Here is a 112436-nt window from a genome sequence, read left to right on the forward strand (position 1 = left end):
GGGACCGGGCCGGCCGCTCACGGGACGGGGGACTGGGCCGGCCGCTCTCGGGACGGGGGACCGGGCCGGCTGCTCACGCGCGGGTCTGGCCGGGGAGAGTGGCGTCGGGGACCGCGCCCCCGGTGCCCGGCTCCAGTTGCCAGGCGCCCGCCAGTAGCTCCTCGACCAGTTCGTCCAGCTCCAGGCGGCGCTCCACCCGCCGCAGGTCCGTCACCCGGGCGCTGGTGGTGACCTGGCGGGGGGCGAGCAGCGCACAGCAGTCCTCGTCGGGCAGCACGGAGACGTCGGCGGTGCCCAGGGCGCGGGCCTCGTCGATGATCTCCTGCTTCTCCCAGCCCAGCAGCGGGCGCAGCAGCGGCAGCGCCGCCGCCTCGTCCACGGCCGCCAGGTTCGCCACCGTCTGGCTGGCCACCTGCCCCAGGCTGTCGCCCGTCACCAGCGCGTCGGCGCCCAGCCGCTGTCCGAGTGCGCTCGCCGTACGCGCCATCAGCCTGCGCTGCGCCACCACCTGGAACCGTCCGGCGCCCGCGACGGCCAGCTGCTTTTGCGCCTTGCCCAGCGGAACCACCCACAGGGTGCGGCCCGGCTGGAACCTGTTGAGTTCCCGCGCGAGCGCGTAGGCCTTGTAGACCGAGGCGGCGTCCGTGTACGGCGCGCCGGTGAAGTGGACGTAGTCGCAGGCCAGCCCGCGCCGCATGGCGCGGTAGGCGGCGACGGGGGAGTCGTAGCCCCCCGAGAGCAGGGCCAGTGCCCGGCCGCTGGAGCCCACCGGCAGCCCGCCCTGCCCCCGCAGCCGCCTCCAGGACAGGTAGCTGCCCTTCCTGTCCACCTCCACGGTCAGCTCCACGTCGGGGGAGGAGAGGTCGACCCGCGCCCCCGTCCGGGCGCACACCCGTTCGCCGATGGCCGCCGCGAGCACCGAGGACGTGAGCGGAAAGGACTTGTCCCGCCGCTTCGCGCGCACCGCGAAGCTGAGCGTCCCACGGCCGCCGCTGTGCTCTTGCCAGGCCCGGCGCAGCGCCCGCACGGCGTGGTCGCCGATGGTCTCCACGCTGCTGCCCACCCGCACCGCCGGCTGTACGAGGTTGAAGCCGATCACGCGGCGCACGCTCTCCACGAGCGTGTCGAGGCCGGGCCCGCCGCCCACCGTCGTGACGCTGCGGCCCCTCTCCACCCACGTCTCGCCGGGCAGCTGACGCAGCGCGTGCCGCAGGTTGTCGTGCAGCAGCTCCTCGAAGCGTGCGCGGTTGCGGCCACGGAGAAAGACCTCACCGTGCTTGAGCAGGACGCACTCCACCGCGTCGGCGTCCGGCGCCGCGTACGCGTGCGCCGCTGCTCCGGCGGGCGCGCGCTCCGGCACGGTCGTGGTCCGGATCGCGCCCGCGTCGTCGTGCGGATGTCCCTCGGGGGCGGGACGGGGCCCATGGATCGTCACGGAACTTCCCTCCTGCCCGACAGGCTATGCGACCCCCCTGGCATGCCTCACCGCTCCCTCGTCCAGCTCGGCAGGGGCGGGGGCGCCGAGCGGCAGGTGCGGCCCCTCGCGCGGCGGGCCGGGGTGAGGAGGACCACTCTCCTCGCCCCGCGGAGGCTGACTAGAGTCCTTCGAGGTGCCGCACGCGCCGGTGGAACGAGCGCCGCCCCGGGGCCCGTCGGCGCCGCGCTCCATCCATCACCGAAGGGACATCGCATGGCCGAGGTCGTCGAGCTGGTCACTTACCCCGTCAAAGGGTGCGCCGCCGTCCCGCTGCGGGAGGCCGCCCTCGAACCCGCCGGCATCGCCGACGACCGCGGCTTCCTGGTGACCACGTCGGAAGGGGTGGGCCGCACCCAGCGCCGCGACCCCGCGCTGGCCCTCATCGGCCCCGAGGTGACCCGCACGCCCGTGGGGGAGCGGCTGACGCTGCGCGCGCCGGGGACCGAGGCCGTGCACGTCGAGGTCGAGCTGGCCGGGCCGCGCCGGGAGGTGGACATGCTGGGACGGCCGCTGCGCGGCATCGACCAGGGCGACGAGGCGGCCGACTGGCTCTCGGAGGTCCTCGGCTCGCGCAGCAGGCTGGTACGGGTGCCGCCGGAGAACGGCAGAGTCACTGACGGGCTGACGCCCGGCACCTCGCGGTACGCGGACAGCTGCGCCGTCCATCTCGTCTCCCGCGCGAGCCTCGACCACCTCAACAAGAGGCTCGCCGACCGGGGCGCCGAACCGCTGCCGATGTCCCGCTTCCGGCCCAACATCGTGGTCGACGACTGGGACGAGGAACCGCACGCCGAGGACAGAACACGGCGGCTGCGGATCGGCGGGGCCGAACTCGGCTACGCGAAGCCGGCCATCCGCTGCGCCGTCACCCTCGTCGCGCAGGACTCGGGGGCCAAGCGCGGTCCTGAGCCGCTGCGCACCCTCGCCACCTACCGCCGCGCGGCCGAGGGCGGCGTCGTGTTCGGCGTCAAGTTCGCGGTGCTGCGCCCCGGAACGCTCGCGGTCGGTGACCCGGTGGAGGTGACGGACTGGTCCGCGTCCGAGCTGTAGCGCCGGCCGGGGTCCGCTTCCGAGCTGTAGCGCCCGCCCGGTACCGCGTCCGAGCTGTAGCGCCCGCCGGGTACCGCGCCCGAGCTGTAGCGCCCGCCGCGGTCGGCGAGCGCGCGCAGCGCCCGCACGTACGGGCTGTGCCGTGCGGGCCGCGTCACCGTGCCGGAGCAGGCCAGCTCCGCCCGGTCCAGAGCGTCCCTGAGGCAGGCGTCGTGCAGCGGGCGCCACACCAGTGGCCAGCCGAGGCGGGCGGGGCCGCGCGCCGTCATGGCGAGCGTGTGACGCAGCAGGGTGCGCCGCGCGTCGAGCGCGAAGGCCGCGAACTCGTGGAAGCCGTCGAAGCCCCGTGGCCCGGTGAACGTGAAGCGCACCCAGGTCGCGGGGACATGAGCGGCGACGGTGTAGCGGACCGGGCCGTGCCCGCCCGCCGCGCCCTCGGCCAGCGGCCCGTCGAACCGCATCGCGGGCCACATGCCGTGCGGCCACAGCCGGTCGTCCTCGCAGGACAGCGAGTCCAGCAGTGCGCCCACCTCGCTGCGGGGCGCGGGCAGCAGCCGCTCGTGCACGTTGCAGACCTGCATGGTGTCCTCCGTTGCCCTCGCACGCGTTCTAGAGAGAAGCCTCCAATACGGTCAGGCTACGCTGCCGCACATGGCCAGGCCACCCCGTTTCGACACCGACCGACTTCTCGACGCCGCCGTCCGCCTGGTCGCCACCGCAGGGCCCGGCGGCGTCACCATGGCCGCCGTCGCCCGGGAGGCCGGAGCGCCCAGCGGCTCCCTCTACCACCGCTTCCCCGGCCGCACCGCGCTGCTGGCCGAGCTGTGGCTGCGCACGGTGGAACGGTTCCAGGACGGCTTCCGGCGGCACCTGTCCGACCAGCCCCTGTCCACAGCGGAGGCGGCGCGCGTGGCGGGCCGCGCCGCCGCACGGCACGTCGTGGCCTGGAGCCGCGCCCACCCGGACCAGGCAGCCCTCCTCGGCTACGGGCCCGAGGACTTCGGCCGCGCGCACTGGTCCGAGGAACACCGCAGGCGCGCCGACCGGGGCAACGCGCGGGTCTTCGCCGAGGTCGGCGCGCTCGCCGAGCGGCTCGGCGCCCACGGTGCGGAGGCCACCGAGCGCCTCACCCTCGCCCTGATCGACCTCCCGCTCTCCGTCATGCGCCGCCATCTGCGCGCGGGCGGCGCCCTTCCCGGCTACGCCGAGTCCCTCGTCGAGGACTGCGCCGAAGCCCTCCTCGCCACGGTGTCCGAGCCGCGCTGACGCGGGATCCGGAGAGTCCGGAGACGTTCCCGACCCTCGCCGTACAGCTGCGCTCTCCCTCCCCGTACGGCAGATTCCTCCCTCCCCGTACGGCAGGTTTCTCCCTCCGCCGCCGGGCTACCCGCCCCGGGCCGTCGGGGTCGGGCCAGCGGCCCCCTCGGTCCCGGGACGACCCGGGGTGCTACCGGAACAGCGATGTGGAGAGAACCCGTGCCCCCAGCCAGGAACATCACGCGTGGCCAGGTCGAGCACGAGACGGCCCCACAGCAGCGGACGGCCGCGCCCGCGCGGCCGGTCCGGCAGGAGCCGGCAGCGGACGTCGCGAACGTCTTCGTGCTCGGTATGGACGAGACCAACCGCACCACACTCGAGGCGGTACCGGGAGCGGAACACTGCCGCTTCCACCCGCTGCTGAGCCCCGAGGAACTCCAGGAGGACGAGGTCTCGGTGCCCGGCCTGCTGGAGCGGGCCCGCGGGGTCCTCGACTCCTTCGACGGGAGCGTCGACGCCGTCGTCGGCTACTGGGACTTCCCCGTCTCCACCATGATCCCGCTGCTGGCCGAGCGGTACGGCACCCGCAGCACGGGGCTGGAGTCGGTGGTCAAGTGCGAACACAAGTACTGGAGCAGGCTGGAACAGCAGAAGGCCATCGACGAGATACCCCGCTTCGGCAGGGTCGACATGGAGGCGGCCGAGCCCGAGCCACCCGAGGGCGTCCGCTTCCCCATGTGGGTCAAGCCGGCCCTGGCCTACTCCTCGGAGCTGGCCTACGGGGTCGAGAACATCGAGCAGTTCCGCGAGGCCGTCGCGAAGATCAGGGAGGGCATCGCCCGGGTCGGCAGGCCGTTCGAGTACGTCCTCGACCAGATCGAGCTGCCCGAGGAGATGGCCGGAGTGGGCGGCATGGTCTGCCTGGCCGAGGAGACGCTCACCGGACTCCAGGTGGCCGTCGAGGGATACGTCCACCAGGGCGCCGTCACCGTCTACGGGGTGCTGGACTCCATCACCTACCCCGACTCCTCGTCCTTCCTGCGGCACCAGTACCCCAGCAGCCTCCCGCCGCAGGTCCAGGAGCGGCTGATCGACGTCTCCGAGCGGGTCATCCGGCAGATCGGCATGGACGCGGCCACCTTCAGCATCGAGTTCTTCTACGACCCGGGCACGGACGCGATCAGGCTGCTGGAGATCAATCCGCGGCACTCCCAGTCGCACGCCGAACTGTTCGACTTCGTCGACGGGGTGCCCAACCACCACTGCATGGTGGCCCTCGCCCTCGGCCGCGATCCGGCCCTCCCGTACCGCGCGGGTCCCTACGAGTGCGCCGCGAAGTGGTACCACCGCTGGTTCACCGACGGCGTGGCCCACAGCGTGCCCTCCGCGCGCCAGATCGCTCGGGTGGAGGAGGAGATCCCGGGAGTCGTCATCGACGTCGTCCCCGAACAGGGACAACAGCTGGCGAACCTGTCCCAGCAGGACAGCTACAGCTACGAACTCGCCCACGTCTTCACCGCGGGAGCGGACGACGACGAACTGCGCGAGAAGTACGACCGCGCCATCGCGGCCCTCGGCCTGCACGGCACACCGCCCGGCGGCGAGAACGGCGAGAACAGCGACGCTCCACAGGAGTGACGACCAGCGAGCCGGACGCGGCGGCGCACCGGCGAACGACAGCGCCCCGCGTCCGGCCGACAGCGGCCACCGACCCGGCCGCAGCAGCGGCCATCCACCCGGCCGACCGCACCACGGGAAGGAGGCGGACCGCGCCCATGCGCACCGTGCACAACCTGCCGTACGAGACGAAGGAGGAGACCACCAGCGTGCCGCTCCCGGACGGCACCCGGCTCTCCGCCCGCATCTGGCGCCCCGTCTGCACGGACCAGGAACCCCTGCCCGCCGTGCTGGAGTACATCCCCTACCGCCAGCGTGACCTGACGGCCGTACGGGACTCGATCCACCACCCCTACCTCGCCGGGCACGGCTACGTCTGCGTCCGCGTCGACCTGCGCGGCACCGGCGACTCGGACGGGGTGCTGGAGGACGAGTACCTGGAGCAGGAGCAGCAGGATGCGCTCGACGTCCTGCAGTGGCTCACCGAGCAGCCCTGGTGCGACGGCAACACCGGCATGATGGGGATTTCCTGGGGCGCCTTCGCCGCGCTCCAGGTCGCCGCACTCCAGCCTGAGAGCCTGCGCGCCATCGTCATCGCCTCCTTCACCGACGACCGGTACGCCGACGACATGCACTACATGGGCGGCGCACTGCTGTCGGACAACCTGGCCGAGGCGGGCACCATGTTCGCCTACGCCACCTGCCCGCCCGACCCCGCCGTGGTCGGCGACCGCTGGCGCGAGATGTGGCGCGAACGGCTTGAGGGCACCGAGCCGTGGGTGCTGGAGTGGCTGCGCCACCAGCGCCGCGACGACTACTGGCGGCACGCCTCCGTCTGCGAGGACTACCAGGCCGTGCGCTGCCCGGTGCTGGCCTCCAGCGGCTGGGCCGACGGCTACTCCAACGCCGTCACCCGCCTGCTCGCCCACCTGGACGTGCCGCGCCGCGGACTGATCGGCCCCTGGTCGCACAAGTTTCCGCACCTGGGCGAGCCGGGCCCGGCCATCGGCTACCTCCAGGAGGTGGTCCGCTGGTGGGACCACTGGCTCAAGGGCGCGGACAACGGCGTCATGGACAAACCCGTGCTCAGCGCCTGGATGCAGGACAGCGTGCCGCCCTCCACCGCTTACGAGGAGCGGCCCGGCAGGTGGGTGACCGAGCCCGAGTGGCCCTCGCCGCAGATCGAGGAGGCCGTCCACCCGCTGACGCAGTACCGCATCCGCCCGCCGGGGGAGCCGGCCGACGAGGGCGGCCCCGGCGAGCCGCTGACGGTGCGCTCCCCGCTGTCGGTCGGCCAGTTCGCCGGCAAGTGGGCGTCGTACAACGCGCCGCCCGACCTGCCCTACGACCAGCGGGAGGAGGACGGGGGCTCGCTGGTCTTCGAGACGGACCCGCTCACCGAGCGCGTGGAGATCCTCGGCTCGCCCAGCGTCGAGCTGGACCTGACGGCCAGTGAACCGGTCGCGCAGGTGGCCGCGCGGCTGTCCGACGTCGCCCCCGACGGCAGCGCCACCCGCGTCACCTACGGTGTCCTCAACCTCAGCCACCGCGAGGGCACCGGCACGCCGGAGCCGGTGGAGCCCGGGGCGCGCTGCCGCGCCACCGTGCGGCTCAACGGGGTCGCGCAGGCCTTTCCCCCCGGGCACCGCATCCGGCTGTCGCTGTCCACCTCGTACTGGCCGCTGGCCTGGCCGCCGCCGCGCCCCGTGCTGCTGAGCGTCCACCAGGACTCCAGCAGCCTCACGCTGCCGATCCGCAGCCCCCGCGCCGACGGGGAGGCCCCGCGCGGCCTGTTCGGCGAGCCCGAGGGCGCCGCGCCGCTGACGACCACGACGCTCACCCCGCCGGAGGAGCGCTGGGACGTCAAGCGCGACCTGATCGACTACCACCACGAGCTGGAGATCGTGAAGGACCGCGGCTTCGAGCACCTGGACCACATCGGTCTTGACGTCGGCCGGCGCGCCTACGAGCGGTACACGGCGGTGGCCGACGACTTCACCTCCGTCGGTGGCGAGTCGACGTGGACCATGACGTTCCGGCGCGACGGATGGGAGGCCAAGACGGTCACCCGTACCGTACTGACCTGCACCGAGCGGGACTTCCACGTGCACGCGACGCTGGACGCCTACGTGTCGGGGGACCGCGTCTTCTCCCGCACCTGGAACGAGACGGTGCCCCGGGACTGCCTCTGAGCCTCATCCGACGCTTGAGCTGGTGGGCGGGGGAGAGGTACGGCATCAGCCGAGGTGCCGGGAGAAGAACCTCAGCGTGCTGTCCAGTTCGAATGCCGGAATCGCCCCGTGCTCGCCGGGGTTGGCGTGCAGCGTCTTCTCGGTCGAGGCGAAGGCGTCGAACAGCGCCATGCTCTGGGCTCGCGGCACCCGCTCGTCGTCCCACTGCACCAGGAACTCGACCGGGACGGTGATCGCCTCGGCGGCCTCGGCCGAGGCCGCCGCCCCGCCCAAGCCCAGTACCGCCGCGCGGATCCGGGGCTCGGCAGCGACGAACGGAACGCCGAGGCCGCACCCCAACGAGACCCCCCAGTAGCCCACCCCACCGGCGCCGACGTGGTCGAGCTGCTGGACCGCGTCCAGGGCCGCCCGCCATTCCGGCACGGTCTGGCGTGCCACGCGCGCCTGGAACCCGGCGATCAGCTCAGCCGGCTCTGCACCGGCCTCGATGCGAGCCTGGTTCCCGGTCACGATCCGGTCGTACTCCTCGACCTTCGGCCGGTCGCCGTGGGCGGGCGCGTCGAGGGCCACGACCGCGAAACCGAGCTCCGTCACGAAGCGGCGTGCGCGGACCAGGATGCCGGGGGCCTTCTTGTGCTGCCCGCCGCCGTGTCCCATCAAGAGGAGTGGACGAGCGTCGACGGCGCCTTCCGGCGTCCACAGCACGCCGGGGATCTCGCCGAGTTCGAAGAGCTGTTCGCGGACGCCGTCGGACGACGTCTCAGAGAGGAAGCGCATAGCGTTGCAAGCCTTTCGGGATGCCTCTGCGGGCGCTCCCTAGGCCATGCAGGAGAGGGAGGCCCGACCTGTCGCAGCGTTGATCGGTCTCACCTCCTCGGTTCGCGGCAGTGCACGGCGGCAGAAACGTATCACGAAGGACTTCCCCTCGGGCCCGGGCAGGCGAACAGGCATGCGAGCCCCGTCTGACGCAGCACCAGGACAGCGGGACCTGGCAGGGCGCGCCGCCCGTGCCGGGCCATCGGCCCGGCGGCGCGCCCCGGGGCGCCGGGGGGAGGGGGACGCCCCGGGACGGGGAGGTCAGGGCACTACGACGATCTTGCGGCCCTTGCCCTCCGCGAACCGGTCCAGCGCCTCGGGGTAGGAGGCCAGCGGGAGCCGGTCCGAGATGAACACCTCCGGGTCGAGGATGCCGCCGGCGAACAGCTCGGCCGCCCGCTCGTAGCTGTGCAGCACCGCCATCGATCCGGTGATGGTGATCTCCTGGTTGTAGATGCGGTACGGGTCGATGGTGGCCCGCGTCGCGTAGTCGGCGACCCCGAACTGGAGGAAGGTGCCCGCCTTGGCCACGCGGCCCAGGCCGTCCTGGATGGCGGCCGCGTTCCCCGTGGCGTCCACCACCAGGTCCCAGCCGCCGGGGCGGTCCAGCTCCTCGGCGGTGGCCGCGGCGCCGCTGCATCCCAGGGAGCGCGCCGTTCGAAGGCGCTCGGGGTTGAGGTCGAGCACCTCCACACTGGCGGCGCCGGTGCGCTTGGCCAGCTCCAGCATCATCAGGCCCATCGTCCCCGAGCCGTAGATCAGCACGTGCGAACCCAGCTGGCTCTTCAGCACGTCGTAGCCGCGCACCGCGCACGACAGCGGCTCGATCAGGGCCGCGTCCTGGGTGCGCACGTTCTCGGGCAGAGGCACGCAGTTGGCCACCGGCGCCACCGCGTACTCGGCGGCGCCGCCGGCGCGGCTCACCCCGATCGCCGCCCAGCGCTCGCACAGGTTGTTGTGCCCTGAGCGGCAGTAGCGGCACTCGTAGCAGTACAGGGAGGGGTCGACGGCCACCCGGGTGCCCTCGGACAGCTCGGTCACCTCGCTGCCGAGCGCCACCACCTCCCCGGCGAACTCGTGTCCGGGGATCACGGGCAGGGTCGGGGCGAACTCCCCCTGGAGGATGTGCAGGTCCGTGCCGCACAGCCCGCACGCGGCCACCTTCACCACCACCTCGCGGGGCCCTGGTGTGGGGTCGGGAACCTCCGTCAGGGAGACCTTCCCCACGGACTCGACGAGAGCGGCCTTCATTTCACGGCTCCTAGCGACAGGCCCTGGACCAGCTTGTCCTGGGCGGCGAACCCCGCGGCGAGCACCGGCAGGGAGATCACGAGCGACGCGGCGCACACCTTGGCCAGGAACAGGCCCTGGCTGGTGATGAAGCCGGTCAGGAAGACGGGCGCCGTCTGTGCGACGACCCCCGTCAGCACCCGCGCGAAGAGCATCTCGTTCCAGGAGAAGATGAAGCAGATCAGCGCGGTGGCGGCGATCCCGGGCGCGGCGACGGGTGCGACGACCCGCGCCAGGATGGTGGGCAGCCGGGCGCCGTCGAGCTGTGCCGCCTCGATCAGCGCGACCGGCACCTCGGCCAGGAAGGACTGCATCATCCACACCGCGATCGGCAGGTTCATCGAGGTGTAGAGGATGACCAGCAGCCAGATGTTGTCGAGGAAGCCGGTGTTCTTGGCGAACAGGTAGATCGGCAGCAGCCCGGCGACCACCGGCAGCATCTTCGTGGACAGGAAGAAGAACAGGACGTCGGTCCACTTGCGCACCGGCCGGATGGACAGCGCGTAGGCGGCGGGCAGCGCCAGCAGGAGCACGAACAGGGTGGAGACCACCGAGGCGGTCAGCGAGTTGGCCAGCGCCGGCCAGGGCCCCGACTGCCAGGCCCCGCCGAAGAACTCCCGGTAGCCGTCCAGCGTCAGCGGGGCGGCCAGGGACGGCGGGTTGGTGGCCGCGTCCGACTCCGAGTGGAAGGAGGTGAGCACCATCCACGCGATCGGCAGGAAGAAGACGAGCCCGCACACCCACGCCAGCAGGCCAAGCAGCGCGTTCCTGCGCCGTACCGTGCGCGGGGCGGTGACCGCGCGCGCCTTTCTCGGGTCGGCGACCGTGACGCTCGCACTCATGACCGGGCCTCCTCACGGAAGAGGGACGAGACCACCCGCAGCGCGAGGGTGGCGATGATCAGGGAGCCGAGCACCACCAGGACCCCGGCCGCGGACGCCAGTCCGTACTCGTGGCCCTGGTAGAAGGTCTGGTAGATGGTGTACGGCAGGTTGGCGGTTCCCAGCCCGCCGGAGGTGATGGTGAAGACGGCGTCGAAGTTCTGCACGATGTAGATGGAACCCAGCAGCGCGCCCAGCTCCAGGTAGCGGCGCAGGTGCGGCACCGTCAGATAGCGGAAGATCTGCCAGGCGCTCGCCCCGTCGATGCGGGCCGCCTCCAGGGAGTCGGCGGGACGGCTCTGCAGCCCGGCCAGCAGGATGAGCATCATGAACGGCGTCCACTGCCAGATCAGCGCCACCTCCACCGCGCCGAGCGGCATCTCCGCCACCCAGTCGGGCTGCGGCCCGTCGTCTCCGAACACCCAGGTCAGCATGCCGTTGAGCAGCCCGTACTCCGGGTTGTAGAGGACGTGTTTCCACAGCAGCGCCGCCGCCACGGGAACCAGCAGGAACGGCGCGATCAGCAGGGTGCGCACCAGGCCGCGGCCCTTGAAGGTGCGGTCGAGCAGCAGCGCCAGGCCGAGCCCGAGCACCAGGCTGGTCAGCACGACGACGGCGGTCAGTATCGCCGTCGTGATCACGGACTCGCGCAGCGCCGCGTCGCCGAGCACCTCCCCGTAGTTCTCGAAGCCCCCGAACCGGCGGGCCTCCGGGTACAGGGCGTTCCAGTCGAAGAACGAGACCACCAGGGTGGCCACGAACGGCAGCTGGGTGACGACGATCATGAACACCAGCGCGGGCAGCAGCGGCGCCCTGGTGACCCAGGCGCGCAGCTTGTTCGGCGGGCCCTGCGGCTTCGTGGCGGGCTTGGCCGCCGCTGACGGGCGCTCGTTGCGGGCTCCGGGTGCCGGAGCGGTCGTCGGCGTGCTCATCGGCCCCGCCCCTCGTAGTCCTCGGAGATCTCCTCGGCCAGTGCCTGGGATTTGCGCAGCGCCGTCTCGACGGACTGGCGGCCCGCGATCGCCGCGCTGATCTCCTGCGAGACCTTGGTGCCCAGGTCGGCGAACTCGGGGATGTCCACGAACTGGATGCCGATGGTCGGCCGCGGCTGCACGCCGGGGTCGCGGGGCTCGGCGCCTGCGATGGCCCGGCGGGTGACCTCACCGAAGGCGCCCGCCTCCTTCTTGTACTCGGGCAGCTTGTAGGTCGAGGCGCGCTTGCCCGCCGGGACGTTGGCCCAGCCGAACTCCTCGCCGACCAGCCGCTCGTACTCCTTGCCCGACGCCCAGGAGATGAACTTCCAGGCCTTGTCCGGGTTGCGGCTCGCCTTTTGGATGCCCCACGCCCAGCTGTAGAGCCAGCCGGAGCTCTCCGTCTTGAGCGTCGGCGCGGGCACGTACCCGATCTTGCCCTTGACCTTGGACTTCGACCCCTCCAGGGAGCCGGCGCCGGCCGTGGCGTCGTACCACATGGCGGTCTTGCCCTGCGTCATGTTGTTCAGGCATTCGGCGTAACCGGCCTGGGCGGCGCCGGATTCGCCGTGCTTGCGCACCAGGTCGACATAGAACTTCGTCGCCTTCTTGAAGGCGGGGTCGTCCAGCCGCGCCTTCCAGTCCTTGTCGAACCACGTGCCGCCGAAGGTGTTGACGACGCTCGTCAGCGGCGCGATCAGCTCGCCCCAGCCCGGCAGCCCGCGCAGGCATATGCCCTTCATGCCGCTCTGCGAGCCGTCCACCTCGGCCGCAAGCTCGGCGACCTGCGGCCAGGTCGGCTCCTTCGGCATCGTCAGGCCCTCTTCGGCGAAGACGTCCTTGCGGTACATCAGGAAGGACGACTCACCGTAGAAGGGCTGCGCGTAGACCTTGCCGTCCTCGCCGCTGAGTGACTCCCGCACCGGAGGCAGGATGTCCTGCTGGTCGAACGACTTGTCCTTGCGGGTGTACTGGTCCAGCGGCTGCAGCCACTCGTTCTTCGCGAAGATCGGCGTCTCGTAGTTGCTGAGGGTGGCCACGTCGTACTGGCCCGCCTGGTTGGCGAAGTCCTGGCTGATCTTGTCGCGGACGTCGTTCTCCGGCAGCACCGTGAAGTTGACCTTGATGCCGGTCTCCTTCGTGAAGTGGTCCGCGGTCAGCTTCCGCAACTCCAGCATCTGCGGGTTGTTCACCATGAGGACGTTGATCGTGTCACCCCCCTGCCCCAGCGCCCCGGCCCCGGCACAGGCGGGAAGCGTGAGCAGCACGCCCGCCGTGGCGGTCGCGGCCAGCGCCCGGGCACGGCGTGGTCGGTGAGGTGTCCGGCTGAGCTGTCTGCTCCGACGGCGCATGGAAACTCCTGGCGATATCGACATGGGTACGGCGTCGGCGGGCGTACGAGGACGACCGCCGGTCCGGGACGGGGGGCGGGGGTGGAGCGCTCGGGCGGGACGGGTCAGACTCTGATGACCTGCGGCCCCTGGAGGGCGTAACGGTGTGCTTCTTGTGCGGGCAGCCCGGTGGAGGTGACCAGCGCCTCGAAGTCGCCCACCTGGGCGAAGCGGCAGAAACTCACCGCGCCGAACTTGGTGTGCGGACCGGCGAAGACCCGCCGCCGCGCCGCCCGCACCGCCTGCGCCTTCACCTCGCTGACCGCCGGGTCGGGGGTGGTCAACCCGTGCTCGCGGGAGATGCCGTTGGCGCCGACGAACGCCAGGTCGATGACGAATCCGGCCAGCATCTTCGTCGTCCAGTGCTCGACGGTGGCCAGCGTGCCGCCCCGCACTCGTCCGCCCAGCAGCAGCACGGTGAAGTCCCCCGCACTCGCCAGCACGTTCGCCACCGGCAGTGAGGCCGTCACCACCGTCAACGCCCGGTCCGTCGGCAGCGCCTCGGCGATGAGCTGCGGAGTGAACCCCTCGTCCACGAAGACCGTCTCCGCGTCCCCGAGCAGTTCGACGGCGGCCGAGGCGATCCGCCGCTTCTCCGGCACGTGCATGGTGGTGCGGAAGGCCAGCGTCGTCTCGAAGCCGGCACTCTCCACCGGATAGGCGCCTCCGTGCGTACGGCGCAGCAGACCGTGTTGCTCCAGGACACGCAGATCGCGGCGCACCGTCTCCTTGGCCACGCCGAGATCGTCGGCGAGTTGGGTCACCTCGACGGAGCCCAGTCGTCGTGCCGTACCGACGATCTGCCGCTGCCGCTCCGCCGCGCTCATGGCTCCGTGCTCCTGTTCGTCCCGCCCCGGCCGGTCCCCGCGGGCTCCGTTCGGGCACCGGGCTGCCCGTTCCTGCCCGTGTGCAGAGTTGTACCGGCCCTGGGTGGGGCACCACCAGCCCTCCGGTCGGGCAGATCGTGCCCGCTTGTGCCCGTCTCCCCCTGCCCCCCACGGCGTGCCGTCCCAGGCCCGAGCCGCATCCATGCCCTGGCCCTGTGCCCGTATCCGGCCCGCCCGCGCCCGTTCGGGGCCCGCCCGCCTTCCCATGGCCCGCACGGGCACCACGCGACGCGGGGGCCGGACACCACCCGGGCGCCCGGGCGGGCCGTGGCACGTCGCGTCGGCGTCGGGTACCGCCCATCGGGGGCGCCCGGTACCTCTGCCCGGGTGAAAGATCGGCCGAGCCGAACGGATCGTCAGCCCGGGGAGCGCCCGGAGGAGTTTGCTACCGCCCTGACGGGCTTTCCTCTGACCCCAACAGAGAGTCTCCGGACTCGACGGTAAGGACCTGATTCAGATGCGTAAGACCAAGATCGCCACCTTCGGCGTCCTCACGGCGGCCGCGGTCGCCGTCCCGGCAACTCCCGCCTTCGGGCAGGAGGCGCAGTCCGCCGGCACGCACACCCACGCGGAGGCCACCGCGCGGACCCAGGGCACCACCGGGTACGAGACGCAGGGCACCACCGGGTACGAGGTGCAGCCCGGTGACACCCTCTCCCAGGTCGCACAGCGCCACGGGACCACCTGGCAGGAACTGGCCGAGCGGAACAGCCTTCCCGATCCCGACCGGATCTTCCCCGGTCAGCGACTGGAGGTCACCGGAGCGAGTACCCCGCAGCCGGCCCCCTCGGCGCCGCCTCCGGCGCAGGAGGCAACCCCCGAGACTCCGCAGACCTCACAGGCCCCGCAGGCCCAGGAGGAGCAGTCACAGGAGGAGGCGGCTCCGCAGGCCACGCGGTCCAAGCCCGCCTCCTCGGCCGCCTCCATGTCGGAGAACGCGGCGAAGGCGGAGATCATCCGCCGGGAGTCCAGCGGCAACCCCAACGCCCAGAACGGCAAGTACTACGGGCTGTTCCAGACCGACCAGCCCTGGGGCAAGGGCACGGTCGCCGAACAGCACGCCGGCGCCGAGCGCTATGTCGAGGACCGCTACGGCTCCTGGCAGGCGGCGCTCGCCTTTCACAACAAGCACGGCTGGTACTGACCCGCCGGGCCCGGGGCCCGCTCGCGGGCCCCGGGCGGGCACCGGGATCCGGTGTCCGGAAATCCCGGCGCGGCCGGTCGGTGCTCACAACGCCGCTGCGGCGCGGGACGGGCTGGGCCCCGTCCCCGCGCCGCAGCGGCGCCGACCGGCTGTACGCGACCGGTGTGTCAGTCCTCGGCCCAGCCGTGCTGCTTCCCGAACTGCACGAGCCTGCGCCGGATATCGAGGATCTGCGTCCCGGTCAGTCCCGGCGCGGATTCCAGCAGCAGCTCCGTCACCGACCTGGTGTACTCGGCGACGCTGAGCACGTCACACAGGGGATCGTCCGGATCGTCCGAGCGGACGGAGGCCGACGCCTCCCGGGCCGCACCGGCGGCGGAGGGCGCAGGTGCGAACGGCGACATGCTCTCCGCATTGTGCAGAAGGCGGACCGAGGAGGCCTTCAGCCCGCGGTCGCCGTCCTCGATCTCGAATTCGACCGCCACGCCGGTGTGCACGGAGGACTCCGGCACCATCAGATCGTTCGCGTGCAGGAAGACGTCCTCGCCCCCGTGTTCCGGCGCGATGAACCCGTAACCCCGCGCACCGTCGAACCGGACAACTCGACCAGCAACCATGTTTCCACCTCAACCACATCCCCGGGCCCCGTGCCCGGACACCTGGCCGGGATCCTAGCGAAGCAGGGCCGCGAGGGGTACGGCAGGTGACGGCGCCCCCGGCGGGCGCCGCGGGGGAGCCCCATAGCCCCAGGTCACCCCGGGGGGACGCGGCGCTGGATGGGGGGTCTGCGAAAGCCGTTTGGATGGATTGTTCATCGGGAGGTTTACCGGGGCGCCGGTTGGGCACGGGCCCCATGCCGGGTCTCTTCTCAGAGCCCCGATCCCCCATTTTTGTCAGGACGGTTTCCGCCTGCCGACGGGTCCGGAAACCGGGGAGAAGGCGCGCATGTTCACCATCCTGCTCATCGCCGGTCTCGGCGTGGTCCTCGCGGTCGCCGTCGGGCTCGCGTTCCGTTTCAGGCAGGAGGTGGCGGACCGGGACGGAGAAGACCTCCAGGGCCGCTTCGGTCCTGAGTACGACCGCACCCTGGCCCGCCGCCGCGGCGACGTGCGGACCACCAGGCGAGAGCTGCGCGTCCGGCTCAAGCGGTACGCCCAGCTCCAGGTCCTGCCGCTCGACCGGGCCGCGCGCGAGCACTACCTCGCCCGGTGGACCGCGCTGGAAGAGGACTTCTCCACCGATCCCGGCCGGGCGCTCGACGCGGCGGAGGTCCTGCTGACACAGCTGGCTGCCGAGCGCGGCTACCCCGCCCAGGCACCCTTCGAGGACCTGGCCGCCGCGCTGTCTGTCCACCACGCCCGCCGCGTCCACGGGTACCGGCGCGTCCACGAGGCAGCCCGCGCCGCGCACGACGACCACCGGGTGACGGAGGACGCGCGCGCCGCCCTCCTCTCCGCCGGAGCCCTCTTCGACTCGCTGCTCACCGCGCGGGCGAGCGTCAGCACAGCGCCGGCCCGGCGCGCCGCGGGAGCGGTCCGCCCGCGGATCAGCTGACCGGCACCGGGCGCGTGCACCCACCGGGGCGGGTGCCGGACGAGTCTCCACCGGGGAGGCTCGCGGCGGTGCCGCCCCGTCCGCCGCGCCGGACCGCGACGCGGTGCGGGACGGGGGCGGGGGCCTCGCCCGGCTTGTGGGCGCTCGTCGATACGGAGTGGTACTGATATGGGTGTGAACCCTACCCCTCCCGGTCATCACGCCCGCGATACCGCACAGCGGGCGAGCGAGGTCATCGAACTGCTGGAGGTGCTGTGGGAACGCGGCAGGAACGCCGCGTCCACCACCCCCGTCTCGCCGTCGCAGCTGAGGGTCATGTACTGCGTCGACCGCGACGAGGGAATGAACCTCCGCGCGCTGGGTGAGGCGCTGGGTTCCGCGCCGTCGTCGGTGAGCCGGCTGTGCGACCGGCTGGAGGCGATCGGCTTCGTGGAACGCTCTCCCAGCCCCACCAGCAGACGGGAGTTGGAGCTGCGGCTGACCGGGCGCGGCCGCGCCTACCTGACGGATCTGCGCGAGCAGCGTGAGGAGGCGCTGCTGGAGATGCTGGGCGCCATGCGGGTGCGGGAACGCGAGGCGCTGCTCAAGGGGTTGCGGGGCTTCGTCGACGCCACGGGAGGCGCCCTGGTGCCCCGCCCCTCAGCGGCCCCTTCCGCCGACACCGCGCTCAGGCCCGCCTGATCCGGCCCCGAGCCCGGTACGCGGCCCGCGAGCTGTTGCGGCCGCGTCGCCGCGGTCCCACCCGTCTGCGGGCCGGACGTCTTGGCCCCGCGAAGGCAGGAGGGGACCCCGCGACGGCACGAGGGGGCCCGCGGGGGCACGAGGGGCTACCCACACCGGCGTTCACTCCATAGGGTGTCGTCACTCGACACATGTGAGGGGGCGCAGTGTCCTATCCGGGACCGCCGTACCAGCAGGGACGGCCCGCGAACGACTCCAACACGCTGAGCATCGTGGGCATCGTGCTCGGCGCCATCGCCTTTCTCTTCTGCCCGCCGGGTTTCGGTATCGCGGGCCTCATCTGCGGCCTCGTCGCGAAATCCAAACAGGAGCGGCTCGCGGGCACGGCGATCGGCGTCTCCATAGCCGGCATTGTCATCGGCATGGCGATCGGCTTCCTCTTCTTCCGCAGCATGTACGGAGGTTGACCCGCCGCTCGGAACACCCCTGACACCCCCGCGCGTTGGGCCGCCGGGGGTTTGGGCGCCGTCCGACCGGCAACCCGCCGCCCATGGCTGACCCTGTGAAGAACGCGAAGACAGACAGTGCGAAGAAGCCCGCGGCGGCCACGCGGACGGTCGCCGAGGCGGGCGGAGCCGCGGGCTCGGCGGGAGAGGCCGTGAAGAGGAAGGGAGAGGCCGCCAAGAACACGTTGGCGTCCGCGACCTCCACGGCGAGTGCGGCGGCCACGGCCGGACTGGTCGCGGTCACACAGCGCAAGAAGATCGCCGCCGGAGCGGGCGGGAGTCTGCTGGCGCTCCTGGCAGGCGCCTTCGCGCTGGGGCGTACGACGACGCGCAGAAGGACGGGTCCGCTGACACGTCTGACGGGTGGCCGCATCTGATGCCGTGCCCGCACCGAGGCCGGAGGGGCAGGTGAAGCCCCTCCGGCCTCGGCGTTTGACCGGGGGCTGGGGGCCGGTGAACGGGGCCGGCGCCGCCGGCTCCGGTGTGCGGGCGCGCGCGACGGCCGTGAGGCGGGCGCCGCCCCGCTCAGCGCCGGGTGGTGTCCCTCTCAGCGCCGGGCGCCGCCCCGCTCAGCGCCGGGTGGTGCCCCGGCGGCCGACGCGGCGGCTGCTGCGCCGGTAACCGAACGGGCCGGGAAGGTTCATCGACGTCGTGCGGCGGCCACGGGAACCGTAGGTCCGGCGCGGCCCGCCGGGACCGCCCGTTTTGAAGGAGACCGACCGGCGGTTGATGTTCATCCGTATCCCCGGCAGAATCCGGATGCTCTTCCGGAAAGTGAGCCCCATGGTTCCTCCCTCTCGGGTGCAGACACGGTCCGGGTACCCGGCACCGCAGGTGGCAAGCCGGTGAGCGGCGTCGGACGCGGGACGGCACGAAGGGACGAGGGCGATGCGGGTGCTGGCCGTGCAGAACACGCCCCGCGGCGGGCCGGGCCGGGTCGGTGACTGGCTGGAGGAATCCGGCCTCGCCGTGGACGTCGTGCACGCGTACGAGGGCGAGGCCGTGCCGTCCCGGCTGACGCGTTCCGCGCTCGTGGTGCTCGGAGGCGGGTTCATGCCCGACGACGACGCGCGCGCACCCTGGCTCGCCGCGACGCGCGGGCTCGTGGCGGCGGCGCTCGCCGAGCGGACACCCCTCCTGGGTATCTGTCTGGGCGGGCAGATGCTGGCGCACGTGGCGGGCGGCAAGGTCGCGGCCGGGCACGGGGCCCCGGAGATGGGCAGCACGGCCCTCAGCGTGCGGGCCGAGGCGGCGGCCGATCCGCTCTTCCACTCGCTGCCCGAGCGGGTGACGGCGATCGAGCGGCACGTGGACGCGGTCACCTCGCTGCCTCCCGGCGCGGTCTGGCTGGCGCGCAGCGACCGCTGCCCGTACCAGGCCTTCCGCGTGGGGGAGCGGGCCTGGGGTGTGCAGTTCCATCCGGAGACGGCGCCCGAGCGGCTGCTGACCTGGGACGCCGCGCGCCTCGCCGCGCACGGTCACGACCGGCGGGCGCTGTACCGCGGGGCCGAGGAGGACGCGCGGACGGCGACGCCCGTCTGGCGCGAGGTGACCCGCCGGTTCGCCGCACTGGTACGGGAAGAAGCGGAAGCCGAACGGTGAGCCCATGCCACGCGCGGGTGACCTGACCCGGTGTCCGGTCACCCGCGCGGCGAGCCTCACATTCCGGGCCCCGAAGTCCCAGACCTCAGGGCCGGGGCCTCAGATCCCTGCCCCCGCGGAGGTGACCGCGGTGGGCTTCGGGGCGTCCTCGTCCAGGACGGAGTCGTCCTCGACCCGGGCGCCGGGGAGGTGGTGCCGGGCGGCGATCAGCGCGGCGTCGACGTCGCGGGTGCCGGTGGACACGCACAGGGTGTAGGCCACGTCGTTGAGGCGCTGCTGGGATTCGGGTGAACCGTCCTCGGCGTGCAGGGCGCTGAGCGCCTCGTACTGCTCGACGAGATCGCGGAGAACGGCGGGATGTGCCATCAGCATGGTGATCGTGCTCCCTTGCGGGTCGGTGTCGCCGTCGGCGGTCAGGCGCGGGCCGTGCGGGCGCCCGCGGCGCAGCGCGGGCGTGCGGGCCTGCGGTCGTGTTCGACCTGGTGGCGGACGTGCTCGAAGCTCTTGCTCAGCAGCCGGGAGACGTGCATCTGCGAGATGCCCAGCTCCTTGCCGATGCGGGACTGCGTCATGTCGCGGAAGAAGCGCATGTACAGCACGCGGCGCTGGCGCTCGGGCAGGTCGCGCAGGCAGGGCTTGACGGCTTCCTTTGCGACGACGGTCTCGTAGTCGGGCTCGCTGTGGCCGAAGGTGTCGGCCAGCGAGAAGCCGTCGTCGGAGTCACCGGTCGAGGCGTCCAGCGACAGGGAGCGGAAACTCCCGATGGCCTCCAGTCCGGCCTCGACGTCCTCCTGCGAGAGGCCGGTGTGAGCGGCTATCCGCTCGGCGGAGGGTGTGTGGTCGTCGACCGCCGAGCTCAGCTCCCGTATCGCGGTACGCACCTTGTTGCGCAGTTCCTGGACGCGACGCGGCACGTGTACGTCCCAGGTGTGATCGCGGAAGTGGCGGCGGATCTCTCCGGTGATGGTGGGGACGGCGAACGGCACGAACGGGGTGCCGTGGGACGGGTCGTAGCGGTCGACGGCCTTGACGAGGCCGAGCGCCGCGACCTGTTCGAGGTCTTCGAGGGACTCTCCGCGGCTGCGGTACTTGGCCGCCAGCCGGTGGGCCATGGGCAGCCACGCCTCGACGATCCTGCTGCTCAGCTCCTCCCGCTCGGGGCCCTGGGGGAGAGCGGTGAGCCGCTCGAACTCCCTGGTCGTGTCGGGGGCGTCGGCATGGCTGTGACGTGCTCGCTGCGGGCGGTACCGTACGGCGCACATGGGATCTGGCTCCTTGCGGTCTCGCTTGTTCTCGGACCAACCGCGGGAGGAGCTGCGCCCGGGTCTCGACACACCCGGGGCGACTGTGTGCGGTCGCCTCCCGCGGATGTGCCTGTACTCCCAAGCACTCGGCGTCTCGTATAACCCGTGTGGCGGGTGGCAAACCCACGTGCCGCCGAACTTTTTTCTGTCGCGGTGCGGCCGCGGCGCCGCCGGTGCCCGCCGCGGTGCCCCCGGACGCCGCTCCCGGGCCCGCAGCGGGCCGCCTGGAGCGGGCCACCGCGGGCCGCTACCGGTAGAGCACGGACTGGATCTTCGGGTCGTCGAGGTTCTTCCGGTCGTACCAGTAGAAGCCCGTGTTGATGGTCTTCGGCAGCTTCTCGCCCCTCTTCGCCTTGAGGGCCGCCTTCACCACCTCGCGGCCGATGGCGAGCGGGTCCTGGGTGATGGCGCCGAGCATCTCGCCCCGCTCGATGGCGTCGATCTGCCCCTTGCCCGAGTCGAAGCCGACGGTCTTGATGTCCTTGCGGCCGCTCTCCTTGACGCCCTGGATGACGCCCATGGCGGAGCCCTCGTTGGTGCCGTAGATGCCGTCGACGTCGGGGTTCGCGGTGATGATGGCCTTGGTGATGTCGGCCGACTTGGTCTGGTCGCCCCCGCCGTACTGCACGGGCAGCAGCTCGATACGGGGCGCGTGCTTGTCCATCCACCGCACGAAACCGTCGCGGCGGTCGATGCCGGAGCCGCTGGTCTGGCTGTGCGCGACGACGGCGACCCGGCCCTTTCCGCCGAGGGCCTTCGCCAGGTGCTCGGCGGCTTCGGCGGCGGCCGCCTTGTTGTCGGTGGCCACGGTGGTCAGCGGAATCTCGCTGTCCACCCCCGAGTCGAAGGCGATGACGGGAATGTCCTCGCGCGCGGCTTTGCGCAGCATCGGTTCGGTGGCCCGGGAGTCGAGCGCGGCCAGCCCCAGCGCGTCGGGGCCCCTGCCGACGGCGTTGGTCACCTGGGTCACCTGCGTCTCGACGTCGCTCTCGGTCGCGGGGCCCTGGAAGGTGATCTCGGCGCCGCGCTCCTTGGCCTCCTGTTGCGCACCCTTCTTGACCGACTGCCAGAACTGCTGCTGGAAGCCCTTGGAGACGATCGCGATGGAGGGCTTGCCGCCGCTCGCGTCCTTCGAGGCGCCGCAGCCGCTGAGCGCCAGCATCAGGGCCGCCGCGACGAGCGCCGCACTGCGCCGGTGCCGCATGGTCATCGAACTCGCACTCCCTCGGTGATACGGGACACTCGGACTCCCTCGGTGGTACGGGGCGGGCGCGGGGCGCTCAGGCCGCCGCACGCTTGCGCGCCCTGTCGGCGTAGACGGCCACGACGATGACGGTGCCGAGGATGACGTTCTGCCACTCCTGGGGCACGGCCAGCACCTGGAGGCCGTTGTTGAGCACCGAGATGATCAGCGCGCCGATGACCGTGCCGACGATGGAGCCCTTTCCGCCGCTCAGCGAGGTGCCGCCGATGACGACCGCGGCGATGGCCTGGAGTTCGTACCCCATGCCGGTGGCGGGCTGGGCCGAACCGAGCCGGGCGGAGATCAGCACGCCGGCCAGCCCGATGAACAGTCCGGCAAGGGTGTAGATGACGATCTTCCACTTGCGGACGTTCACGCCCGAGAGCGCGGTGGCCTCCTCGTTGCTGCCGATGGCGTAGGTGTAGCGGCCCAGCACCGTACGGCTGAGTGCCACGCCCGCGACGATGGCGACGGCGGCCATGATCAGCACCGCGTTGGGGAAGTCGGCCCCGGGGATGATGCTGCCGGTGGAGATGTCGGTGTAGGCGGTGGAGTCGAAGTAGATCGGCGCGCTGCCCGAGATGACCAGGGCGAGCCCGCCGGCCACCAGCATCATCGCGAGCGTGGCGATGAACGGCGGCAGCCCGAGCACGGCGATGTTGAGCCCGTTGACGAAACCGATGAGCGCGCCGAACACCAGGGTGCCCAGGACGCCGACGACGATCGGCAGCCCCATGTTGGTGATCAGCACGCCGGAGACGACCGCGCACAGCGCCATGCCGGTGCCGACCGACAGGTCGATGCCGCCCGTGATGATCACGAAGGTGGCGCCGAGCGCGAGCGTGCCGATCACCACGGTCGCGAAGAGGATCGAGGTGATGTTGCCGTAGCTGAGGAAGATGGGGTCGGCGATCGCGAAGAACACGCAGATCACCACCAGGCTGCCGAACGCCAGGAACTGCTGGAGGCGGTCCTTGAGGGTGCCGCCGCTCCCGGTCCCCCGGTCGCCTGCCGCGGGCCGGTCCTGCTGGGGCGCCGGGGGTGCCGTCTCGGCTGTCATCACGTGCCTGCCTCGGGGGTGCGGGGACGGGTGCTGTCGTGGGCTGCGGCAGGCGCCGTCGGCGCGCCGGGCCGCAGCGTCGCGTAGTGCATGACCTGTTCCTGGGTGGCCTCGTGCGCGGCGAGTTCGCCGGTGATGCGGCCTTCGGCCATCACCAGTACGCGGTGTGCCATGCGCAGCACCTCCGGGAGCTCGGAGGAGATCACGATGAGGGACTTCCCCTGCTGGGCCAGCTCGTTGAGGAGGCGGTAGATCTCCTCCTTCGCGCCGACGTCGATGCCGCGGGTCGGCTCGTCGAAGATCAGCACGTCGCACTCCTTGACGAGCCACTTGGCGAGCACGACCTTCTGCTGGTTGCCGCCGGAGAGGTTCTTGACCCTCTGACCGACCGAGGGGGTCCTGATCCGCAACGCGTCGACCAGCTCCTCGGCGCGGCTGCGGATCGCCCGGTCGCGGACGAAGCCGAAGGAGGTGAAGCGCTCCTTGAGCGAGCTGAGCGCCATGTTGGTGTCGACGCCGTCCTCGACCAGCAGTCCGAGCTGCTTGCGGTCCTCGGACAGGTAGCCGATGCCGTGCCGTGCCGCCTGGGCCGGGTTGGCGATCCGCACGCGCCGCCCCCGCAGGGTCACCGTTCCCGAGGTGACCGGATCGGCGCCGACCAACGCCCTGGCCACCTCGGTGCGGCCGGCGCCCATCAGCCCGGCGAAGCCGAGGATCTCTCCCTCCCTCAGCTCGAAGGTGACGTCGTCGAGCAGCGCCTTGGTGCTCAGCCCGGACACCGACAGCAGCGTCTCGCGGTCCTGGCGCACGTTCTGCGGTCCCGCTCCGGTGTCGAGTTCCCGGCCGACCATCCGCGCGATCACCTCCCGCGTCGAGACCTGGTCGGTGCGCAGCGTCTCGACGTACCGGCCGTCGCGGATCACGGTGACGCGGTCGCACAGGGAGGTCAGCTCCTCCATGCGGTGGGAGATGTAGACGACGCCGGTCTCCGGGCGCAGGAAGCGGCGGATGAGCTGGTGCAGGGCCCGCACCTCCGCGTCGTTGAGCGCGGCCGTCGGCTCGTCCATGATCAGAACGCGCGGGTCGTGGGAGAGTGCCTTGGCTATCTCGACCATCTGCTGCTGGGCGACGGTGAGGGAAGCGACGGTGCGGCGCGGGTCCAGCGGGAGCGCGAGCCGGTCGATCAGCTCCTGGGCGCGGGAGTTGAGCGCCCGGTGGTCGAGCACGAAGCCCGCCTTGCGCGGTTCACGGCCGAGGAAGATGTTCTGCGCGACCGTGAGGTCGGGCATCAGGTTGAACTCCTGGTGGATGATGCCGATGCCCTGTTCCCTGGCGTGCCGCGGGCCGGTGACGTGCAGCGGCTCGCCGTCGAGGAAGAAGCTGCCCGTGTCGGGGGTGTGGAGGCCGGTGAGCAGCTTCATCAGCGTCGACTTGCCCGCGCCGTTCTCCCCGACCAGGGCGAGCGCCTCACCGTGCCGCAGGTCGAGCCGCATCCCGTCCAGCGCACGGACGCCGGGGAAGCTCTTGGTGACCCCCTCGACGCTCAGCAGCGTCCTTTCCCCGGCGCCGCCGCGGGGCGCGTCCCTGGTGTCCTGGCTCGTGGCGTCCATCAGCGCTCTCCTGCCACCTGGGAACGTGCGGCGGGGACGCCGGCCGGGACGCTGGCGGGGAAGGTGCCGGTGGAGGGCGCACCGGCTCGCGCGGGCGCGGCGGGATGCCCTCTGGCGCCGGGCCGGGGCGGGAACCCCCCGCCCGTGCGGGGGTGGATGTCGGTCAGCACGACGACTCCTGTCGAAATCGATTTCAGGGAGTGTAGGAACGGCACTTCGGCGGGTCAACAGTTGCGCGCGATTCGCCGAGCCAGTGAGACGTTGACGATGAAATCGATTTCTGCCAGCCTGCGCGCATGGCCCTCAACGCAGTCCTGGGCGTGGACATCGGCACCTCCAGCAGCAAGGGCGTCCTGGTCGCACCGGACGGCACACTGCTGCGCTCCGCCGTCCGCGAGCACACCGTCGACCGGCCGGCGCCCGGGCACGTGGAGATGGACGCCGGAACCTGGTGGCACGAGTTCGTTTCGCTCTCCCGCGAGCTGACCGCACCCGGCGACGCCGAGGTGGTCGCCGTCGGGCTCAGCGGCATGGGCCCCTGCGTCCTGCTCACCGACGCCGACGACACTCCCGTGCGCCCGGCGATCCTCTACGGCGTCGACACCCGCTCCGTGGACCAGATCGACCGGCTCGAGGAGGAACTGGGCACCGAGCAGATCCGCGCCCGTTGCGGCTCACAGCTCTCCAGCCAGGCGGCCGGACCCAAGATCGCGTGGGTCGCCGAGGAGGAACCGGAGCGCTACGCCCGCGCCCGCCGCCTCTACATGCCCAGTTCCTGGCTGGCCCGCAAGCTCACCGGCGCCTACGTCCTCGACCACCACTCGGCGAGCCAGGCCACCCCGCTCTACGACATCCACGCGCTGGACTGGTACGCGCCGTGGGCCGCGCGCGTCGCCCCCGGCCTGGAGCTCCCGCCGCTGCGCTGGTCCGGTGAGGCGGCCGGCACCCTCACCGCCGAGGCGGCGCGGCAGACCGGGCTGCGCCAGGGCATTCCCGTCACCACCGGGACCGTCGACGCCTGGGCCGAGGCCCTGAGCGTCGGCGCGCACCAGGTGGGCGACCTCATGCTGATGTACGGCACGACGATGTTCCTCGTCCACACCGTCCCCGAGCCGCTCACCGACCCGGCGCTGTGGAGCACCGTCGGCGCCCTGCCCGGCACCCGCAACCTCGCGGGCGGCATGGCCACCTCGGGCGCCGTCACCGGCTGGCTGCGCGACCTGTTCGGCGACACCGACTACGCCGGACTCCTCCGGCTGGCCGAGCGGTCGGGGCCCGGTGCGGGCGGGCTGCTGATGCTGCCGTACTTCGCGGGGGAGCGCACCCCGGTCATGGACCCGCACGCGCGCGGCGTCATCGCGGGGCTGACCCTCTCGCACACCCGGGGCGACCTGTACCGGGCGGCCCTGGAGGCGACCGCCTACGCCGTCCGGCACAACATCGAGGCCCTGCGGGCGGCCGGCGGCGACATCCGCCGGGTCGTCGCGGTGGGGGGCGGCACCCAGGGCGGCCTGTGGACCCGCATCGTCTCCGATGTCACCGGACAGCCGCAGGAGCTGCGCACGACGTCCGTCGGCGCCAGTTACGGGGGCGCGCTGCTCGCCGCGCAGCTCGTCGGCGACGCGGCGATCGACGACTGGAACCCGGTACGGGAGGTCGTCACACCGCAGCCGGAGAACGCCGCCCGGTACGACGAGCTCTACGAGCTCTACCGCGCCCTGTACCCGGCCACGGCCGGGACGGTCCACGCCCTGGCCGCCCACCAGAACCGCTGACGCGCCCGCCCGGATCCCGTACGTCTCCGCCCCGGGAGCGTCGGCCGCCGTCGCCTGGCGCGGGTCTCACCCGCCCGTTCCGTGTTCGGCCAGCGGGCCGATGCCCCAGCCGGCCGCACGGCAGCGCGCCACCAGGTAGGGGAGGGCCGCCAGCGTCACGTGCCAGGAGCCCGGGGCGCTGTTGCGGTCGCTGTCGTGCAGCAGGACGGTCGCGCCACCGGTGAGCCGCTTGCACAGGTCGCTCAGCACGCTGTCGGTGTCGGCGCGGGCCTGCCAGTCGCGGCCCCACGCCGTCCACAGCACAGGGCGCAGCCCGAGTCGCCGTGCGGCCCGCCAGCGGGTGGCGGTCAGCACGCCGAACGGCGGCCGGTACCAGCGCGGTTCGGCGCCCGCGGTCTCCCGCAGGGCGAGGACGGCCCGCTCCAGATCCCTGCGCTCGGCGACGGGACGCGGCAGCCACGGCGGCTGGTGTTCCCAGCAGTGCACGGCCAGCTCGTGGCCCTCGGCGGCCATGGTCCGCACGAGAGCGGGGTGGCGGCGCACGGCGGCCCCCTGGAGGAAGAACGTCGCGCGGACGCCCAGGTGGTCGAGTGCGCGCAGGAAGTGCGGGGTCGAGCGCACGTCGGGGCCGTCGTCGAACGTCAGTGCGACGTGCCGCGGGCTGCCCCGCCCGTCCAGCGCGGGGAAGAGGGCGGCGCGTACCGGCGGCAGCCAGGTCGCGGCGGGGACGATGTGCCAGGCCGCCACCGCCACGGGTGCGGCCGCCGCTGCCAGCAGGGCGCGGCCGCGCCTCACCACGTCTCCTCCCGGCTCACCGCGTCCCCTTCCCGCTCACCACATCTCCTCCTGGCTCTCCTCCTCGCCGGAGTCCCCCGCCACGGCGGGCGAGCGGGCGAGCTGGACGCTGCCCACGCTGATCAGCGCGAGGGCGACCAGTTCGGGCACCACCAGCCAGCCCAGCGTCAGCCGCTCGTCGAACAGGGTCGCGCCCAGCACCACGCTCAAGAACGCGTCGCCCAGCGTCAGCGCGGGCTGCGAGGCCACCAGCGTGCCGGCGTGCAACGTCAGTTGCAGCAGCAGGAATCCGGCCACGCCCGCGACCACCACGCCGTAGGTCTGCCACGCCGTCAGCAGCCGTACGAGCCCGTCGTCGGCGAACCGCGAGATCGCGTCCTTCATCAGCGCGGCCGTCACCCCGAACAGCACGGCCGTCGCCGATCCCAGCACGGTCGCGCGCGGCGCCGACGGCAGCCGGAAGGCGACCACGACCAGCGCCACCACCAGCGCCACCACCAGGGGGGCCGCCAGCAGCCACCGGCCGTCGGGCACCGACGCCTTGCCGCCCGACGGCCACACCAGCGCCAGCAGCGCCGCCAGCCCTACGACCATTGCCACGAACGCGCCCCACGCCCGGCGTCCCGGGCGCTGCCGGAAGATCAGGCTGCCCAGCATCAGAGTGAACAGCAGTTCGGTCGTCATCACCGGCTGCACCACGGCCAGCGGCCCGGTGGCCAGCGCACCCGCCTGGCACACCCCGGACGCCACCAGCGTCACCGCACCCCACAGCCACACCGGGCGGCGCAGCAGGTGCGGCAGCCACGACAGCCGCCGCCCGGAGGGGCCCGGCCCCTCGACGGCCGCGGCCCGCCGCTGGAGCACCGAGGCGGCGGCGTTACCCAGCGCCGCGAGCAGCGCCAGCACGAGGGAGACCGCCGTCCACCACACGCGCGCCCTACCCGAAGCGCTGGGCGAGCGAGCGGAAGACGGTGGGCGCCGCGCCGTGCAACCAGGCGGGCATCGCCATCCAGGACGGCACGTACGCGTTGGGGCGGCCCGTGTGCAGCGCACGGCAGACGGCCCCGGCGACCCGCGTGGCGGGCACCGGCCTGGGGCGGTCGCGGTGATAGGGCGTGCCCCGGCGCTGGAAGAACGGCGTCTCGACCGCCCCGGGGAGCACCATCGAGACCCGCACGCCGCTGGATGCCAGCTCGTAGCGGAGGCTGTCGGCGAACGTGGCCAGACCGGCCTTCGTCGCCGCGTACACCGCCTCGCCGCGCACTCCGACGCTGCCCGCCACGGAGCCGATGAGGACCACACGGCCGCAGCGCCGCTCCACCATCCCCGGCAGCACCAGCCGCACCAGGTGCAGCGTGGCGTTCAGGTTGACGGTGAGCAGCGCGTCGATGTCCTGTGCCGGCATCGCCGTGAACGGCCCGGCCCAGCCAAGGCCCGCGCCCGCCACCAGCGCGTCCACCCGCCCGCTGTGGACCAGCGCCTCCTCGGCGAGCCGCTCGCGCGCCCGCGGGTCGGCGAGATCGGCCGGGAGCGGCACACCGCCCGTACGGGCGGCGACGTCCTCCAGCCGTTGTCCGTCCCGCCCGTTGAGCAGCAGCCGCCAGCCCCCGTCGGCGGCCAGCCGCTCGGCGACGGCCGTACCGATGCCCGAGGAGGCACCGGTCACCAGGGCCACCGGACGGCCCCCGTCCCCGCCTCCGGCGCGCGGACGCGGCCGTGCCTGTTCCGGGGGGTGCGCCTGCTCGGGCGCGTACGTGTGAGCGGCGGACGACGAGAGCGATGGCGAAGACGGCGGGGAGGGCGGCGGCGCGGAGGGCCGTCGACGGGTCGTGCCGGGCGGTCGCGCGCTCAGGAGCCCAGGTGCCTGACGGCGGTCGGATCTGCCGAGCCTGTCGAACACGAGACGCCTCCGGTGAGCAGTACGGACCGCAACGGGGCCACCGACCTGGGCCGGGACACAGGCGGGCCCTGGATCCAGCATGCTGGCAACCGGTCCGCGCACCCGTCCGGAGCCGTGCCCCGGCCCGGCCGAACCACCTGTTCGGCTCTCCCGGCCCGAGCGCGTCGCGCGCCCAGGACCGCTGCGCGGCAGGTGGCCCGCGGCACCGACCGAGTGTCGGTACCGCGCTGCCCGGAAGCGAACAGCACACTGGTGGAGGGGTGACCGCGCGCCCGTCCGCGGCGTGTGCGGGGCCACCCGCGGAACCTGGGGCGGCATCCCGGGCCGTACCGCCCCGGTCGCCCGACACGGCCTCCGACGACCTCTGGAGCCCCATGCCGCACCGCTTCCTGCTGCTGAGTGCCGGCATGGGTGCGGGGCACGACGCGGTCGCACACGAACTCGCGCACCGGCTGCGCGCCCGCGGCCACCACACCGCCGTCCGGGACATCCTCACGCTGCTGCCCGCGGGCACCGGGCGGGCGCTGCGCACCGGCTACCGCGCCACCGTGCGCCACCTGCCCGGCCTCTACGGCGCCGTGTACGCCGGCTTCCTGGCCACGGGGCCCGCGACACCGGGCCCGCGCCCCAGCAGCGCCCCGCTGGCGGCGCTCGCCGAACGCCCGCTGCTGCGGACCGTCGCCCAGTGGCGCCCCGACGTCGTCGTGCCGACCTTCCACCTGTGCGCCCAGGTGACCGGACGCCTGCGGGCCCGGGGAGCGCTGTCCGCGCCCGCCGCCGTCGTCGTGGTGGACTTCGCCGTCCACCGAGGCTGGCTGCACTCCGGCAACGACCTGCACCTGTGCGTCACCGAGGGCGCCGCCCGCCAGGTGCGGGCCGCCACCGGACGCCGCGCCCGCACCACAGGGCCCGTGGTGCCCGCGGGCTTCTTCGCCCCCGCGGACCCGGACAGCCACTGGCGCGCCCAGCTCGCCCGGCATACCGCCGCATCGCCCGGACGGGGCGCGCCTTACGCGGGGCGGCCCGCCGTGCTGCTGTCCACCGGGGCGTGGGGGGTCGGCACCCGGCTCCTGGAGACGGCGCGGCACCTGACGGGCCACGGCTTCCTGCCCGTGCTGCTGTGCGGCAACGACGAGGGTCTGCGCCGCCGCGCCGCCGGCGTGCCGGGCGTGCTGCCGCTCGGCTGGGTGACCGACCTGCCCGAGCTGATGGCCGTCGCCGACGTGCTGCTCGACAACGCCGCCGGGCAGACCGCCGCGCAGGCACTGGCCGCCGGGCTGCCCGTGGTCGGCCACCGGCCCCTGCCGGGGCACGCCGTGGCCGGGGTACGGGCCATGGCGCGGGCCGGACTCTCGCGCCACGCGCACGGCGCGGGAGAGCCCGCCAGTGCGGTACGGGCGCTGGCGGCCCCGGGGCCCGTGCGCTCCGGGCAGATCGCGGCCGCACGAGCCGCCTTCCGCGACGACGCCGCGGTGGAGCTGGAGCGGCTCGCGACGTCGACCGAGGCCCGCGGGGACTGAGACCCGCGCCCGGCCGGGGAGCGGGCCGGCCGGGAGGGGGCGGACCGGCGGCCGGGGAGTGGGCCGGTCGGGGAAGGGGCCCGGCGGCTGTCGACGGACTGTTCGTGATCTTGTCCGAAGCCCCCCTATCCGATTCCTTGATCAACTCTTACTGTGTCAGCTGTCCACCCGTCACTTTCCGAACAGACACGACCACTTCACGACCCCGAACGGTCATGGGAGAGCCATGTCCGGCTCCGGGTGCCGTGCACGCCCCGAACGGAGAACGCGACGACCGTGTCCCTTTCCGAGCCCCTCACCCTCGACCCCACCGGCAGCGATCACCACGGTGAACACCGGACGTTGCGTGCGCGAGGCCCGGCGACCCGGGTCGACATCCTCGGCGTCACCGCCTGGTCCGTGTCCGAACCCGCGCTGCTCAAGAAGCTGCTGACAGGACCCGACGTCTCCAAGGACGGCCGTCAGCACTGGCCGCGCTTCGCCGAGACCGTGGCCACGTGGCCGCTCGCCCTCTGGATAGCCGTCGAGAACATGTTCACCTCATACGGCGGCGACCACCGCAGGCTCCGCCGCATGGTCGCGCCGTCCTTCAGCGCCCGACGGGTCGCCGCCCTGGGGGAACGCGTCGAGCGCATGGTCGACGACCTGCTCGACGAGCTGGCCGCCACCCCCGACGGGCAGGCCGCCGATCTGCGCGAGACCCTGTGCTACCCGCTGCCGATCCGGGTGATCAGCGAGCTGATGGGGGTGCCGGAGGCGCGCCGCGAGGGCTTCCGCGAACTGGTCGACAGCGTCTTCTCCACCACGCTCGGGCCGGAGGAGGCCGCTGCCAACACCGTCAAGCTCTACGAGGCGCTGGACGCGCTCATCGTCGAGAAGCGGGAACACCCGGGCGACGACATGACCTCCCTCCTGATCGCCGCGCGGGACGAGGAGGGGGACGGCTCCGCACTGTCGGAGACCGAACTGCGCGACACGCTGCTGCTGATGATCAGCGCGGGCTACGAGACCACCGTCAACCTTCTCGACCAGGCCATCACCGCGCTGCTGACCCACCCCGAGCAGCTGGCACACGTTCGCGAGGGGCGTGCGACCTGGACCGACGTGGTGGAGGAGACCCTCCGCTACGAGCCCGCCGTCAAGCACCTGCCGCTGCGGTTCGCCGTGCGCGACATACCGCTGCCCGACGGACAGGTGATCAACAAGGGCGACGCGGTCCTGCCCTCCTACGCGGCCGCCAACCGTCACCCCGACTGGCACGGTCAAAGCGCCGACTCCTTCGAGCTGACCCGCTCAGCGCCGGGACCCGAACACCTCGCCTTCGGATACGGCGCCCACTTCTGTCTGGGCGCACCGCTCGCCCGGCTGGAGGGAACGACGGCGCTGGAGAAGTTCTTCGCCCGCTTCCCCGAAGCCGAACTCGGCGTTCCCGTCACGGAACTGCGTCCGGTGCCGTCCCTGATCACCAACGGGCACCAGACCCTGCCGGTGGTGCTGCGCCCCGCAGGGTGACGCCCCCGCGCTCCGGCGGCAGCGGCCGGCGCGTGCCGCCGCGGGGCGGCGGGCGCCGGCCGCGGGTCACCGCTCCTCGCCGGAACCCGGCTCGGCCATCCTGCGGTGCGCCTGTGCCTTCGCGCTGTCCGGCAGCGCGGTGCCGGCCGCGGCCTGCGCCCTGGTCTTCAGCGACCCGGTGACGACCTTGTCCTTGCCGGCCAGCAACGCCTCGTACCCCTGCCGCGCGACGGTGACCGGGTCGTCCTTCTCGCTCTGGCCGACCTTGGTGTCGAGCATGTCGGCCCGTTCGAAGAACTCCGTCTCCGTCGGGCCCGGCATCAGCGAGGTGACGGTCACGCCGGTGCCCGCGAGCTCGTTGCGCACCGCCAGTGCGAAGGACTGGAGGAACGACTTGGAGGCGTTGTAGACGGCCTGGAAGGAGCCCGGCATCATCGCCGCGATGGAGGAGCTGATCAGCACCCTGCCCTCGCCCCGCCCTGCCATGTCGGCCAGCACCCGCTTGGCGAGACGGAGGGTGGAGGTGATGTTCAGCTCGACGATGCCGAGCTCGTCGTCGAGGTCGTTCTCGATGAACGGCCCGCCCTGCCCGACGCCCGCGTTCAGCACGGCCACCGTCAGGGGGCGCCCGCCCTCCGTGACGGTGGCCCACAGCCGTTCGACGCCCTCGCGCCGCCGCAGGTCCTCCTGTACCGCCTGCACCCGCTCCGCGCCGGCCGCCCGCAACCGCTCGGCCGCCTGTTCGATGTCCGCGTCCTCGGCGCACACGATCAGCGCGTGGCCCCGCTCGGCGAACTCGCGCGCCAGCTCGTACCCGATACCGCTCGATGCGCCCGTCACCAGGACCGTCCCCGGGGACCGCGCCGTCTTCTCCGCATTGCTCACAGCCATGCCGCCAGGGGTACCCCGCCCCGGGCGCCGGGCACCGGTTCCGGCGCGCGAATCCCCGGGGCGGGCGCCAGCCAGGTGCCGACCGGGCCGCGGCGGCTTCAGGGGCTTCAGGTGTGGATGGCCAGCTTGAACTGCGCGTGGACGAGGTGGCGCGGGCGGCCGTCGTTGTGTGCCACACGAAGCGCCAACGGCACGTTTGGATGGACGAACAACTCGTGATGCTTGGTGAAGCACTGCATACCGGGGGAGGGGCGCCGGTGGTCCGTCGCCGTCGTGTTCACCGGATCGTCCGTGAGGCCGAGCGGGTCACGGACCATCTGGTCGCGCAGCTCGCTGTAGTCACCGGCCTCCCACTGGATCATCGCCGTCAGCGCGCCCCAGCCGCCGACCGAGGGCCAGATCAGCCCCGAGCGGTCCTCGGCACGCCAGTCGGTGACCTCCTCACCGTCCGGCTGCCGCACCTGGTGCATGCCCTCGGCGTCGTAGGACTCACCGCCCCCGAACGGAAACCGCACCACGTGGTACTCGCCGTCGGCGGCGAATCTCTGACGCTCGTTCAGTATCAAAGAGCAGACGGGTATCGGCATCGGCTCGCTCCTTCCTCGACGTCACCGGCCCGCCGCCCCAAGACGGCGGGCTCCTGCCGCGCGGGAACCAGGATGCGCCGCCGGTAGCACCTCTGGCGATGGGTCCGACGCCCCTCGCCCCGCGGAGCGCGCTCCCGACGCGACCGCTCAGGTGCGCCCCTCCCGCTCCTGGGCGCTCTCCAGGACGTTCTCGACGGGCACCCAGTCGGCGCGCAGCACGGCGAACCCCGCGCGCTCGTAAGCGGCGCACACCTGCGCGTCGTCGTCCACGACGAGCGCGACGGTGTGCTCCCTGGCCAGCCGCCGCAGCAACTCGACCTTGGTGACGCGCGCGGGGCGGCGGTCGGCCGCCCCGCGCATCAGCAGCGGCCCCGGCGGCAGGCGCTGCGCGTCCAGGCACGCCACCGTGTCGGCACGGCAGCGCTCGGGCCGCCCGGTGACGTACGCCAGCCGGTGGTCCCCGGCCGCCTCCCTCGCCAGGGCGACCCCGTCGGCCAGCGGAGGGTCGTCGACGGCCGCGGCGAAGAAGGCGTCCCAGTCCCGTGGCCGCCTCCGCAGGTGGGGCAGCCGGTGCCGGACATCGGCCAGCGTCCCGTCCAGGTCGAACACCGCCAGGCCCGCGTGCACCGTCACTCTCCTTCCGCGGCAGCCCCGCACGACCGCCGGTGGCCGTTTCCGCCGGCTGCTTGTCCTGTCGGGAAGGCCAGATGCTCGTCCTGTCGGGAAGGACGGTAGCCCCGCCACGGGGCCGGGGACGAGCCGGGCGGTGCCGTGCGGCTGCCGGAGGGCGGGCCACGGGCGCCCGGAGGGTGGGGGTTCCTGTGCGTCAGGTTGACACGTAACTAAAAGGTTGCCAATCTGAGGGTGAGGGGGTCGGATGGAATGGATGAGGTGTTCAAGGCACTCGCGAACGCGAGCCGAAGGCGGCTGCTGGACCGGCTCAACGAGCGGGCCGGACAGAGCCTGCTCGAACTGTGCGCGGGGCTGGGCATGACCCGGCAGGCGGTGTCCAAGCACCTGTCGGTGCTGGAGGGCGCAGGCCTGGTCACGGCCGTCCGGCGCGGCCGGGAGAGGCTGCACTACCTCAATCCCGTGCCCATCCACGAGATGGCCGACCGCTGGATCGGCCAGTACGAGCGGGGCCGGATGGCCGCGCTCGGCAACCTGAAGCAGGCCCTGGAAGGAACGGCGATGAGCAAGCCCGAGTTCGTCTACACGATCTACATCCACACCACGCCCGAGAAGCTCTGGGAGGGGCTCACCAGCCCGGAGTTCCTGAAGCAGTACCACGGGGGCTGGGCGCCCTCTTCCGACTGGAAGGCCGGCTCGAAGGTGCTGTGGCCCCTCGAGGACGGCGGCGAGCCGCAGGATCTCGGTCAGGTCGTCACCGAGGCGGAGCCCGGCAAGCGGCTCGCCTACACCTGGCACACGCTGCAGCCGATGCACCAGGAGATGTTCGGCATGAGCGACGCCGAGTTCGCCGAGGCGGTCAAGGAGCGCTCGAAGGTCACCTTCGACATCGAGCCGGCCGAGGAGCCGGGGATGGGCGTGAAGCTGACCCTCACCCACGACGGCTTCACCTCGGCCGACTCCAAGATGCTCGAGGGCGTCAGCGGCGGCTGGACCATGATGATGTCGGAGCTGAAGACGCTCCTGGAGAAAGCCTGATCCGCTTCCGCCCCCGGCCCGGCACGAGGCGCACGCGGACGGGCTCGTGGCACCGCGGCGGTGCGGTGCCGGCACACCGGCCCGGGAAGGTCACGGCAGTCGCTCCTTCGGCGCGGACGGCCGCTCGCCGGCCTCCCTGGTGTGCTGGTAGGTCCACAGCTCCTTGAACAGTCCCGGAGCCGCGGTGAGTTCGGCGAAGGTGCCGTGCTGGACGACACGCCCCTTGTCGAGGACGACGATGCGGTCCGCGACGGCCACGTTGGTCAGCCGGTGCGTGATCAGCACGACCGCCCGCTCCTCGGCGAGCCGCCGCAGCCCCTGGAAGATGTGGTACTCGCCCAGCGGATCGAGGTTGGCCGTCGGCTCGTCGAGCACCAGCAACCCCGCGTTGCGGTGGAAGGCGCGGGTGAGCGCGACGCGCTGCCACTGCCCGCCGGACAGCTCCTGCCCGCCGAGCCAGTCCCGGGCCAGCACGGTGTCCAGGCCCGACCGCAGCCCGGCGACGACCTCGTCGGCACCCGAGGCGGCACAGGCGGCCCGCACCGCCTCGTCGCCCCGGTCGCTCGGCTGGCCCAGAGTGATGTTCTCCCTGGCCGTGAGCGGCCAGCGGGCGTAGTCCTGCGGGACGAGAGCGACCTGCGACCACAGGGCGTGCGGGTCGCAGTCCGCGGTCCGCGTCCCGTCCCAGGCGACGCCGCCCGAGGTCGGCAGGTACAGGCCGCTGATCAGCTTGCCCAGGGTCGTCTTGCCGGAGCCGTTGTAGCCGACCAGCGCGACGACCTCGCCCCTGCGCACGGTGAGACTCACCCCGCGCAACGCGTCGCTCTCGGCCTCCTCGTACCGGTAGACCAGATCCTCGACGACGATCTCCCGCGGCCGGTCCGGGCGGTGGGCGCCGCGCCGCATGCGGTGCCCGCCGGCCTCGTCGAGGAAGTCGGACCAGTCGTCCATGTACAGGCCGGTGCGCATGGCGCGGGCCCCTCCCGACACCAGGCCGCGCAGCGCCCCGCCGACCGCCTGGAGCGCGAAGACGGCGGTGCCCGCGTGCCCCACGGTGATGCGTCCGGTGGCCAGCAGCCACACCACGGCGGCCCACACCAGCGCCGAGGCCAGGCCACCGCAGGCGGAGCCGAGCAGCGACATGCGGGCCCCGGTGTCGGCGGCCCGCCGGTCGGCGCTGTTGATGCGCTCGGTGGTGTGCCGGTAGCGGTCGATCAGGAAGTCGGCCATGGTGCCGGCCCGGATCTGGTCGGCCGCGTACCGGTCGCAGATGTGCCAGCGCAGCACCGACAGCATGCGGTACTCACCGTTCGTGCGCAGCTGCGCGAGGTACCGCACCCGCGCGGCACCGATCTGCGCCACCGCCTGCGGCAGCCCCGCCAGCACCAGCAGGGGCAGCAGCAGGGGGTGAACCCCGGCGAGCACGGCGGCCCCCGCGGCGAACGACGCGGCCGAGGCGATCAGGTCCTGCCCCTCGTAGACCAGGTCCTGCGCGGCCTGGGCGCCCCGGTCGGCGGCCTCCCGCTTGTGGTTGAAACCGGGCGCGTCGTAGGCGGCCAGCTCGGCATCGGTCGCGGTCCTCAGCAGCATCCGCTCGGCCTGGCGGGACATCTGCGGACCGAGGCGCGAGGAGAGCCACCCCACGGTGATGCCCAGCAGCGCCCGTACGGCGGCCGCTCCGGCCAGCATCACCAAAGAGGGCCACGCCTGAAGCAGCCGTTGGTAGATGTCCCCGCTGGAGAGCAGCGCGGTCAGGGTGCCGCTGACCGCCAGCAGCCCCATCGCCTGCATGACGCCCGAGGCCGTCTGGCAGGCCAGCAGGCCGACGGCGGCCCACCGGTCCACCTGCCAGGCCAGCGCGAGCGAGCGCCGCACCAGATGGGGCAACCGTCGCGCCATGTCGACCATACGGATCGACCGTCCGGCCGCCTCGCGCCGTCCGGTCACATCCGTGTAGCGCAGTTCCTCGGCGGTCGCGGGTGCGGGGCGGGCCGGGTCCTGTGCGGGCGGCCCCGGCACCGTGTGTGCTGTGTGTGCCGTGTGTGCCGTGTGCGGCCTCACGCCGGCCACCTCCTCGCCGAGGCGCGGGACGCAGGGCACGCCTGGGCGTGTCGTTCGAATTCCCAGGGAACTTCGCGGGTCATCCAGGTCAGCAACACCGTTCTCCTCACATGACGTCTGGTCGGACGCGTGATCGGTAAAACGGGCGGTGCGGTGCCCCGTAACGGGGGTCGCGGGGTGAATTCCTCGAACTCGCGGGCGAACCCTTGCGGTTGAGCGGCGGGCCGTGCGCCGGCGGGCCAGGACCGGAGTGTTCGAATTCGTGACGCGCCGTCCAAGACGGCTCGCGCGCCGTGAACGGCAGGAGCACCGGGCACCGGTGCGGCGTCCGGCCGGATACCGAACCGCAGGTATCCGGCCGGACGCGGGCAGGAGCGGCTGTCTCCCACCGCTGCCCCGCCCAGCTCCGCCTCCGCTGCTCCGCCCCGCCGCCCCGTCCGCGCGCGTGCCTGCGGGGCGCCTGCTTTCCGGGTGCGACACGCTGTCTAGGCGCGTGCCTGGGGCCTCGCTGACGGGGCGCGTGCCTGCGGGGCGTCCCTCACGGGGTGCGTGCCTCCGGGAGGCGCTCTCGGCTCGCGTACTGCCGGCTCGCGTACTGCCGGCTCGCACGGCGCTGTCGGCTCGCGTGACCTCGGTCCGCGGGCCGTCGGCTCACGCGCCGGAGACGGTCAGCTCTCTTTCCTCAGCGGCAGCGGCAGCGGCGGCCCGCGCGGCGAACGGGCACTGCCAGTCCTCCGGCTTCGGGCGGCCCGAGTAGCGGCGCGCCTCCGAGAGCTCCTCGTACTCGTACAGGTTCGGGTTGATGTCGCCCTGTAGCTTGATGTCCTGCTTGCGTATCTTCTCCGCGAGCCTGTCCCACATGCCGGCGCCCTTGATCTGCCCGAACTGCTCGTGGGAGTTGAAGGCCAGCATCGGGAAGGGAGGCCGCCTGCCCCACCGGCGGTGCGTCTCGTGCAGGCCGATGACGAAGAAGGGATGGCCGGCCACGCTGAAGGCGAACTCCGAGGACTGCGGGTCGGGGGAGTAGCCCTCAGCCCAGCGATGGGACTCCGCGTCGTGCTCGTGCAGCCATTGCAGCTGCTGCCACAGAAGTTCCTCGAACCGAAGCTCGTCCACCCCGCGCGGCTGCTCGAACGTCGCGATGAAACTGGTGAACGTGCGGGCGCTCCAGTCCGCCGCCGCCACGAACTCCTCCAGATCCAGCGCCAGCAGCCGGGCGGAATCCGGGCCTCCCAGCGTCTCGTAGTGCCGGTGCGTGATGCCGCCCCGGCGCCAGGCGGAGCGCCCGGCCAGGCAGGAGAACCGGTCTCCCAGGATGAACTCCTCGACCTCGCGACGTGCGTCCGCCGTCACGGCCAGCCTTGCTTCCAACTACGTGCCTCCTCCTCGAGGGGAGATCATCTCCTTCGTGTACGCGTCAGCGCCCACCCCTTTGTGCGCGCGTAGGCGCGCGTTCACGCGCGTCCGGGCAGGACCGGGCGCGCCGTGGGAACGGGGAAGGTCGCCCGGTGATTGTGACGGTCGGCTGCCGATCAACGAAATCCGGGGTCGCCTATTGTCGTGCTGTGGGCTGATCCGATGGCCTCACCTGCGGTTACCTCGTTCCGGTGGCCGTGGGGTGGGGCCTGGCGTGTCGCTGCTCGCGGTCGCTTAGCTGGTCCGTGTGCGCAGGTCTTGGGGATCACCACAGTCGGGCACGGGTGCGGTCTCGCTCGTGCGGGAGAACGCGGTCACGCCGGACGGCGCGGTCACGCCGGAAGGCGTCACCCTGCCGGAGGGCGCGGCCGCGCCGGAACGCGTCGGCACGCCGAACGACCCCGTCACGCCGGGGAGTTCGGGGGCGGCCGGCGGTGCGAGGGGGCACGCGGCGCCAGCGGTGCCGGGAGGGGCGGCGGTGCCGGGTGACGACGTCTTCGCCTGGTCGCGGGAGCTGGTCACTCCCGCGCTGCGGGCGGCGCTGGAAGGGATGCCGTCGCCCGAACGGGAAGCGGTGGCCTTCCATCGGGGGTGGAGCGCGACCGGACAGCCCGCCGTGCGCGAGTACGACCGGGTGGGCGGCCCAACAGGCGCCGGCGGAGGCCCCGGCAGCACGGTCGCCAGTGCCGGTACCAGCACCAGCGGCACTGGTACTCGCGCCGGAGGCCACGGCGGCACCGGCGGAGGGAAAGCGCTGCGGCCTGCTCTGACGTTCCTGTCCGCGATGGCGGTGGGTGCGGCGCCCGGCGCTGTGGTGCCGGGCGCCGTCGCGGTCGAGATGGTGCACGACTTCTCCCTCGTCCACGACGACGTGATCGACGCCGACCCGCTGCGCCGGCACCGGCCCGCGGTGTGGAAGAAGTTCGGCACGCCCGCGGCCGTGCTGGTCGGTGACGCGCTGCTCGCCCGCGCGGTCGCCCTCCTGGCGGCCGAGGGCGGGCCGGCCGGTGAGCGGGCCGTGCGGGAGATGGCGGGGGCGCTGGAGCAGCTGCTGGCGGGGCAGAGCCAAGATGTCGCCTTCGAGCGGAGGCGGCGGGTCACCGTGGAGCAGTACCTGGAGATGGCCAGGGGCAAGACCGGAGCGCTGATCGGCTGCGCGTGCGCGCTGGGCGGTGTGCTGGCCGGGGTCCCGGAGTGGCGGGTGAGCGGTTTGCGCGACTTCGGGCGGCACCTGGGCGTGGCCTTCCAGTGCGCGGACGACGTGCTCGGGATCTGGGGCCGTACCGAGCGGAGCGGAAAGCCGGTGGGCGCCGACGTCACCGCCCGGAAGAAGTCCCTGCCCGTGGTGGCCGCGCTGGCCCACGACAGCGCCGTGGGACGGGAACTGGGCGCCCTCTACGAGCAGCCCGAGCCGTTCACCGCCGAGGACGTGGACAGGGCGACCCGGCTCATCGAGCAGGCCGGGGGCAAGGCCGCTGCCGAAGCGGAGGCGGAGGCACAGGTGGACCGCGCGCTGTGCGCCCTCGCCCGCGCGAAACCGGCTCCCCGTGCCGACCGGAGACTGCGGGACCTGGCGGGCGCACTGATCCGCCGGGACCGCTGAGAGGCCGGGGGAGATGGGTGTGGGGATGACCGGTGTGGGCACGGCCTCGGGCCAGGAGACGTGGGACGGCGAGCCGCTGGCGATCAGCGCGTACGGGCTGAGTGTCACCCGGGGACGCACCAGGGTCCTGGCCGACGTCAGTTTCGGCGTGCCGCGTGGCGCCGTCGTGGGCCTGCTGGGGCCCAGCGGGTGCGGCAAGACGACACTGCTGCGCTGCGTCATGGGGATCCAGACCGGGGTGGGCGGCCATGTCCAGGTGCTCTGCCACGGCGCGGGAGCCAGAGCGCTGCGCACCCGCGTGGGCTACGTGACGCAGGCGCCCTCGGTGTACGGAGACCTGACGGTGTTGGAGAACCTCCAGTACTTCGCGGCGGCGCTGGGACTGCGGGGCTGGCAACGGGAGAACGCCGTGGTCCGGGTGATCAAGGAGGTCGACCTCGCGGCGTGCGCCGACCGCACGGTCAAACGCCTCTCGGGGGGCCAGTACTCCCGCGTCTCCCTGGCCGTCGCGCTGCTGGGCGCGCCGGACCTGCTGGTCATGGACGAGCCGACCGTCGGCCTCGACCCGCTGGTGCGGCGCGAGTTGTGGGAGGTCTTCGCGCGGCTCGGCAGGGCGGGCACCACGCTGCTGGTCTCCAGCCACGTCATGGACGAGGCCGACCGGTGCGACCGGCTGCTGCTCATGCGCGAGGGACGCCTCCTGGCCTCTTGCGACCGCACCGAACTGCTCGCGCACACGGGTACGTGCAGCGTCGAGGAGGCGTTCTCCCGGCTGGTGACGAGCGGCAAGGGCAGCGACGAGCCCGCGGTGACGGCGGGCGCCAAGGTCTCCGCGTTACGGGACACGCTCGCAACGACCCGGTCCCTGTCCTTCTTCCCGGAGGAGTTTGGCGCGTGAAGGTCTTCGACCGGCCGCTGCCGCTCACCGCGAGCGTCACCGTGGCCACTGCCCGACGTGTGCTGCGGCAGCTGTCCAGGGACAGGGGCAGTGTCGTGCTGATGCTCGGCATCCCCTGCATGCTCATGGTGCTGCTCAAGCTGATGTTCACCCACGCGGACGAGACGTTCGCGCGGGTCGGCCCGCAGGTGTTCGGGATCTTTCCGCTGATCGTGATGTACCTGGTGGCGTCGGTCTCGATGCTGCGGGAGCGCACCAGCGGCACCGCCGAACGCCTGCTGACCCTGCCGGTGCAGCGCCTGGATCTCATCCTCGGCTACAGCCTCGCCTTCGCCTTCCTCGCCCTGCTGCAAGCGCTCTCGGCCACCGTGCTGGCGGTCTGGGCGCTCGGGCTCGACACGCGCGGGCCCGCCTATCTGCTGATGACCATCGCCATGCTCGGCGCCCTCCTCGGCCTGGCCCTCGGCCTGCTCGTCAGCGCGTTCGCCCGCAACGAGTTTCACGCGGTGCAGTTCCTGCCCGCCGGTGTGCTGCCGCAGTTCCTGCTGTGCGGTCTCTTCCTGCCCCGCTCCCAGATGCACGGGACGCTCGAGGGGCTGTCGCAGGTGATGCCGATGACCTACGCCGTGCAGGCCGCCGGCGAGGTGGCCACGCACGAGGGCATCACCGGCGTCTTCTTCCGCGACGCGATGATCGTGCTGCTGTGCGTGGTGGCCGTTCTCGGGGGAAGCGCCGCGACGCTGAAAAGCTGACATGAAGAATTCCGGAAGGTCACCGCGTCTCTTTCTCCGGTGACCGCCGGGACTTTCTGTTTCCCGGGGCGCGGACTTTCCGGGAGGTGGACTGCCGAAGGCGCGTGCTTTCACGCACACGGATGCGCGGGAATCCGCATGGGATTCCCGCGCATCCTGCGGGCCGAGATCAGTACCCGGTCAGAAAGACCAGCCGAACCCGCCCGAGACCTGACCGTAGCGGGGCACCGTGAAGGGGCCGAACTGGACGCTGTTGGGGCGCCCCCAGTCCCCTCCCTGGGTGGCGGTGGCACGGGTCGCCTGTGTGTCGGGGGAAGCCGCCATCGCAGCACCCGCGCCGCCGAAGGTGGCCATCGTGAGGGCAATGACCGACGACACCGCGGCGCGACGGAAAAATGACATGAGATCCCCTCCGGGAAGAGTTCGATCAGGCGTCTTGACACGTCAAGTATCGCGTTTCCAGGAAGATTTCACAGCGATTCGGGGGTCAATTCCCACGAAAGGGGAGCGCGTCCTTGTCGGGGATTTCGGCGCTCGAGAGCAGGGTAGGGAGCGCCCGCTGCACGAAGAACGCCGACGAGTGAGGACAGGGACGTGACGAGGGTGGCGGGACGGTTCATCGGGACAAGCGCGGCGGCGTGGGTGGCACCGGCGCTGCTGACGGCGACGGTATGGGGCGGCTGTCTCTCCGTCCCGGCCCAGGCCCAGCAAGCCGACTCACAACTCACCGCGCCGGTAGCGCAGTTCCGCGCGCCCGCACCGCAGCCCCGCGCGCCGGGGCCGCGTTCCGGGGCTCAGGTGCCGCGATTCGAGCCGAAGCCGCCCCCGGCCTGGTCGCCGTCGTGGCAGCCGGGGCCCGGCGGCGGGCCCGCCCCGGCGCGGCCGCGCCTCCCGTCGCGGCCCGGCAAGCCCTCCCGCCCTGCGGCGCTCGTCGGCGCGCCCGCCGAGGTGCTCCGCCTGGTCAACAAGGAGCGCGTCGAGGCAGGTTGCCCCGAGGTGGACGAGAACCGCGCGCTGACACGGGCCGCACAGCGGCACAGCGTCAGCATGGCGCGCACGCGTGTCCTCTCCCACGACCAGCCCGGTGAGTCCGGCCCGGGACGCAGGGTGGCGGCGGAGGGCTACCGGTGGAAGCGGGTGGGGGAGAACGTCGCCCGGGGCCAGCGTGCGGCCGCCGAGGTCGTGCGGGCCTGGATGCGCAGCCCGAAGCACCGCGCCACGCTGACCACCTGTGCTTTCCGGGATGCCGGAGTGGGCGTGGTCAGCGGGGCGCGGGGCCCGTGGTGGACGCTGGTACTGGCCAGCCGCCGCTCGTGAGAGCCGGCCCTCGTCCGGGAGGCCGATCCGGCAGGTGATCAGGCGCCGAGCAGGTCGCGGTCCCACCACCACGCCACGCTCGGCGCCGGCAGCGGGGACCGGTTGGTGTCGGAGGGCTGTTCCGCCCAGTCCAGCGGGTTGTCCTCCGTGGCGTCCGCGGGGCGCAGTCCACCTGAGAGGTAGCGCGGAACCCGCAGGCCCCACTCGGCGTTGCCGCGGATGCCGAAGCTCAGCCCGTCGACGTAGCGGCGCAGTTCGGCGCCGGCGCGGGCGCGCACGTGCTCGCGCAGTTCGAGGAAGCGCAGCAGCACCCGGTCGCGCAGTGCCGTCGCCTCCCGCACGGCCTCCTGAGGCGTCAGGGCGGCGTGCCGCATCAGCACGGTGAAGATGTTCTGGTTCGTGTCACCGTGCGCCACCTCCTTGTGCATCGAGTGGCGGTCGTTGTCGAGCGCGGCAACCGTGATGGCCATCTCCGTCAGCGCCCGCGCGGCCGGATGCGCGAGTTCGGCGGCGGGCACCTCGGCGCCCGTGGCCAGCTCCAGCAGGGCGAAGGTCGGTTCGCCGCCGGAGGAGAGCAGCCGCATCGCCATGAAGTCGTCCAGCTCCGGCATGTGTTCGGCGGCCGCGTTGCCGATCTGCCAGCACACGCCCGACAGCCAGGCGCGGTGCGCGGCCGCGAAGCGCCGCACGAGCGCCGGCTGCCCGAAGGAGCGGAACATGGAGGCGATGTCCTGCAGGGGGCCGATGAACCTGTCGCGGTCGGGCCGCGCGGAGGGGGCCTCCAGGCTCCGCTGCACCGCGCCCGCGAGTGCGTTGAAGGCGGCCGGGCGGGTGCTCAGCGGGCCGGTGTCGCACCGTGCGTCGTCGAACGCGAAACCCCAGTACACCCACAGGGCGGCGGCCAGTAGCCGGTCGTCGTCGGCCACCGGCGCGAACCGCGCGTAGAAGTCGACGCTGTGCGAGGCGATGGCCCAGTTCTCCTCCTCTGGCGTCGCGCACATTCCGCTGTTCCTGATCCATTCCACCGCACGGGTCTCGATCCGGTCGGCCCGGCGGTGGCGGGCCGACTCCAAGGGACACCAGATGGGCGGCAGTTCAACGCTGGTCGACGACACCGGCACCTCGCTTCATGGAAACTGACGAAACTGACAGCTTCAAGCTAAGCGGGTCACATGCCGTGGACACGCTGATTACCGACCAAACCCTCCTTGGGGTGACAGGCCCCGCCCTCCGGAGTCCGGCGTCCGGCGGGCGGGTACGGCGCCGGCCCCGCGGTCATCCGTCGCGACCGTGCCTGTCTTCCCTCGTGGCGCCCGGTCCACCGTTCAGACGGCGGACCAGCCGTCGTCGACGGGCAGTACCGCGCCGTTGACGAAGCTCGCCGCGTCGGAGGCGAGGTGGACGAGGGCGGCGGCCTGTTCCTCGGCCGTGCCCAGCCGGCCGATGGTGGCGCCGATCAGCTTGCCGACGAGCGCAGGACCGTGCGCCCCGGCGGCGGCGTCGACCTGGATGCCGGTGGCGGTGGGGCCCGGTGCGATGGCGTTGGCGCGGATGCCCTGACCGCGGTACATGACGGCGAGGTTCTTCACGAGCCCCACCACGCCGTGCTTGGAGGCGGTGTAGGCGGCTCCCGCCGCGCCGCCGCGCAGGCCCGCCTCGGAGGCGGTGAACAGGACGGAGCCGCGCCCCGCGGCGAGCATGTGGGGCAGAGCGGCCCGGGTCAGCAGGAACGGCGCGGTCAGGTTGACGCGCAGCACGCGCTCCCACTCCGTGTCGTCGGTCTCGCCCAGCGCGGACATCCGGTCCATGATCCCGGCGTTGTTGACCAGGATGTCGAGACCTCCGTACCGCGTCACGGTCTGCTCGACGAGTGCGTCCACCACCTGCTGGTCGCTCAGGTCTCCGACGACCGTCAGCGCTTCTCCGCCCGCCTGTTGTATCTGCTGCGCGGTATGTCCGGCACCGGCCGCGTCGAGGTCCGCGAGGGCCACTTTCGCCCCCTCGCGGGCGAACAGCAGTGCCGCCGCCCGCCCGATGCCGGACGCGGCGCCGGTGACGACGACGCTGCGGCCGGCCAGTCCTGTGGTGGTCATGGAGTCTCCTGCTCGGTTCCGTGGGGGCGGCGCCGCGTCCTGGACGACCGCTGCGCGGAGGGCCGTTCCCCGGTGGGGCCAGGGGGGCGTGGGGTGAGGCGGATGACGGTTCCCTCGCCGTCGGCGGACAGCAGGAGGGTGCCGTCGGGCGCGGCGGTGAGGCCCGCGAAGGGACGGGGCAGGCCCGGCATACCATGCGTGAACAGGGCCGCGTCGGGGCGGGGTCCGGCACCGGGCGGCAGGCCGACCGGCAGGTCCTCGGCCTCCGTGCGCGCCTCGTCACCAAGGCGAGGGAGACCGAACGCAGCCTCCGTGCTCCGGTCTCCACCCAGAACAGCTCGTCGCCCCGGGCCGTCAGCCCTTGCGGTGCGTCGAGCCCCTCGGCGACCACCTCGACGCCTGGTCCGGTCTCCTGCTGGGTGATCCGCAGGACCGCGCCGCGCAGCTCGTCGGTGACGTAGCAGCGCCCTTCCGCGTCGTGGGTCACATCCACGGGCCGGTCGAGCCCCTCGGCCAGCACGCCGACCGTGTCGTCACCGTCGATGGTGAGCACCCGCCCCGCGCCGCTCTCCGCGACGACGAGGTCGCCGTCCGGGCCGACGGTGATGCCTGTCGGCCGGTCCAGGCCGCGCGCTCGCACCCGGGTGGTGCCGCGGTCGGGGTCGTGGGTGCGCACCTGGCCGTACTGGGAGGTGAGGTGGAGCAAAGGCCTGTCGGAGACGACGCCGTGGGCGAACGTCAGCAGAGCGCGGGTGGCCGCGCCGGACGGTGCCGCGTCGAAGGGGACGTCGCGGCCGGGCACCTCTCGGGCGGCGTCGGGGCGCCCGGGTTCGGCCAGCCGGTAGTGGTCGGCCGCGTACACCGTGCCCTTGAGATCGACGGTCACTCCGTAGGGGCCGTCGAGTCCCCGGGGCACCAGGGTGCGGGCGCGGCCGTCGGGGAGCAGTTCGGTGATGCCGCCGCTGGCGAAGCTGGAGACGTACATCCGGTTCTCCGTGTCGAACGCGGCGTTGTCCAGTCCCGTGATCCCGCTGGTGACCAGCGAGCGACTGCCGGTGCCGTGCAGGTCGATCCTGGTGACGAGACCGGCCTCGCCCCGGGAGAGCACGTGCATGACGCCGCCGAGGTCGAAGCGGACCGCGACCGGCTCGTGCACGCCCTCGGCGACCGGTTGCGGCTCGCCGCCGTCCGGTGCGATGCGCCAGACCTGCCCGGTCACCATGTGCGGGTAGTACAGGTGCCCGTCGGGCCCCCGCTGCATGGCGTTGCCCAACGCCAGTCCGTCGGTGAGCACGACCGGGTCGCCGCCGTCGGGGAACAGCTCCCACAGGCGGCCGTCCGGGCGCATCTCGTTGACGAAGAGCCGGTCGCCGACGCAGGTGATGCCGTTGGGCACCTTCACCCGGTCGCTGACGAGGCTGTACGCACCGCCGGGGCTGCGCCGCCACACCTTGCCGGGTACCAGGTCCGCGATGTACATGGAGCCGTCCGCGCCGAAGGCCAGGTCGTCGGGGGAGTGGACCGGACCTCCCATCGGCACCACGACCTCGACCTCGCCGCTCGCCAGATCGACGGCGCTGATCTGCCCGGCCAGGAACTGCGCGACGTGGAGCCGGCCGTCCGGACCGAACGCGACACCGTTGGAGCCCCACAGCGGGTTGGGCGAGCCCAGCCTCGTGGCCGACCACAGGCCGCTCGCCGCCGGTCCGTGCCCCGTCTCGCCGTAGCGGCTCCGTACCGTGCCGGTCGCCGCCGCCTCCGCCGCGCGCCCGCCCCGGCTCACGCGGGACCTCCCAGCACCTCGTCCATGCCACCGCCCGCGCGCCACTGGCGCAGCAGGGCGTGGAAGGCCACGGGACCGTCTCCGAACGACTGGCTCCGCTCTCTGGGCATCCCCTCGTTGTTGTAGTAGCCGGGCGTGCACTCGGCCTGGAACGCGTACAGGTCGGCCGCCTTCTCCCTGATGGTGGCGACCCAGGCCGCCTCGGCCTCGGGGGTGGGCTCCACGCAGCGGGCGCCCCGCTTGCGCGCCTCGGCGACGACCTCGGCCACGTGGCAGGCCTGCTCGTCGAGTACGTGGGTGAAGTTGACGGCGCTGGCGTTCTGCAGCGGCCCGAGCTGGAAGAGGTTCGGGAAGCCGTGGCTGTAGAAGCCGTGCAGAGTGCGGGGGCCGTCGCGCCACGCGTCGGTGAGGGCGATCCCGTCCCGCCCACGGACCGCGAGGCGCCCGGAGAGGATGCCGGAGACGCCGACGTCGAACCCCGTGGCGAAGATGATGCAGTCGACCTCGTAGGCGTGCTCGCCCACCACGACGGCGTGGTCGGTGACGCGTTCGACGCCGTGGGTGTCGGCCGTGTCGACGAGGGTCACGTTCGGCCGGTTGAAGGCCTGGAGGTAGGCGTCGCTGAACGTGGGCCGCTTGCACATGTAGCGGTACCACGGTTTGAGGATCTCGGCCGTCGCCGGATCCTCCACCAGGTCGGACACCCGGTCGCGGATCTCGTTCATCTTCTCGAAGTCGGCGAGTTCGTAGGCCCGCTCCCGCACCTGCGGTGGCACCTTGCGGTGGTCGCGGGCGGGAATGAGCTTCTGCTGGAGGCGCGCGGTGTGGGTCCAGCCGTCGTCGACCAGGTCCTCTCCCGCCTGACCTCCGGTGACGAGCGTGAGGAAGTTGTCCCTGCGGCGGTGCTGCCAGCCCGGGGTCAGTGCGGCGGCCCAGGCGGGGTCGGTGGGCCGGTTGTCGCGGACGTCGACCGAGGAGGGGGTGCGCTGGAAGACGTACACCTGCCCGGCGTCGGCGCCCAGGTGCGGCACGCACTGGATGGCGGTCGCCCCGGTCCCGATGACGCCGACGCGCTTGTCGGCCAGCCGGTGCAGGTTCCCGTCCGCGTCGCCGCCGGTGTACGCGTAGTCCCAGCGGCTGGTGTGGAAGGTGTGCCCCTTGAACGTCTCGATACCGGGGATGCCGGGGAGCTTGGCCTCGCTGAGCGTGCCGCTGGCCGTCACCACGTACCGGGCGCGTATCCGGTCGCCGCGGTCGGTGACGACCAGCCACTCGGCCTCGGCCTCGTCCCAGTGCAGCTCGGTGACCTGGGTGCGGAAACAGGCGTCACGGTAGAGGTCGAAGGTCCGTGCGATGGCGCGGGCGTGCTGCCGTATCTCCTCGCCCGGCGCGTACTTCCACCGCGGGACGTAGCCGACCTCCTCCAGCAGCGGAAGGTAGATGTAGGACTCGATGTCGCAGTGGATGCCGGGGTAACGGTTCCAATACCACGTGCCGCCGAAGTCCGAGCCCTTCTCGACGACCCGGATCGAGCCGAGACCGGCCTGGCGCAGCCGCGCCCCCGCCAGCAGCCCCCCGAACCCGCCGCCGACGACCAGCGCCTCCACCCGGTCGTGCAGCGCCTCGCGGCAGAACGCGCCGTCCGCGTACGGGTCGTCGGCGTAGAAGCCGAACTCGCCCTCGGCGCGCCGGTACTGGCCGCGCCCCTCGGGCCGTATTCGTCGGTCGCGCTCAGCACGGTAGCGGGTCCGCACCTTCTCGATGTCGAAGCCGTATTCCTCCGGCTCGGGCCGGGCCCCGGAGAGGGGACCCGTCTCTTCCGGGTCCGTGACGTCAGGTGATCCCGGACCGTGGGGGGTGGGCATGGGTCTGCTCTCTCTCTTCGGGCGGGGCGGCCGGTCGAGTACGGCGCTCACTTCGGGTGGGGCGGGCGAGCCTGCCGCGGGCCTGGGACTGAGTGCGGGCCGGGCGGTGTGCCGCCGGATGTCACCAGGTGACGGGCAACTCGTGGACGCCGTAGATGACCGCGTCGTACTTGAAGGGCACCCGCGACACCTCCGTGGCCAGTCGCAGGGTGGGGATCCGGCTGAGCAGGGCCGGGTAGACGACCTGGAGTTCCATCCGCGCCAGGGGCTGGCCGACGCAGTGGTGGCTGCCGCCGCCGAAGGCCTGGTGCCGGCGCGCGTTGCGGGTGAGGTCCAGCGTGTCGGGTTCGGGAAAGACCAGGGGGTCCCGGTTGGCGAGCTCGCCCAGGAGGATGACGCCCTCACCGGCGCGGATCGTCTGCCCGGCGATCTCGATGTCCTCCAGCGCCGTCCTGCGGCGCCCGAGATGGACGATGGACAGGTAGCGCAGCAACTCCTCCACGGCCGAGGCGACCACCTCGGTGTCTCCCTCCGCGTCCCGGAGGCGCGCGAGCTGGTCGGGGTGCTGGAGCAGCAGCAGCGTGCCCAGCGTGATCATGTTCGCGGTCGTCTCGTGCCCGCCGAGCAGCAACAGCACGCCCATGGTGGCCGCTTCACGGCGCGTCAGCTCGCCCGCCTCCACTCTCTCCCCGAGCCGGGAGAGCAGATCGTCACCGGGCTGCGCGATCTTCGCACCGACGAGGTCGTCCAGGTACGCGGCGAGCCGGGCGTGCGCCGCCTGCCGCGCCCCGGTGTCGGCGACGGCGGAGACGAGGATCCTGCTGTTGGTCTGGAAGAAGTCGTGGTCCTGGTAGGGGACGCCCAGCAGTTCGGAGATCACCATGGAGGGGATGGGCAGCGCCACGGCCTCCATCAGGTCGGCGGGCTTGGGCCCGTCGAGCATGCGCGCGATGCACGTCTCGGTCATCTCCCGCACACGGGGGCGCAGCGCCTCGACCCGCCTGACGGTGAACGCGCCGCTGACCATGCGCCGCAGCCGCGCGTGCTCCGGATCGTCCATGCCGACGAAGCTCATGTCGGCCTTCCCCGTGTTCTGCGGGGGAACGGGGCTGGGGAAGCCCGGGTGGGAGAAGTCCGCGCTCAGCCGGGAATCGGCGAGCAGGGCCTTCTGCTCGGCGTGGCTGGTCACCACCCAGGGCGTGCTGCCACCCCACGAGCGGACGCGGCTGACCGGGCCGCGCTCGGCCAGCCGGCGCATCCCGGGCGAGAGGCCGAACGGGCAGGTCGAGGAGCGGGGATGCGGGAAATCGGGGAGGTCGGCGGCCTCGACCCAGGGCACGGTGCTCATGGCGCTCCTTCGGCGGTGGGGGCTGGGCAGGTGGGCGGTGCTGACGCGTGCGGTGTTCGGTACTGAGGGGCGGAGGGCGGTGCCGGGCGTGGCTCCCTGAGCGCTCCCGGCGCCGTGCGCGGGACGGCCGTCGCCCTTCGGTATCGGACGAGAGCGACTGTCGTCCGACGGCGCCGGGCGAGGTCGTCGTCCGACGGCGCCGGACCAGACCACCTTCCGTCGGAGCCGGATGAGACAGGCGTCAGGACAGGTGGGGTCGGGCGGCACCGGCGTCAGACGGCCGGGGGCGCGGGGAGTCGCGGCGGGAGCGGCCGCGACGCGGCGGCGCGGCCGCGTGCCGGACGGCTCGGCCCGCGAAGAGGGATCCGGCCACGCGGGAGCGAGGTGGCGGCGCCTTCCGGTGCCGGGGCTCCGCGCGGCCATGGACGGCGCGACGGCCTCCGGTGCGCGCGAAGGGGGATCACGCGTCCTTGCCGACGTGGATGGCGGCGGCAGGACACAGGTCGGCCGCCTCGCGGACGGCCTCGTGACGGTCGGGGTGCGGCTCGGGGGCGAGGAGGACCACGATGCCGTCCTCGTCCCGCTGGTCGAAGACGTCCGGCACGGCCATGGCGCACTGTCCGGCGCCGCAGCACCTGTCCTCGTCCACGCTGATCCTCATACTCAGGCCTTCTCCAGGAAGTCGTCGGAGTCGTCGGGGTGGGTGACGGGCGCTGTCAGCAGTCCGACGACCGCGTCGGTCAGCGCGTCGGCCGTGCGCAGCCAGGAGGTGTGTGGCGCGCCGGTGCCCTCGGCCAGCGCGCGTTCCCGTTCCGCGCAGGTGTGGACCAGCAGATGCCGCGCCATGTCTCCGCGTTCGGCCCGCACCCGCTCGGGCAGCGCCGCGAGGCAGCGGCCGAGGTTGTCGAGGACTTCCCCCAGACAGGGCCGCACGAGTGCCTCGTCGGTGACGAGCGCACGGAGCATCGGGTCGGTCATGACCAGCACCGAGAAGCGGGCGTGCCACGAGGGCACCCCGAGAGAGCCCAGATACTCCGGCACGGGACGCACGAGGCAGCCGACCCAGTCGCGGACGTCGCGGCTGCCGCCGGCCGCGCGCACGTACCGCTGCCGAAGCGCGTCGACCCGCTCCCCGTGCCGGGTCATGATGGCCCGCACGAGCCCGGGCTTGCTGCCGAAGTGGTAGCTGACGGCCGTCACGTTGCCCTGTCCGGCGGCCTCGCCGATCTGGCGGCTGGAGACGGCCGACAGCCCGTGCTCGGCGAACAGCCTTTCCGCCGCCGTCATCAGCGCGTCACGGGTCTCCGTACCGCGGTCGGCCCGTCCGGTTCGCGCGGCGGCGCTCACGGGGTCACCGTCCGGCTGCGTGACGCGCCGTCGGGCGCGGTGTGTCGGGGCACGTGCCCCGCGGGCGGTGGCGTGTCCGGCAGGTCAGTCACTCCGGTGCCTCCCCGGTCGGTGGGCCGTACCGCTCCAGGTGAACACGGGCTTCCGCTATAAGTCAATCGACTGACTTAATAGCTCCCTTCACCCGGAGCGGCGCCATCCGCCGCGGGCCCGCACGCGGGAACCCGCGCCCAGACCCGAGCCGAACACCGGTCAGCACCGCGCCGCACGCCGCGCATCAGGCGGCGTGCGGCGAAGAGGCGGTGTCGGGTTTTGTCAGCTGTGCCGCCTCGTGCGGGCGGTCAGTCCTCGTACTGGGCGAGGGCCAGGCCGAGGCCGAAGAAGGTCGGCGCCCACTCTCCGACGAAGATGCCCCACCGGTCGGCCCGGTCCATTCCGGCGGTCTCGCCCTTGATCGATCCCATCCACGAGACGACCGTGAGTCCGATCGAGACGACGGCCGCGGTGTAGGCGTGCTCACTGCGGAGACCGGCCTCGTGCAGCTTTTTGACGACCATGAAGGCTCCTAGTAGTCGAGGCGGAGACCCCTTCAGGTTCACCTGCGTGCAGCACACCCGCTCTCCCGGTACCGCCGAACGGGTGATCGGCCACCTGGCGCCACGGAGCCGGACCGCGCACCGTCGCGACGACGGGGCACCGCACTCGACGCCCGTCGGGCCCGTTGTCCGCCCACGGGAGACGGGCGACCGGATCGAACCAGGGGACTACCGCGTCGGTCCACCCACCCGGCCCGGTTCAACCCGGTGCCGGATGCTGTGACCGCTCGATCCCTCGTAGCGTCCTTCGCACCGCACGCCGCTTGCGTGCGGTGCAATCGACAGAGGGGGGAACACCTCATGCGCAACCACAAGCGCGCGGCTGTCGTGACAGCCGCGGCCGCGCTGTGTGCGGTGACCGGGGGCGGCGTCATGACGGCGCAGGCAGCGACGCCGGGCCAGAACCAGGCGCGGACGGCGACCGCCGCGCAGCCCGCCCCGGCGCCCACGGCCGACTCGGCGGCGCGCCTGACGGCGAAGTGCCCGTACCCGTACGTGTGCTTCACCAAGGGCACCACCATCCTGAGCAAGTACAAGGACGCGGGGTACTGGCAGACACTCGGCCCCAAGGGCCGGACCGCCGACAGCGCGAACAACACCCGCCACGACGACGTCGTGTACGTCCGCTTCTCCAACGCCAAGACGATCTGCATGAAGCCCGGTCAGGGCTGGGCCTTCAACGGAGCCCATCCGCGGCAGGTCTACATCAGCACTTCCAGCACCTGCCCGTAGTGCGATCCAAGTCGGCGCCACGGCGCTGAGGGCCTGGTCGTCGGCGTCCCCGCCGACGACCAGGCGCCGCACGCGTGGTCCGGAGCGTCAGCCGCCCGCCAGAGAGGACGACCGGACGGCGGCCGCTGCCCGCTTGCGCCGCCTGCGCAGCAGCACGACGACGACCACGAAGACCTGGAGCACGAGTTCCAGGCTCGGCAGGTCGGCGGTCACCTCGGAGCGAACGTGTCCGGTGCGGCGGATCGTGCCGGCGGGCTCACCGTCGTCACCGATCATGGTGAACTCCCGGTCCGCCGCCGCGCTCCGCCGGAACGGGACGGTCCGCCCTGAGCACGTCAGATGCCAGCTGCGGCGCACCCGGTCCGTGGTCGCGATGACCCCATCCTCTTCCCCGCCGGCATCCGCGTCGAGCAGCTCGTAGACGCCGCTGAAGCGGTGCGTGCGGACGAGGTAGTCGACCCCGCCCAGCGTGAACCGCGCGCCGATGCGCCCTCTGCGCAAGGAGAACGTTGTCAGCGCCCGACCGTCCTCGGCGAGCTCGTACTCCTGCGACGGCAGATGGATCCTCTTCGCGTGCAACATGCCCCCATCGCAGCATCGGTCCGCCGGGCGGACCCATGCCATCTGTCATGCATGGCCGGGTGACAATCCGGACGAGGCCGTCGCCCACGGCTGGGCGACGCTTGCCGCATGACTCCCCGCTCCACTTCACGGGCCGACGCTTGTGCGCCACTGCGGCAGACGGGCCTACCATGATCGACGTGGGCGCACGCGATCCGGACGAGTTCTCCGCCAGCAAGTGGCCGGACTGGAGCTTCTGGAAGGACCAGCCGGACAGGGCCGGCGCGTACGGCCGAGGCCGTGCGAGCGTCGCCACGGCCACCGCACTGGCCTCCCTCACCTTGATCGCACGGGCCGACGAGCTCGCGCACGCCTCCCGCCCTCCCCTGCTCACCTCGCTCGCGATCGCCCTCGTCGCCTGCTACGGCATCGGCTGCATGCTGGCGCCCTGGTACGGTCCCGGGGCGATGCGACGGGGACGCGTCGCCATCGTGGCCGCGCTGCTCCTGCTCGGTGCGGCACCCGCCGTGCTGCTCGCGTCGCCGCGCCACCTGACCGATCTGACCTTCGCCCTCTCGATCGGGCTCATGCTGCTGCCGCTGCGCCACGCGCTGCTGCTCGGCCTCGCCGTGGTGATGGGGCAGATCGTCTGGATGCGTCTCGCCCAGGGCGAGGTGGCCTGGGGGCAAGTGGCCATCCTCGTCGGCGTGACCGCGGCACTCGGCACCGTCTTCGCGCTCAACTTCACGATCGGACACCTGCGGGCCGCGCGCGAGCAGGTCAGGAGACTGGCCGTGAACCAGGAACGGGAACGGGTCGCCCGGGACATGCACGACGTCCTCGGCCACAGCCTCTCCACGATGACCGTCAAACTGGGGCTGACGCGGCGCGTCCTGGAATCCTCGCAAGACGTGGCCCTCGCCGTCGAGCAGGTCACCGAGCTGGAGAACATGGCCCGCACGGCGCTGTCGGACGTGCGGGCCACCATCTCCAACTACCGCACCCTGTCGCTGGACAGCGAACTCGCCGGCGCCCGCATGGCTCTGGGCGCCGCCGGCGTACGGGCCGACCTGCCCGCCGCGACCGACACCGTACGCGCCGAACTGCGTGAGGTGTTCGGCTACGTCGTGCGGGAGGCGGTCACCAACGTGCTGCGGCACTCCGACGCCGAACTGTGCACCGTCCGCGTCGGGCCCGACTGGGTCGAGATCACCGACAACGGCGGTTCCACCGGCGAGGCGAGCGCCGGAAACGGGCTCACCGGCCTCACCGAGCGGCTGGCCGCCGTGTCGGGCACCCTCGAACACGGGCCTGCCGCCGGTGGCGGGTTCCGAGTCCTCGCTCGCGGGCCGGCATCGGAGAGCGGCACCGCACCCGCACAGGAGGCCGAGCCGACATGATCCGCGTCCTGCTGGCCGACGACCAGGCACTCGTGCGCGGCGCCCTCGCGGCCGTGCTCAGGATCGAGCCCGACCTCGACGTGGTCGCCGAGGTCGGCACCGGTACCGAGGTGCTGGCCGCAGCCCGGCGCACCGCGCCCGACATCGCGCTGCTCGACGTCCAGATGCCGGGCCGGGACGGCCTGGCCGTCGCAGCCGACCTCCAGCGGGCGCTGCCCGGCTGCCGCACCCTCATCTGCACGACCTTCAGCCGCGCCGGCTACCTGACGCGGGCGATGTCCGCGGGCGCGGCCGGCTACGTCGTGAAGGACTCCCCGCCCGAACAGCTGGTCGACGCGATCCGCCGCGTCCACGCGGGCCTGCGCTTCGTGGACCCTGCCCTCGCCGCGGAAGCGCTGGCCAGCGGCGCGAGCCCGCTCACCGAGCGCGAGGCGGACGTGCTGCGCGCCGCCGCGGAAGGCGGCACCGTCGCCGACATCGCCAGGGCGCTGCGGCTGTCGCAGGGCACCGTCCGCAACCACCTGTCGTCGGCGATCGGCAAGACATCGGCCCGCACCCGCGCCGAGGCGGCCCGCCTCGCGGAGGCCAACGGCTGGCTGTGACCGCCGCGCCGCCCCGCGCGCATGGCAGCGGATGACGCTGAGCGTCGAAGTCGTGGCGCCGGCAGCGGGCCAGGGGGCCGGATATCGGCGGGCTACGGCGGCCAGGCGGCCACCGCGGCGAGGGCAGGCCGAAGTCAGTCTCCCTCGTGCGGCATGGGTGCCGGTTCGGCCTCCTTCATGCGGCGGTCGGTCCAGTGATCCTGAACGTCACGCTGGTCGTGCTGAACCTCGGAGGTCGAGGTTCCGCCCCCGGGTTCTGGCGGTGAGGCGGGGGGCTCGGACGCGTCCTGACGGAGCGCGACGACGGTGGCCACAGCCGCAGCGACGCCTGCGGTGACGACGAGGACGCGGATGCCGGAGCGCTTCATGGGCGGCCTCCTTGGCGAGTGCGGAGCCGTACGGGAACGGCGCTCACCCCGCCACGCTACTGGCTGTGCGGCGGGGTGAACACCGATCAGCTGGACGTCAGGTGGCGGATCCCTGGTCGTCGAACATCTGCTTGACGCTGTCGCCGAAGTAGGAACTCCTGTTCACACCGGCGGAGTCGATGGTGCTCATCACCCCGTTGGTCTGGCCAAGACCCGACGACTGGTCGAACTCGCGCATCCACGGGCCGCCGCTGGAGCCGCCGCCGAAGTCACAGCCGAGCGCCAGCTTGCCGCCCGAGTCCGCGGTGCGGCCCTCGCAGTACCACTGAACCTGGCCGTTGTCCTTGTTGCCCGGGTAGCCGTTGATCGTGATGTCCTGCTCCCGCGAGTAGTTCCAGCTCAGCCCGTTGCCGCCGGTGCGGTTGACCAGTTTGTCGCTGCCCTGGGGCCAGGTCGTCACCATGGCGACGTCCCAGTTCAGGTCGCCGTCGTTGATCCAGCCGTTGAAGGCTCGCAACTCCTTGGCGACGAAGGTGCCATAGGGCTTGTCACCGTTGCGGAACTGGGGGACGTACGCCCAGTTCTCCATCCAGTCACCGCCGTTGCCCTCGTGCACGCAGTGGCCCGCCGTGATCGCCATCTGCTTCGAATCACTGTTGAGTGCGCTCGCCGAGCAGACGTAGTCCTTGCCGTCACTCGGCTTGGTGAAGAAGACCTTGCCGGCGACGGAGGTCTCGGTGATCTTCGTGCGCACCTCGCCCGAGGGGGGCGCGGCCGGGGTGGACCCGGGCGGGCCACTGGGTTGCTCCGCGGTGCCCGAGGATCTCTTGGCGCCAGCATCCTCCGGCGTCAACGGTATGGCGTTCCGCATGCGTTCGGGTGTCCAGTACTCCTCCACGTCCTCGGCGGCGCGGAGGGTCCCGATCCGGGCGCCGTCGTCCGCGCGCGCGGTGGAGACGCTGGTCGAGCCGGCGTCCTGCGTCGCTTCCGGCTGGGCGGAGGCGGGCCCGATGGTCGCGAGGGCGACGACGGCGGCTACCGGCAGGGAGAGCAAAACGGGTCGAATGAGGCGCACTTGTGTTCACCTTTCGAAGTCAGGTTCACTCTGTGGCGCGCAACACGCTAAGTTCGCGGGGCCCGCTTGCGGAAGAGCGCCTGGCCCGGGCTGCGAGACGACCACCCCCTGTACGGGATCCCGGCCAGCGGCACGACAGCGCGGCGGAACTCGCAGCGGCCCTGCGGCGACTGGGCCATGCGCCGCTCGCCTCCGCGGACGCACCGCCCGAGCGGGGTCAGGCCGACCCGTCGACCGAGCGGGGTCAGGCCGATCCGCCGCCCGAGCGGGGTCAGGCCGACCCGCCGCCCGTCCGCGCCACGCTCCACGGACCGGGCGGGGGCGACCTCGGCGCACGCCGGACCGCGACTGTCACCATGGCCGGGGCGCTGACCTGCCTGCCGCTCCTGGTGTACATGTTCTTCCAGGCCGCCACCTACTTCTCGAACATCGGCGCATCGACCCCATCGACCCAGCTGCTCGTCGCGAACCTGCTGTTGGGCCTGGCCGAAGCGGCCGCGTTCGGCACTGCTGCCGGGCTCCTGCTGCGTCGCAGCCCTCCGTCCGTCCATGGCTCGATGGTGCCGCGACAGGCAGGCGGTGCCGAGCGAGTCGGTCCCGGCGGGGACCGTCGTACCCGCCTTGCTGACCCTGCTCATGGCGCCCGTCGTCCCCGTCTCCGCCGGTCAGGCCGTTGACGCGGGCGCGTCGACGTACGAGGCGGGGATGCTGCAGACGGTGTTCTTCTCGCTCCTCGCGGCAATGCCGGCCGTCGGCGCGGTCCTGGTCCTCGTCCGGAATCGGGCCGGCCGCGCGCTCGTGGCCACGCCCGCCCGCGGCGACGGTCTTCTTGGCGGCCTTGCGCTGGGTGTGCAGGGCGTCGGCAGTGACGACCGCCCCGCGCAGGTCGAGGCGGGTCAGCAGCGGGGCAAGGGCCGGGATCTCGTTGCTCTTGGCGGCCACCTGGTACTGGCGATGACGGTCTGGCTGCCGTGCAATGCGGCGGCCAGCAAGTGCACGGTGGTCTGGCCCTCGGTGTGCGAGCCGCGCACCGTCTTGCCGTCCACGGCCAGCCCGACCAGGGCGTCGTCTGCGACGGGATCGGCGGCACGGCGGGCGAGCCAGGCGCCGACGTCGTCGTCGAGGGCGTCCCCGTCGAGCGGGCCAGCAGCCGGCCCAGGGTGACAGGCGTTGGGCACCGCGCCGGTCAGCCCGAGTCCGGCCCGGACCTGCGGGTCGGCGTCGGCGGCCCACCGGGCGATCTGCGCGAGCGAGCGGACGCCGCCCCAGCACCGCGGTCAGGCACAGGGCCGGCAGGGCGCCGAGGCGGTAGCGGCGTCCGCGCACCCGGCGCGGGTCGGGCACGGCGGCCAGTACGTCGGCGAGCGAGGCCACTTCGTGCGGTCCCAGGGTCGGGCAAGGGGCGGTGGGGAACTCGCAGTGGCGCGCGAGGACGTTGATCAGGGCGGATGGCACGCGGACGCGACTTCAGGCCGATCCTCGGTCTCAGCAACCTTGATCATTCGGTATGGCGTCTCTTGCTTCCACTTCGGCAAATCGCCCGCCGGCAGCAGAGTAGACGGGCCGTCATGTCCCACCGACTGAGAACTCATCACCCCTGCCACCACGGCCGAACATGCGTGAAACTCTGATAGATGCCCCTGTGCAGTGCGTTTCGGAAGAGAACGAAAACGCTGGCAGCGTCGCGACCTGGAAGGCAATTCTGAAGGTGCAAGGTTGGTCCACTTCACAGGGGATGAAAATGCAGATGAATCGCTCCGTCTTCATGACCGGGACGGCCGCCCTGTTCGCCGCAGGGCTCCTCGCTGCGACCCCGTCCATCGCTACGGCCGGGGACGATGCCGGCTCGCCCGGCGCGGGATCGGTCGCCGCACGGACGGCGGCTGGATCCGCGCACGGCTCGGACTACTCCATCCAGGGCACGTGCGGCGACGACTACGACATCGACGTCGGGCCGCCCAGCGGCATCCGGGCCCGGGCCGGCGGTTCCCTCTGGTGCAGCAAGGGGAAGATCCACTTCGACGGCTGGGTCAAGGACGTCCGGGCGGACGGCAAGTGCGCCCAGGTCTACGGAAACGTCGGTAACAAGTCCTTCTCCACGTCCGTCTGCGGAAAGGGCGACAAGAAGGAGACGCACCCCGCCGGAAAGGGGTCGACCGCGCACATCTATCTGCGCACCTTCAAGTCGGGTAGCTGAGGGACCCTTTGAGGCCGTTGGCCGGGCGCACGGTGAATTCCGTGAGCCCGGCCTCGTCCTTTCTCATCAAGAGCAGACACGCAGCCCGACGAAGCACTATGCAGGACTGCCCCGGAGCGTCTGGCCACGGATGAGGGGAGGGCTGAGTAGTGCCCCCACGCGCGCGGCCGAGAAGTGGCAGTTTGTTACTCGCTGCTGCTGGTTCTCTGGTACGTCTTGCCGAGCCTGACAGGGCGCAGCATGCTCCACGCCTCCGCATGTGCGCTGGAGCGCGCTCCAACTCCTGGGTTCCGGGGCATGCGTTACATCAAATTCGGAACGACCGGGCTGGAGGTCTCCGCCATCGTCCTCGGCTGCGTGCGCTTCGGCGAGCCGGGCCGGGGCGGCGAGCCCTGGTCGCTGGGCGCGGACGCCAGCCGGGAGATCATCAAGCAGGCACTCGAAGGGGGCGTCGACTTCCTCGACACGGCCAATGGGTACAGCGCCGGAAGCAGCGAGGAGATCGTCGGCCAGGCGGTCAAGGACTTCACCCGGCGCGAGGAGGTCGTTCTCTCCACCACGAGATCGCGGGCAAGCGGGGGCTGCCCCGGCCCAGGTCGCCCTGGCCTGGGTCATGCGCAATCCAGCGGTGACCTCGCCCATCGTCGGGGTCACCAAGCCGGCCCAGATGGCCGACGCGGTCGCTGCGGTGGACGTCGAACTCGACGAAGAAGAGGCTGCCTGCCTGGAGGAGCCCTACTGGCCGCACGAAACCGCCGACCTGGAGGAGTCCTTCTACAAGTCGCCCCCTGCGGCGGCCTCCCGGTAGTCCGGGCTACCTCCGGGCCTTCGACGAGTCCTCGGCCCGGTATTCACAGCCAGGTCACGGTGCACCTTGACGCAGGCGACGACTCCACGGTCACCCGCTCCGGGAAGCCTGGGCCAGCCAACGCTGGGCCGCACGGCTAGCCCGTCGACCATGACGCCTTCCCCTCTACCGGCGGAATCCCTTACTGCGTGTACGGACGAGGACCGGGGCCGCGGGCGTGACAGCCCGTACGGTATGGCGGCGGCCATAAGGGCGTGCACTTCCAAGACGGCGGCCGCCGCGCCGGCAGCCTGGTAGAGGTGCGGTGCGCGGACGTGGAGCACCTGGAGGCCGAGCTGTACCAGCCGTGCCCGTGCCCCGGACAGCTCGTGCGTCCCAGTGGTGGCCGCCCGTTCCACTTGGCGGATGCGCCGCTTGATGCGACGGCAGCTGTGCGCGTGCGTTCTGGTTGGTGCGAGGGGGAGGCCGTCAGTCGCCGGTCACCGGCCGGTCGACGCGGTAGAGGTAGTGGGCCGGGGCATCGACCGGATTGTCCGGCTCCAAGTCCCCGGTCGCCACACGGCGTAGCCCCGCCCTTTCGAGCGCCCGCCACGAAGGGCGATTGGCCGCCACCACCGGGACGAGAACGCACGGTGCGGCCGGGTGCGCGGCCCAGGTCCGCGCGAGGACGGAGCGGATCACCGCTGTCCCGATGCCTTGACCGGTCTGGCGGGGATCGCCGATCAGGTAGTCGATGGTCATCGCCTCGTCAGGTACGGGGACGATGCCCGCCAGCTCGGCCAGGTACTCGGGGTAGTCGAGCAGGCGCGCACGCTGGACGAGACCGACGGGACGGTCTTCGAGGAAAGCGAGGAGGTCCTCCGAGGGCTCCTCGCCTCGGGCGGCGGGGCCGAAGTCGCGTGCTACCGCTTCCGCCGTGGTCTCATGATTCCACCACCGCTTCACATGGGGTTGCCGGAGCCACATCCGCAGCAGAGGAAAGTCCCGTTCCCCGACCCGACGCCATGTGATCTCCATGAGAACCTCTCCGGTCATGCCTCAATCCCTCGCAGACTACGTGCTGCACGGACAGGAGGACGGCTCCTCATCTGGGTTTCCGGCGGAGTGTGGGGTCTCCGGCGGGATGGGGCCGGTGGGGTCAGACGGTCTGGCCGCCGTCGACGACGAGGGCGGTGCGGGTGGTGAAGGCGGCGTCGGTGGAGCACAGCCAGAGCACGGAGGAGGCGATCTCCTCGGGCTCGCCGAGGCGGCCGACGGGTTCGTCGGCGACCAGCCCTTCGCGTCCGCCGGGGCAGGTGTCGCCGAAGCGGCGGGTCATCTCGGTGTCGATGATGCCGGGGCAGACGGCGTTGACGCGGATGCCCTGGGCTGCGTGGTCGAGGGCGGCGGAGCGGGTGAAGCCGGTGATCCCGTGCTTTGCGGCGGCGTAGGCGGCCTGGACCTTGAAGCCCATGAAGCCCATGAAGCCCTTGACGCCGGCGCCGGAGGAGACATTGACGATCGCGCCGCCGCCGTCCTGCTGGAGCATCTGCCGGATCTGGGCGCGCGTGCACAGGAACGCGCCGGTGAGGCTGACACCGAGGATGCGGTCCCAGTCGTCCTTGGCGGTGTCGGCGGCCGGCTGGACGGGCTGCTCGACGCCGGCGTTGTTGGAGGCCGCGTCCAGGCTTCCGAAGCGTGCGATGGTCCGGTCGACCGCAGCCTGGACATCCTCTTCGCTGGTGACGTCGCAAATGAGGACGAGGGTTTCGCCGCCGCCGGCCTCGATGAGGTGGGCGGTCTCGCGCAGCCCCTCGGCGGACAGGTCGGCGAGGGCGACCCGTGCGGCTCCCATCGGAAAGTGGGCCGTCGAGGAGGGGCCCGAGGGCCGGGCCGGTGCCGTGAGGGCACCCGGCGCGTGGCACCTGTGGCCTGGGTGAACGCCCAAGCCCCCTCCCCGGTCCGGGGTCCCGCCCCCCGGTCCGGGGCCCCGCCCCCCGAACCGGGCCACGGCGCAGTGCACCGCCTCGGACCGCGTGCCCGACGCGGCCGGGAGGGTCGTGCGGCTCCGACCAACCCCCGCGCGAGATCACTTACCGCTGTAGACGGGGAACGCGCTGTGTTCGCCGTAGTCCACAGCGCGCAGGCCCCGCAGGGCGTCCATGTCCTCGTCGGAGATCTCGAAGTCGACCCCGGCGTTGGCGCGCATGTGCGCGGGGTTGGCCGTCTTGGGCAGCGACACAGTGCCCAGCTGCAGGGTGTAGCGGATGCACAGCTGCGGGACGGACACGCCGTACTTCTCTGCCATCGCCTGGACCTCGGCGTTCTGCAGGATCGCTCCGTGCGCGATCGGCGAGTACGCCTCGACGAGGATCTGCTTGCCCTCGCAGTAGTCCAGGAGCTGTGAGGGGGTGTTGCCGGCGTGGACGAGCAGTTGGTTCACGTGCGGCACAACGGTCGCGCCCCGCAGGATGTTCTCAAGGTCCTGCTGCTGGAAGTTGGACACCCCGATGGAGCGGATCTTGCCGACCTGATGCGCTTCTTCCAGCGCGCGCCACGCTTCGCGGTTGCCCTCGGCGTAGTCGCCGCCGCGGAAGTCGTCCCACGGCTGCGGGCTGTGGATGAGCATCAGGTCGATGTACTCGATCCCGAGCTTCTCCAATGACTCGTCGATCGCGTCGACCGCCTGGTCGTGGTCCTTGATCTCCGCGGCGAGCTTGGTCGAGACGAACAGCTCGTCGCGGGGTACGCCGGCGGTGCGCACGCCTTCGCCGACGCCGCGCTCATTGCCGTAGGCCTGGGCGGTGTCGATGTTGCGGTAGCCGATCTGCACGGCCGCGCGGACCGCCTCAGCCGCCTGGTCGTCGTCGATGAACCAGGTGCCGAGCCCCAGCTTGGGAATCTCGACGCCGCCTGCCAGGGTGTAGGTCTCGTCCAGGATGGTCATGCGCTTGCTCCGTTCCTCGGCAGCTCGCCGTACACCTCGTCGGTGACGGGCTCGAGCCACTCGTTGCTGACGTCTCCGCCCGGGGTGATGAAGGCGACGTGGGACAACCACGACAGTCATGTCGTTCTTTCCTTCTGCTTCACCCAGCCCTGTGGACTCCACCGGGCGGCAGTGGCGGCATGGGTCCAGCCGTAAGGCTGAGCAGGCTTCCTCGTGGTTGACGCAGGCCCTGTGCTCGGCGTCGTAGCGATCGCTGCTGACGCCGATCAGCTGGGCGAGGCCGTCGAGGCTCGCGACTCCTTCCGCGGACAGCGTGACAGCCGTCGCGGCCATTCTTCTGGATTCGGCCTGTCGGCGAGTGCCGGGGATCAGCGCGATCCCCGGCTGCTGCACGAGCAGCCGGGCCAGGTGGTGGCGAGGACGTCCTTCCGTCGTCTGCGCACGGGCCAAACCGCGCTCCTGGCTGGACGGGCGAAGCCGAACTCCCGTGCTGCGTTCCTGGCGTCCATGCGTTCCACGCTAAGACGTGCGACTGCTGGGAGGGATGCCCTGCCAGTACGTCCTCCACCGGGGACCCGCTCGCCCGGCAGGTGAGCGCCGTGCGGTCCCGCGTCGGCCTCCGGATCCGGTGCGGGACGGCGGAAGGGCACCGTACGATCCCGCCTCCGCCTCCGCCTCCGCCTCCGCCTGCGCCTGCGCGTCCGGGTCCGGTGCGGCGGCGGGTGCGGTGCGGCGGCGGGTGTGGGTGAAGGCGGGTTCACGGTCGCGGCCGACGAGGTGGACGACCGGGGCAAGAAGCCGTCGGCCGCGCCCGAGGCGTGCCGCCGATGTCCACGCCTCCTCTGCATGCGGGAACGGTCCGATGCCTCCGCCGCATGCGGGAACGGTCCGGCCGGCCTCGCCTGCGACGGGATCCGAGTACGAGGCCGGGGAAGCGCTACGCCGGCCAGGCGCGGGCCGCGTGACGGGCCGCGTCCAAGAGCTGGGTCCGGTCGGCGCCCTCGCGGGCCCGGGCAGCCATGCCGGTCAGTACGGTGTCGATGAACGCGGCCACGCCGTCGGCTTCGGCGACGGACGTGAGTTCTCCCTCGGCGGCGGCCCGGCGCAGCCGTGCCCGGGACATGTCGCGTGTCCTGCCGCGCCGCTCGGTGAGCCGCGGTTCACCCGTGACGAGGCACCCAGGGGGCTGTCCGGGCGCCGTGAAGTGCTCGGCCGACGACCGCAGCAGGCGTTCGACCGCCTGCCGTGCCGTGGGTGCCGACAGGTCGCGCTCCAGGACCTCGTCCAGGTGCTCGGTGTAGAGCGCGCACGCCTTCTCGAACAGGGCGTTCTTGTCGCCGAAGGCCGCGTACAGGCTCGGTGCGGCGATCCCCGCCTCCGCGCACACCTGCGCGACGCTCACTCCGTCGTATCCCCGCTCCCAGAACGCGCGCACCGCCATCCGGAGCACCAACACCATCAACGCCACGCTGGCCGGACCTCAAGGCGTTCGCCGACCAGGTGGCCTCCGAAGAGGACTCCGCCGTGGTCGTCCCCCAGTCGGCCAACCCCGAGTTCTTCTCGGCTCACGCGGACTTCGAGTGGTCTTTCGATCCGAGCACCCTCATAGCTCTGACCGACCCCGAGGCCGACCCTGCCCCCAACCCGCTTCAGCAGCTCAACGAGCGGCTGCGTACCCTGCCTCAGGTGACCCTCGCGAAGCTGCGCGGTTACGCCCGCGCGGGCGGCGTCGAGCTGGCGATGGCCGCGGACATGCGCTTCGCCGCCGCGGACCTGACCTGGCTGTCCCAACCGGAGTCGCTGATGGGCATCTTCCCGGCGGAGGCGGCCCCCAGTACCTCAACCGGCTGGTCGGCCGGGCCCGCGCCCTGGAGATCGTGCTGGGGGTCGAACCGTTCGACACCTCCGGCCGCGAAGGAGGCACTGGGCGTCGCCGAGGCGAGCGGCCCCGTGCCGCAGCTGAAGGAAGAGGCCGCCGCCCACGCGAAGGTCTACCCTTCCCCGGACGACCCGCCCCGCCTCACATCGAAAACGTCATGTTCACGACACCTCATGAGGGAATGCACTGCCTGCGGCAGCAGGCCAATTCAAGACTTACCCTTCGAGTGATTCCGCTTTAAAGTCGACGGCGCCGCTTCGCTTCCCTTGTGGCGACGTGAGGGAAGGCGGAATTCTCAGCGACGAGGTGAGGCGAGGCGAGGCGGCATTCTCGGCGAACAGGGGAGGAGGGAAATGGAGAACGGTAGCCGGGAGAAGGCGATGCGCTTTCTGAGGTATCTGGCGTCCTCGCGTTCTGACGTGGTACGCACGAGGTGCATCGAAGACGCCACCGCGCCACCGTCTGACAGAACGACGGGAAAGGCGATCAGATGAGGAGCGATGTCATGCCGGAAGTAGCTTCCGGTGGGTGGCGGTCGTGAGGTCCGTCAAGGTGAGGGAAGGAACCATCGCCGTGCCGGGCGGTGAGGTCTGGTACCGCCGGATGGGACGCGGTGGCGTGCCGCTGCTGCTCGTTCACGGTGGGCCGGGGTATCCGAGCGATGTGCTGTTCGAGGCGTTCGAACCGCTGGCTGCGGAGCGCGAGGTCGTCTGGTACGACCAGCTCGGGGTGGGGCGCTCCGGCCCGATCGAACCGTCGCTGCTGACGGTCGACCGCTTTCTCGACGAACTCGCGGCGGTTATCGCGGGCCTCGCCCTCGAACGCCCGCACGTGTATGGGCACTCCTGGGGAGCGATGCTCGGCCTCCAGTTCGCCGCGGAGCGCAGGCCGGACTGGTCGAGTCTCGTCTGTGCCAATGGCCCGGCCAGCGTTCCACGATTCGAAAAGGAGGTCCGGGAATTGATGGGCCGGCTTCCTGGGAACGTGCTCGACCGGACCTACGGCCGTGAACTCAGGGGAGAAACGGACGACCCCGACTACGGGGCTGCGCAAGAGGAGTACATGCGCGCGTGTGTGGTGCGCACCGCCCCGGTGGAACTCGATCCGCAACTCATGAGCCTGACGACGTTCCGGACGATGATCGGGCATGCCGACTACCACGTGACCGGAACGCTCAAGGACTGGGACATCTTCGACCGGCTGGGACATATCCAGGTTCCGACACTCGTCCTCGGGGGCGAGTTCGATGAATGCATCCCCACGCACCTGGCCGACATCGCCGCACGCATCCCAGGAGCCGAGCATGTGACACACGCGGGCGCGGCCCACATGGGTTTCCTCGAGAAGGAACCACTACGTCTGGAGTACGTCGAAATCATCCGGGACCATCTGGCACGGATCGAAGCCTGAGCGTGTGCTCCGGCCGCACATGAGCCCGGGCCCTGCCCACACGACACGAATTTCCTGGAGAAGGGTCCCACCTCTGCCGGCGTGAGGAAGCAGGCCACGGCCAAGCTTCCCCCGTTCTTGACGCGCCGCCAGCGGGTCGGTCAGGCCCTCGTATGCCGCGGCCACCAACTCGCCGAAGTTGCTCGCCCCGACCGACAACCCGGCAACCGGTTGCAGGCTCACCCGCCACCCGGCGGAAAACCAGGTCAGACACCGAAATCCTGTTGGAGCACTAGGTTCTGTCCGGCGGATCATGTGACCCTCTGACTGGTCGCTCGTTGGTCCGGACATGGGGCGGGGGGATCTGACGAATCACGAGTGGTCGTTGCTGGAACCGCACCTGCCGCCTCTGGGCTGCCGGGGCGGCCGGTGGAACGATCACCGCACCGTGGTCAACGGGATCCTGTTCCGGATCCGAACCGGTGTCCCGTGGCGTGATCTGCCGGAACGCTACGGCTCGTGGAAGACCGTCTATGAACGGCATCGCCGCTGGTCGGCGGACGGCACCTGGAACCGGATCCTGCATTCGGTCCAGGCCGATGCCGACCTGGCGGGGCGGGTCGACTGGTCGACGGTCGGGGTCGACTCGACGTCCTGCCGAGCGCATCAGCACGCGGCTGGCGCCCGCAAGGCCAAGCCGCGGGTCCCGAAAAAAGGACGACGCCCCGGCACCACCGCCCCGACGAGGGACTCGGACGGTCCCGGGGCGGCCTGACCTGCAAGATCCATCTCGCCGGCGAAGGCGGCTGCCGCCCCATGTCCCTCCTGCTCACGCCGGGACAGTGGGGCGACGCATCGCAGATGATCGAGGTCCTGGACCGGATCCGAGTTCCCCGGCCACTGGGCGGAAGGCCCCGGACCCGGCCGGACCACGTCAGCGGCGACAAGGCATACAGCTCTCGCCGAAACCGCCGCTACCTGCGAAGACGCGACATCCGGCACACGATCCCGGAACCGAAGGACCAGCGGGCCAACCGCCGCCGCAGGGGCAGCAACGGGGGCAGGCCCGCCGGCTTCGACCGCGACCGCTATCGGCGACGCAACGAGGTCGAGCGGACCATCAACCGGCTGAAGAACTCCCGCGCGGTCGCGACGCGTTACGTCAAGAGGGCCTACGTCTTCCACGGCACCGTCACCGCCGCAGCGATCCGACTCTGGCTCCGTCAGTGATCCGCCGGACAGAACCTAGGCGGTGTCGAGCGCTGAGAGCCGCCGGGTGATCCGGTCGAACAGCTCCGTCAGCGGCTCGCCGACGTCCCGGCCGAACTCGGTCAGCCCGTACGTGACCTGCGGCGGCGTCGTCGGCTCGACCTTCCGCCAGACCAGGCCGTCCTCGACCAGTACGCGCAGGGTCTGGGCCAGCATCTTCTCGCTGATGCCCTGGATGCTCTCGCGCAGCTCGTAGAACCGGAGGTCGTTGCGCCGCAGGGAGATCAGTACCCAGACGCCCCACCTGCTGGTCACGTGGTCGACCATGTCGCGCGCCAGGCAGTCGGTGTGAAGCACGTCATACCGCTCGCCGGTCTCGACCCGTCTACGCTGCACACCTTCTGTCATGTCATGAGCTTACCTCCAGGTATGCCCTTACGGGAAGTTAGCTTTCGCTCCTAGCGTGGACGCCCTCAGAGCACATCCGACAAGGAGCTGATCATGATCGTGGTGACCGGTGCGACCGGGAACATCGGCCGACCGCTGACGCGGGCGCTGGCGGAGGCGGGCGAGCAGGTGACGGCGGTTTCCCGCCACCCGGCGGCGGTGCCGGACGGTGTCCGCCACCAGGTGGCCGACCTCGCCGAGCCGGCCGGCCTGCGGCCCGCGCTGGCGGGGGCGAAGTCGCTGTTCCTGCTGCTCTCCGGCGATCTGCACGCCGTCGGTGCCAACCCCGCCGACATCATCGGCGAGGCCGCGGACAGCGGGGTCCGCCGCATCGTCCTGCTCTCCACGCTCGGCGTGGTGACCAGGCCCTTCGGAGCGACGCGGATCGCGATGCGCGCGCTGGAGGACACGGTGCGGGAGTCCGGCCTGGAGTGGGCCCTGCTGCGACCGGGTGGCTTCGCCTCCAACGCCCTGTGGTGGGCCGAGTCCGTCCGCGCGCGACGGGCCGTAGGGGCGCCCTTCGGAGACGTCGGAGTGCCGGTCGTTGACCCGGCGGACATCGCCGCGGTGGCGGCGGCCTGCCTGTTGGAGGACCGCTACACCGGCGGCGCGTACGAGCTGACCGGCCCCGAGGTGATCACTCCGCGCGGGCAGACGGAGGCTCTCGCGGCAGCGCTGGGCTCGCCCGTGGCGTTCCACGAGCTGACCCGCGACGAGGCCAGGGCCGCCATGGCCCAGAGCATGCCGGAGGAACTCGCCGACGACACCCTGGACATCCTCGGCAACCCGAGCCCGGCCGAGCTGCGTGTCAGCCCGGACGTCGAGCGCGTCCTCGGCCGCGCCCCGCGCTCCTTCGCCGACTGGGCCGCCCGCAACGTCACCGCGTTCCGCTAAGACCGGCGGCGCTGGGCAAGTCCTGGTACTGCAACGATGTCTGTGTTGATTGCCGGCCGGTTTGCAAGAACCACACCAACGACTGACCTGGCCAGCAGTCACAGCAGGCACCGTCGCAGTACCAGGTGACCACGCACCAATGGGCCGAGCGGCGTCCACGCGTCGCGCAGCACCCGCACGTCGACCACCGGCCTGTTGGCGCAGCGCGGCATCGACACCGTCCTCGTCATGGGCACATGCACGAACTACTCCGGCGTACTGCTCGACGGGAGTCTCCGAGCCAGGGGGTGTGTGTTCCGCCCGGCGGGGTTCATCCGCGTTGTGGGACGGCCCCGGCTGCCGTGCTGGCGCGCCGACTCAGCGGGGGAGTTGGAGGTCGGTGCAGCCGCGTGCGTCTGCGGTGGTCTTGGCGTAGGCGGCCAGTGCATTACGCACGAAAGCGGGTGAGGGGTTTGCGCTCATGGGTTTGTCGGTGCGGTCGTTGAGTACGGACCACGCGGTGAAGAGGGCTCGTTGGGGGCTGCCGGGGCAGTCGGCGGTGGCCCATGCGTAGGAGTGCTCTTCCTTGTCGAAGCCGGACTCGCTGTGGATAGGGGAGGAGCCCGCGGCTTGCTGGTAGCTCTTCGCGTACGGCCCGAAGGTGGCCGACAGCCGGTACCCGGGCTCTTCTTCGGAGGTGGAGAGGAAGCAGTCGGACAGAGGGGACGTCGTTGTCGGCAGGGGTTTCCTGGGCGCGGGCGATCCTGCTGTGCTGTTCCTTGCGGGAGAGGCCTCGAACGGCTGAGCAGCTTCCGCGAGCCTCGGTGAGGGGGACGGAGTGGTCGAGGGGACCCTCGGCTACCTTCTCTGGGCGGTGTTGCTGCGCGGTGGGGCAGCCGTACTTGTCGGCGGCCTTGGCCGCGGTCCCGGTGGTGAAGCGGGCGAGGCTGGTGCGGACGTGGCTGTCGTTGTGCCGCGCGTCGCGTCCGAGGTCGGCGGTGACCAGCAGCGACGACTTCCCTTCCGCCTTCTTGCCGTCTGGGCAGGCGAGAGCCACGGTGGCGTGGAAGTCGTCTCCGACGGCGGAGACGGCCCCGGGCCAGCCCTTGCCGATCGGGGCCACCGTGCCTGTTTCCTGCCAGGTGTCGGCGCGGCCTTGGGGGAGGGCTTCCTTGTGGGCGTCTTTGGACCAGCGCACGTCGACGCGCAGTGCGGGCTGCGTCTGATCGGAGCCCCGCACGAGGCAGTGCGTCAGGGCGTCTCTTGTCCGCGAGTCCTGTTGGACGTCCTCGGCGAATACGCGTTCGCCCCCGAGAGTGTCGCGGACGTCGTCGTCGCCGGCGAGGACACCGTCGCAGGCGTCCCTCATCGACAGACTGTCCCGCCAGTCGGTGAAGGCACCGGTCGCCCAGCCACCGCCGACCGCGAGGAGGACGACTGCGAGGGTGATGGCGAGCAGCAGGTTCCTGCGTCGGTGGTTCAACTCTCGGGTCTTTCTTCGGAGGAGGGGCGGGCATGGCCCCGGGAAGGCTGCTTCCTCGGCGTCGCGATGAGGTACCTGTTCGCCCGGGCCGAGGGTAGACCGCGAAAGTCGCCTGATGGCATCGCAGCACGGTGTGCGCCGCGCCAGAATCGCCTTCTCCGACTTCGCCGCCAGGCAGCGGAAATCCACAAGAGAAGCAGTCCGGCCCTACAAGGCGATGACCGACTTGCACGACGGCGATCTCATCGGGTTGTCCCCCCGGCGGACGAAGAGCGGCCAGATCTGACAGGTGCTGCCGGGGTCTGGACGGTCACGAGGATCCGGCCGTCGGCGAACGACCCCAGCGCACACGCGGCGGCTGTGGTGCGCACCCGCACCGTACTGGCCTGGACGTCATCCACTGGACTCCGCCCCCGGCTTGCCCTGGTCTCGTGGGGTTCAGGCGTGGGAGCTGATGAGGCCGCCGGTGGTGAGGACGATGGATATGCCGTTGGCGTCGAGGCCGGCGTCGTGGCCGTTGGCGTCGATGGTGCCCATGACGCCGTCGTTTCCGATGATCTGGGCGCGGTAGTGGTTCTCGCTCTGTTTGGTGACCTTGGCCTTCCAGTCGCCTTCGAGGTTGAAGGTGCCGGGCCCCTGCTGGCCGGCGTCCATCCACGAGGAGATGTGACCGCCCGGGGTGAGGGTGACGAACATGCCGTTGCCGTCCATCCCGGCATCGCGTCCGTCGGCGTCCAGTGTGGCGATGACGGCACCGTCGCTGACGATCTCGGCGCGGTAGTGCTGGGCACCGAGCTTGGAGATCTTGGCCTTGCTCCCGTCGACCAGCGTCTGGGTGCGCGCCGCAGAAGCGCTCTTGGACGTGAGGGAGTCGCTCTCGTGCTGCGCCTGGGACTGCGCGCTGGTGCCGGCCTTGTGGGAGCCGGACGCATCGCTGTCACTGCTCTGGCAGGCGGTCACAGAGAACGCCGCGGCGGCGGCCACCGCCACCAGAGTGGCGGAACGGACGGTGCGGCGGGTGCGACGGGTTGTCATGGCGGGAATCCCCAAAAGTCTCAAGGTACGGCGCCGGTCCCTGTCGTGACCGGGGCCGTCCGGGTCTGCTGTTGGCTACACAAGGTGAGATGGCAGTGAGGCGGATCTTGTTCACCGACTTGTGTCCGCACTTGGTAACAGCGAGATGGCCGCCTGCCGCAACTGCCCACGACCCTGATGTGGCACCCCGCCTACCGGAGTGTGGGCGCCAGCGAGATCTTCACCGCGCTGGACGACTACATGTGGAAGCTCACCGACAAGTGGGCGACCCGCGCTTACCCGAACAAGCCACGGCGCTGGGTCACGGGCCCGGTACTACGGACGTTCAACAAGTCCCGGCAGGATCAGTGGGTGTTCGGCGACGACAGCGGCGCTCCAGCGACGGATCGCCGCTGCCGGGGTTTCTGCGGCACTGCATGCCCGCGAGCTTCCTGGGCTTGCTTGAGCCGAGCCGCGGGGAAAGCCCGCACGGCCGGTTCTGAGGGGGGACCGCCGCAGCGGTGCGGCGGTCCTGCCCGACCAGAGCGCCAAGCAGGAATGCGGCCTGGACAACCAAGTGCGCCGCTACCCCGGCTGGCACCGCCACATGACCGAGGCCGGGCCTCCCTCGCCAGGGCCGCCCACGCCTGCCTGACCGTCCTGCGAGCCCGGGAGCTGGATGCCGGGAAAGCAGTCGAACACATCCTGCACTGGTCGACCTGGCGCCGACGACGACAGCACCAGACCCGCGCCAGTCACTACGAAAGACGCGGACACATCCCCTGACCTGGCCACCAGTCACGGCAAGCACCGTCGCGGTACTAGGCATGGACCATCGCGGCCAGCTTGACGCGTGACGATATGTCGAGCTTGCGGTAGATGCTGCGCAGGTGGTAGTTGACCGTGTGGTGCGAGAGCGACATCTGCTCAGCTGCCTGGCGGTTCGTCATGCCCGTGGCGACCAGGCGGGCGATGGTGCGTTCCGTCTCCGTCAGGGCCGCCCAGCCTTGCACCGGGCGGTCGGCACACTTCCAGTGGCGCTTGCACACACCCCGTTCCCGCAGGCTGTGCCGGACCCGGGCGGCGTCCCGCGGTGCTCCGGACCGAACGTAGGCGCCGATGGCCCGCTCCAGATGGTGTACGGCCGTGTTCCGGTCGTCGCACAGGCCGGCCAGGTCCTCCTGGGCCTGGGCCCGGGACCAGGGGTCCTGGTGCAGGTCCGCCGCGCGCCGGAGCGCCGCGGTGTCGCCCCGCAGCAGCCCCCGCGTGTGTTCGGCCGCCGCGCCGAGCACCTGCCTGCCCGGGTTGTTCCGGGCCAGGAACCCCGCGGCGGCCGACGCCTCGGCGGCGAACTCCGGTAACTTGGCGGCCAGCGCTGTGCGCACCAGCCACGGAGCCGTGTACGGGGCGTACAGCAGCAGCCCGTACGGGCTGACCCCTTCGGACAGCCGCCGTTCGGCCATCCGCACGGCGGTCCTGGGCCCCTGGCGCGCCTCGGTGACCAGCAGCGCGGCCCACAGCACGGACGGGGTCGTCCAGCTGGAGCGGTGCCCGGTCAGCGCCGCGTCGAGGAACTCGGCCTGCCGCACCGCGGCCGGTATGTCCACCCGGCGCAGCGAGGCGACCGCCAGCACCGCGCGGGCGAGCGGCGCGAGCGCGCCGGTCCCGTACTGCCGGCTCAGGTCGAGGGCCGCCTCGGCCGCCGCCCCGGCGGCCGCCACCTTTCCCTGTTCGAGACGGAGCAGCGCGCGCAGGCTCCCGGTCATCGCGCGCCACCCTCGGCCGCCGCTCGCATCGGCCCGGGCCTCGGCTTCGCGCAGTTCGGCTTCCGCCTCGGCGAATTCGCGCAGGCTCACCAGGTACTGGACGCGGGCTGCTCCGGCGAAGGTCGCGGCCACCCGGTCGCCCCAGGACGGTGCGGGGCCCCTCGCGCTGCTCTCGCGCAGCATCTCGAGCGACTCCGCGACCCGTCCCTCGCACCAGAAGCGGTGGCTGCCTGCCACGTCGGGACCGGCACACCGGGCCCGGTCCGCATCCTTGCCGTTGTCCCTGCCGTCCGCCGCAGGCCACGGCTCCTGGCGGGCGCTGCCCCACGGGGAGGAACAGCAGTCCAGAAGCAGGGTGGTCTCGCGGGGGACCCGGGACCTGCCGGCCCGGCTCAGCACCTGCCGGGCCTGTGCGGCGGCCGCCGCCAGGTCGCCGCCGCACAGGTGCACGGCTCCCAGCCGGGCGTGGAGCAGACTCGCCGAGGCGGGTCCCAGCGGGCGCTTGAGCGCCTCGTCCAGAGAGTGGACCGCCTCTGACAGCAGTCCGCGGACCGCCAGCCCGGCGGCCTTGATCCGCACGAGCCGGACCAGGCCGTCCTCCTCCGGCAGCGGCAGCCGCAGTGCCTGCGCGGCGAGGTCCGAGGCGGCGACGGGATCGTTCCTGGCCCGGCGGGCGACTGCCTCGGGCAGGCTCAAGGCGGCCCTGCGGTCCCCGCTCTCGGCCGCCCGCAGCAGGTACTCGGCGCTGAGCGCGTCCGCGCCGCCGCAGGCCAGCAGCCGATGGCCGACGTCCCGCAGGATCGCGCCGCGGACCGGGCGGGGAACGGTCTCCCGTACCGCCTGCCACACCAGGAGGTCCTTGAAGGCCGGCAGCGAGCACTCCTCGGTCAGCACGCCCGCTTCCCGCGCCTCCCGGATGGCGGGCAGCAGGGTCAGCGGACTGTGGCCGAGAACGGCCGAGAGGGCTTCCAGATCGAAGGACTGCCCCAGGACGGAAGCGATGTCGAGCATCCGGCGGGTGCTGTCGGACACGCCGGTGAGCCGCCCGGAGGCGAGCGCGCGGGCCTGTGGGGGGAGCACACCCCAGCGGTGCGGCCGCGCGGTGCCGTCCGGCGCGGTGTCCACACCGGCCTCCAGCAAGCCGGTCAGCACGTGCATCAACAGGGCCGGAACGCCGCCGGCGTAACTGCAGACCTCCATGATCTCCGGCCCGGGGGGCCTCCCCAGCACCTCGGCCGCAAGTCGCTCGATCGCCTCCCGGGGCAGCGGCAGCAGCCGGCAGCAGAGCACGGCCAGGCTCTGGTCGTCGAGCCGGTGCCCCTGCTCGCCGTCCCAGGTCGTGCCCGGTTCGGCGGCCAGTGCGGCGGCCGGTTCCGGGACATCGTCCGGGCAGGCCAGTACGACCACCAGGGGGCGGGCCGAGCGCACCTCGGCCCGGCGGACGATCCGCATGGCGGACTCGACCGAACGGCACCAGTCCACGTCGTCGAGGGCGACCACGACCGCTCCCTGCGGGCTTCCGCCCGGCGCGTGGAAGTCGATCCAGTCGTGCCATCGGGCGACGAACTCCGCCAACGGCTCCTCGCGCAGTTCGTCCAGGAGGTACCGGAGCGAGACCCCGGACAGTCCGGCGCCGTTCAGCTGCACGACCTCCAGCCCCGATCCGGCCGCGAGCCGGGACGCCGAGGCCAGGAAGCTGGACTTGCCCGTGCCCCGGCCGCCGGTGACGACCAGCAGTCCGGTACCCGGTCCGTTCGCTCTGGCCAGCAGCGTTCTGACCAGCCCCAGCTCTCTGCCCCGCCCGTACAGACCGGCCATCATGACCTCCTCGCGTCGCGCGCGGTGCCCGGGGCCCGGGGTCCGGGAGCCCCGGACGTTCCGGGCCGGGCGGCCCGGCCTCGGTGCAGGATGCCGAGTTCTCCGGTACCCCGCCAGGGAGCACGAGCGGGATTCGGTCAGCTCCGTGACCGGGGTGCCGGTCTGGCGAATCCGAACAGCAGGACGGCCGGCACCAGGCCGACGAGCACCGCGTTGGTCGCGGCGCCCGCTCCCGTGAGGATGTCCACATAGCGGACCAGGACGACCGTCACGCCCGTCATGAGCACCAGCGACACGAGCGCCACCACGAGGACGGGCCGCCTCCGGGGCAGCCCCGGGGTGCGCCAGAAGAACACCGCGATCGCCAGTGCCGTGATCGCCTGGAGGAGTATCACGCCGATGATGCCCGGGGTGTTCAGCCAGATCAGCATCGTCCGGTACGGGTCGCTGCCCGCTGCCGCGAAACCCGTGATCACGACGGCGGACAGCAGGCTCTGGCACACTCCGGCCGCCGACGGCGACCGGTGCCGCGGCTGCACCCGGGAGAGCGCACCGGGCAGCAGCCCCTGCACCGCCAGGGAGTGGATGTAGCGGTTCACCATGTTGTGGAAGGCCAGCGCGGAGGCGAGCACGCTGGTGATGATGAGGACCTTCATCACGTCCGCGATCCACGCGCCGACGTAGCGCTCGGCGGCGATGTAGTACATGTCCCGGGTGTTGTGCGCCGACACGGAGACCGTCTGGACCGGGCCGAACGCCTGGACGATGCTCCACACCACGAAGGTGTAGAAGGTGCCGAGGAAGACCAGCGCCGCGAGGGTCGCCCGGGGCACCGACCGGTCGGGATCGCGGGCCTCGGCCCGGAAGATGGCGGTGGACTCGAAACCGAGGAAGGAGCCGAAACACACCGTCAGCGCGGCGGCCATGCCCCCGGTCCATATGTGCGCGGGGCGGAACGAGTCCCAGGACAGGCCCTGCTCTCCGCCCTGGACCACGATGGCCCCGGCCACCAGGGCCAGCACCACGGCCTCGACGGCCAGGAGCACCCCGAGCACCCGGGCGCCGATCTCGACCCCCCGGTACCCCAAGAACCACACCAGGACGACGCCCGACAGCGCGGGGATCGCCCAGTGCACCCCCGCGCCGGTCAGCGCACGCAGGACCGGGCCGACGGAGCTGCCCAGAATCGCGTAGCCGCTGATCTGGATGCCGTTGTACGCCAGCAGGGCCAGCAGCCCGGCGCCCGCACCGGCCCGCCGCCCCAGCCCCCGCTCCACATAGGCGTAGAAGGCGCCGGGGCGGCTGACGTACTTGGTCATCGCGACGAATGCCACGGCGAACACGGCCATCACCGCCGCTGCCCCGAGATAGCCCGCGGGGGCGCCGATGCCCCCGAGCATGATGCTCAGCGGTGCGACGCCGGCCATCACGGTCAGGGGCGCGGCTGCGGACAGCACCATGAGAGTGATTCCGGACGCGCCGAGGGCCCCCTGCCGCAGCTGCTGTTGCCGAGCCTGGCCGGGTCGCGCGGAGCTGACGTCACCCATGGGCGGGGCACCGGGCCTTTCGTCGGAGGCGGGCGGGGGTGGGCGGCGCCGGTGGGGCGGGACCGCGCCGGTGTCCGTGAGCGGGGGAGCGCGGGGGAGTGCACGGATCAGATCAGCGGTACCACCAGGTTCCCCCTCAGGAATCCGCACAGCGCGTCGGCGTCCCAGCCGCCCATCCAGAAGGCGACCCCCCAGGGCGCTTCGGTGTCCGGGCGCAGCCGCTCGGGCAGCGGGGCGTGGAGGACCGGCGGGCCGTGCAGCGGGAAGGCGAACTCCTCCACGGCCGTCAGGTTGACGACCCGTTCGTCGGAGGGGTTCCGCAGCGCGATATCCAGTTCCCGCACGCGCTTGTCCAAAGCCGCCCGCCGCGCCGGAGGGATGCCGGGCTGCCGCAGCTCGGCGGCCAGCCGGGCACGGCGCTCGGCGCGGTCGGCCAGCGGGTCGCGGATGCCGGTCGCGGAGGCGACCAGCGCGGCGTCCGTTCGGAAGCCGCTCGCTCCGTACTCCTGGAGCAGCTGCTGCGGCAGCCGGTGCACATCCGTTTGCCGGGCGGGCCGCTCCTGCCGGTCCTGGGCCCTCCGGGACATGGCCATGGACCGCTCCAGGCGGGGGCGTCCGTCGGCGCCGCCCACCCGGAGCCGGAACGGCACGATCGGCTCCCGCCCCGCCGTGGTCAGGACGAAGTTGCGGTTCTCGAACCGCGGGCGGTCCAGCAGCTCCACCCGCCCGCCCACCAGCTCCGTCACCTGGCCGGCCCCGTGGACGGCGCGGGTCACGTGCACGCCGACCCGGGGCGCGTGGCTGCGTACCGTGCCCGGCGGAGGATCGTTCAGCACGATCACCCGGTCCAGGTCCGGCTCCCCGGCCAGCGCGAAGGTGCTGCCGCTGGCACCCCGGGGCTCGTCCGTGGGGTCGGGGTCGGTGGCCAGCCGGCACATGAACCAGCCGCCGAACTCGATGCGCAGGGCACGCTGCCCGCTCACGGCCGGACCGCTTCCCCGGCGAACGAACGCGACATCCGCGCCACGTCCTTGGCCAACAGGTCCGTACGGTGCTGGAGGCGGTCGGGCACGTGTGCGGTCCGCATCCGGCGGGCGAGCCGCCGGCTGCGGACGGCGAGGCCTGCCAGGCGCTCGGCGAACACCTGGTGGGCCACCCGCGCTTCGGGGATCAGCGCGAGCCCCCGCCGGAACGCGAACGGCGGACCAGCGCTCGCCGGCGGATTCCCGGCGCGGGCCGGCAGCTCGCTCAGTACCTCTCCCAGCGGACGCACGAACATCGTCATCAGGGGGAAGAACGCCACCCGCTGGATGCGCCGCCGCTCTGCGGGCGCTTCGTCCACCCGGCTGTAGAACCGCAGCAGCATGAGCACCAACAGGCCGTAGCCGTCGTCGAACAGCTCCGCCGCTTCGCGGGCCAGCGGCTCACTGATCAGTGCGGTGCCCTCGGCGTCGGGTACGGGCCGCACCACGGGGTTGCGGAGCAGGGGACGGGCCGGTACGAAGGTGCGGCCGGTGCGGGCGGCGGTGGCCAGCTCGGCGTCGAGTTCGGCACGTATGCGCAGCAGCCGGTGGTAGTGCGAGCCCTCCCGGTCCTCCTCGGCGCCCTCACCCTGCTCGACGATCAGGTCGATGGCCCGCAGCGCGGAAGCCCGGTCGTCGATCACGAAGGGCTCGACCCCGTACCCCACCGTCACGTCCTCGTCGAGCACGCCCTCGGGGTCGATGACGGCGGCCGAGTCGACCTGCCGGTACCGCGAGCCGATGAACAGCTCCTTCTCCTCCAGCGCCAGGACGGCGGCGCGGATCCGGCCGTACAGCTCGCCCACCGTCCGCGGCCCTCGTCCGCCCACCGTCCCCGGCCCTCGTCCGGCCGGCTCCGCGGCCTCCGGGCCGCTCCGCGCGCCCGGCTCCGGGGCCGGACGCGGTGCGGACGGCCGCTCGTAGTCGAGGAACCGCTCCAGCGACGTGGCCGAGAACGGCTCAAGCGCCGCGACCGTGCCCAGCGGGTAGTAGCGCTCGGGTTGCGGGAAGTTGGGCCGGCGCAGATGCGCGGCGCCGCCGACGGCGGCCAGCAGATTCAGCGCCAGCCCCAGATGGAGCATCTCCTCGCGGGCCAGCAGCAGCAGCTGGCCCTTCCACTCGCGCACCAGCTCGGCCTGCACCTCGTCGATACCGCCTTCCTCCGGACGGGTCTTGAGGGAGAAGGCCGCGTACAGGTAGTGCAGACACAGCGAGTGCTCCAGTTCGGCCACCTCGCACAGCCCCTCGGTGAGCCGGACCCGGCCGGCCCCCGTACCGCCGCCGGTCACCATCCCGTCCGCCCCGCCCGCGCGAGCCACCGGGGGGAGACGGCCGAGAGATCCGGCAGTACCGCGTGCGCGCTGGAGTGGTCCAGGAACCGGGTCGTGGGAGTGGGCACCGCGACCACGGTCACCCCGGCGGCCCGCGCCGCCGCCACCCCGCTGAGCGAGTCCTCGAACGCCACACACGCCCCGGCGGGGACATCCAGCCGGTGCAGGGCCTCCCGGTACACCGCCGGATCCGGCTTCCTGGCCGGTACGTCGTCCGCGGTGACCACCGCCGTGAAGTGCCGCGACAGCCCGTAGCGCGTCAGCCAGCGCCGTACCCAGGCGCCGTCCGCCGCCGAGGCGATGCCGAGCGGCAGCCCGGCCGAGCGCAGCCCCTCCACGGTCTCCGGCACGGCAGGCAGCAGCCGCACGTACTCCTCGGTGAGGTACTCCTCCCACAGTTCGCCGAGCCGCCGGCGCAGTTGCGCGCGGCCCGGCGGGGCCGCGCCGGCGGCGGACCGTACCGCCAGCAGGCGCTCGAACAGGCACTCGTAGCCGGTGGGCCGCCCGCACACCTGCTCCGCCCACCAGCCCCGCGGCAACTCCCCGCCGCCGTACTCGCGGTACAGGGCGCGGCACGCGAGCAGATCGGGACGGACCGAGTCGACGATGACCCCGTCGAAGTCGAAGATCACCGCGGCGACCGGTGCCGCGGGCCGCTCAGAGTCGTGTTCGGTCGGCACGGTGCAGGCCCCCCATCCGTCTTTGTCCAGCGCTCCCGAGGTCCGGCCCGGGCGTACGGGCCCGGCGTACCGGCCCCGGCGTACCGGTCTCGGCCTACCGGGCCGGGCACGGACGCCACCGCGACTCGGCCCGGCCCCACTGTGCCGCCCCTGGCCGGGTGCCACACCGCCCGATCGCTCACCGCGTACGGACGGATCACCGGCCCGCGGGCCGACCGGACCGGGCCCGCGACGGCGCACCGGTGGAAAGCGAGCCCGCGCCCTACTCGGTCCAGTAGTGTGCGACCGCCCGTCCCGGTGGCACGATCCCCCGGACACCCCCGAAGCGGGGACCCGAGGCAGGGAGGGGCCGCGGCCATGCGGTACAGCACGCTGGGGGCCACCGGATTGAAGGTCTCCCGGCTGGGACTCGGCACCACCACATTCATGGGGATCTTCGCCCGCCGGCCCCCGCAGGAGTCCCTGCGGGTGCTGCTGCGGGGCCTGGACGCCGGCATCACCCTCGTCGACACCGCGCCCTCCTACGGCCAGGGCCTGGCGGAGGAGTGGGTGGGCCGGGCGCTGCGCGGGCGGCGCGAGGAGGTGGTGCTGACCACCAAGGCGGGCTGCTACGCGCCCGGGACCTTCGACTTCTCCCCGGCCCGGATCCGCTCCGGGCTCGAAGAGAGCCTGCGCCGACTCGGCACCGGCCATGTGGACGTCCTGTTCGCGCACGACGTCGAGCACTGCGCCCCCGGCCGGCTCGTCGAAGAGGTGCTGCCCGTGCTGGGACGGCTCAGGGACGAGGGCAAGACCCGCGCCGTCGGGGTGTCAGGGCTGCTGCTCGAACCGCTGGCGGAGGCGGTTCGGCACGGCGCAGTCGACGTCGTGCAGAGCTACTGCCGCTACGGTCTGCACGAGCGAAGCCTGGCCGCACCGGCCGCCGACTGGCGCGCCCGGCGGGTGGCCACGATCCTCGGCAGCCCGCTGGCCATGGGCCTGCTCACCCGCGCGGGCCCGCCCGGATGGCACCCCGCACCCGCCGCCCTGCGCGCCGCCGCCCGCCGCGCTGCCGCCGTATGCGCCGAGCACGGCACCGACCTGGCCTCCCTCGCCATGCGGTACGCGCTCGCCTGCCCCCAGCTCGACGCGGTGCTCACCGGCGCCGGTGATCCCGGCCACCTCGACCGCAATCTGCGCGCCGTGGAATCGGCACCCGAGCCCGGGGTGCTGGACGCGGTGCTCGGCTGTTTCGCCGACGTCACCGAGCGGACCTGGCCGAGCGGCGACGGCGGCGACGGCGGCCAAGGCGGCGACGAAGGTGACGGCGGCGACGAAGGTGACAGCGGCCGGCCGGCCGCCGGCCGGTGACCCTGCGAGAGCCCGGGAGGATCCCATGCCCGCAAGTGACGCCCGGCCGGCCGGCGCCCCCGTGCCGCCACCCCGCCGGCCGCTCAGATGCGCTGTCGTCGGACTCGGCTTCGGCCGGTGCCATGCCCGCGAACTCGCCCGCATGGACGGCGCGGAGCTGGTGGCCGTGGCCGAACTCGACCCGGCCGCGCAGGGCTTGGACCTGGTCGGTTTCAGCGCGTCTCTCGGCGCCCGCGGCCACCGCGACGGCCTGCGCCTGATCGCCGAGGAGGAGCTGGACGCCGTCGTCCTCGCCGTACCGCCGCGCGCCCGGGAGAAGCTGATCCGCGCCGCCGGGGACGCGGGGCTCGCGCTCTTCCTGGAAAAGCCGTTCGCCGCCGACCGCCGGCACGCCGAAGCCCTGGCCCGGCTGTGCTCCGGGTACCCCGCGTCCCCGGTGATGCTGGACTTCTGCCTGCGGCACCTGCCCGCCGTCGCCCGGCTGCGGGAACTCCTCGCGGGACCCCTGGGCCGCCCCCTGGTGGTGAACGCGGACCTGATGCTGCCCCGGGACGACAGCCCCGGGTGGGTAGGGGATCCGGCCGACGGCAACGGCGTCGTCAACGAGAACACCTGCCACCTCTTCGACACGCTCGGCTTCCTGCTGGGCGAGCCGGAGACGGTGCACGCCGAGGGCGGCGCCTACCGCGGCGGCCGCCTGGAGGACGGCATCGCCGTGGCCATCGGGTACGCCGGCGGAGCCGCCGCCGTCCTGACCGGCGGCAGCCTCGGCGTACCGGCGCTGCGCACCCCGGCCGCGCTCACCGTCCACGCCGAACGGGGACAGGCCCGGCTCACCGGCCGCGACCACATGTTCACCGCCCTGGAATGGGCCACCGCCGAGCACACCGAGGCCGTACGGGAGAGCTGGGAACCCCTCGGGCGCGGCCGGATCGCCTCCGCCGCCCTGCGCCATTTCGTCCGGTCCGTCAGCGCCGGTACCGCCCCCGAACCGGGCGTCCGGGACGGCATCGGGGCGGTCGGGCTGGCGATGGCGGTACGCACCTCCCTGGAGACCGGCGGCCGGGTGCCGCTGACCCGGCGGGGCGGGACGCCCTGACGGCGCGGCGGTCGGCCCGGCGGACACTCACCCGGTGCGGCCGCGCTCGCGCACCGCGGCCCGGTGGAAGGCCAGTTGTTTGAAGAAGGCGAGGAGCTGCTGGTCGGGCGGGACCACCGCGAGTTCCCCGCCGACTCCGTCCAGCGCCCCCCGGTAGTCGGTCCGGTACGACTTCATCGACTCCGCCGCCATGGCGAACCGTCCGGTCACCGGGACACCGCGGAACGCCGGGGAATCGGGGCCCCACGAGGGGCGCGGCGAGGTGAACAGCAGGACCGACGGCGACAGCGCGTGCCCCGCGGCCAGCGCCCCGAGCAGCAGGCAGGGCTGGGTGCCGTTGGCCCCGATGTCCACGATCACCGGGTCGTCGGTCCCGTGGCCCGCCGCCGCCCGGAACCGCCGGGCCAGCGCACCGCAGCGCTGTGCGAACAGGCCCTGCTCGATGCCGTGTCCGAGCACCTCGTCCACCAGCGGGTGTGCCGTCCCGAACAGGGTCAGCGGCCCTGCGCCGCGCCGTTCGGCCTGCCCCCGGCCGTCTGCCAGCTCCTGGCGGAACAGCCGGACGAACAGCTCCCCGAAGCCCGCCTCTCCCGCCGCGGCGCGCTCCCGGGCCGCCGAGATCAGCAGGAACAGCTGCGAGGCGACCAGCCCGTTGTCCATCCACGCGAAGTGCCGTCCCCCCTGGCCGCCGCCGGACACGGTGTCGGACAGCCCGTCCGCGCCGAACACCTCGTGCCGGGTGCGCACCAGCACCCGCCGCTCGGCATCGCCCAGCAGCGACAGCCGGCTCATGTAGAAGACGCGGGAGGCGTGCGCGCTGCCCCGCCACAGGTCGTAGGAGAGCTTCAGGAACTCGGCGTCCGTACCGAGGAAGACCACCACCCGGCGCTCGGCGCCGAGCGCCTGCCGCACGGCCCGTACCGTCTCGCTCCCCAGGGCGCACAGCGCCGCGTACAGTGCCGCCGGCTCCGGCGGGCACGCCTCGAGGTCCCGGACGGAACCGGGCAGCAGCGACGCGAGGTTGCGGCGGTACTCGGCGGCCTCGTCCGGGCCGAGGGACCCGGCCTGGGCGAGCCCGCGCCCCAGGTGGTGTGCCAGCCGGGCGGGGTCGAGCCCCAGCACCCGGGCCTTGCGCCGGGCCCAGTGGACGGCCTGCCCGGCCTCCAGCGGCCGGGGGACGTCCAGAAGGTCCTCGGACACCCGCGCCAGGTGTCCGGCGAAGGCCTCGGGGCCCGAAGCCCGCGGCACGCGCCGTACCAGCCGCTCCAGCGCGTTCGCCGGCCCCGGACCGCCCCTGCCCTGGCCCTTCATCTGCGGTCCCGCAGGGGTTCCGGACCGCAGGTCAGGTCGTGGAAGCGGGTGGTGGAGCCGGCCGAGAACGGGGCCTGTGCGCACACGCCCGCCCACAGCGGCTCCTCGGGAAGGCACAGGGTCCGGGCGAACCGCCAGTCCGCGTCCCCCGGGGTACGGAACAGCCCCGCGAACCGCCGCCCCTGTCGGGTCACCAGCAGGTCGGCGCGGGGCCCGGGCAGGGCGGGCCCCATGGCCTCGTCGGAGTACGGCAGGGAGGCGACGGTCACCACGGCCCAGGACCCGGCGGCCGTCCGCTCGACGCACAGCTTGACCGAGCCGGCACCGGTGCGGACGACGAGCCCGCCGGCGTCCGCGAAGCGGGTGCCGTCCTCGACGACGACCCCGGCGCACAGCCGGAAGTCGCCGTCGAACCGCCGCACCAGAGCGGGCAGCGCGTCGATCTCGCGTACCGCCGGCATCGCGTACAGGTCGGTGCCGGCACCCGCCGTCAGCCGCAGCCCGCCCGGCGCCGGGCGCACGGACTCGGCCGGCGGCCCCAGCCGGTACCACGTCCCGGGCAACGGTGCGGCGGGCTCGGCGCGCGGGTGGCCCTGGGCAGCGGTCACGGCTGGGCCATCGCACCGTCGACGCTGATCGCCTGCCCGGTCAGGTGGGGCGCGGAGGCGAGATGGACGACGGTGTCGGCGATGTCCTGCGGGCTTTGGAACTCGCCCTGCGGAATCAGTGCCCGCATCCGCTCCCAGCACTGCTCCCGGGTCTCGCCCGGGCGCACGAACTCGCTCAGCAGGTAATCCCACATCTGGGTGCGGACGATGCCCGGGCACACGGCGTTGACCCGGATGCCGCTGCGCGCCACCTCCTTGGCGAGGGAGGCGGTGAAACCGATCACCCCGAACTTCGCGGCACAGTAGTGGGCCTCCTTGGCGAAGCCCGTCCGCCCGGAGATGGAGGAGAAGTTGACGATGGCGCCGCCTCCGCCCCGGCGCAGCAGCCCGATCGCGTGCTTGCACATCAGGAAGACCCCGGACAGGTTGCCCGAGACGACGGCTTCGAACTGGGCGAGCGTCATCTCCTCGACCCGGGAGATGTGTGCGACACCGAAGGCGTTGACCACCACGTCGAGTCTCCCGTGCTCCTCGTCGATCCGGGTCAGCAGGGCGCGTACCGAGTCCTCGTCGCCCGCGTCGGCGTCGGCGGCCGTCACCGCGAAGCCCTTCTCGCCGAGAGTGCGGGCGAGTTCCCGGGCGGCGGCGTATCCGCCCGTCCGCCGGCTGCGGTAGTGGTTGACGTCCGAGGCGAGCTGCTGTGCGTCGGCGGCCACCACGGTGGCGCCCCGGCGAGCGAACGTCTCCACGACCGCGGCACCGATCCCGCGGCCGCCGCCGGCCACCAGGACGACACGGTCGTCGGGCTGTGCCGGGTGTGTGGTCATCGGCTCTCCTCGTCGAGGGTCTGTCGGTACGTCAGGGGTTCGAGCAGCAGCGCGTCCAGCAGCCGCGGGAAGGCCCGGTAGTCGGCCGGCTCGCGCCCGGGCCGGGCGACGATCTCGCGCAGCCCCGGCCACCGGCTTCCGGTACGGGTCTCCAGCCCGGCCAGGGCCGACTCCAGTGCGCTGTCGTTCCGCTGGAAGTAGTCCAGGAACAGACGCTCGGCCCGCTCCGGATCGAGCCCCGGGTGGGCCCGGGGCCGCTCGGCCACCCGCAGGGCCCCGGCGATCCGCCGGTCGGGCCGGACGCCGGGGCGCCGGCCGGGCTCCTCAAGCGCCCGCCACAGCGCCCCGGCGTCGTAGGGGCCGCCGTCCGGGAGCCGGGCCGGTGCGTAGGCACGGTGCAGCAGGCGCTCGGCGCAGTGCTCCTCGTCGATCCGGCCGAGCGGCCGGATCCGTCCCATGGTGAACTCCGTGCTGGTGTCCAGGGCCGTCGGTATCAGGTTGTCCGCGGGCAGGAGTTCCACCGCGGGGCCGACGTTCGCCGCGAGGACCGGAACCCCGTGCGCCAGCGCTTCGAGGACCACCCTGCCGAGCGTTTCGCGGGACGCCGTGCTCGGGAAGAGCAGCACATCGACGGAGCGGAAGAAGCCGCCCAGCTCCCCCTGCCCCAGTACGCCCGCAGCCCTGACCCGCCCAGGGTCCACTCCGCGCCGGCTCAGGGCCCGAAGCACCCGCTGCGGTGCGAAACGTTCGGTGTTCGGCTTGCCCGCGAACACCAGCCCGGCCCGGCCGCCGCTCAGTTCGTGCAGCCGGGCGAAGACCCGCAGCACCTGGTCGAAGTTCTTCGCCTCGGACAGCGCCCCGAGGTAGCCGACGTGCAGCGTGGCGGTGCGCGCGGGCACCCGCACCGTGGGCCGGTGAGGCAGCCGGTGCAACAGCGGATAGGCGACCGCCGAGTTCTCCTCGCGGACGCTGTCGAAGTGGCGGATGTACAGCTGCCGTGCGAACTCGGTCGGGAACAGCGCCAGATCGCCGTCCCGGACGTGACCGCGGCACAGCTCCTCCTGGGCCCAGTAGCCGGACCACAGGCTGGTGTGGATCTCCCGCACGATGCGGTACGACGCCCCGGCCCGCTCCCGCCACAGGTGGTAGAGGTAGGCGTAGGGACCGCTGCCGGCGTAGACGACATCCTCCCGGGTCCCTGGGGCCAGGCCCTCCGGCAGGCCCGGCCGGCCCCGGGTGAGGTCGTGCGGGACGGCGCCGCGGCCGGCGAGCAGTTCGGCCATCTCCTGGTGCATGAAGACCGCACCGTCCACCGACCCGTCCGGCCGGCTGTTGCGGGAGTCGTGGAAGTACCAGCTGACGCTCATCCGGCGGCTTCGTTCTCCCGCAGCGCCCGCAGCCGCTCGGCCAGAGCGCCGGGCGCCATGCCGTGCCGGGACAGCTGCGTGTCGTGCACGCAGTTGCGGATGTCCGAGCGCACGCCGTGCGGCGTCAGCGGCAGCAAGTACCGGGACCGCAGACCTTCCCCGAACCCGCCGGACACCCCGTTGTACTCCACGCTCAGCAGCGCACGGCAGCGCCGCAGCCGCTCGACCAGGGCCGGGTCCAGCTCGGGACGCAGCGCCGCGCAGTGCAGCTGGGGCACCCCGAGGCCGCGGTCCCGGTTGGCCTGCGCGACGAGTACGCCCGCGTAACCGAAGGTGAGCACGCAGCAGTCGAGGTCCGCGGCGTCCGGGGCGCCACCGAGCCAGACGGCCGCGTCGACGTCCCCGGCACAGTCCTCGCCCAGGGCGGCGAAGCGGGCGTCCACCATGCTCAGCACGTGGGCCGTCGCCGGATCGGCCAGCAGCCGCCGGACGCAGGAGCGGAACTCGGCGGCGGTGACCGGCTCGTAGACCCGGGTCCCGGTGATCTGGCCCAGCAGGTTCAGCGCGTTGGCGGCGCCGCCCCAGGCCCCCCAGCTGCGGCCGGCCAGCACGAGCAGGTGCCGGATGCTGGTGGTGGCCTCGGTGAGCATGCCCAGGGAGTCCATGTAGTACATGGCGTCGGTCGCGACGACCTTCACGGTCTCCTCCGGCAGGCTCAGCGTGAGTCCGAGGGAGAGCGTCTCGGCGAGCCCGGTGTTCTCGTACGGCACCGCGTTCGGCAGGCCGAAGCGGGCGGCCATGTCGCCGGTGAAGACGGCGAGGCGGCGGCCGGTGTCTTCCTGGACGCCGGCCAGCAGCCGGCCGGCCGTGGTGGCGAACGAGGGCCTGGGTGGGGGTGCGTCCGGGTCGGGGGGCAGCTTGAAGCTGTGCCCCTCCTTGCGGGTGGAGCACAGCAGCGCACCGCCGCCCGGTCCGTCCAGCATCACCCGCAGGGACTTGGCGACGGCCTCGGTGTCCAGGCCGTCCGTCTCGACCGTCTGGCCCAGGTAGTGGGACAAGTACTCCCTGCTGACCGGGGCACGCAGCGGTTCGATGCCCCTGCCGTTGCTGTCGACGACCAGGACCAGATTGTCGAGCCCGGCCTCGTGTGCGAAGCGGAGGCACTCGAAGGTGACGCCCTCGTGCAGTTCCCCGTCCCCGGCCAGGCACACGACCTTGCGGTGCAACCCATGCCGGCGCAGGTCCCAGGCCAGGCTCACCGCCTGGGCCAGTCCGACGCCCAGGCTGTAGCGCATGGTGTTGCGGAAGCCCCAGTCCCGGTGGACCACCCCGGTCAGGCCGTCCCGGTGCAGCGTGGCCAGCGGGGTGAACGGGAAGGTGCCCCGCACATACCGTTCGGCGTAGAAGCTGGGGGCGATGTGCCCGCGCCCGACGATGAGTTCGGCTCTCCGGGCTCTCCCGCCTCTCCCGGTGCTCGGGCCGGGGCCGTCCCGCTGCCCGGCGCGGCCCCCGGGGCCGGGCACCAGGCCCAGGTCGAAGCACGCCCGTACCAGGTTCAGCGATGACAGACAGCTCTGGTGGTTGCCGGACCCGGCGATCTCGTGCATCCGCAGCAGGACCTTCGCGCTGTCCCGGTAGAGCCGCTCCGGCACGGCCGCGGCCACGGCGGCCAGTTCCGCCAGGGGCGTCGCCGGCGCGGACCGTTCCGCCAGGCGCCGCCACTCGGCCAGCTCCCGCTCCATCACCCTGGCCTCGTCCGGGGTGAGCCGGGGCCGTGCCGCGCGGGCCGGCCCTTCGAAGCGGCCGAGCAGTCCAGGGCCGCCGGCCCCGACCAGGCCGCTGGTCACCGGCGCGGTCATCGCGCCCCGTCCAGCACCTCGTCGAGCGCCGCGCCCAGCAGGGCGGCGATCCGGTCCAGGTCCGCCTCGGTGGAGACGTAGGCCGGAGCCAGCACCACCCAGTCGTCCTCCCCACGGATGATCAGCCCGCGCCGCAGGCACGCCCGGGCGACCGCCTGGCCCACCCCCTCCCCGGTCCTGCCCCCGGCCCCGTCCCCGGCGGCCGACGGCCCGGCCGTCAGCGTGATCCCGTACAGCAGTCCGGCCGAGCGCAGTACGCCCCGGCCGCGCAGCGCGCTCTCCAGCAGGGCCGTGAAGTGCCCGGACAGCCGGGTGACTCTCGCCGGCACGTCCAGCTCCCGGTACAGCCGCAGCGCGGCCAGCCCCGCCGCGGCACTGACCGGGTTGGCCGCGTAGGTGTGCGAGGGGGCGAAGGCGTAGGAGGCCGCTCCGGTCGCCAGCACGGGGGCGACCCGTTCGCTGATGAGCACGGCGGCCAGCGGGGCGTAACCGCCGGATATGCCCTTGCCGACGCAGAGCAGATCGGGCACGGCCCCGAAGGTGTCGGCGGCGAACGCCTGCCCGGTACGCCCGAATCCGGTCACGATCTCGTCGAACACCAGCAGGATGCCGTACCGGTCGCACAAGCGGCGCAGCCCCGGCAGGAAGCCGGGCGGCGGCACGGCCATCCCCAGCAGATGCACCACCGGCTCGACCACCAGTGCCGCGATCGCGCTCGGGTCCTCCGCCTCGATGGTCCGCTCGATCAGGGCCAGGGCCTGCGGCCCGGCCTCTTCCGGCCGGAGGCCGGGCAGCCGGGCCAGCGAGTGCGGCGTCCACACTCGCACGGCGCCGGTCAGGCCGGGGCCGAAGCGGGTGGTGTCGGGGCGCCCGGTCATGGCGAGCGAGCCGAAGGTCGCACCGTGGTAGCCGTGGTAGCAGCTCAGCACCTTGTACCTGCCAGGCTCACCCCGCTCCCGGTGGTAGAGGCGGGCGAGCCGCAGGGCGGCCTCCACGCTCTCCGAACCGCCGTTGACCAGTTTGGCCAGTGAGAGCGGGGCCGGTGCCAGCCGGACGAGCTGCGTGGCCAATTCGACGGCCCCCCGGCTGGTGCCGTGCAACGGCGGGTTGAAGGGCAGCCGGTGCAACTGCTCGGTGACGGCGTCGGCGATCGGCCGGCTGCCGTAGCCGAAGCAGGTCACGAAGATCCCCGACAGTCCGTCCAGGTACTCCCGCCCGGCCGCGTCGGTCAGCCGGACCCCCTGGGCCGACTCGAACAGGATCGTGTCAGGGGAGCGGGGCGATTCGAAGCAGAACGCTGAGGTGTCGAGGCCGGTCCACGAGGAGGCCGGATCGGTCTGGACTGCTGACGGCACGGTCTTCTCCTCCAAGGCGGCGCCCCCTGGGCTCCGGTCGGCAACGGGAAGCTGGCGCGAGAGCTGAGCGTGCGGGGCGGGGGAGGGGCGCGGTCATGGGGTGAGCAGGGCATGGGTGTCCGCCATCCGGGCCGGTGCTAGCAGGTCGAGGTACTCGGCCCACAGGTCGTCCAGGATGTCCCGTTCGAGGACGTCCTTGGCGATGTCCACGACGACCGGGACGGCGTACCCCAGCAGCCGGGGCATGAGCAGCCCCGCCTCCCCCGGTGCGAGCAGCCCGGCGCCTTCGGCGGCCCGTACGAACGCCCTGGCACCCTCCCGGCGCACGGCTCGCCCGCCGGTCACCCGGCCCGCGCTCGCGGCGGTCCAGGCGAGGTCGAGCAGCCGGTCGTCCACGCGCAGATTGTCGAAGTCGAGGACGCCGGTGATCAGGTCCCGGTCCGCTTCACCGGACAGGAAGTGCCGGTGGTGCAGGTCACCGTGGACCACGGCGGTGCCCCGTGCCGCCTGCTCGCCGGCCTCGGTGAGCCGTTCGAGCAGCGGTGCGGCGCCCTCCAACTGCCGCAGCACCCCGCTGATGAGCCGCCCCCACCCGTCCGGGCGGCGCGCGGCCATCGGCGCCAGCCGCCCCAGCGCATCGTCCAGCGCGGCCCGCCAGCACGGCTCAGCCACCAGCGGATCGACGGGGTACGGGGCGAGCGCCCGGACGACCTGCTCAGGAAGCCCGTCCAGCACCGAGCGCAGGGCGAGTCCGGCGGACGCGATGCCCCGCGCCCGGGCCGGGGTGACCGCCGGGTGCGCGGTGCCGGGCAGCAGGGGCAGGAGTTCGCAGCCGATTCCGTCCCGGAGGACGGCGGGGGCACCGTCCAGGGCCGGCACGGCGACGGCGACCGGGATGCCCTGCCGCGCGCAGACCTCCATCACCTGCCGCTTGATCACGTGGAACGCCACCGGCCGCAGCGCCTCGGCGGTCAGCTGAGCCTTGAGGACGAACTCGCCCCCTGCGCTGCCCGGTTCCCCCACAACGCTCACCCGCCACAGCCCCGAGGTGTGACTCAGGGGCCGCCCGGCGGCGGGCCTCAGCGGCCGGAGCACGCTCGCGCGGGGGCTGATGCCCCAGTGGGTTTCCAGCACCCGTTCGATCCACGGCGGGCTACCGGGCCGCGGACCGCCGGGCGACCGCGCCGGCCCGCGCGTGGACTCACCGGTCGTGGCGCACGGTCCGCTGACAGCCATCGGCCCCCCAGATGCGACAGGTTCGACACCATCGTGCGGCCGCCGCCCGGCCGCCACATCACCCGGTCGAGCAGTCCGTGACGCGCGCGCGGGTACGGCGTGCGGATCGCGCCGTGCCTCCCGCGCCCGCCGGGCCCCCGGGCGGCGGTCCCTCAGGCCGACGCCTCACGGGTGGCCAGCGCAGCCGGTTCAGCGTCCGTGTGGGTCGGCCACCAGGCGCAGCAGGGCCCAGCCGACGAGGTCGATCACCTCGCTCGGGCCGACCGCCATGCGACCACCACCCCGGAACGCAAAAAAGGCCACCCCCGCCTCCCGGCGGAAGTGGCCTATGTGACCTGCGAAAACGCTGGTCGGGACGGCGGGATTTGAACCCACGACCCCTTGACCCCCAGTCAAGTGCGCTACCAAACTGCGCCACGTCCCGGTGCTCGCTCGGTTCGGGGCTTTCCCCTCTCCGCTCGCGCACAAAGAACAATACAGCACTTCAGGGGGTGCTCGCCGCCACCCCTCCCTCCCTGGCCGGGAGCGGAAGGATCGGCCGGCTCCCCGTCCCGCCCCGGGCGGACAAGACCGAACGGGGCCGGGCAGCCGGACCGACAACGGGGCTGGGCAGCCGGACCGACAACGGGGCCGACGGGAGTCGCGGCGGGGTTTCGCCGAGGCTGCGGGGGGAACTCCGGCTGTTCTGCGACAGACGGCCGGAGCCGCCGGAAGGCACCGGCCTCACTCCAGGGGAGGAGGTCTCGGCTGTGAGCCGGTCCCGCATTGTGATCGTCGGAGCTGGATTCGCCGGGTACCAGGCGGCGCGGACCCTCTCGCGCACGCTTCGTGGCGCGGTGGAGATCGTGCTGGTGAACCCCAACGACTACTTCCTCTACATGCCACTGCTGCCCGAGGTCGCCTCCGGCATGCTGGAGCCGCGCCGGGTGTCCGTCTCGCTCGCCGGGACGCTGCCCCGAGTGCGGCTCGTCCTCGGCGAGGTGGACGACATCGACTTCGATCAACGCCGTCTGCGGTACGTCGACCCCGAGGGCCGTTCGTCGCAGCTTGACTACGACCGGTTGCTGCTGACCGTCGGCAGCGTCAACAAGCTGCTGCCGATCCCCGGTGTCGCCGAGCACGCACACGGTTTCCGCGGCATGCCGGAAGCCCTGTATCTGCGCGATCACGTCAACCGCCAGATCGCGTTGGCGGCCGGGGCGGACGATGAGCGGGAGGCGGAAGCCCGCCGTACGTTCGTGGTCGTCGGGGCCGGCTACACCGGCACGGAGGTCGCGGCGCACGGCAAGATGTTCACGGACTCGCTGGCCCGGCAGCACAGCCGTAACGGGTCGCCCGGGGATGAGCCTTCCGCGGACCGCCGTCGCGGGGGTAAGGACGCCGGGCGGTCGCGCTGGATGCTCCTGGACATCGCCCCGCGCATCCTGCCGGAGCTGGACCAGCGGCTCTCGGACACCGCGGACAAGGTGCTGCGCAAACGGGGCGTCGACGTCAGGGCGGGCACGTCCGTCAAGGAAGCCACCAGCGAGGGCGTGCTGCTGGACGACGGCGAGTTCGTGCCGACCCGCTCCCTCATCTGGTGCGTGGGCGTCCGCCCCGATCCGCTCGTACAGGACCTGGGACTGGAGACGCAACAGGGCCGGCTCGTGGTCGACGAGTACCTGCGTGTACCCGGCCACCCGGAGGTCATGGCGTGCGGCGACGCCGCCGCGGTGCCCGACCTGACCAGGCCGGGAGAGATCACGCCGATGACGGCACAGCACGCCGTGCGACAGGGGAAGACAGCGGGGCGCAACCTGGCCGCCTCGTTCGGTTACGGCGCTTCCCGGCCGTACAAGCACCATGACCTCGGGTTCATGGTGGATCTGGGTGGGGTCCAGGCGGCGGCGAATCCGCTGCGCGTGCCCCTCTCGGGCCCCCTCGCCAACCTGGTGACGCGCGGCTACCACCTGGCGTCCATGCCGGGGAACCGGATCCGTGTGCTGGCGGACTGGGCGCTGGACGCGGTGCTGCCCCGCCAGGCGGCACAACTGGGGCTGGTGCGCTCGTGGTCGGTGCCGCTGGAGTCCTCCTCGCCGGAGGTGGCCCGGGTGCCGGCGCCCTGACCGTCACCGGCCGGCGCGGGCTCCGGTGTACGCGTGCCGGTGTATGCGTGCCGGTGCCGGTGCCGGTGCCGGTGCCGGTGCCGGTGCCGGTGTCCGTGCTGGCCATGGTGAAGCCCTGATCGTCGCGGATCGACCGCGGCAGGCGAGGGACAGGGAGGCCATGCCAGGGTGGCTGATGAGGCCATGCAGGGGCGTCTACGGTGTGCGGTGGTTTCCTTGTTCCCCTGAGACGTGGACGGGCGGCAGGAACTCGCGCACAAAGGCGCGGTGCCACCACGCGCCGGTCTCCCGCCGCTCCTCACGCGTCGTGAAGCGGTAGCGGTACAGCAGAGCCCGCACGTGCGTGGGCGGTTGCTCGGAGAACGGGTTGGTACGCAGCAGCCGGAGGGTCGGGCGGTCGTTGACCAGCAGACGCTCCACCAGAGGCTCGAACCAGCCCCTGGTGTACGCGGGGGAGAGCGCGGCGAACCACATCTGCCAGTCGAGGCGGAGGTGGTACGGGGCGAACTGACGCGGCAGGCGGCGTACGTTGCCCGGCTTGCCCTTGAACTCGTACTCCCGCCATGTCGTGCCGGCGGTGAGCCGCTCGTCGTCGGTGCCCTCCAGCACGATCTCCTGGCGTACACGCGTGACGCTGCCGAAGGCCCCGTACGTGTTGACCAGGTGCAGGGCGTTGAACGACCGGTTCATCTGCTGCGTCCGGCTCACCAAATTCCGGGCGGGCCAGTAGCTGAGCACCACGATCAGCAGCGCCGCCACGCACACCACGACCGCGAACCACAGCGGAGCCGCTCCGTAGGAGGGGGTGCCGCTGAGGGCGGACATGTCGACGGCGGAGAAGGCCAGGACGATCGTGAGCCAGTTCAGCCAGGAGAAGTTGCCCGAGAGGACGAGCCAGAGCTGCGTGAGGATGATCAGGCCCGCGGCGACACTGGCGACCGGCTGCGGAAAGAAGAGCCCGAAAGGAACGATGAGCTGGGCCACGTGGTTGGCGCCCACCTCGATCCGGTGCAACCGCCGGGAGAGGTGATGGAAGTACCAGCTCAGCGGGGAGGGCATGGGCTGGGTCTCGTGGTGGTAGTACAGGCAGGTCAGGTCGCGCCAGCACTGGTCGCCACGCCATTTGATCAGTCCGGCCCCGAACTCCACACGGAAGAGCAGCCACCGCATCAGCCACAGCGTCAACACCGGGGGCGCGGTCCGTGCGTTGCCCAGGAAGATCGCCAGGAAGCCCGCTTCCAGCAGCAGTGACTCCCAGCCGAACCCGTAGAAGATCTGGCCCACGTTGACGAACGAGAGATACAAGGCCCACAGCAGTGCCCACATCACCATCGACGCCCACAAGGGCACCGCGTCCGCGGCCCCCGCCACCACGGCGGCGGCGAGGGCGACACCGGCCCACGCACACGCGACCGTGACCCGGTCGTCGCACCGCCAGTGGAAGAGACTCGGCGCCGCTCTGAAGGGCACGCGTCGCACGAAGGCGGCGGCGGGCAGCAGCCCGTTCTCACCCAGCAGCGCGCGGAACTGCATGGCCGCCGAGAAGAAGGCGACGAGGTACACGGCAGCCAGGGCACGCTGGAGGACCAGCCGGCTCAGCTCGTATCCGGACGCGGAAAACCACGGCGTGAACCACTCCATGGCGGCCATGAGTACCACCCGTGCCGCACCCCCACGCCTGGCCTCTGCCGAGCAGGGGCGACGCGGCCGGTGGGAAGCCCGTGGATGCGGCACGCAACCTCACGACCCTCCTACGGGGTCCGTAAGGAGAGAGCAGGCCTCGGGAACCGACACAGGAGGTGCCATGACGCACGCGCTCGTCATCGGAGGCGGTATCGCGGGAGCCACCACGGCGCTGTCGCTGGCCAAGGCCGGGATCAGCTCCACCGTCTACGAGGCGTACCCGGCCGGCGCCGATGACGCGGGTGCCTTCCTCGTGCTGTTCCACAACGGTCTCGAAGCGCTCCGCACCATCGGCGCACACCAGGCCGTACTCGGGGTCTCGTTTCCCGCCGAACGCGTGGAGATGATGGCGCATACGGGCGACAGCATGGGAGAACGCCCGGTCTCCGGTGGTGGTGCGGCGGGAGGCGCGGGCGTCCTCGGCCCACGTACCCTGCGGCGTGCGACGCTCTGCCGGGCACTGCACGACGAGGCGGCGCGCCGTGGCGTGACCATCGAACACGGCAAGCGGCTCGTGGCCGCGGACACGGCCTCCGACGGGCGCGTGAACGCCCACTTCGCCGACGGCACCCGTGGAGAGGGAGACCTGCTCGTGGGCGCCGACGGGCTCCACTCGGTGACCCGTACCCTGATCGATCCGCACGCGCCGGCGCCCCGCCACACGGGGCAGATCACCGTGTGCGGGTATGCCCCGCGGGTCGCACCGGAGGCAGCCCCGGCGCCCGGGACCTACCGGATGATCCAGGGCAAGCGCGCCTTTCTCGGCTGCACCATGGCTCCCGGCGGGGAGGTGTGGTGGTTCGCCAACACTCCAGGTGGCGCTCTCGACCGGGAACAGCTGTCCACCGCACAGCCCCGGCAGGACGCGCGCTGGCGCGACCACGTCTACGGCCTCTTCGCCGACGACGCCTCACCCGCGGCCGACATCGTGCGGGCCAGCGCGGAGGGCACCGTCGCCACCAACGCCTACGACCTGGCCCGTACACCCGTCTGGTCGCGGCACTCCATGGTGCTGATCGGTGACGCGGCGCACGCGGCAGCGCCCAACGCCGCTCAGGGAGCGTCCATGGCGATCGAGGACAGCGTGGTGCTGGGCAAGTGCCTGAGGGACCTGCCCACGGTGGCGGAGGCCTTCGCGCGTTTCGAGTCGCTTCGCCGTGAGCGCGTGGAGGCCGTCGTCGAGCGCAGCGCACGCCTCAACGACAAGGTCGTGCCCCGTCCTGCGGCGCGGCAGGAGGGGAAGCCTGGGCAGGAGGACTCGGGCAGCGACTGGCTGCTGCGCTACCGCATCGACTGGGACGCCCCCGTCACCCCGGCCACGGCGTGAGAGGAAGGAGCGCCGGGAGACCTCTCCCACCCGCGGGCGTGGGAGGGAGCACTCCTTCGGGTGACTACGGTATGACCATGACCATCCGCGTGCTCCTCGTCGACGACGACGCCCTCGTGCGGGCCGGGCTCCGGCTGATGCTCGGGGGCAGCCCCGACATCGAGATCGTGGGGGAGGCCACGGACGGCGGCCAGGTGCTCGGGCTCGTCGAGGAGCATCGTCCGCACGTCGTCCTGATGGACATCCGGATGCCGACCGTGGACGGTCTCACGGCCACCGAGACGCTGCGCCGCCGGAGCCGGGCACCCGAGGTCGTCGTGCTCACCACCTTCCACGCCGACGCCCAGGTGCTGCGCGCGCTGCGGGCCGGTGCCGCGGGTTTCCTGCTCAAGGACACCCCGCCGGCCGAGATCCTGGCCGCCGTACAAAAGGTGGCCTCGGGGGAGCCGGTGCTCTCGCCCGTCGTCACCCGGCAACTCATCCAGCACGTCACCCCCGCCGGACACGACAGCCGCCGCGCCCGTGCCCGCGAGGCTCTTGGCGTGCTCGGGGAGCGGGAGAGCGAGGTCGCCCTCGGTGTCGGACGCGGGCAGACGAACGCAGAGATCGCGGAGTCGCTCTACATGAGCGTGCCGACGGTCAAGACACACGTGTCCCGCATCCTGACCAAACTCGATCTCAACAACCGGGTGCAGGTGGCTCTCCTGGTCCACGACGCCGGACTGCTGGAGGAGACCGGACCGAGCGACGCGTGAGGCCGGCGACCGCGCCTCAGGGCCGGGAATCCATGGCGCTCGCAGGCGTTGCACCAGGTGTGACTTCATCGCGTCGGTTTCCCGTTCCGCTGTCCGTCCTGGACCGCTCCCTCGTCCGCGCGGGCGAGCATCCAGGGCAGGCGCTGCGTGACACCGTGCGCTTCGCGCAGCAGGCGGAGGAGCTGGGCTACCTGCGCTTCTGGGTGTCCGAGCACCACGCGGTCCCGGGCATCGCGGGCTCGGCACCGTCCGTCCTGGCCGCTGCCGTGGCCTCGGCCACCTCCCGTATCCGGGTGGGTACGGGGGGTGTGATGCTGCCGAACCACCAGCCGTTGGTGGTGGCGGAACAGTTCGGGGTGCTCGAGTCACTCTTTCCGGGTCGGATCGACATGGGCCTGGGGCGCTCGGTCGGCTTCACCGACGGCGTCCGCAAGGCGCTGCGCGTCGGCAAGGACGCCGCCGAGGGGTTCAGCGCGCAGATATCCGAGCTGCTCGACTACTTCGAGGGCACCGGGCCGGTGCACGCACGTCCCGCCGAGGGGCTGCGTGTGCCGCCGTTCGTGCTCGCCGTCGGTTCCGGCGCGGCCGTGGCGGCGGAGCACGGTCTGCCGCTGGTGATCGGCGTCGCGCGCGACGAGAGCCGGACGCGTGAGGCGGTGGAGACCTACCGCCGTACGTTCCGCCCCTACGGTGGCGCGGACCGGGCGGGGGAGGGCCCGCAGGGCGTGGCCCGTTCCCCGTACGTCGTTGTCGCGGTGAACGCCGCCGTCGCGGCGAGCCGCGAGGAGGCGGAACTCCGCCAGGTCCCCGAGGCGTGGTCGACCGCCGTCTCCCGCACTCGGGGCACCTTCACCCCCTTGCTTCCGCCCAGGGAGGTCCTCAGCCGCACCATGAGCGCGAAAGAGCGTGCCGCTTTCGACGAGGCACGGCAGGCGCAGCTGCGCGGCACGGCCGCGGAGGTGACCGACGCCTTGGCCGCGCTCGCCGTAAGGACGGGCGCCGACGAGGTGCTGTTGACACTCAACACCCACGCACCGGCCGACCGTCTGGACTCCTACCGCCGCCTGGCCGAGGCCGCCGGACTGCCGCCAGGCCCCGGCTGACGCGGCGACGCCTCGTCCGCGCGGCCGGGCGCCGGTCCGGCCCGCCCAGGAGGGGCCCGGCGCCGGACCTCAGCCCTGCTGTCCCGGCAGCTCCTTCTTGAGGATTTTGCCCATGTCGTTGCGCGGCAGGGCATCCAGGAAGCGCACCTCGCGGGGACGCTTGTGCGGCGCCAGCTGACCGGCCACCAGGTCTGCCAATTCGCCCTGGTGCGGGGGCTGCTGCGGCGAGGCCGGGACGATCCAGGCGACGATACGCTCACCGAGGTCGTCGTCCGGCTCCCCGGTAACGGCGGCCTCTGCGACGGCGGGGTGGCCCAGCAGCACGTTCTCGATCTCTCCGGCCCCGATCTTGAATCCGCCGCTCTTGATCAGGTCGGTGGCCTTCCGGCCGACGAGGCGCACCGAGCCGTCCGCGTCCCGGGTCGCCATGTCGCCGGTGCGGAACCAGCCGCCGTCGAAGGCCTCGGTCGTGGCGTCCGGACGGCCCAGGTACTCGGTGAACAGATGGGGGCCACGGACCTGGAGTTCGCCCACCGTCTCGGTGTCCTCCGCCGGGATGCGCTCCTGCGAGTCGTCCATGAGGCGGATGTCCACGTCGCGAAGGGGAAGACCGACGGTGCCGGGCCGGGAGGTGCCGCCGGGCCGCACGCTGGTGTTCATCAGCGTCTCGGTCATCCCGTAGCGCTCGATCACCCGCTGTCCTGTGGCGGCCGTCAGCCTCTCGTGGTCGTGCAGTGGCAGGGCGGCGGACCCGGACACCAGCAGCCGCGCCCCTGCCAGCGCCCGCACCAGATCCGGGTCGCTCGCGCAGGCGTCGGCGAGACGGTGGTACATCGTCGGCACACCGAACAGCATCGTGCCGCCGCCTGCCAACTCCCGAACCACTCCTTCGGAGGTGAAACGCCCCAGGTGGCGCAGGGTGCCGCCACGGCGCAGTGGGCCGAGTACGCCGAGGATGAGACCGTGCACGTGGAACAGCGGCAGACCGTGCACCAGCACGTCGTCCGCCGTCCATTCCCACGCCTCCTCCAGCGCGTCCAGGGTGCTGGCCAGCGCGCGCCGGGAGAGCACGACGCCCTTGGGCGGGCCGGTCGTGCCGGAGGTGTAGACGATGAGCGCGGGCGCTTCCGCGTTGGGTTCTGTGGGCGGGATCGGGGTGGCCGCCACCGCCTCCTCGCTCAGGTCGACATCGGTGCGCACCAGCGATCCGAGCGGCTCCGGCAGCTCCGCGCCGGGCTCCGCCAGCACCATTCCCGGCGCACTGTCGGTGACGATGTGCGTCAGCTCGCTCTCGCCGCTCCTGGGGTTCACCGGTACGACGGGCACTCCGGCGAGCAGCCCGGCGACCACCGCGACGGCCGTCTCCATGCTGGGAGTCGCCCAGACGGCCACCGGGGCGCCGGGCTCCAGGCGGATCGCCAGGCCGCTCGCCGCGGCGGAGAGCTGGCGGTAGCTGAGCGCTCGCTCGCCGAAGCGCAGCGCCGTGTGTGAGGACGCCGCGTGCAGCGCGGGGAAGAGCAAGGACACCCGGGACTCCTTCGTGATCGCTCGCCTCTGAGTACGGCCAGCATCTCACCCGCCCACGGCGGCGCGGCCTGCCCGGGTCCGGTCGGGCCGACGGGGTTCCGAAGGGGCGCCGAGGGGGTGCCGACGGGCTGGAGCAGCGGTGGGCCGGCGCACGTGCGCCGGCCCCGCCTCGTCATCCGGTCGCCTGGGGGAAGAGCGAGGTGAACGCTTGGGTGGGTTCCTCCAGCCCTCGGGCGAACGGTGCGTCGAAGTGCCAGACCAGGAAGAGCAGGAAGGCGATCAGAGCGCTGAAGATGCCGGCCAGTACCAGTTCCCTGCCGGAACGCTGGATCTGCAGGGCGAAGAGCATGCCCACGGAGACGATGGCGCCGGCGTACAGACCGATCCACACGACCCCGGGCATCGTCGGCTCGGCACTGTCCGCCCGGGCGTTCCGCGCGGTGTCCGCCTCGGCGACCTGATCGACGACGGCCTGGTACGACTGGGCCTGCTGCATGGTCTTCGGTTCGTAGCCGGTGACGTCCGCGCGCAGCCGGCCGAGCATCCGGTCGCCCCGGTCGGTGAGTTCGCCGTGCTCGACCATGTGCGACCACTCGGTCTTCACGGCGTAGCGCACGTAGGACTCGACGTCTTCCCGTACACGTTCCCGCTCGGCTGCCGGGTACGTGCTGACCCGCTCGTGGACCTCGTGCAGCGCCTGCGCCTCCTGTGTGACGGTCGCCTCGGCCGCGTTGCGTTCCTCCCAGACACCCGCGATGGCCAGACCCAGCACGATCGCGTAGACGACGCCGATCATCATGGTCATGTATTCGATGACGTCCGGCGTCTCGGTCGGGTCCTGGTCGCCGCTGGGGCGCCGGCGTCTGATGAGGACGACAGCGGCGACCACCAGACATGCGGCGAGCAGGCCGAGAACCAGAACGAGCCAGTCGGACAACAGGGGCCTCCAGGTGCGCGGAGAGACGTATGTGTGTGGGGGTGGAGCTTGTGGCAGTGGGCTCGGAAGCGCGTGCGGCGGTGTGCGTCGGAAACGTGTGCGTCGGCGCCTGCACGCAGACCGAGGGGGCGGAGGGAGAGGGATCAACCGCCGCTGGTCGCGTCGCCGGACGCCCCTGAGGCCGCCTGACGGGCGCTGTTCGTCCGAGGACGCAGCGCAGCTGCCGCGAGCACGGCCGGTGCGATGACCAGCAAGGTACGGGTGACCATCGACATGGAGCCGTCGGGCTGCTGCCGGTCGGGGGAGAGGTGGCGGGGGGCCGCGGCAAGGCTGCGCGACGGCGACGGCTCGGGTGAGGTGGGCGCGGGTTCGTCCGGGGGCGCCGGCGAGGGCCGCTCGGGGGGCCGGGGCGGAGCCGGTGTGTGCACGGCGGGCGCCGCCGACCTGGAGGCAGCCGCAGGCGGAGGTTCCAAAGGCGGGGGCGCCGGGCTGGCGGGCGGCGAGGACGGCGGAGTGGGGGCCGGGGAACTCGGCGTCGGCTCAGGCGGCGTAGGCGTAGGCGTCGGCGTGGGTGTCGGTGTCGGCGTGGGCGGTTCCGAGTGGCAGGGCCGATGTCCGGTCGTAAGGTGCACGGTGCCTTGCGCGGTCTGGATGGTCAGGGAGGACCCTGGACAGCCGTGGGGTCGCCCGGTCGTCGCGGTCACCTGCGAGTCGTCGGTGTGGACGGTGAGCTGGGAACCGCCGTCCGGCTGGCCACCTGCCGTGGCGCCGAACGACTGCGTGGCCCCTGCCGAGGTGCCGGGGCGGGGGATGGAGGTGCTCGGAGTCGTCGGCGGTGACGCCGGGACCGGCGGCGGATGCGGTGAGGCCGGCGGGTGCGGTGAGGCGGGCGGGTGCGGTGAGACCGCGGGCGCGCCGGCCGTGCCGACTGGGCCGGTGTCGGCGGGTGAGAGGGCAGCCGCCGGGGCCATGGAAGAGCCGTTCGGGGCATCCGCTTGTCGGGGCGTGAGGGAGGACACACCGAGTGCCGAGGCCCCTCCTGCCGTACCGAGCGCGGCGCAGACAACGAGCGCCGTCGTCAGTGTCCTTCGTCGTGTGTGGCCGTTGGCCCGCTCGCTGTCCCGTTGCTGCACACGCCGAGCATGAGGGGCGTGAGGGGGCGCGTAGAAGGCTTCTTGCCGGTAGTCACACGATGGACTGAAATGCCCGCACGCGAGGGATGCCTCGGGCCCGAGCTAGCGTGCGTGAGTGCGAGGTTGCGGGCTGCCCGGCGTGCCCTTGCCGCAGGCGGCCCGCCCGTCCCGGGCCGGCGACGGAGAGCCGCGTGCCGTAGCGGGACGGGAGGGCCGGCCGGGTCCGGTAACGGTCACTGTGCCTTGACGAGCTCCATGTAACGTGCCCAGTCCCAGTACGGCCCGGGGTCGGTGTGGTCGGCTCCCGGCACCTCGTTGTGGCCGATGATGTTCCGGCGGTCCACCGGGATGCCGTGGCGACGGCAGATGTCGGCGGTCAGCGCGGCCGACGCCTCGTACAGGGCGTCCGTGAACCAGGTGTCGGGCTCGTCGACCCAGCCCTCGTGTTCGATGCCGATGCTGCGGGTGTTGTAGTTCCAGTTGCCCGCGTGCCAGGCCACGTTCTTCTCCCGTACGACCTGCGCGACATGGCCGTCCGCTGAGCGGGCCAGGTAGTGCGGGGAGACGGCCTTGTCGGGATTCTGGAAGATGGCGAGCGCGTCGTCGTAGTACTCCTGGGTGACGTGGATGACCACGAACTCGATCGGGTACTCCGTCGGCCGGTCGGCCACCGTGTAGTTGGACGAGGAGGCGGGGATCCACTCCGCTTCGGGATAGTCGACACCGGCTGACTTTCTGGAGCGTGCCGCCGCGGTGCCACCGGTCAGCAGCGAGGCGCCGGTGAGGCCCGCGGCGAGGGCGAGGCCGGTTCCGCCGCGCAGCAGCGTGCGCCGGGAGGTCCGGCGGGTCGGCACGGAGGTGTGGTGGTGTGCTGAGTCCATCGTGTCTCCCAGTGGGGGGAAGAAGAGGGGTGAGAAGCAATGGGTGCACATGCGTGCGGAGTTGACGCGCGTTGATGATGGCAGCCGCCGGGAAGGCTGCCAAGAGCCGCACAACTGTGCCATTGGACTGACCTCTGGACGACCCGCGAGCGCCATGCGGGCCGTTGCGGATGCCGGGAATAGCGACCGATCCGTCCCTGGCACATGACTGCTCTTCGCGCGGGCATCATCCCCGCACTCACGCCAGGTAGGACAGCGGATCGTCCAGCACCACGCGGACGGCGGCATGCGCGGCCCCCAGGAGCGGTCCCTCCGCGCCGAGCCCGGATATCACCAGCGCGGGCGGAACCCCGGGCGCGGCCGTACGCTCCCGCAACTCCCGCTCCAGCGCGGGCAGGAGCCAGGTCGCGAACCGGGCCAGCGCACCGCCCAGCACCACGGCACGGGGGTCGAGCAGATTGACCGTCCCGGCGAGCGCGATACCCAGCGCCGTCCCGGCCTCCTCCAGCGCGTCACGGGTGCGTGCGTCCCCCGTGGCCGCCCGCTCCGCCAGAGCCGTGAGAGCCGCGTCGCGAGGGCCGTCGGCACGCAGGCCCGCCGCGCGCAGTAGCGCGACCTCCCCCGCGTACTGCTCCAGGCAGCCCCTGCCACCGCAGACACAGCGCGGTCCGTCCGGGCGCACGGGCGCGTGTCCCAGCTCCCCGGCGAACCCTCGTGTACCGCGCAGGAGTTCGCCCGAGAGCACGACGGCTGCCCCGATGCCGACCTCGGCCGAGACGTGCACGAAGTCGCGGGGGACCCGGTCTCTGTCCAGCCAGAGCTCGGCGAGGGCACCGAGGTTGGCCTCGTTGTCCACGAGGAGGGGCAGCGCGTCCGTGGAGAGAGCTTCTGCGGCCGTGCGTTTTTGAGCTCCTGCGGTGCGGTGGTCCTCCACTCCTGCGGTGCGGTGATTTTCCGCTCCCGCGTCAAGGCGATCCGCCGCTCCGGCACCGGCGAGTGCGCCCGCGATGTCAATGTCGTGCCAGCCGAGGTTCGGCGCGCGCACCACGGTGGTCGTCCCGCGCGCGACCAGTCCGGGGACGGCCACCGACAGGCGGACGGGACGGAGTTCCCCTTCCCGGGCCTGCTGGGCCACCTCGTCCACCAACGTGCGCAGACGGGTGAGGACCACCCCCGGATCGCTGTCCCGGCCGTCGGACTCCAGACGTGCGCGGGCCCGCACCTGCCCGCGTGGATCGACTGCACAGACGGCGAGGTGGTCGACACCGATCTCCGCACCCAGCCCGCACGGACCTGCGTCGGTCAGCACGAGGGCTGTGCCGGGACGTCCTGGGCCTCCGCCCGCCCCGCCGGGCGGAGTGGTCCCCTGCTCGGTCAGCAGACCACCGCGCAGCAGCTCCTCGACGAGCGTGGAGACCGCCGTACGGGTGAGTCCCAGCCGCGCCGCCACGGCCGCGCGCGAGCACGGCCCCTGCTCGGCCACCGCGTGCAGTACACGCGACAGGTTGCGCCGGCGCATCTCCCGCTGCGGACTGACGCCGTGACCTGTCATAGGGGCCGAGGACTCCTTCCGGCCGACAGGTCTCGGTCGTCCTGTTGCCGTCGTCGCAGTGGGTGCGGTCGGTGCGGGTCCGTGCGGGCGGCCCGTTCTGTGCGGACGGTCGACTTCAGTGCCGCATGTCCAGCAGCGTCCTGGCGCCTTCGAGGGTGGCGGACAGCCGGGTGAGCGCGGCCTCGTCCCGCTCGACGGGCTCGTAGGCAGGACCGTCGGCGGTGTTCCAGCGGCGGGCGACCGCGGCCGGGTCCTCTCCCAGCAGCAACCCCGCCGCCTGCGCCGCCGCGCCCAGTGCCACCAACTCCTCCGCCCGGGGCACCTGGACCGCTCGACCGGACAGCCGCCGTACCGTCTCGCGCCAGGCGACGCCTTTGGCGCCGCCGCCGATCAGCAGCAGGGGAGCGTCACTCGTGTCGTCTCCCGCCTGGCCCAGCACGAGATCGAGAGCACGCAGCAGAGCGAAGACCGCGCCGTCGTAGGCGGCCTGGAGTACCTGGCCGCCGGTGGTGGCCTGCTGGAGGCCGGTCAGCAGCCCGGTGGCGTACGGCAGGTCGGGCGTGCGCTCGCCGTCGAGGAACGGCAGGGCGGTGACGCGGCCCCCCGCTTCGACGTCCTCGCGGTCGCGGGAGAGCAGCGCGGCCAGCCGGTCGACGGCCAGGGTGCAGTTGAGGGTGCAGGCCAGTGGCAGCCAGCCGCTGCCCGCGTCGGCGAATCCGGCCACAGTGCCGCTGGGGTCGGCGGGGCTGCGGTCGGACACGGCGTAGACGGTGCCCGAGGTGCCCAGGCTGAGCACCGGCTGTCCGGGCAGCAGTCCGAGGCCGAGTGCGGCGGCCATGTTGTCGCCGGTCCCTGTGGCCACCAGGGTGCCGGGGGTCAGAAAACCGCCGTCCGTCTTGGCCACCGTGCCCGCGGCCTCGCCCGCTCGGTGAACGGGCGGCAGAAGAGCGGGGTCCAGCGCGGCCAGGCTCAGGATCTCCTCGTCGTACGACCCGGTGTGTGAGGACCACCATCCGGTACCTGACGCGTCGCCCCGGTCCGTACCCGCCTGCCCCGTCAGCCGTTCGGTGAGGAAATCGTGCGGCAGGCGTACGGCCGCTGTCTCCCGCGCGGCCTCCGGTTCGTTCTCGCACAGCCAGGCCCACTTGGTGACGGTGAAGGCCGGGGCCGGCACGCTGCCGACCCGCCGGGCCCACGCCTGCGGGCCCCCGAGGCCGGCCAGCAGACGGTCGCGCTGCGGCGCGGAGCGTACGTCGTTCCACAGCAGGGCCGGGCGTACCGGGCGTCCGTCGGCGTCCAGGGTCACCAGGCCGTGCTGCTGTCCCGCGACCGAGACGGCGGCGGCCTCCCCTGCGACCTTTCCGCACCGCGCCACCGCGGTGCTCAGTGCCTGCCACCATTCCTCGGGGTCCGATTCCCGGCGGTCGCCGGGAGAGACCGTGTGCGGCGCCTGGCCCCGGGCGACGACCTCGCCGGTGGGGGCGTCCACCACGAGGACCTTGGTGGACTGGGTCGAACTGTCGACCCCGATGACGAGCGGCCCTTCCGGTGCGGTCATGGGCTGCTGATCCCTTCCCTCGCTGCCGGTGCTGTGCGCATACTAATTTGTCAGCAGCCATGACGAATAGCCGTGCGCGGCACTGCTCAGGCCCGTGACCCCCTCGTTACGGCCGTCGTGGAACGCCGCTCCCGCCGGACGGGGGCGCGCCGCGGACGGACAGCGGACGGACACAGGTGTGCAAGGGCCTGACAAGGCGCGGGAGAGGACAGCAGATGAGCTACGAGCCCGTACCCGAGGACAAGTTCAGCTTCGGCCTGTGGACGGTGGGCTGGCAGGGACGCGACCCGTTCGGCGACGCCACCCGCGCGCCGCTCGACCCCGTCGAGGCGGTGAGCCGCCTCGCCGAACTCGGCGCCTACGGAGTGACCTTCCACGACGACGACCTCATCCCCTTCGAGGCGCCCCAGGCCGAACGCGACGCGCACATCAAGCGGTTCCGGCAGGCCCTCGACACGACGGGCATGACCGTGCCCATGGCGACGACCAACCTGTTCACCCACCCGGTCTTCAAGGACGGCGCCTTCACCGCGAACGACCGCGATGTGCGGCGCTACGCCCTGCGCAAGACCATGCGCAACATCGACCTGGCGGCGGAGCTCGGCGCGAGCACCTACGTCGCCTGGGGCGGCAGGGAGGGCGCCGAGTCGGGAGGCGCCAAGGACATCAGGGCCGCTCTCGACCGGATGAAGGAAGCCTTCGACCTGCTGGCCCAGTACGTCACCGAGCAGGGCTACGGACTCCGCTTCGCGATCGAACCGAAACCCAACGAGCCGCGCGGTGACATCCTGCTGCCCACGGTCGGCCACGCCCTCGCATTCCTCGAACGGCTGGACCGTCCCGAGCTCTTCGGCGTCAACCCGGAGGTCGGACACGAACAGATGGCCGGGCTCAACTACCCGCACGCCATCGCCCAGGCCATGTGGGCGGGCAAGCTCTTCCACCTCGACCTCAACGGCCAGTCAGGCATCAAGTACGACCAGGACCTGCGTTTCGGGGCCGGCGATCTGCGCGCCGCCTTCTGGCTCGTGGACCTGCTGGAGCGCGGCGGGTACGAGGGACCGCGGCATTTCGACTTCAAGCCGCCGCGCACCGAGGACACCGCCGGAGTGTGGGCCTCGGCCGCGGGCTGCATGCGCAACTACCTCATCCTGCGCGAGCGTGCCGCGGCGTTCCGCGCCGACCCCGCGGTGCAGGAGGCGTTGCGCCAGTCCAGGCTGGACGAGCTGTCCCGGCCCACACTCGAACCGGGCGAGACGGCCGGTGCACTGCTGGCCGACCGTACGGCTTTCGAGGACTTCGACGTGACCGCGGCGGCAGACCGCGGCATGGCCTTCGAGCACCTCGACCAACTCGCGATGGACCACCTGCTGGGCGTCTGACACCTGCCTTCCTCCTGCTGGGCATCTGACGCACTGCCTTCCTCCCCGGCGCAGCGCCGCCCCGTCCGGTGGTAAGCCGTGCGCCCGGGATCGAGGAGCCACTCGTCCGGGCGCACGAGCCGCTCGTGCGGAGCTGAGGAGCCCCTGCCACGCCGGGATTTCTGGGTCATGCCGGGCACCGCCCGTTCTCGACTCGGACGGTTCGGTACGGGCGGCACCGCCCGGCTCTTCAGCGCCGGGCGGCGGCCTCCTGCGCGGTCACGGCTTCCGGCAGGCCGAAGAGCGGGAAGAGTGCGTCGCCGAAGAACGCACCCACATGGGCGACCCGCCCGTCCCGCAGGGTGAGCACCTGGAGGTGGAACGGCCGGTAGCTGCCGTCCTCGTGCAGGCTGTAGAGGCCGAAGGCCGGCTGGCCGTTCGCCATGGTCGGCAGCATGAGGCCCGCGTCGCGTGGGATCGGGCACTGGGCGCCGATGAGCCGGACGATGTTCTCCCGGCCACGGAACCACTGCGCGAAGGGAGGCATCTCCCAGACGGCGTCTTCCTTGAACAGATCGACGATGGCGGTCACGTCGGAACGCTCGAACGCCGCCGCGTAGCGGTCCAGAAGGTCACGCGCGGCCGGATCCGTGGGCTCGGACAGCTCCTCCTCCACGGGGGCGGCCTGCTCCAGGTGGGCGCGGGCCCGCTGCAGCGCGCTGTTCACGCTCGCCGTGGTGGTGTCGAGCAGCTCGGCGACCTCGGCGGCCCGCCACTTGAGAACGTCCCGCAGCAGGAGGACGGCCCGCTGCCTGGCCGGAAGATGCTGGAGAGCCGCCACCAGCGCCAACCGCATGGAAGAACGGTGCACCACGACCGAGGCGGGGTCCGTGGGGCCTGAGGAACCCGTGAACAGCGCGTCCGGGATCGGCTCCAGCCAGGGCACTTCCGGCGCTGCGGTCACAGGACGTTCCGGTTCGTCGGTGGGCGCACCGAGGCCGGAGGGCATCGGGCGGCGTCCCCGCTGCTCGATCGCCGTCAGACAGGCGTTGGTGGCGATGCGGTAGAGCCACGTGCGCAGCGAGGACCTTCCCTCGAAGCGGTCGCCAGCCCGCCACGCGCGCAGGTAGGTGTCCTGCACCAGGTCCTCGGCGTCGTGCACCGAGCCCAGCATGCGGTAGCAGTGTGCCAGCAGCTCGGTGCGGTACGGCTTCGCCTGCTCCAGCAGTTCTTCGGCGCTGCCGAGCGGCCGGTCCGCTGGAGCATCCGCTGTGCGGGGGCTGTCTGCCATCTTCCATGCCTTTCGTCCGCTCCGGTCGCCCGAGGGCACCGGTGAACACGCGAAGTCGGTGTGACTTACGAATGTAGAGGGAGGGTCTGACAGCCTGCCCTCCCAGACGCAGCGGACGGAGGCATTCCCCCGCCATGGCGGCATGGAGTCTCGCGTCACGAGGGCTCGCCGGGGTCCTCCTTCGGCTCCGCCGGCCCGCTCGTGGGCGTCGACGGCTGCTGCGGGGAGGGGTGCGACTCGCGCTCCAGCACGTCCGCGGCGGCGGGGTCGAGAACCCGGGCGAGGAAGGCGCGGGTGCGCGCGTGCCGCGGGTCGGTCACCACCTGCTCCGGTGGCCCCTCCTCGACGACGACACCGCCGTCCATGAAGATCACCCGGTCGGCGACCTCACGCGCGAAGCTCATCTCGTGCGTGACGACCAGCATCGTCATGCCCTCGTCGGCCAGTCCGCGCATCACCGCCAGCACGTCTCCGACCAGTTCGGGGTCCAGCGCGGAGGTGGGCTCGTCGAACAGCATCAGCTCAGGCCCCATGGACAGCGCGCGGGCTATGGCCACCCGCTGCTGCTGCCCACCCGACAGCTGCGCCGGGTAGCTGCCCTCCTTCTCGGCCAGCCCGACGCGGCGCAGGTTGCGCCGGGCCACCTCCTCGGCCTCCGGCCTGGACCGGCCCAGTACGCGCCGCTGGGCGATCGTCAGGTTGCCCAGCGCGGACAGGTGGGGGAACAGGTTGAACGCCTGGAAGACCATGCCGATGCGGCGCCGCACCCGGTCGATGTCGGCATCCGGATCGGTGACCTCCACACCCGCCACCCGCACCGTCCCCGAGGTGGGCTCCTCCAGCAGGTTCACACAGCGCAGCAGCGTCGACTTGCCCGAGCCCGACGGCCCGATGACGCAGACCACCTCACCGCGCCGCACGGTGATGTCGATGCCCCGCAGCACTTCCAGTGCGCCGAAGCTCTTGTGCAGCGCCTTGATCTCGATGGCCGCCGCGCCGTCCTGACTCGCGCCGCCCGTTCCGCCCGCCCCGGTCACGCCGTCACCTCGCTCTCGCCGTACGGGCCTCCAGGCGCCGCACCAGGTGGCCCAGGGGCAGCGTGATGGCCAGGTAGAACAGTCCCGCTATGAGGATCGGTGTGAGACTGCGGTTCTGGTTGAGTGCGTCCCGCCCGAACTTGGCCAACTCGTACTGGTCCATCGACAGCCCCAGCAGGTAGACCAGCGAGGAGTCCTTGGTGAGGAGGATCAGCTCGTTGGCCAGCGGCGGCAGCACGATACGGAACGCCTGCGGGATGACGATGGAGACCATGGCACGCGCCGGTGACATGCCCAGGGAGCGTGCCGCCTCGGTCTGTCCCTTGGGGACGGCCCTGATGCCCGCCCTGATCGTCTCCGCCATGTAGGCGGCACCCACCAGCCCGAGGGCGAGCATCACCGTCACGTACTGGTTGATGGACACCTCGAAGGCCAGCGGCACGCCGAATCCCAGCGCGATGAACACCAGCAGCGCCGGCACACCACGGAAGAACTCGATGTAGGCGACCGCCAGCCAGCGGTACGGCAGTACCCGCGACAGCCGCATGAGCGCCAGCAGCAGCCCGAGCGCCAGCCCGAAGCCGAAGCCGAGCACCGTGTAGACGACGGTGTTGACCAGGGCGGTCGTCACCACGTCGGGGAACTGCTTCTTGGCGACCTCGACGTCGAAGAAGGCGCGGCGCAACTCGCCCCAGTCCGCCGCGAACACCACGGTCAAAAGAACGAGGACGAGTACGCCGTACTGGGCGGTGCGGATCGCGCGGGTGCGGTTGCGGCGGCTCACTTGGCGGGCTCCTTGCCGAACCACTTCTTGTAGAGCTTGTCGTAGCGCCCGTCCGACTTGGCCTTCTTGAGCGTCTTGTCGATCTGTTCGCGCAGCGCGTCGTTGCCGGTGCGGACGCCGATGCCGTACTGCTCGCCGGTGTCGAACTCGGTGGTGACCTCGGTGTCCGGGTTCTTCTTGGCGTAGTCGTAGAGCACGCCGTTGTCGTTGATGCCGGCGTCGACCTTGCCGGTCTTGACGGCGGTCAGGAGCAGGCCGAGGTCCTCGAACTGGACCGTTTTGGCACCACTGGCGTGCTTTTTGGCGTACTCCTCACCCGTGGTGGACTGCTGGACACCCAGCTTCTTGCCCTTGAGGTCGTCGAGGGAGTCGTACTTCGCGCCCTTCTTGACCAAAAGGGCCTGTGTCGCCTCGAAGTAGGGGCGGGAGAAATCGAGGTTCTTCTCGCGTACGGACGTGATGGTCATGCCCGCGGCGGCCAGGTCGCACTTGCTCGCGTTCAGGTCCTCGCCGGTCTGGATGCCCTCGAAGGGGGTGTCCACGATCTCCTGCTCGACATCGAGATCCTTGGCGATCAGGTCGACCAGGTCGACGTCGAACCCGACGACCTCCTTGCCCTTCTTGTACTGGAAGGGCATGTAGGGCAGGTGCGTGCAGGTGGTGAGCTTGCCCGAGTGCACGAGTTCCACCTCGTCCCCGTTGCTCGCGGTGGTCTTCGTGCTGGTGCAGGCGGTGACCGCCGCGAGCACGGCGGCTGTCAGCGCCGCTGTCAGGGATATCCGGGACATCCCGTTCCGTTGCTTACGCACGGATCGTGCGGACACAGCGCCTCCACGAGGGACAGGTCGGCAGTAGAGCCCGATCATGGCCGGTAAGTGCCGTGCATCCTGCCATCGCTCACGGGCTGTGTCAGCGGTGCGTGCGGTGCGGAAACGTGCTGTGCGGCACAGCGTCCGGGCGTTCGTGGGTCAGCTCTGTGTCCTGTTGCATTCCAGCTCGGCCCATACGGCGTGTCCGGTCACCAGCTCGGAGCCGCCCGTTGGAGCCTTGCGTATTCCCCAGTCGTCGGCGAGCACGCTCACCAGCAGCAGGCCTCTTCCGCTCTCGCCCTCCTCGTCCCCCGGGCGGGGAACGACCGCGCGCTTGACGCGCGCCGCCGAGCCTGCTCCGCCCTCGTCCGTGACCTCGAGGCGCAGGCGCACGCCGATCACCCACAGCTCGCAGCTGACCTTCTCGCTGTCCGTGTGGCGCACCGCGTTGGTGAACAGCTCCGACATCAACAGCTGGGCGTCGGCACTCGACTCGTCGTCGACATACCACTCCCGGAGTCTCTCCAGTACGCGGGCGCGGGCGACGGCGACGGAGGTGTCCCGTGCCGGCAGATGGAACGCGTCGCGCAGTGGACGAGTCGTCGGCAAGCCGCTCGGTCGGTGGTTTAAGGGCAGGGCGTCATGGGGGGCAGCCACGGCTCCACTATGCGGTTCGTCACTCGCGTATGGCAAGGATCAATCTGTTAATTGCAGAAGTGTGGATGACAGGGTGTGCATGCGGGCGGGCACATGCCAAACTTCCCCCTGACGACGTCAGTTGGAGGGGAGCGGCTGTGGCGGATTCACGGACGGGCGGCGGAGCGCCCACCGTGCTGCGTGTGGTGCTGGGCAAGAGGCTGCAGCACCTGCGGGAGCGCGCGGGAGTGACTTTCGAGCAGGCCGGAAGAGCCCTCGACGTCACCCACGCCACCATCCGCCGGATGGAGAAGGCCGAGGTCGGCCTCAAAGTCCCCTACGTGGAGAAACTGCTGCGCACCTACGGGGTGACCGAGCAGGAGGAGATAGACGGCTTCGTCTCGCTCGCGCGGGAGGCCAACCAGCCCGGCTGGTGGCACCGCTACCGCGACGTGCTGCCCGAGTGGTTCAGCGTCTTCGTGAGCCTGGAGAGCGAGTCCGAGGTCATCCGCTCCTACGAGCCGCACTACGTACCCGGTCTCCTGCAGACCGAGAGCTACGCCAGAGCCGTCCTGCGCGCCGGGATGCCGCACGCGCCGGAAGGCGAGATCAAGCGCGGCGTGGCGCTGCGCATGGAGCGCCAGACGGTGCTGACCCGCGAGACGGATCCGCCGCTGTTGTGGAGCGTGATCGACGAGACGGTCCTGCGGCGCCACCTCGGCGGACCCGAGGTGATGCGCGAGCAGATCGACCACCTTCTGAGGGCCATCGAAAGGCCGAACGTCGCGCTGCAGATCATGCCCTTCAGCGCGGGACCGCATCCGGCCATGTACGGGCCCTTCCACCTTTTCCGGTTCCCCCTCGACGAGCTGCCCGACATGGTGTGCGCCGAGAGCCTGGTGGGCGCGGTCTACTTCGACCAGCGGGACGACGTCAGCATGTTCCTCGAGGCGGTGGACCGGATGAGTGCCCAGGCCGTGCCGGTGGCGCGGACCCGGGCGGTCCTGAGTGCCCTGCGCAAGGAGATCTGAACCATGGGTCGTATCTACAACGGGATGCCCGCGGCACACCTCGGCAGCGAGGGCTGGCGCAAGCCCTGGAGCGGAGGGAACGGAGGCAGCTGCGTGGAAGCGCTGGAGCTCGCGGACGGGCGGGTGGCGCTGCGCCAGTCCACCGATCCCGACGGCCCCGCACTCATCTGCAGCCGCAGTGACATCTCCGGGCTCATCCAGGCGGCGAAGGCGGGCGAAGCCGACTTTCTGGTGGCCTGACGCCCGCCGGGCCCGAGGGAGGGCCGAGACCGACGGAGACGAGAAGCGAGCCCGGCCCAGGCTCCGCCTGTGACCGAGGTCAGCGCTCGGTGAAGAAGCACGAGCCGACAGAACAGAACGAGACGGAGAAGAGCGTGTCCGACGCCGGATTCAGCCCGGAGCTGATAGACACCACCACCCCGCATCCGGCCCGGATGTACGACTACTACCTGGGAGGCAAGGACAACTACGAGGCCGACCAGCGCGCGGCCCGGCGCGTTCTGGACGCCCTCCCCGGCATCCGGGAG

The 112436-nt window shown here is 72.2% G+C and carries 104 protein-coding genes, 1 tRNA gene and 5 pseudogenes (1 of these 110 only partly in view); 42 read left to right on the top strand and 68 right to left on the bottom strand.

The annotated features are described in order from the left end of the window. Positions 1–73: 73 nt before the first annotated feature. Positions 74–1297, bottom strand: a complete 1224-nt coding sequence (gene thiI / locus MMF93_RS30095; protein ID WP_242757853.1) for a tRNA uracil 4-sulfurtransferase ThiI — start codon at positions 1295–1297, stop codon at positions 74–76. A 393-nt stretch (positions 1298–1690) separates the two neighbouring features. On the opposite strand from thiI, the gene MMF93_RS30100 reads away from it, so the two are divergent. After that, complete coding sequence (locus MMF93_RS30100; protein ID WP_242756321.1) at positions 1691–2527, top strand: MOSC domain-containing protein; 837 nt, start codon at positions 1691–1693, stop codon at positions 2525–2527. 98 nt (positions 2528–2625) lie between these two features. Here the strand turns inward: MMF93_RS30100 and MMF93_RS30105 are convergent. After that, positions 2626–3108 (bottom strand): annotated as a pseudogene (locus MMF93_RS30105) (SRPBCC family protein); the annotation flags it as partial. A gap of 70 nt (positions 3109–3178) precedes the next feature. Here MMF93_RS30105 and MMF93_RS30110 point away from each other — a divergent pair. The 3 genes from MMF93_RS30110 to MMF93_RS30120 all read left to right on the top strand — a co-directional run bounded on the left by MMF93_RS30110 (position 3179) and on the right by MMF93_RS30120 (position 7593). Continuing rightward, on the top strand, positions 3179–3793 hold the full coding sequence (locus MMF93_RS30110; RefSeq protein ID WP_242756322.1) for a TetR/AcrR family transcriptional regulator: 615 nt from the start codon (positions 3179–3181) through the stop codon (positions 3791–3793). A 342-nt stretch (positions 3794–4135) separates the two neighbouring features. Continuing rightward, positions 4136–5422 (top strand): ATP-grasp domain-containing protein, encoded by a 1287-nt coding sequence (locus MMF93_RS30115; RefSeq protein WP_242757854.1) that lies wholly within the window; start codon positions 4136–4138, stop codon positions 5420–5422. Between the two features lie 137 nt (positions 5423–5559). Continuing rightward, positions 5560–7593: a CocE/NonD family hydrolase gene (locus MMF93_RS30120; protein WP_242757855.1), complete on the top strand. Its 2034-nt coding sequence runs from the start codon at positions 5560–5562 to the stop codon at positions 7591–7593. A 45-nt stretch (positions 7594–7638) separates the two neighbouring features. Here MMF93_RS30120 and MMF93_RS30125 read toward each other — a convergent pair whose 3' ends face one another. The 6 genes from MMF93_RS30125 to MMF93_RS30150 form a co-directional block, all read right to left on the bottom strand. After that, positions 7639–8370 carry a dienelactone hydrolase family protein gene (locus MMF93_RS30125; protein WP_242756323.1) on the bottom strand — a complete coding sequence of 244 codons (732 nt, stop codon included), beginning with the start codon at positions 8368–8370 and terminating at the stop codon, positions 7639–7641. 300 nt (positions 8371–8670) lie between these two features. Continuing rightward, positions 8671–9660: a zinc-dependent alcohol dehydrogenase family protein gene (locus tag MMF93_RS30130; RefSeq protein WP_114022454.1), complete on the bottom strand. Its 990-nt coding sequence runs from the start codon at positions 9658–9660 to the stop codon at positions 8671–8673. Continuing rightward, positions 9657–10541 carry a carbohydrate ABC transporter permease gene (locus tag MMF93_RS30135; protein ID WP_242756324.1) on the bottom strand — a complete coding sequence of 295 codons (885 nt, stop codon included), beginning with the start codon at positions 10539–10541 and terminating at the stop codon, positions 9657–9659. The genes MMF93_RS30130 and MMF93_RS30135 overlap by 4 nt, the downstream gene beginning before the upstream one ends. Then, on the bottom strand, positions 10538–11512 hold the full coding sequence (locus tag MMF93_RS30140; RefSeq protein WP_242756325.1) for a carbohydrate ABC transporter permease: 975 nt from the start codon (positions 11510–11512) through the stop codon (positions 10538–10540). Before MMF93_RS30140 ends, MMF93_RS30135 begins: the two co-directional genes overlap by 4 nt. After that, complete coding sequence (locus tag MMF93_RS30145) at positions 11509–12903, bottom strand: ABC transporter substrate-binding protein (RefSeq protein WP_242756326.1); 1395 nt, start codon at positions 12901–12903, stop codon at positions 11509–11511. Before MMF93_RS30145 ends, MMF93_RS30140 begins: the two co-directional genes overlap by 4 nt. Before the next feature lie 104 nt (positions 12904–13007). Further along, a complete protein-coding gene (locus MMF93_RS30150; protein ID WP_114022450.1) occupies positions 13008–13769 on the bottom strand; it encodes a DeoR/GlpR family DNA-binding transcription regulator in 762 nt (253 codons plus the stop codon). 517 nt (positions 13770–14286) lie between these two features. Here MMF93_RS30150 and MMF93_RS30155 point away from each other — a divergent pair. Continuing rightward, a complete protein-coding gene (locus tag MMF93_RS30155) occupies positions 14287–14973 on the top strand; it encodes a LysM peptidoglycan-binding domain-containing protein (RefSeq protein WP_242756327.1) in 687 nt (228 codons plus the stop codon). Positions 14974–15140: 167 nt separating this feature from the next. Here MMF93_RS30155 and MMF93_RS30160 read toward each other — a convergent pair whose 3' ends face one another. Then, on the bottom strand, positions 15141–15590 hold the full coding sequence (locus tag MMF93_RS30160; RefSeq protein ID WP_242756328.1) for a cold-shock protein: 450 nt from the start codon (positions 15588–15590) through the stop codon (positions 15141–15143). A gap of 328 nt (positions 15591–15918) precedes the next feature. Between MMF93_RS30160 and MMF93_RS30165 the strand changes: the two genes are divergently transcribed. The 4 genes from MMF93_RS30165 to MMF93_RS30180 all read left to right on the top strand — a co-directional run bounded on the left by MMF93_RS30165 (position 15919) and on the right by MMF93_RS30180 (position 18091). Further along, a complete protein-coding gene (locus MMF93_RS30165; RefSeq protein WP_242756329.1) occupies positions 15919–16527 on the top strand; it encodes a hypothetical protein in 609 nt (202 codons plus the stop codon). A gap of 168 nt (positions 16528–16695) precedes the next feature. Then, entirely contained in the window at positions 16696–17208 is a 513-nt protein-coding gene (locus MMF93_RS30170) for a MarR family winged helix-turn-helix transcriptional regulator (RefSeq protein WP_242756330.1), read from the top strand. Between the two features lie 206 nt (positions 17209–17414). Continuing rightward, positions 17415–17675: a hypothetical protein gene (locus MMF93_RS30175; protein ID WP_242756331.1), complete on the top strand. Its 261-nt coding sequence runs from the start codon at positions 17415–17417 to the stop codon at positions 17673–17675. 83 nt (positions 17676–17758) lie between these two features. Continuing rightward, positions 17759–18091 (top strand): hypothetical protein, encoded by a 333-nt coding sequence (locus tag MMF93_RS30180; protein ID WP_242756332.1) that lies wholly within the window; start codon positions 17759–17761, stop codon positions 18089–18091. Positions 18092–18283: 192 nt separating this feature from the next. Here the strand turns inward: MMF93_RS30180 and MMF93_RS30185 are convergent, their stop codons facing one another. Continuing rightward, positions 18284–18499: a DUF4236 domain-containing protein gene (locus MMF93_RS30185; protein ID WP_242756333.1), complete on the bottom strand. Its 216-nt coding sequence runs from the start codon at positions 18497–18499 to the stop codon at positions 18284–18286. Between the two features lie 103 nt (positions 18500–18602). Here MMF93_RS30185 and MMF93_RS30190 point away from each other — a divergent pair, with 103 nt between their 5' ends. Further along, the gene (locus MMF93_RS30190) at positions 18603–19316 is read left to right on the top strand and encodes a type 1 glutamine amidotransferase (protein WP_242756334.1); all 714 of its coding nucleotides are present in this window, start codon (positions 18603–18605) and stop codon (positions 19314–19316) included. 99 nt (positions 19317–19415) lie between these two features. Here MMF93_RS30190 and MMF93_RS30195 read toward each other — a convergent pair whose 3' ends face one another. The 5 genes from MMF93_RS30195 to MMF93_RS30215 all read right to left on the bottom strand — a co-directional run bounded on the left by MMF93_RS30195 (position 19416) and on the right by MMF93_RS30215 (position 24533). Continuing rightward, positions 19416–19688: a DUF5133 domain-containing protein gene (locus MMF93_RS30195; RefSeq protein WP_242756335.1), complete on the bottom strand. Its 273-nt coding sequence runs from the start codon at positions 19686–19688 to the stop codon at positions 19416–19418. A gap of 41 nt (positions 19689–19729) precedes the next feature. Then, positions 19730–20578 (bottom strand): SigB/SigF/SigG family RNA polymerase sigma factor, encoded by an 849-nt coding sequence (locus MMF93_RS30200; RefSeq protein WP_242756336.1) that lies wholly within the window; start codon positions 20576–20578, stop codon positions 19730–19732. A 289-nt stretch (positions 20579–20867) separates the two neighbouring features. Beyond that, positions 20868–21830 carry an ABC transporter substrate-binding protein gene (locus MMF93_RS30205; RefSeq protein WP_242756337.1) on the bottom strand — a complete coding sequence of 321 codons (963 nt, stop codon included), beginning with the start codon at positions 21828–21830 and terminating at the stop codon, positions 20868–20870. A gap of 70 nt (positions 21831–21900) precedes the next feature. Continuing rightward, positions 21901–22923 carry an ABC transporter permease gene (locus MMF93_RS30210; protein ID WP_242756338.1) on the bottom strand — a complete coding sequence of 341 codons (1023 nt, stop codon included), beginning with the start codon at positions 22921–22923 and terminating at the stop codon, positions 21901–21903. Further along, entirely contained in the window at positions 22923–24533 is a 1611-nt protein-coding gene (locus MMF93_RS30215; RefSeq protein ID WP_242756339.1) for a sugar ABC transporter ATP-binding protein, read from the bottom strand. The genes MMF93_RS30210 and MMF93_RS30215 overlap by 1 nt, the downstream gene beginning before the upstream one ends. A 296-nt stretch (positions 24534–24829) precedes the next feature. Between MMF93_RS30215 and MMF93_RS30220 the strand changes: the two genes are divergently transcribed. Further along, the gene (locus tag MMF93_RS30220) at positions 24830–26308 is read left to right on the top strand and encodes an FGGY-family carbohydrate kinase (RefSeq protein ID WP_242756340.1); all 1479 of its coding nucleotides are present in this window, start codon (positions 24830–24832) and stop codon (positions 26306–26308) included. A 66-nt stretch (positions 26309–26374) separates the two neighbouring features. Here MMF93_RS30220 and MMF93_RS30225 read toward each other — a convergent pair whose 3' ends face one another. From MMF93_RS30225 to MMF93_RS30235, 3 genes are read right to left on the bottom strand one after another with little or no spacing between them, the layout of a single operon-like run. Continuing rightward, a complete protein-coding gene (locus MMF93_RS30225) occupies positions 26375–27103 on the bottom strand; it encodes a polysaccharide deacetylase family protein (protein ID WP_242756341.1) in 729 nt (242 codons plus the stop codon). Positions 27104–27139: 36 nt separating this feature from the next. Continuing rightward, complete coding sequence (locus MMF93_RS30230; protein ID WP_242756342.1) at positions 27140–28033, bottom strand: DMT family transporter; 894 nt, start codon at positions 28031–28033, stop codon at positions 27140–27142. 7 nt (positions 28034–28040) lie between these two features. After that, complete coding sequence (locus MMF93_RS30235) at positions 28041–28778, bottom strand: SDR family NAD(P)-dependent oxidoreductase (RefSeq protein WP_242756343.1); 738 nt, start codon at positions 28776–28778, stop codon at positions 28041–28043. Positions 28779–29377: 599 nt separating this feature from the next. Here MMF93_RS30235 and MMF93_RS30240 point away from each other — a divergent pair. Then, a complete protein-coding gene (locus tag MMF93_RS30240; RefSeq protein WP_242756344.1) occupies positions 29378–30523 on the top strand; it encodes an MGDG synthase family glycosyltransferase in 1146 nt (381 codons plus the stop codon). Positions 30524–30799: 276 nt separating this feature from the next. Next, complete coding sequence (locus MMF93_RS30245) at positions 30800–32035, top strand: cytochrome P450 family protein (RefSeq protein WP_242756345.1); 1236 nt, start codon at positions 30800–30802, stop codon at positions 32033–32035. Between the two features lie 66 nt (positions 32036–32101). On the opposite strand, the gene MMF93_RS30250 is transcribed toward MMF93_RS30245, so the two are convergent. The 3 genes from MMF93_RS30250 to MMF93_RS30260 form a co-directional block, all read right to left on the bottom strand. Continuing rightward, the gene (locus MMF93_RS30250; RefSeq protein ID WP_242756346.1) at positions 32102–32926 is read right to left on the bottom strand and encodes an SDR family NAD(P)-dependent oxidoreductase; all 825 of its coding nucleotides are present in this window, start codon (positions 32924–32926) and stop codon (positions 32102–32104) included. Between the two features lie 107 nt (positions 32927–33033). Continuing rightward, positions 33034–33513 (bottom strand): hypothetical protein, encoded by a 480-nt coding sequence (locus MMF93_RS30255; protein ID WP_242756347.1) that lies wholly within the window; start codon positions 33511–33513, stop codon positions 33034–33036. Between the two features lie 147 nt (positions 33514–33660). Continuing rightward, positions 33661–34146 carry a phosphatase domain-containing protein gene (locus MMF93_RS30260; protein ID WP_242756348.1) on the bottom strand — a complete coding sequence of 162 codons (486 nt, stop codon included), beginning with the start codon at positions 34144–34146 and terminating at the stop codon, positions 33661–33663. Positions 34147–34395: 249 nt separating this feature from the next. Between MMF93_RS30260 and MMF93_RS30265 the strand changes: the two genes are divergently transcribed. Beyond that, complete coding sequence (locus MMF93_RS30265) at positions 34396–35181, top strand: ArsR/SmtB family transcription factor (protein ID WP_242756349.1); 786 nt, start codon at positions 34396–34398, stop codon at positions 35179–35181. 90 nt (positions 35182–35271) lie between these two features. Here the strand turns inward: MMF93_RS30265 and MMF93_RS30270 are convergent, their stop codons facing one another. After that, positions 35272–37089, bottom strand: a complete 1818-nt coding sequence (locus MMF93_RS30270) for an ABC transporter ATP-binding protein (RefSeq protein ID WP_242757856.1) — start codon at positions 37087–37089, stop codon at positions 35272–35274. Positions 37090–37893: 804 nt separating this feature from the next. After that, the gene (gene gntA / locus MMF93_RS30275) at positions 37894–38613 is read right to left on the bottom strand and encodes a guanitoxin biosynthesis heme-dependent pre-guanitoxin N-hydroxylase GntA (RefSeq protein ID WP_242756350.1); all 720 of its coding nucleotides are present in this window, start codon (positions 38611–38613) and stop codon (positions 37894–37896) included. 343 nt (positions 38614–38956) lie between these two features. Here gntA and MMF93_RS30280 point away from each other — a divergent pair, with 343 nt between their 5' ends. From MMF93_RS30280 to MMF93_RS30290, 3 genes are read left to right on the top strand one after another with little or no spacing between them, the layout of a single operon-like run. Continuing rightward, positions 38957–40261, top strand: coding sequence for a polyprenyl synthetase family protein (locus MMF93_RS30280; RefSeq protein WP_242756351.1), 1305 nt, complete (start codon positions 38957–38959; stop codon positions 40259–40261). Positions 40262–40286: 25 nt separating this feature from the next. Next, a complete protein-coding gene (locus MMF93_RS30285; protein ID WP_242757857.1) occupies positions 40287–41159 on the top strand; it encodes an ABC transporter ATP-binding protein in 873 nt (290 codons plus the stop codon). Next, entirely contained in the window at positions 41156–41911 is a 756-nt protein-coding gene (locus MMF93_RS30290; protein ID WP_242756352.1) for an ABC transporter permease, read from the top strand. The genes MMF93_RS30285 and MMF93_RS30290 overlap by 4 nt, the downstream gene beginning before the upstream one ends. Before the next feature lie 180 nt (positions 41912–42091). Here MMF93_RS30290 and MMF93_RS30295 read toward each other — a convergent pair whose 3' ends face one another. Then, positions 42092–42313, bottom strand: a complete 222-nt coding sequence (locus MMF93_RS30295; RefSeq protein WP_242756353.1) for a hypothetical protein — start codon at positions 42311–42313, stop codon at positions 42092–42094. Positions 42314–42505: 192 nt separating this feature from the next. Between MMF93_RS30295 and MMF93_RS30300 the strand changes: the two genes are divergently transcribed. Beyond that, a complete protein-coding gene (locus MMF93_RS30300) occupies positions 42506–43228 on the top strand; it encodes a CAP domain-containing protein (protein WP_242756354.1) in 723 nt (240 codons plus the stop codon). A 38-nt stretch (positions 43229–43266) separates the two neighbouring features. On the opposite strand, the gene MMF93_RS30305 is transcribed toward MMF93_RS30300, so the two are convergent. From MMF93_RS30305 to MMF93_RS30340, 8 genes and pseudogenes are all read right to left on the bottom strand, one after another. Beyond that, a complete protein-coding gene (locus MMF93_RS30305; protein ID WP_242756355.1) occupies positions 43267–44229 on the bottom strand; it encodes a terpene synthase family protein in 963 nt (320 codons plus the stop codon). A gap of 324 nt (positions 44230–44553) precedes the next feature. Next, positions 44554–45321, bottom strand: coding sequence for an SDR family NAD(P)-dependent oxidoreductase (locus tag MMF93_RS30310; protein ID WP_242756356.1), 768 nt, complete (start codon positions 45319–45321; stop codon positions 44554–44556). Beyond that, positions 45318–47104, bottom strand: a pseudogene (locus tag MMF93_RS30315) (hypothetical protein). Before MMF93_RS30315 ends, MMF93_RS30310 begins: the two are co-directional and overlap by 4 nt. Then, positions 47101–48969 carry a flavin-containing monooxygenase gene (locus MMF93_RS30320; RefSeq protein ID WP_242756357.1) on the bottom strand — a complete coding sequence of 623 codons (1869 nt, stop codon included), beginning with the start codon at positions 48967–48969 and terminating at the stop codon, positions 47101–47103. Before MMF93_RS30320 ends, MMF93_RS30315 begins: the two are co-directional and overlap by 4 nt. Before the next feature lie 121 nt (positions 48970–49090). Beyond that, positions 49091–50317, bottom strand: a complete 1227-nt coding sequence (locus tag MMF93_RS30325) for a cytochrome P450 (RefSeq protein WP_242756358.1) — start codon at positions 50315–50317, stop codon at positions 49091–49093. 460 nt (positions 50318–50777) lie between these two features. Then, positions 50778–50978, bottom strand: coding sequence for a ferredoxin (locus MMF93_RS30330; RefSeq protein WP_242756359.1), 201 nt, complete (start codon positions 50976–50978; stop codon positions 50778–50780). A 2-nt stretch (positions 50979–50980) separates the two neighbouring features. Continuing rightward, positions 50981–51664, bottom strand: coding sequence for a TetR/AcrR family transcriptional regulator (locus MMF93_RS30335; protein WP_242756360.1), 684 nt, complete (start codon positions 51662–51664; stop codon positions 50981–50983). A 341-nt stretch (positions 51665–52005) separates the two neighbouring features. Next, positions 52006–52221, bottom strand: coding sequence for a hypothetical protein (locus tag MMF93_RS30340; RefSeq protein ID WP_242756361.1), 216 nt, complete (start codon positions 52219–52221; stop codon positions 52006–52008). 339 nt (positions 52222–52560) lie between these two features. Here MMF93_RS30340 and MMF93_RS30345 point away from each other — a divergent pair, with 339 nt between their 5' ends. Continuing rightward, positions 52561–52992, top strand: a complete 432-nt coding sequence (locus MMF93_RS30345) for a hypothetical protein (RefSeq protein WP_242756362.1) — start codon at positions 52561–52563, stop codon at positions 52990–52992. 87 nt (positions 52993–53079) lie between these two features. Here the strand turns inward: MMF93_RS30345 and MMF93_RS30350 are convergent, their stop codons facing one another. Further along, positions 53080–53574 (bottom strand): hypothetical protein, encoded by a 495-nt coding sequence (locus tag MMF93_RS30350; protein ID WP_242756363.1) that lies wholly within the window; start codon positions 53572–53574, stop codon positions 53080–53082. A 170-nt stretch (positions 53575–53744) separates the two neighbouring features. On the opposite strand from MMF93_RS30350, the gene MMF93_RS30355 reads away from it, so the two are divergent. Next, positions 53745–54953 (top strand): sensor histidine kinase, encoded by a 1209-nt coding sequence (locus tag MMF93_RS30355; RefSeq protein ID WP_242756364.1) that lies wholly within the window; start codon positions 53745–53747, stop codon positions 54951–54953. Further along, complete coding sequence (locus MMF93_RS30360) at positions 54950–55555, top strand: response regulator transcription factor (RefSeq protein ID WP_242756365.1); 606 nt, start codon at positions 54950–54952, stop codon at positions 55553–55555. Before MMF93_RS30355 ends, MMF93_RS30360 begins: the two co-directional genes overlap by 4 nt. Before the next feature lie 134 nt (positions 55556–55689). Here MMF93_RS30360 and MMF93_RS30365 read toward each other — a convergent pair whose 3' ends face one another. Both MMF93_RS30365 and MMF93_RS30370 read right to left on the bottom strand, forming a co-directional pair. Continuing rightward, a complete protein-coding gene (locus tag MMF93_RS30365) occupies positions 55690–55923 on the bottom strand; it encodes a hypothetical protein (protein ID WP_242756366.1) in 234 nt (77 codons plus the stop codon). A gap of 97 nt (positions 55924–56020) precedes the next feature. After that, a complete protein-coding gene (locus MMF93_RS30370; protein WP_242756367.1) occupies positions 56021–56998 on the bottom strand; it encodes a trypsin-like serine peptidase in 978 nt (325 codons plus the stop codon). 621 nt (positions 56999–57619) lie between these two features. Here MMF93_RS30370 and MMF93_RS30375 point away from each other — a divergent pair. The 5 genes and pseudogenes from MMF93_RS30375 to MMF93_RS30390 form a co-directional block, all read left to right on the top strand. Continuing rightward, the gene (locus MMF93_RS30375) at positions 57620–58162 is read left to right on the top strand and encodes a hypothetical protein (protein ID WP_242756368.1); all 543 of its coding nucleotides are present in this window, start codon (positions 57620–57622) and stop codon (positions 58160–58162) included. Between the two features lie 583 nt (positions 58163–58745). Further along, positions 58746–59195 carry a hypothetical protein gene (locus MMF93_RS30380; RefSeq protein ID WP_242756369.1) on the top strand — a complete coding sequence of 150 codons (450 nt, stop codon included), beginning with the start codon at positions 58746–58748 and terminating at the stop codon, positions 59193–59195. 297 nt (positions 59196–59492) lie between these two features. Next, positions 59493–59693 (top strand): annotated as a pseudogene (locus MMF93_RS33780) (aldo/keto reductase); the annotation flags it as partial. 130 nt (positions 59694–59823) lie between these two features. After that, positions 59824–60003, top strand: coding sequence for a hypothetical protein (locus MMF93_RS33785; RefSeq protein WP_423835554.1), 180 nt, complete (start codon positions 59824–59826; stop codon positions 60001–60003). 254 nt (positions 60004–60257) lie between these two features. Beyond that, positions 60258–60341, top strand: a pseudogene (locus MMF93_RS30390) (telomere-protecting terminal protein Tpg); the annotation flags it as partial. 130 nt (positions 60342–60471) lie between these two features. Here MMF93_RS30390 and MMF93_RS30395 read toward each other — a convergent pair. From MMF93_RS30395 to MMF93_RS30410, 4 genes are all read right to left on the bottom strand, one after another. Further along, complete coding sequence (locus MMF93_RS30395) at positions 60472–61038, bottom strand: GNAT family N-acetyltransferase (protein WP_242756370.1); 567 nt, start codon at positions 61036–61038, stop codon at positions 60472–60474. Between the two features lie 103 nt (positions 61039–61141). Next, positions 61142–61837: an SDR family oxidoreductase gene (locus MMF93_RS30400; protein ID WP_242756371.1), complete on the bottom strand. Its 696-nt coding sequence runs from the start codon at positions 61835–61837 to the stop codon at positions 61142–61144. Positions 61838–62071: 234 nt separating this feature from the next. After that, the gene (locus MMF93_RS30405; protein ID WP_242756372.1) at positions 62072–62929 is read right to left on the bottom strand and encodes an aldo/keto reductase; all 858 of its coding nucleotides are present in this window, start codon (positions 62927–62929) and stop codon (positions 62072–62074) included. A 937-nt stretch (positions 62930–63866) separates the two neighbouring features. Continuing rightward, positions 63867–64388, bottom strand: a complete 522-nt coding sequence (locus MMF93_RS30410) for a TetR/AcrR family transcriptional regulator (protein ID WP_242756373.1) — start codon at positions 64386–64388, stop codon at positions 63867–63869. 41 nt (positions 64389–64429) lie between these two features. On the opposite strand from MMF93_RS30410, the gene MMF93_RS30415 reads away from it, so the two are divergent. The 3 genes from MMF93_RS30415 to MMF93_RS30425 all read left to right on the top strand — a co-directional run bounded on the left by MMF93_RS30415 (position 64430) and on the right by MMF93_RS30425 (position 67427). After that, positions 64430–65038 (top strand): enoyl-CoA hydratase/isomerase family protein, encoded by a 609-nt coding sequence (locus tag MMF93_RS30415; protein ID WP_242756374.1) that lies wholly within the window; start codon positions 64430–64432, stop codon positions 65036–65038. A 298-nt stretch (positions 65039–65336) separates the two neighbouring features. Beyond that, positions 65337–66218: a proline iminopeptidase-family hydrolase gene (locus MMF93_RS30420; RefSeq protein WP_242756375.1), complete on the top strand. Its 882-nt coding sequence runs from the start codon at positions 65337–65339 to the stop codon at positions 66216–66218. A gap of 328 nt (positions 66219–66546) precedes the next feature. After that, positions 66547–67427, top strand: a protein-coding gene (locus tag MMF93_RS30425) for an IS5 family transposase (protein ID WP_242756376.1) whose coding sequence is annotated in 2 segments (ribosomal slippage) — positions 66547–66907 and positions 66907–67427 — 882 coding nt in all. Because the reading frame shifts where the segments join, the coding sequence is not laid out codon by codon here. 15 nt (positions 67428–67442) lie between these two features. Here MMF93_RS30425 and MMF93_RS30430 read toward each other — a convergent pair. Next, on the bottom strand, positions 67443–67814 hold the full coding sequence (locus MMF93_RS30430) for a winged helix-turn-helix transcriptional regulator (RefSeq protein ID WP_242756377.1): 372 nt from the start codon (positions 67812–67814) through the stop codon (positions 67443–67445). 93 nt (positions 67815–67907) lie between these two features. On the opposite strand from MMF93_RS30430, the gene MMF93_RS30435 reads away from it, so the two are divergent. Further along, on the top strand, positions 67908–68747 hold the full coding sequence (locus MMF93_RS30435) for an SDR family oxidoreductase (protein WP_242756378.1): 840 nt from the start codon (positions 67908–67910) through the stop codon (positions 68745–68747). 98 nt (positions 68748–68845) lie between these two features. On the opposite strand, the gene MMF93_RS33455 is transcribed toward MMF93_RS30435, so the two are convergent. Together MMF93_RS33455 and MMF93_RS30440 are read right to left on the bottom strand one after the other, a co-directional pair. Further along, positions 68846–68977 (bottom strand): hypothetical protein, encoded by a 132-nt coding sequence (locus tag MMF93_RS33455; RefSeq protein ID WP_274709521.1) that lies wholly within the window; start codon positions 68975–68977, stop codon positions 68846–68848. A gap of 197 nt (positions 68978–69174) precedes the next feature. Further along, a complete protein-coding gene (locus MMF93_RS30440) occupies positions 69175–70209 on the bottom strand; it encodes a hypothetical protein (RefSeq protein ID WP_242756379.1) in 1035 nt (344 codons plus the stop codon). A 115-nt stretch (positions 70210–70324) separates the two neighbouring features. On the opposite strand from MMF93_RS30440, the gene MMF93_RS30445 reads away from it, so the two are divergent. After that, positions 70325–70495: a hypothetical protein gene (locus tag MMF93_RS30445; protein WP_242756380.1), complete on the top strand. Its 171-nt coding sequence runs from the start codon at positions 70325–70327 to the stop codon at positions 70493–70495. Between the two features lie 152 nt (positions 70496–70647). Here MMF93_RS30445 and MMF93_RS30450 read toward each other — a convergent pair whose 3' ends face one another. Beyond that, on the bottom strand, positions 70648–71244 hold the full coding sequence (locus MMF93_RS30450) for a hypothetical protein (RefSeq protein WP_242756381.1): 597 nt from the start codon (positions 71242–71244) through the stop codon (positions 70648–70650). Positions 71245–71764: 520 nt separating this feature from the next. On the opposite strand from MMF93_RS30450, the pseudogene MMF93_RS30460 reads away from it, so the two are divergent. Next, positions 71765–72009, top strand: a pseudogene (locus MMF93_RS30460) (hypothetical protein); the annotation flags it as partial. A gap of 35 nt (positions 72010–72044) precedes the next feature. Here the strand turns inward: MMF93_RS30460 and MMF93_RS30465 are convergent. The 5 genes from MMF93_RS30465 to MMF93_RS30485 all read right to left on the bottom strand — a co-directional run bounded on the left by MMF93_RS30465 (position 72045) and on the right by MMF93_RS30485 (position 79387). After that, positions 72045–74807: a helix-turn-helix transcriptional regulator gene (locus MMF93_RS30465; protein WP_242756382.1), complete on the bottom strand. Its 2763-nt coding sequence runs from the start codon at positions 74805–74807 to the stop codon at positions 72045–72047. Positions 74808–74944: 137 nt separating this feature from the next. Continuing rightward, on the bottom strand, positions 74945–76354 hold the full coding sequence (locus MMF93_RS30470; RefSeq protein WP_242756383.1) for an APC family permease: 1410 nt from the start codon (positions 76352–76354) through the stop codon (positions 74945–74947). Between the two features lie 107 nt (positions 76355–76461). Next, the gene (locus MMF93_RS30475; protein ID WP_242756384.1) at positions 76462–77337 is read right to left on the bottom strand and encodes a hypothetical protein; all 876 of its coding nucleotides are present in this window, start codon (positions 77335–77337) and stop codon (positions 76462–76464) included. Then, the gene (locus MMF93_RS30480; protein ID WP_242756385.1) at positions 77334–78695 is read right to left on the bottom strand and encodes a ferritin-like protein; all 1362 of its coding nucleotides are present in this window, start codon (positions 78693–78695) and stop codon (positions 77334–77336) included. Before MMF93_RS30480 ends, MMF93_RS30475 begins: the two co-directional genes overlap by 4 nt. Then, positions 78662–79387 carry an HAD family hydrolase gene (locus tag MMF93_RS30485; protein WP_242756386.1) on the bottom strand — a complete coding sequence of 242 codons (726 nt, stop codon included), beginning with the start codon at positions 79385–79387 and terminating at the stop codon, positions 78662–78664. Before MMF93_RS30485 ends, MMF93_RS30480 begins: the two co-directional genes overlap by 34 nt. A 357-nt stretch (positions 79388–79744) precedes the next feature. Between MMF93_RS30485 and MMF93_RS30490 the strand changes: the two genes are divergently transcribed. Continuing rightward, positions 79745–80737: an aldo/keto reductase gene (locus tag MMF93_RS30490; protein WP_242756387.1), complete on the top strand. Its 993-nt coding sequence runs from the start codon at positions 79745–79747 to the stop codon at positions 80735–80737. A gap of 25 nt (positions 80738–80762) precedes the next feature. Further along, the gene (locus MMF93_RS30495; RefSeq protein WP_242756388.1) at positions 80763–81836 is read left to right on the top strand and encodes a Gfo/Idh/MocA family protein; all 1074 of its coding nucleotides are present in this window, start codon (positions 80763–80765) and stop codon (positions 81834–81836) included. 27 nt (positions 81837–81863) lie between these two features. On the opposite strand, the gene MMF93_RS30500 is transcribed toward MMF93_RS30495, so the two are convergent. The 8 genes from MMF93_RS30500 to MMF93_RS30535 all read right to left on the bottom strand — a co-directional run bounded on the left by MMF93_RS30500 (position 81864) and on the right by MMF93_RS30535 (position 90823). Continuing rightward, entirely contained in the window at positions 81864–83147 is a 1284-nt protein-coding gene (locus MMF93_RS30500) for a hypothetical protein (RefSeq protein ID WP_242756389.1), read from the bottom strand. Next, entirely contained in the window at positions 83144–83755 is a 612-nt protein-coding gene (locus tag MMF93_RS30505) for a DUF1349 domain-containing protein (protein WP_242756390.1), read from the bottom strand. Before MMF93_RS30505 ends, MMF93_RS30500 begins: the two co-directional genes overlap by 4 nt. Further along, a complete protein-coding gene (locus MMF93_RS30510; RefSeq protein WP_242756391.1) occupies positions 83752–84582 on the bottom strand; it encodes an SDR family NAD(P)-dependent oxidoreductase in 831 nt (276 codons plus the stop codon). The genes MMF93_RS30505 and MMF93_RS30510 overlap by 4 nt, the downstream gene beginning before the upstream one ends. Continuing rightward, positions 84579–85949, bottom strand: a complete 1371-nt coding sequence (locus tag MMF93_RS30515; protein WP_242756392.1) for a glycosyltransferase — start codon at positions 85947–85949, stop codon at positions 84579–84581. Before MMF93_RS30515 ends, MMF93_RS30510 begins: the two co-directional genes overlap by 4 nt. Continuing rightward, positions 85946–87808: a thiamine pyrophosphate-dependent enzyme gene (locus MMF93_RS30520; RefSeq protein WP_242756393.1), complete on the bottom strand. Its 1863-nt coding sequence runs from the start codon at positions 87806–87808 to the stop codon at positions 85946–85948. The genes MMF93_RS30515 and MMF93_RS30520 overlap by 4 nt, the downstream gene beginning before the upstream one ends. Continuing rightward, positions 87805–89163 (bottom strand): aminotransferase family protein, encoded by a 1359-nt coding sequence (locus MMF93_RS30525; RefSeq protein WP_242756394.1) that lies wholly within the window; start codon positions 89161–89163, stop codon positions 87805–87807. The genes MMF93_RS30520 and MMF93_RS30525 overlap by 4 nt, the downstream gene beginning before the upstream one ends. A 93-nt stretch (positions 89164–89256) precedes the next feature. Then, a complete protein-coding gene (locus MMF93_RS30530; RefSeq protein ID WP_242756395.1) occupies positions 89257–90195 on the bottom strand; it encodes a phosphotransferase in 939 nt (312 codons plus the stop codon). Between the two features lie 551 nt (positions 90196–90746). Further along, positions 90747–90823 (bottom strand) — tRNA-Pro (locus tag MMF93_RS30535). Positions 90824–91148: 325 nt separating this feature from the next. Between MMF93_RS30535 and MMF93_RS30540 the strand changes: the two genes are divergently transcribed. Beyond that, complete coding sequence (locus tag MMF93_RS30540) at positions 91149–92504, top strand: NAD(P)/FAD-dependent oxidoreductase (protein ID WP_242756396.1); 1356 nt, start codon at positions 91149–91151, stop codon at positions 92502–92504. Positions 92505–92699: 195 nt separating this feature from the next. Here MMF93_RS30540 and MMF93_RS30545 read toward each other — a convergent pair whose 3' ends face one another. Continuing rightward, positions 92700–94154, bottom strand: coding sequence for a lipase maturation factor family protein (locus MMF93_RS30545; RefSeq protein ID WP_423835555.1), 1455 nt, complete (start codon positions 94152–94154; stop codon positions 92700–92702). Between the two features lie 154 nt (positions 94155–94308). On the opposite strand from MMF93_RS30545, the gene MMF93_RS30550 reads away from it, so the two are divergent. The 3 genes from MMF93_RS30550 to MMF93_RS30560 all read left to right on the top strand — a co-directional run bounded on the left by MMF93_RS30550 (position 94309) and on the right by MMF93_RS30560 (position 97372). Next, positions 94309–95514 (top strand): FAD-dependent oxidoreductase, encoded by a 1206-nt coding sequence (locus MMF93_RS30550; RefSeq protein ID WP_242756397.1) that lies wholly within the window; start codon positions 94309–94311, stop codon positions 95512–95514. Between the two features lie 71 nt (positions 95515–95585). Continuing rightward, on the top strand, positions 95586–96269 hold the full coding sequence (locus MMF93_RS30555) for a response regulator transcription factor (protein WP_242756398.1): 684 nt from the start codon (positions 95586–95588) through the stop codon (positions 96267–96269). Positions 96270–96328: 59 nt separating this feature from the next. Then, positions 96329–97372, top strand: coding sequence for an MsnO8 family LLM class oxidoreductase (locus MMF93_RS30560; RefSeq protein WP_242756399.1), 1044 nt, complete (start codon positions 96329–96331; stop codon positions 97370–97372). 69 nt (positions 97373–97441) lie between these two features. Here MMF93_RS30560 and MMF93_RS30565 read toward each other — a convergent pair whose 3' ends face one another. The 6 genes from MMF93_RS30565 to xylB form a co-directional block, all read right to left on the bottom strand. Then, the gene (locus tag MMF93_RS30565; RefSeq protein WP_242756400.1) at positions 97442–98899 is read right to left on the bottom strand and encodes an acyl-CoA synthetase; all 1458 of its coding nucleotides are present in this window, start codon (positions 98897–98899) and stop codon (positions 97442–97444) included. Positions 98900–99071: 172 nt separating this feature from the next. Beyond that, on the bottom strand, positions 99072–99836 hold the full coding sequence (locus MMF93_RS30570; protein ID WP_242756401.1) for a bestrophin-like domain: 765 nt from the start codon (positions 99834–99836) through the stop codon (positions 99072–99074). A gap of 143 nt (positions 99837–99979) precedes the next feature. Beyond that, complete coding sequence (locus MMF93_RS30575) at positions 99980–100264, bottom strand: hypothetical protein (protein WP_242756402.1); 285 nt, start codon at positions 100262–100264, stop codon at positions 99980–99982. A gap of 938 nt (positions 100265–101202) precedes the next feature. Further along, on the bottom strand, positions 101203–101850 hold the full coding sequence (locus MMF93_RS30580) for an N-acetylmuramoyl-L-alanine amidase (RefSeq protein ID WP_242756403.1): 648 nt from the start codon (positions 101848–101850) through the stop codon (positions 101203–101205). Positions 101851–102088: 238 nt separating this feature from the next. After that, positions 102089–103402 carry an ROK family transcriptional regulator gene (locus tag MMF93_RS30585; RefSeq protein ID WP_242756404.1) on the bottom strand — a complete coding sequence of 438 codons (1314 nt, stop codon included), beginning with the start codon at positions 103400–103402 and terminating at the stop codon, positions 102089–102091. A 115-nt stretch (positions 103403–103517) separates the two neighbouring features. Beyond that, entirely contained in the window at positions 103518–104960 is a 1443-nt protein-coding gene (gene xylB, locus MMF93_RS30590; protein WP_242756405.1) for a xylulokinase, read from the bottom strand. Between the two features lie 215 nt (positions 104961–105175). On the opposite strand from xylB, the gene xylA reads away from it, so the two are divergent. Further along, positions 105176–106342, top strand: a complete 1167-nt coding sequence (gene xylA / locus MMF93_RS30595; RefSeq protein WP_242756406.1) for a xylose isomerase — start codon at positions 105176–105178, stop codon at positions 106340–106342. A 229-nt stretch (positions 106343–106571) separates the two neighbouring features. Here the strand turns inward: xylA and MMF93_RS30600 are convergent, their stop codons facing one another. From MMF93_RS30600 to MMF93_RS30620, 5 genes are all read right to left on the bottom strand, one after another. Next, complete coding sequence (locus tag MMF93_RS30600) at positions 106572–107612, bottom strand: sigma-70 family RNA polymerase sigma factor (RefSeq protein ID WP_242756407.1); 1041 nt, start codon at positions 107610–107612, stop codon at positions 106572–106574. A 155-nt stretch (positions 107613–107767) separates the two neighbouring features. After that, positions 107768–108649 carry an amino acid ABC transporter ATP-binding protein gene (locus MMF93_RS30605; protein ID WP_274709522.1) on the bottom strand — a complete coding sequence of 294 codons (882 nt, stop codon included), beginning with the start codon at positions 108647–108649 and terminating at the stop codon, positions 107768–107770. Positions 108650–108653: 4 nt separating this feature from the next. After that, complete coding sequence (locus MMF93_RS30610) at positions 108654–109433, bottom strand: amino acid ABC transporter permease (RefSeq protein WP_242756408.1); 780 nt, start codon at positions 109431–109433, stop codon at positions 108654–108656. After that, positions 109430–110221 carry a basic amino acid ABC transporter substrate-binding protein gene (locus MMF93_RS30615; protein ID WP_242756409.1) on the bottom strand — a complete coding sequence of 264 codons (792 nt, stop codon included), beginning with the start codon at positions 110219–110221 and terminating at the stop codon, positions 109430–109432. Before MMF93_RS30615 ends, MMF93_RS30610 begins: the two co-directional genes overlap by 4 nt. Positions 110222–110401: 180 nt before the next feature. After that, entirely contained in the window at positions 110402–110851 is a 450-nt protein-coding gene (locus MMF93_RS30620; protein ID WP_242756410.1) for an ATP-binding protein, read from the bottom strand. Positions 110852–111036: 185 nt separating this feature from the next. Here MMF93_RS30620 and MMF93_RS30625 point away from each other — a divergent pair, with 185 nt between their 5' ends. The 3 genes from MMF93_RS30625 to MMF93_RS30635 form a co-directional block, all read left to right on the top strand. Further along, positions 111037–111909: a helix-turn-helix domain-containing protein gene (locus MMF93_RS30625; RefSeq protein ID WP_114014882.1), complete on the top strand. Its 873-nt coding sequence runs from the start codon at positions 111037–111039 to the stop codon at positions 111907–111909. Between the two features lie 3 nt (positions 111910–111912). Next, positions 111913–112149 (top strand): DUF397 domain-containing protein, encoded by a 237-nt coding sequence (locus MMF93_RS30630; RefSeq protein WP_114022387.1) that lies wholly within the window; start codon positions 111913–111915, stop codon positions 112147–112149. Positions 112150–112238: 89 nt separating this feature from the next. Next, positions 112239–112436, top strand: the 5' end (the start) of a protein-coding gene (locus MMF93_RS30635) for an SAM-dependent methyltransferase (RefSeq protein WP_274709523.1). Its footprint extends 660 nt past the window's final position; the window shows 198 of its 858 coding nt (coding positions 1–198); the start codon lies at positions 112239–112241; its stop codon lies beyond the right edge, outside the window.

It is taken from the genome of Streptomyces tubbatahanensis (assembly GCF_022699385.1).
Classification (GTDB): Bacteria; Actinomycetota; Actinomycetes; order Streptomycetales; family Streptomycetaceae; genus Streptomyces; species Streptomyces diacarni.

Excerpts from the sequence above, each read along its gene's own strand:
- MMF93_RS30100 (WP_242756321.1), top strand. The coding sequence starts at position 1,691 with ATGGCCGAGGTCGTCGAGCTGGTCACTTACCCCGTCAAAGGGTGCGCC.
- MMF93_RS30110 (WP_242756322.1), top strand. The coding sequence starts at position 3,179 with ATGGCCAGGCCACCCCGTTTCGACACCGACCGACTTCTCGACGCCGCC.
- MMF93_RS30115 (WP_242757854.1), top strand. The coding sequence starts at position 4,136 with ATGGACGAGACCAACCGCACCACACTCGAGGCGGTACCGGGAGCGGAA.
- MMF93_RS30120 (WP_242757855.1), top strand. The coding sequence starts at position 5,560 with ATGCGCACCGTGCACAACCTGCCGTACGAGACGAAGGAGGAGACCACC.
- MMF93_RS30125 (WP_242756323.1), bottom strand. The coding sequence starts at position 8,370 with ATGCGCTTCCTCTCTGAGACGTCGTCCGACGGCGTCCGCGAACAGCTC.
- MMF93_RS30130 (WP_114022454.1), bottom strand. The coding sequence starts at position 9,660 with ATGAAGGCCGCTCTCGTCGAGTCCGTGGGGAAGGTCTCCCTGACGGAG.
- MMF93_RS30135 (WP_242756324.1), bottom strand. The coding sequence starts at position 10,541 with ATGAGTGCGAGCGTCACGGTCGCCGACCCGAGAAAGGCGCGCGCGGTC.
- MMF93_RS30140 (WP_242756325.1), bottom strand. The coding sequence starts at position 11,512 with ATGAGCACGCCGACGACCGCTCCGGCACCCGGAGCCCGCAACGAGCGC.
- MMF93_RS30145 (WP_242756326.1), bottom strand. The coding sequence starts at position 12,903 with ATGCGCCGTCGGAGCAGACAGCTCAGCCGGACACCTCACCGACCACGC.
- MMF93_RS30150 (WP_114022450.1), bottom strand. The coding sequence starts at position 13,769 with ATGAGCGCGGCGGAGCGGCAGCGGCAGATCGTCGGTACGGCACGACGA.
- MMF93_RS30155 (WP_242756327.1), top strand. The coding sequence starts at position 14,287 with ATGCGTAAGACCAAGATCGCCACCTTCGGCGTCCTCACGGCGGCCGCG.
- MMF93_RS30160 (WP_242756328.1), bottom strand. The coding sequence starts at position 15,590 with ATGGTTGCTGGTCGAGTTGTCCGGTTCGACGGTGCGCGGGGTTACGGG.
- MMF93_RS30165 (WP_242756329.1), top strand. The coding sequence starts at position 15,919 with ATGTTCACCATCCTGCTCATCGCCGGTCTCGGCGTGGTCCTCGCGGTC.
- MMF93_RS30170 (WP_242756330.1), top strand. The coding sequence starts at position 16,696 with ATGGGTGTGAACCCTACCCCTCCCGGTCATCACGCCCGCGATACCGCA.
- MMF93_RS30180 (WP_242756332.1), top strand. The coding sequence starts at position 17,759 with ATGGCTGACCCTGTGAAGAACGCGAAGACAGACAGTGCGAAGAAGCCC.
- MMF93_RS30185 (WP_242756333.1), bottom strand. The coding sequence starts at position 18,499 with ATGGGGCTCACTTTCCGGAAGAGCATCCGGATTCTGCCGGGGATACGG.
- MMF93_RS30190 (WP_242756334.1), top strand. The coding sequence starts at position 18,603 with ATGCGGGTGCTGGCCGTGCAGAACACGCCCCGCGGCGGGCCGGGCCGG.
- MMF93_RS30195 (WP_242756335.1), bottom strand. The coding sequence starts at position 19,688 with ATGCTGATGGCACATCCCGCCGTTCTCCGCGATCTCGTCGAGCAGTAC.
- MMF93_RS30200 (WP_242756336.1), bottom strand. The coding sequence starts at position 20,578 with ATGTGCGCCGTACGGTACCGCCCGCAGCGAGCACGTCACAGCCATGCC.
- MMF93_RS30205 (WP_242756337.1), bottom strand. The coding sequence starts at position 21,830 with ATGACCATGCGGCACCGGCGCAGTGCGGCGCTCGTCGCGGCGGCCCTG.
- MMF93_RS30210 (WP_242756338.1), bottom strand. The coding sequence starts at position 22,923 with ATGACAGCCGAGACGGCACCCCCGGCGCCCCAGCAGGACCGGCCCGCG.
- MMF93_RS30215 (WP_242756339.1), bottom strand. The coding sequence starts at position 24,533 with ATGGACGCCACGAGCCAGGACACCAGGGACGCGCCCCGCGGCGGCGCC.
- MMF93_RS30220 (WP_242756340.1), top strand. The coding sequence starts at position 24,830 with ATGGCCCTCAACGCAGTCCTGGGCGTGGACATCGGCACCTCCAGCAGC.
- MMF93_RS30240 (WP_242756344.1), top strand. The coding sequence starts at position 29,378 with ATGCCGCACCGCTTCCTGCTGCTGAGTGCCGGCATGGGTGCGGGGCAC.
- MMF93_RS30250 (WP_242756346.1), bottom strand. The coding sequence starts at position 32,926 with ATGGCTGTGAGCAATGCGGAGAAGACGGCGCGGTCCCCGGGGACGGTC.
- MMF93_RS30255 (WP_242756347.1), bottom strand. The coding sequence starts at position 33,513 with ATGCCGATACCCGTCTGCTCTTTGATACTGAACGAGCGTCAGAGATTC.
- MMF93_RS30265 (WP_242756349.1), top strand. The coding sequence starts at position 34,396 with ATGGATGAGGTGTTCAAGGCACTCGCGAACGCGAGCCGAAGGCGGCTG.
- MMF93_RS30270 (WP_242757856.1), bottom strand. The coding sequence starts at position 37,089 with ATGGTCGACATGGCGCGACGGTTGCCCCATCTGGTGCGGCGCTCGCTC.
- MMF93_RS30285 (WP_242757857.1), top strand. The coding sequence starts at position 40,287 with ATGACCGGTGTGGGCACGGCCTCGGGCCAGGAGACGTGGGACGGCGAG.
- MMF93_RS30295 (WP_242756353.1), bottom strand. The coding sequence starts at position 42,313 with ATGTCATTTTTCCGTCGCGCCGCGGTGTCGTCGGTCATTGCCCTCACG.
- MMF93_RS30305 (WP_242756355.1), bottom strand. The coding sequence starts at position 44,229 with ATGTGCGCGACGCCAGAGGAGGAGAACTGGGCCATCGCCTCGCACAGC.
- MMF93_RS30310 (WP_242756356.1), bottom strand. The coding sequence starts at position 45,321 with ATGACCACCACAGGACTGGCCGGCCGCAGCGTCGTCGTCACCGGCGCC.
- MMF93_RS30320 (WP_242756357.1), bottom strand. The coding sequence starts at position 48,969 with ATGCCCACCCCCCACGGTCCGGGATCACCTGACGTCACGGACCCGGAA.
- MMF93_RS30325 (WP_242756358.1), bottom strand. The coding sequence starts at position 50,317 with ATGAGCACCGTGCCCTGGGTCGAGGCCGCCGACCTCCCCGATTTCCCG.
- MMF93_RS30330 (WP_242756359.1), bottom strand. The coding sequence starts at position 50,978 with ATGAGGATCAGCGTGGACGAGGACAGGTGCTGCGGCGCCGGACAGTGC.
- MMF93_RS30340 (WP_242756361.1), bottom strand. The coding sequence starts at position 52,221 with ATGGTCGTCAAAAAGCTGCACGAGGCCGGTCTCCGCAGTGAGCACGCC.
- MMF93_RS30345 (WP_242756362.1), top strand. The coding sequence starts at position 52,561 with ATGCGCAACCACAAGCGCGCGGCTGTCGTGACAGCCGCGGCCGCGCTG.
- MMF93_RS30350 (WP_242756363.1), bottom strand. The coding sequence starts at position 53,574 with ATGTTGCACGCGAAGAGGATCCATCTGCCGTCGCAGGAGTACGAGCTC.
- MMF93_RS30355 (WP_242756364.1), top strand. The coding sequence starts at position 53,745 with ATGATCGACGTGGGCGCACGCGATCCGGACGAGTTCTCCGCCAGCAAG.
- MMF93_RS30360 (WP_242756365.1), top strand. The coding sequence starts at position 54,950 with ATGATCCGCGTCCTGCTGGCCGACGACCAGGCACTCGTGCGCGGCGCC.
- MMF93_RS30365 (WP_242756366.1), bottom strand. The coding sequence starts at position 55,923 with ATGAAGCGCTCCGGCATCCGCGTCCTCGTCGTCACCGCAGGCGTCGCT.
- MMF93_RS30380 (WP_242756369.1), top strand. The coding sequence starts at position 58,746 with ATGAATCGCTCCGTCTTCATGACCGGGACGGCCGCCCTGTTCGCCGCA.
- MMF93_RS30395 (WP_242756370.1), bottom strand. The coding sequence starts at position 61,038 with ATGACCGGAGAGGTTCTCATGGAGATCACATGGCGTCGGGTCGGGGAA.
- MMF93_RS30400 (WP_242756371.1), bottom strand. The coding sequence starts at position 61,837 with ATGGGAGCCGCACGGGTCGCCCTCGCCGACCTGTCCGCCGAGGGGCTG.
- MMF93_RS30405 (WP_242756372.1), bottom strand. The coding sequence starts at position 62,929 with ATGACCATCCTGGACGAGACCTACACCCTGGCAGGCGGCGTCGAGATT.
- MMF93_RS30410 (WP_242756373.1), bottom strand. The coding sequence starts at position 64,388 with ATGGTGTTGGTGCTCCGGATGGCGGTGCGCGCGTTCTGGGAGCGGGGA.
- MMF93_RS30430 (WP_242756377.1), bottom strand. The coding sequence starts at position 67,814 with ATGACAGAAGGTGTGCAGCGTAGACGGGTCGAGACCGGCGAGCGGTAT.
- MMF93_RS30435 (WP_242756378.1), top strand. The coding sequence starts at position 67,908 with ATGATCGTGGTGACCGGTGCGACCGGGAACATCGGCCGACCGCTGACG.
- MMF93_RS33455 (WP_274709521.1), bottom strand. The coding sequence starts at position 68,977 with ATGACGAGGACGGTGTCGATGCCGCGCTGCGCCAACAGGCCGGTGGTC.
- MMF93_RS30445 (WP_242756380.1), top strand. The coding sequence starts at position 70,325 with ATGGCATCGCAGCACGGTGTGCGCCGCGCCAGAATCGCCTTCTCCGAC.
- MMF93_RS30450 (WP_242756381.1), bottom strand. The coding sequence starts at position 71,244 with ATGACAACCCGTCGCACCCGCCGCACCGTCCGTTCCGCCACTCTGGTG.
- MMF93_RS30465 (WP_242756382.1), bottom strand. The coding sequence starts at position 74,807 with ATGGCCGGTCTGTACGGGCGGGGCAGAGAGCTGGGGCTGGTCAGAACG.
- MMF93_RS30470 (WP_242756383.1), bottom strand. The coding sequence starts at position 76,354 with ATGGGTGACGTCAGCTCCGCGCGACCCGGCCAGGCTCGGCAACAGCAG.
- MMF93_RS30490 (WP_242756387.1), top strand. The coding sequence starts at position 79,745 with ATGCGGTACAGCACGCTGGGGGCCACCGGATTGAAGGTCTCCCGGCTG.
- MMF93_RS30495 (WP_242756388.1), top strand. The coding sequence starts at position 80,763 with ATGCCCGCAAGTGACGCCCGGCCGGCCGGCGCCCCCGTGCCGCCACCC.
- MMF93_RS30500 (WP_242756389.1), bottom strand. The coding sequence starts at position 83,147 with ATGAAGGGCCAGGGCAGGGGCGGTCCGGGGCCGGCGAACGCGCTGGAG.
- MMF93_RS30510 (WP_242756391.1), bottom strand. The coding sequence starts at position 84,582 with ATGACCACACACCCGGCACAGCCCGACGACCGTGTCGTCCTGGTGGCC.
- MMF93_RS30515 (WP_242756392.1), bottom strand. The coding sequence starts at position 85,949 with ATGAGCGTCAGCTGGTACTTCCACGACTCCCGCAACAGCCGGCCGGAC.
- MMF93_RS30520 (WP_242756393.1), bottom strand. The coding sequence starts at position 87,808 with ATGACCGCGCCGGTGACCAGCGGCCTGGTCGGGGCCGGCGGCCCTGGA.
- MMF93_RS30545 (WP_423835555.1), bottom strand. The coding sequence starts at position 94,154 with ATGGCCGCCATGGAGTGGTTCACGCCGTGGTTTTCCGCGTCCGGATAC.
- MMF93_RS30550 (WP_242756397.1), top strand. The coding sequence starts at position 94,309 with ATGACGCACGCGCTCGTCATCGGAGGCGGTATCGCGGGAGCCACCACG.
- MMF93_RS30555 (WP_242756398.1), top strand. The coding sequence starts at position 95,586 with ATGACCATGACCATCCGCGTGCTCCTCGTCGACGACGACGCCCTCGTG.
- MMF93_RS30580 (WP_242756403.1), bottom strand. The coding sequence starts at position 101,850 with ATGGACTCAGCACACCACCACACCTCCGTGCCGACCCGCCGGACCTCC.
- MMF93_RS30585 (WP_242756404.1), bottom strand. The coding sequence starts at position 103,402 with ATGACAGGTCACGGCGTCAGTCCGCAGCGGGAGATGCGCCGGCGCAAC.
- xylB (WP_242756405.1), bottom strand. The coding sequence starts at position 104,960 with ATGACCGCACCGGAAGGGCCGCTCGTCATCGGGGTCGACAGTTCGACC.
- xylA (WP_242756406.1), top strand. The coding sequence starts at position 105,176 with ATGAGCTACGAGCCCGTACCCGAGGACAAGTTCAGCTTCGGCCTGTGG.
- MMF93_RS30600 (WP_242756407.1), bottom strand. The coding sequence starts at position 107,612 with ATGGCAGACAGCCCCCGCACAGCGGATGCTCCAGCGGACCGGCCGCTC.
- MMF93_RS30615 (WP_242756409.1), bottom strand. The coding sequence starts at position 110,221 with ATGTCCCGGATATCCCTGACAGCGGCGCTGACAGCCGCCGTGCTCGCG.
- MMF93_RS30630 (WP_114022387.1), top strand. The coding sequence starts at position 111,913 with ATGGGTCGTATCTACAACGGGATGCCCGCGGCACACCTCGGCAGCGAG.